This is a genomic window from Nitrosomonas sp. Is79A3, assembly GCF_000219585.1.
Classification (GTDB): domain Bacteria; phylum Pseudomonadota; class Gammaproteobacteria; order Burkholderiales; family Nitrosomonadaceae; genus Nitrosomonas.
In genome coordinates this window covers 1,552,802-1,668,144 of sequence record NC_015731.1, presented here as the reverse complement: position 1 = coordinate 1,668,144, position 115,343 = coordinate 1,552,802, and the positions used below count along the sequence as shown (strand labels likewise).

Genomic DNA, 115,343 nt, shown 5'->3' with positions numbered 1-115,343 from the left:
CCAAGTAAATAGGTTTCTTCTTTATCCTGAATGCAGGTGCGAGATTTCCAAAAAGCAGATTCTGCGATCACTCGTATCTCTGGGTATCTCGTATCTTTGCTGGGTGTTTTATTCCAAGTGATAGTATAGGGATGTAGATTCGTGTAATTATCGTGATAAAACCAGCACGCTTGTGATATATCTGGAAACGATTTTGAAACGACGGTACGCTCACCACTTACTTCAATAATGGTGTTATCCTTACTTTTTGATAAGGCGGCTCCCCCAAATTTGGGGACTTCAGCTCGAAATTGAATATTTGTGTCTTCGTCGATGGTAAAAAAAATAGTAATTACTGTTAGGAGAATAGCTGTAAACGCAAACAATCTGAAAAAACCGTAAGAAACAATAAACGTGATCGCTCTACTCCAACGGTTTTCCTTTTGATGTTCTTTTTCCATTTAACGATTATAATTCTTGATAAAGTTTTTGTGGGATGCGCAAAATACAAGGAATCACATCTTGACATCATTCATTCACAATCAGCACGTTAACCACGCACCACCCGATAATCCGCAACCAACCGACATTCTCCACTCGGCGCAACTTCCACCACATCGTTCGCCGCATTGGTGGTTTCCACGCACAGCAAACGCTTGTAATCGTCATTTTCCAAATCCGCCATATCTCTGGCAATTTTCTCCCAGGGGTTCCACACCACGGCAGTTTTGCTGCCTTGCGAAGTGATTTGAATGCGGCGGTTGAGGGCTGCGTCGTCGATGGTCAAGGTGTTGCCGACGTTCAAATAGATACGGTCGACTTCGGCGGCGATGGTGACGTCACCGGTTTGCTGTTTTTGCATGTTGCCGCCACCGGCTTTGTCGAGATAGTCGCAACCGGTCAATCCCAATACTTTTGCACGAGCAATGTCGCCGACTTTGAAGTAAGTATGAAACGCTTGCGTGATGGTGAATTTTTTCTTGCCGGTGTTGCGCGTGATCAATGACAGGCTCAAGGTGTCGCCGATTACGATTTCTTGCCGCAGGCTGAACGAATGCGGCCAGATGGCTTGCGTTTCCGGCGTATCATCCAGTCCAACGGTCACTTTGATATCCCCATGACTCAGTGCTTCGGTGGCTACCACATTCCACCCGCGGTTGCGCACAAAACCATGCCCCGGACGGCCTTTGCCTTCGGGATCGGCACCGAACCACGGCCAGCAGATTGGCGCGCCGCCTTTGATCGCTTTACCATCATGGTAATACGCTTTCTCGCTCAAAAACATCACATCTTCCGGCTCACCGGCGGGCTGATACGACAACACCTGACCGGCATGAATCGAGATCAGTGCTCTGGCTTTGGCGGTTTTCACCTGAATCATCGGCAGTCCGCCGTTGCCCGCGATAAATTCCACTTGGCCTGCGATGCCGAATTGCGTGTTGAGTTGTTCGATTGTCATGATTTTCCTTTGTTATTAATTGATTGAAATTAGTTTTGGGTCGGTATCACCCGGCTGGCGGCAAGTTTAGCACGGCTCCGGGCTTCGCCGGTATCGGCGCCATTTGCCAGTGCCACGCCCATGCGGCGGCGTTTGAACGATTCGGGTTTGCCGAACAAGCGCAGATCGCTTTGCGGCACGCTGAGCGCTTCGGTGATCCCGGAAAATGCGATGCCTTTGCCTTCGAGTTGTCCGTAAATCACCGCGCTGGCACCCGGCGCCAGCAATGACGTATCCACCGGTAACCCTAGAATCGCGCGCGCATGCAGATCGAACTCACTTTGCTTCTGGCTGCACATTGTCACCATGCCGGTATCATGCGGACGCGGGCTGACTTCGCTGAACCAGACTTGGTCGCCTTGGATAAACAATTCCACGCCGAATATGCCAAGACCGCCCAGATCACCGGTAATTTCCCGGGCGATTTCGCGCGCGCGTTGCAATGCCAGCGGTGACATCGCCTGGGGTTGCCAGCTTTCAACATAATCGCCATGCACCTGCACATGCCCGACCGGTTCGCAGAAATGCGTTTGAACGTCACCGTTGGCATCCAGCGCACGCACCGTCAATTGGGTTATTTCATAATCAAAATGAATCACGCCTTCGACAATCACCCGGCCTTGATTGACGCGGCTGCCGCTCGCGGCATAATTCCAGGCTGCTTCCACTTCCCCGTCATGATCGATGCGCGATTGCCCTTTTCCGGATGACGACATGACCGGTTTGACGATACAGGGATAGCCGATTTTGCCGTCAATCGCGGCGCGTAATTCATCCAGGCTGTTGGCAAAGGCGTACGGCGAGGTCGGCAAGCCAAGTGTTTCCGCCGCCAGGCAGCGAATGCCTTCGCGATTCATCGTTAATTTGGCGGCACGGGCTGTCGGAATCACGGTCGCAATACCGGCTTGCTCGATTTCAACCAGCATATCGGTCGCGATGGCTTCGATTTCCGGCACGATAATGTCGGGCCGTTCCTGTTCGATCAGCGCCCGCAACGCTTGTCCATCGGCCATATTGATCACATGCGCCCGGTGCGCTACCTGATGTCCCGGTGCGTCGGCGTAGCGATCCACCGCAATGGTTTCGACACCCAGACGTTGCAACGCAATAATGACTTCCTTGCCCAACTCGCCGCTGCCCAGCAGCATGACTTTGGTCGCTGACGGACTCAGCGGTGTACCGATAACCGATCGTTTATTCATGGTATGTTTTCCTCAGTTGCTGTTCTTTTTGTATTTTGTTGTTGTAATGCCCATTGCACATGCTCGCGCACTAACGCTGAAGCATCATCCAATCGGGCTTGTAATGCTTCAACGATTTCGTTCGCGTAAGGCGCGTTGCCCAAACCGACGGCGATATTGCGCAGCCATTGCGGATGACCGATGCGGCGAATCGGCGTGCCTGCCAGTTTCGTCTCAAATGTATCCTGATCCCAACCAAACAACTCTATCAGCGATACATCATCCATGCCATTGCGCACATGAAAATCGTTTTCGTTGGTGATTTGGGCGAATTTATTCCACGGGCATACCAACTGACAATCATCGCAACCATAAATGCGATTGCCAATCAGCGGACGTAACGCTTCAGGTATGCTGTCTTTTAATTCAATCGTCAGATAGGAAATGCATCGCCGCGCGTCGACCTGATAGGGCGCGACAATCGCTTGCGTGGGGCAAATATCGATACATTTGGAACAACTGCCGCAATAATTTCCAGTTTCATCGTCAATGGGCAGCGGCAAGTCCACATACATCTCCCCGAGGAAAAACATCGAGCCCGCTTGGCGCGACAGCAATAAAGTATGTTTGCCGCGCCAGCCCAGCCCGGATTTTTGCGCCCAGGCCACTTCCATCACCGGCGCGCTGTCGGAAAAAACCCGGTAGTTGAACATCCCCGCTTCAGCTGTCATTTTATCGGCCAGTTTTTGTAAACGTGCGCGTAAAACCTTATGGTAATCGCGCCCCAACGCGTAACGCGAAATAAATGCCTGCTCACCCGTATTAATCACATCCCAGCTATTTTTGGCAAAAGGCGGCGCATAATTCATGCATACGGAAATGATTCGCTGCGTTCCGGGCTCAAGTTCGGCAGGCCGGGTGCGTTTGGTACCATGTTTCCCCATATAATCCATGTCACCGTGATATCCTTGCTCCAACCAATTAAATAGGCCGGATTCCACGGCAGACATATCCGCATGGGCATCGGCAATACGAATGTCGTGAAACCCGAGTTCCTTGCCCCATACTTTAATGGCAGCCGCTAAGGCGGCATAATCCGGTAATTTATTTGTTGAGATATTCTCTTGCATAACGCGCATTCTAAAGATTCTGAGCCAACACAGAACTTGACATATTATCTTGCTGATGAAGCCGCAACATTAGATTTTGGTAAAAAAATGGCTACTTGCCTGCATTCCGGATTGATTATTTACCTGTTTGGCAATCTCGGAGCAGGCAAAACAACCTTGACGCGCGGTATTTTACACGGCCTCGGCTATCATCATGTAGTCAAAAGTCCTACATATAATTTAGTTGAAATCTATAAAATTTCTAAGTTATACTTGTATCACTTTGATTTTTATCGGTTCAACGATTACCTCGAATGGGAAGAAGCAGGCTTCCGCGAATATTTTAATTCAGACTCAATTTGTGTGGTGGAATGGCCTGAAAAAGCCGGTGATTTATTGCCAAAAGCTGATCTACAGCTCTTCTTCAGCATTCTTGAGACCGGCCGCAGTATCGAAATCCGGGCTGGCACAGAAACAGGAAAACAATGCTTGATACAGTGGAAAAATCAGAAAGAAGTGTGATCGCATATCTTAATGGCAATCAAAGTGCGCCCATAAGACATGCTTTCCTGCCATCTTTTATTCTGAGTTTCTTATTTTTCTTGCTATTTCTAAGTCAATCGGCTCTGGCTGCGGACACCACCGTTCAATCGGTGCGTGTTGGATTAACACCCGACTACACACGCATCACATTGGAATCCGATCAGCCGCTTGAGTATGAATTAAGTATGCTGGAGAATCCGTATCGCGTTGTTATCGATCTAAGTCATACGAAGCTTTCCCAAGCGCTTACTGCGTTACCTCAGAAAGTAGACGCTATTGACCCTTTTGTACAGAAAATTCGCGTAGGTCAATTTAAGCCCCATGTTATCCGGCTGGTATTCGATCTAAAATCAAATGTCGTACCACGCACATTTGTAATTGAACCCAAGGAAAATTTTGCGCATCGATTGATATTGGACATTTATCATCCGGATAAAGCTGGCAAGGCCGATTTGAACGCCCGTATCGATCCCTCTGCCATCGCCGATTTCGAAACCGACGTTCTGGATGAATTGGTTGCCACACTGGTACACGACGGCAATAAATTAAAAACAAATCAAACGCCACTTATTCGCCCGCACTCCCCCAAACCACAGCTTAATCAAACCAAGCAACCCGTTAGTTTACAGGCAGCGCAAGCCCGCAAACCCAGTAAGGCGCCACAAAAAATTTTGGTCCCGAGGATTATCATCGTAGCGATTGATCCTGGTCATGGCGGCAAAGATCCCGGCGCAGTGGGTTACCAAGGCACCCACGAGAAAGATATTACTTTGGCAATTGCCAGAAAGCTTAAAGAACGGATCGACAAAGAACCGAATATGCGCGCTGTTTTGACCCGTGACGGCGATTATTATATTTCACTCCCGCAACGGCGTATTAACGCCCGTCGCGTCAATGCAGATCTGTTTGTATCGATACATGCTGACGCCAATCCCAAATCACACGCGCACGGTTCCTCGGTATTCACCTTATCCGAACATGGCGCCACATCAACCACAGCCAGCTGGCTTGCCAACAAGGAAAACAGTGTCGATAGTGATTTGATGGGCGGGATAGACATCACATCAAAGTCAAAAGATATTAAAGAATTGCTGCTGGATCTGTCACTCAATGCAACCATCAATGACAGCGTCAAATTGGCCGAATATGTTCTAAAACAACTGGGTGGTATTAATCATTTACATAAAAGAAATGTTGAACAAGCCGGTTTTGCCGTACTCAAATCCCCTGATATCCCTTCCATTCTGGTTGAAACGGCTTTTCTCAGCAATCCCAAAGAAGAAGAGAAGTTGCGCAGTAAGAACTATCAAGACAAAATGGCCGATGCCATGTATTTAGGCATTAAGAAATACTTTGCAGACAATCCGGCATTAGCACGCGCCGCTGAAATGGCTCAAGTAAAATAAACACCTTTTCCCTTGAAGAGCATTATTCAGTTCAGTCTGTTTCACAATAACCATATACAATAGTTTTTTCTTGTCCCGGCAGATTCACGGCACACTTAATTAAGTTACCCAGGTCTTTGTATAGTTAAAATTTACCGCTATTGGTTATAAACATAGCCGGCTTTACTATGAATGAAACCAAGCCTAATTCGACACATACCAGCCATCCTCAGAAAATGATGAACCAGTGGTATCAACTTTGCACCAGAGAGGGTTATCCACATATCTGCCTGACCGGTGATTACACTTTAACCGCGCTGGAAAATATTTTGGAGCCGTTAGCTGGCGAACTTACCGAACAGGCTGAAAATAAGAGCCTTTATTGGGATTTAACGGGCATTCGACAAATGGATACCGCAGGCTCAGCCTTGTTATGGCGCGTCTGGAAAGCGCAACGGCCCGAACATTTACAATTGCGTCCTGAACATGAAAAGATGTTTAAACGGCTGGAAAGTCTTCCCAGTCTCCAACCGGAAGGTAAACCGAGAGACCTACTATGGCCCATAACCGCTTTGGGAATGTTAGCGCTACTTTTATGGCAACATACCTTGGGCCTTATTATGCTGATTGGTCAATTGCTGATTGATGTTTTTTACCTAATCCGGCATCCTATTTATATTCCATGGCGTGAAATCTCTGCGAACTTATATCGCACCGGCGCACAGGCTTTGGGTATTACAGCTTTGGTTGGATTTCTGATTGGCATCGTAATCAGCTATCTTTCTTCCAAACAATTACAGTTATTTGGCGCAGATATCTTCATTATCAATATATTGGGAATTAGCATTATTCGAGAATTGGGTCCAATGCTGGCAGCAATTTTGGTAGCCGGCCGTTCCGGTTCATCCATGACGGCGCAACTTGGTGTTATGCGCGTAACGCAGGAATTGGATGCTTTGACTGTTATGGGTATCTCGCATAGTCAGCGTCTGATATTACCCAAAGTGTTAGGACTTGGCATTGCAATGCCATTATTGGTCATGTGGACCAGTGCAATCGCCTTGCTGGGTGGCATGGTGGCGGCAGAATTACAGTTAGGCTTAAATTATCAATATTTTCTGACCGCATTACCGGATTCTGTCCCCATAGCCAATTTGTGGCTAGGACTTGGAAAAGGGGTTGTATGCGGCATGGTCATTGCGCTTATTGCGTGTCATTTTGGTCTAAGGATCAAACCCAACACGGAAAGCCTGGGTGAAGGCACTACTTCTTCTGTCGTGACAGCAATAACAGTGGTTATTATTATCGATGCGATTTTTGCCATTGTTTTTTCTGATGTGGGGCTTACCTAGAAGAATGACAAATCCGGAATGCATCATTGAAATTGAGGCGCTATCTACCCGCTTTGGTAATCTTGTTGTTCATCAAGATATCAATTTGTGCGTTTATCGTGGAGAAATACTGACACTGATCGGTGGCTCAGGTAGCGGAAAAACGACATTGCTGCGCCAAATGCTTGGCCTGGAACAACCATCCCAAGGCAGTGTTAAAATTTTTGGCAGCTCCCGGGGGGATCCCGGCTTTAATCTACAGAAAAAGAAAATACGAAGCCGCTCCGGTGTGCTTTTTCAGCAAGGTGCGTTATTTAGCGCATTATCTGTGTTTGATAATGTCGCTTTACCGTTACGTGAATTACACACGTTGAGTGAAGAAATGATTCGTGAATTGGTTATGATTAAATTGGATATGGTCGCCATCGAACCTGAACACGCGAACAAAATGCCCGCAGCCTTATCCGGTGGGATGATCAAGCGGATCGCTTTAGCGCGGGCTCTGGCATTGGATCCTGAATTATTATTTCTCGACGAGCCCACTGCCGGATTGGACCCGGAATTAAATGAAAGCTTTGTAGAACTGATTCTCGCATTGCGCAGTGAAATGGATCTAACAATTGTCATGGTGACACACGATCTTGATACACTGGTAGCATTATCCGATCGAATTGCAGTCTTAGCTGATCAACAAATCATTGTAACCGGCACCTTGGATGAAGTATGCGACTTTCAGCACCCATTTATTACCAGTTTCTTTAAAAGCATACGACATAAAAATGACCAAAAAAATAATCTGGAGCAAACATGGAAAACCGCGCCCATGCCCTCGTAGCGGGCATATTTGTTATTTTCCTGAGTATCACAGTGACGTTAGTCGCAGTGTGGTTCAGTGGTAACAATATCCAGCGCAATTCTTATCTCGTGGTAACCAAAGAATCTGTGAGCGGACTCAATCCGCAATCTGCAGTACACTATCGCGGCGTCAATATCGGCAAGGTTGAAAATATCGAATTTGATCCGGATAATCCGCAACAAATTCTGATTCAGATCTCAGTTGACGAAAACGTTAGGCTTCAAAATACTATTTATGCACAATTGGGCTATCAAGGCGTCACTGGATTGGCTTATATACAACTCAACGATGATGGGGTAGGAAATGAGCAATTACCAAGCGACGCACAAATTCCGATGCGCCGGTCATTACTCGATGAAGTGACCGGATCGGGTCAAGACTTGCTCACCAATGTCAATAAACTGGTATTAAAAATGCATCAATTGCTGGACGATCAGAATCAAACACATGTCTCGCAAATTCTGCAGAATATCGAAAAAGCCACCAGAAATTTTGATGGCATTGCCGGCCGTTTACAACCTGTATTAGAGTCTTTCACTGAACTCACTGCTGAATCCGCTACACTGGTTAAGCATTTGGATCAACTGTTAAGCGAGGTTAATGTTACTGTCGCAAAAATCAATCAGAAAGAAGGCATTTTTGACAGTTTGTCGCATAGCACACAGGAATTGGCAACTACGATTCCTGAGTTGCGTAAAGTGAGTAACAGCATTGCACGTAATTCAAATAATTTAGATAAAGTTTTGCATCAATTGGAAGAGAATCCACAAAGCTTATTATTCGGCCGCCCTCCATCATTAGCGGGACCTGGGGAAACAGGTTTTGTTCCTCCTTCAGGCAATATCCAATGACAAAAATAGCTCTTTTATTAATGCTTAGCGCTTGCCTGCTCTCGGGTTGTGTGGCATTCAATAAATCGCAATCTCCGATTTCTATTTACGATTTTGGCATGCAATATGCGCAGCCTGCCAAGCCTATGCCGCAGCAACCCATGCAGCATCGGAAAAGCTTGCTGATAGCCGATGCAACAGCACCTTCATGGCTGGATAACAATGCAATCCATTATCGGTTGTTGTATCACAATCCTACGCAATCTTATACTTATGCGAGCAGCCGCTGGATAGCAGCACCCGCTGCCTTGCTTACCCAGCAAATACGCAACCGCATCGTTGCAAGTACCAACGAGCAAGTCATTAAAGACAACAGTACTGCAAAAACTGACTATGCTTTACATATCGAATTGGAAGAATTTACCCAGCTATTTGAAACGACGGATGTTAGCCATATTGTTATTGGCTTGCGTGCTAGCTTGATTGAACGCAATACGCGCAAGCTATTGGCGCAGAAAGATCTCAGCATAACCGAAAAAACGCCCACTGCGGATGCAGCCGGCGCCGTATTTGCTTTAAGTTCGGCAAGTAATCGGTTAATTAATGAATTGGTGGATTGGCTGACCGCTGAATTGCCCCATGATTAGCCCTAACAGGCCGTTGAAAAACTATCTGCGTTGCCGCTACGGTGTTAAAAACAGACTCAAAATGCTCATTTATTATGCATAAACTGCGCTTTTTCGCCTGTTTTTGCCTTGCATCGGCTGCCTCAAAAACGTTTTTCAACGGCCTGCTAACACCCGCTGCCAAAATTAATCACGAGTTTGATTAATTTATTATTCTCTTATGTTAGTATCCCGTAAATTTATTGTTTCAGGGGTTTTCTCATGCGTTTATTGACTGTCATACTACTTTCAGCCTATCTACTCAGCGCTTGCGGTCTTAAAGGACCGCTTTATCTTCCCAAAACTGATGAAGCAAGTCGTGCGCCAGCTATTGAAACTGAGAAGAAATGAGCGGCTTTCCTGAATTTAGCTACCGCAACAACGAACTCTATGCGGAATCTGTGCCATTAAAGCAGATTGCTGATGAATTCGGCACGCCATGCTATGTCTACTCACGATCCGCCTTAACTCAAGCTTACCTGGAATTTGATTCTGCTTTTGCCAACCGGGATCATTTAATTTGTTATGCAGTAAAGGCCAATTCCAACATTGCTATACTCAATCTATTGGCACAGCTTGGCAGCGGCTTTGATATCGTATCAGGCGGGGAATTGCTTCGTGTCATTAAGGCAGGCGGGGATCCAAAGAAAATAGTTTTTTCCGGGGTTGGCAAAAATACTTATGAAATGCGCTTGGCACTGGATGCCGATATTCTATGTTTTAATGTGGAATCTGAAGCGGAGCTAATTACTTTAAATCAGACCGCAAAAGACATGGGCAAAATTGCACCGGTTAGCTTACGCGTAAACCCAAATGTTGATGCAAAAACCCATCCATACATTTCTACCGGCCTTAAAGAAAATAAATTTGGTATTCCGGCCAGTGAGGCTGAAAAAATTTATCGATCTGCTCACCAATACGCTCACATCCGTTTTACCGGATTAGATTGTCACATTGGTTCGCAACTGACAGAGCTTGAACCATTCATGCAAGCAAGTAACAAAATGCTTAATCTGCTCGATACCCTGCAATCTCAAGGTCTCGAAATTACGCACTTGGATTTAGGTGGTGGATTAGGCATTCGCTATACCAATGAAACACCACCGTCGATTAATGATTATGTTTCCGCACTGTGCGCCTGCACACAGCAAGTCAAACAACGCCTATTAATTGAACCAGGCCGCTCGCTCGTAGGTAACGCAGGCATCCTGTTGACTCGAATTGAATACCTGAAGCATACGCCCTCACGCAATTTCGCCATTGTCGATGCGGCAATGAATGATTTAATGCGTCCAGCACTTTATGATGCCTATCATGAGATTCTTCCAGTCATTAGAAACAAAGAAGAAATTAAAAATTACCAAATTGTTGGGCCTGTTTGTGAAACAGGTGATTTTCTGGGTCATGATCGCAAACTTGGGTTGATCAATGGAGATTTATTGGCAATCATGTCTGCCGGTGCCTATGGCATGAGCATGAGTTCAAATTACAATACCCGGCCACGCGCGACTGAAATTATGATTGATAAAAACACAACCCATATCATCCGGCAGCGCGAAACCATTGATCAATTAATCGCTACCGAACAAATCTTATCGTAATTTAATGACATAGAATTTGGTGATGCACTCAATTGTAGTAATATGCCTTATCATTTTATGACAAATCAGTAATGACAAGCCTTTCTTCCAGTTTCGATGATGAACAGTACCAAGACCATATTTTGCAAGGTGTATCCCGCACTTTTGCATTAACAATTCCACAGTTACCCGAATCTTTACGCCGTGTTATCGGCAATGCTTATCTTCTATGCCGTATCACCGATACGATTGAAGATGATAGCGCTTTAACCATGGAACAAACCAGGCAGTTATCGCACATGTTTTCCGAAGTGGTGTGTGGAAATACATCAGCCGAAGATTTTGCACAAAAGCTACATCCCCTGCTTTCCGGCCATACAATTCCCGCAGAACATGATTTGGTCAAAAATACACCCGCGGTCATTCGCATTACGCATAGCTTTAATCCTACGCAGCGCAATGCATTGGAGCGTTGCGTTCGAATCATGGCGCAGGGCATGTCCGACTATCAGGAAACAGAATCTCTGGAAGGACTTAAAGATCTGTCCGCAATGAATCAATATTGTTATTACGTTGCCGGGGTGGTCGGTGAAATGTTAACCGAGTTATTTTGCGATTATTCAGAGGAAATTAATAGTCACAAACCTACCCTGATGAAACTTTCCGTATCCTTCGGACAAGGATTGCAGATGACAAATATTCTCAAGGATATCTGGGATGACCGGAAACGCGGCGCTTGCTGGTTACCGCAAGATATTTTTCTTAAAAATGGGTTTAATCTCGCTGACTTGCAACCAGGTACATCCGATACAAAATTTCAAGCCGGATTAGCAGAGTTATTAGGGGTTGCCAAAGAGCATTTACAAAATGCGCTAATATATACAAGTTTGATCCCTCCCCAGGAAAAAGGAATTCGACGATTCTGTTTATGGGCAATCGGTATGGCAATCCTGACTTTAAATAAAATTAATCAGCACCGGGATTTTTCTGAAGGAACACAAGTTAAAATAAGCCGCCGCAGTGTTAAAGCTACCATCGCAACAACCAGTTTGTTTGCCAGTCAGGACTGGATATTAAAGTTACTGTTCAAGCTCACATCCAGCAAGCTTCCTGAAGTAGCTATACACAAAGATACTTATTTGAGAGACAAAACAAATAATTAATAGCCTTTTATCTCTACCAAGTTATTATAATATTAAGCCAATCTAACTTAAAAACAATATAAAAACACAAGGCATTATGAAATCATTGGTTACTGGTGCAACAGGATTTCTTGGCTCTGCTGTTATGCGATGCTTGCTAACAGCGAATCATCAAGTTCGTGTATTGGTTAGACCGGATAGTGATCGCAAAAACCTGGAAAACTTCCCTGTTGAAATTACTGAAGGTGATCTACGGGATCATCAATCGCTAAGTCGCGCAATTAAAGGCTGCGACAATCTATTTCATGTAGCGGCTGATTATCGTCTTTGGGTTCCAGATCCAGAAACCATGCACAAAATTAACGTTGATGGCACACGCGCACTGATCCTAGCAGCGACTGAAGAAGGCATAAAACGCATTGTATATACCAGCAGCGTAGCAACTCTAGGTTTAAAACAAGATGGAACGCCTGCTAATGAAGAAACGCCATCCAATTTCTCCGCCATCGCAGGGTATTACAAACGCTCAAAATATCTGGCTGAACAAATGGTGAAACAATTGACTGACGAGCACCAATTACCCTTGATAATCGTCAACCCGTCGACCCCCATTGGCCCCGGAGACATTCGCCCCACACCAACAGGCCGTATTGTCTTGGATACATTAATGGGCCGCATGCCTGCCTATGTCAATACCGGATTAAATATAGCGCATGTTGATGATATTGCCTATGGACATTTATTAGCTTATCAACATGGAAAACCGGGGGAACGTTATATATTGGGCGGTGATAATATGACCTTGCTGCAAATCCTTCAGACCATTGATGAAATCAATGGGACCCAAAAGAACCGAATCAATATACCGATCGGCTTAATGCTTCCAATGGCATGGCTAATGGAAAAAATCGCATCGTTCACACACACTGAACCACGGGCAACTCTGGACAGTATTCATATGGCAAAAAAACTAATGTTTTTTTCCAGTGATAAAGCGCACCGTGAATTAGGTTATCAATATCGGCCCTCAATTGAAGCACTTAAAGATGCTGTTAAATGGTTTAAGGAGAATGATTACTGCAACTGATGAACTGATGTCAGTATTGTCTATAGTGCATTAAGCTTCAACATCTTTAATCACCCCACCCCTCTCAGTCTTTTGCAACATAACGCCTTGCTGTTGACACAACATGATGTTGCATTAAGAAAGCCTGTCAAAAGAATTTTCTGGACTTTTGTCAATTATTGATCCGGCTAATATTCCGGTCGTCCGCCAAATCAGATCCAGTTCAGAATACCTCAATCTTCTCCGGTTTGAATTTAACCGGTGCCAGCATACCCTTACGTGCCCGATGTAACACAAACGGTTGCAGTTCTTCCCATTTTAATACCCTTTGCAATGATTTATTGCCTGCACCCGTTCCCTTAATTTGCAGCGACGAACCTTCCGGTAGCACCGTCGTGGCAATCAACGACTCACCGTCATTCAATCCGAGAATGATAACGCCCTTCCCGCTCGACAATTCCTTCATTTCGTTGATCGGGAATAACAACAGTTTGCCGTTGCTGCCCAGTGCCGCAATCAGATTGCCATTGGCAACATTCGCCGGTGGCAGCAATATATCCGTTTTGCTCAGCGTCATGAAAGCCTTACCAGCCTTCTGGCGGGATACCAAGTCTTTAAGTGTAGCAATAAAACCATACCCGCCGGACGAGCTAAACAGATATTGGGTATCCGGCGCAGCGGCGCACATCACTGCCGCTTTCACCTTGGGAGGCATATCCAACAAGGAAGCCAGCGGCACACCGTCGCTGCGGCCACCAGGAATGTCCGTCGAGGACAAACTGTAGGCACGCCCCCCGCTATCCAGCACCACAACCGGATAAGTTGTGCGTGTTTGCGCAATAGCCAGTAACTGATCACCATCCTTAAATGACAGTGTACCCATATCCACTTCATGACCCGTGCGTTGACGTATCCAGCCATTCTTAGACAGAATAACCGTACAGGGCTCATCCGGCACGGATGCCGTCTTTGCCACCACACGCTCCGCTGCTTCGATCAATGTGCGGCGGTCGTCGCCATATTTTTTTACATCCGCTTCAATCTCGCCGATGATCATGTCGCGCATCGCTGTTTCATTGTTCAAAACAAACTTCAACCCTTCTTCTTCAGTTTTCAGTTCGTTCATTTCTTTCTCGATACGGATGGCTTCGAGACGGGCCAACTGACGCAATCGAATTTCCAGAATATCGTCTGCCTGAATTTCAGTAATCCCAAATTGCGACATCAAATCCGCTTTGGGGTCATCCGCTTCACGAATGACTTTGATGACTTCATCAATATTCAGCAGTACCACCATGCGGCCTTCCAGGATGTGCAGGCGCTTTTGCACCTGATCCAGCCTGGTACGGCTGCGGCGAGTGACCGTGGTGGTACGGAATCGCGTCCACTCGGTCAGTAACTCCAGAATGTTCTTCTGGTTCGGTCTGCCATCCAAACCGATGGCGACCATATTGGCGGGTACCGTTGATTCCAGACTGGTATGCGCAAGCAACAGGGCGATGAATTGCTCTTGTGGCATGCGCGAGGAGCGCGGCTCCAGAACGATACGTACGGAAGCATCTTTGCCGGATTCGTCACGCACAGTTTCCAGCGCGTCGAGAAACAATTGCTTCATCTGCTTTTGCTCGATCGACAACTCTTTCTTGCCCGTTTTTATCTGCGGATCGGCGTATTCCCCAATTTCTTCCAGTACTTTTTTTATGGAAACACCTGGCGGCAATTCATGCACCACCATGCGCCACTGGCCGCGCGCTTGTTGCTCTAGGGTCCAGCGTGCGCGCACACGGAAAATGCCCCGGCCTGTGGCATAAGCTTCGCGTATATCCTTAGTGCTGGAAATCAATTGACCGCCGCCTGGAAAATCCGGCCCCTGGATGTGCTGCAATACGTCATCAACACTGATCGCCGGGTTATGCATCAGCGCCATCGCTGCATTGCCCACCTCACGCATGTTGTGCGGCAGGCATTCCGTCGCCATACCGACCGCAATGCCGGATGCGCCATTCAGCAACAGCAATGGGAGGCGTGCGGGCAAATCCACTGGCTCCTGTTCTGAGCCGTCATAATTCGGACGGAAATCCACGCTCCCCGCGTCCACTTCGGACAGCAGCAACTCAGCATATTTAGTCAGTCTGACTTCGGTATACCGCATGGCCGCAGGAGAATCGCCGTCACGCGAACCGAAGTTTCCCTGACCATCGACCAAGGGATAGCGCAACACAAAATCCTGCGCCATGCGCACCATCGCTTCATAAGAAGCCGAATCACCATGCGGGTGGTATTTACCAATCACATCGCCAACCACGCGTGCCGATTTGACCGGTTTTGATCCCTGAATCAGACCCAGGCGATGCATCGCATAGAGAATACGGCGCTGCACCGGCTTCTCGCCATCGGATACGGAGGGCAGCGCCCGCCCCTTGACCACGCTGATGGCATAGCGCAGATATACTTGGTGCGTGTATTCAGCCAGATCAATGCTGCCGTCGCCGCTATCACTTCCGCCCGGAGAAGACTCGGGCGGTACGGGCGGCAGCTTGGTTTCCTGCGGCGTCGCTTGCGCCGGTAAGGAGGAATCCAGCGCGTCAAATAGATCCAAATTTTTCATTTTTCGTTAAATATCCGCTTCCACTTCGTTGCCATGTATCGTAATCAATTCCTTGCGTTCGCTGGCATGCGACTTGCCCATCAGGGTATCAAAGGTTCCCACTGCATGTGCCACATCGCCAAGGCCTATCCGCACCAGCCGGCGCGTGTCCGGGCATAAGGTGGTTTCCCAAAGCTGGACCGCATCCATCTCCCCCAGCCCCTTGAAACGCGAAATGGTCCAGCTACCTTCCTTGATGCCTTCCTGGCGCAGGCGCGCTTCTAATATATCCAGTTCCACCTGATCCAGAGCGTATAGCTTGCGTGGCGGTTTGTTTTTTCCCTGTGCCGGTACATCCACGCGAAACAACGGTGGCTTGGCAATATACACGTGCCCGTGTTGAATAATCTTGGGAAAATGCCGGAAAAATAAAGTGAGCAACAGCGCCTGGATATGGCTGCCATCATCATCGGCATCGGACAGGATGATGATTTTTCCATAACGCAAGGCACTCATGTCCACATCGCTATCCAGTTTGTGCGGATCAATCGCCAGCGACACCGCAATATTGTGGATTTCCTGGTTAGCGAGAATCTGCGATTGATCAACTTCCCAACTGTTCATGCCTTTGCCACGTAACGGCAGCACTGCCTGAGTCTCTTTGTCACGACCCGCCTTGGCCGATCCTCCGGCGGAATCGCCTTCCACCAAAAACAGTTCGGCGTTGAGGCCTGTCAGTTCTGAATCGGTGAGCTTACCTGGCATCACCGCCACGCCGGAGCCTTTTCTGCGTTCCACTGTTTTAGCGGTTTTGCCGCGATCGATGGCGTTCTTGATAGCCTGCTCGGCAATCTTCGTCGCTTCCGCTACATGCTCGTTCAGCCATAAATCCAGCGTATCTTTCATGGCCGCTGCAACCAGCTTAATCGCCTCACGCGAAGACAATTTTTCCTTGGTCTGGCCAGAAAAGCTCGGATCCACCATTTTGAGCGCCAACACAAAGCGCAGCTTGGACCACACATCCTCGGCCGTCAGTTTTACGTTGCGCTGCATCAGTCCATGCTGTTCCGCGAAGGTACGCACACTGTTAAATACCACATCGCGTAAACCGGCTTCGTGCGTTCCGCCTCCCAATGTCGGAATCAGATTCACATAAGATTCGCCCCCGCCGGAACCGGCAACCCATGCCATTGCCCATTGCACTCCTTCGCCGTCCGAGAAAGATTCGTTAGCGGCCAAATACTTTTCACCACAGAATGCCGGCGCAATCGGCTCATCCTCAGCAATCATCTGATCCAGATACTGCGCGATCCCTCCCTCAAAATGCCATTCCTTGACATCAAAACCCGTGACTGTCTCGATATTGAGCAACACTTTAACGCCCGGCAGCAGCATCGCCTTGGCACGTAACAAGTGCTCCAGCTCTCCGCGATGCAGTAATGGGGAATCAAAATACTTCGCATTCGGCCAGATACGCAGTGCCGTACCGGTGTTGCGCACGCCGCAAGTACCAATCACCGTTAACGGCTCGATGACTTCGCCGCCGGCAAAAACGATACGGTGTTGCTTGCCTTCGCGCTTAACTTCCACTTCCAGGCGGGTGGAGAGCGCATTCGTCACTGAAACACCCACACCGTGCAGACCGCCGGTGAATTTGTAACTACTGTCCGCGTCGCCTTTGGCAAATTTACCACCGGAATGAATCACCTGGAACACAACCTGTATAGTTGGAATATTTTCTTCTGGATGTAAACCGACCGGAATGCCGCGCCCATCATCTGCTACGGCGACTGAACCGTCACGATAAAGTGTTACTTCGATGTTCTTAGCATGGCCTGCCATCGCCTCATCGACAGCATTATCGATGGCCTCCACCACCATGTGCGTCGGGTCCGTGGTACGTGTGTACATACCCGGCCGCAACTGGATAGGTTCCAGCTTGCGCAAGACCCGGATCGAAGATTCGTCGTAAGTTTGTTTTGTCATGATTGTTACGTTGATTTACGCGGATTCCATTTCGATACTTTCCTCTCTAATCCACAAACTAATTGCGCCAACAGAAGGGGTAAAACATATCATGTTTTAGCCAAGCTTCGTAGTTGAGCTGTATCGGATTGAATGGACGGATGGGCAAATCATCGGTTTATACAGTAAATTGACTTCGAATGTAAAACTAAGATGTACTCTGAACTGCTATACCGTAGATCTTGCAAAAATTGCATTGTCAGTATTCAAAACAGAGGAGACAGTTCTCTCTGTGAAAAGCACACGCCTTTTTAATGTGATATTTTATTTATCAACAACATAAAAAGATGGCATAATCTTATGCACAATAAAGAGAAAAAGCTATGCAAATTGTCGCATCATTCTTAGTTTAAATAGATGGCAAAATGATTAAATTAAGCACTCCTCGAAGAGTTACTGAGAAATAAAACATTACATTAAATTTATTTATAAGGAAGGATGTAAGTCAACTGATGGCCGTATTTTTTGGTAATCCGAAAAAAGTCCAGTACTTGATATGATATTCAAAAAGATAAAAATCAGATTTTGAGTGGTAAAGAGATTATTGTGATAACGATTCATGTATGTCTAAAGACAGTAATGCAATGAAAAAGAAACACAAATACAACCGCTGATCAGAATAGCGGTATGCTGATAGAGCTTACCGGCTTGATCATTGTTCGAAAAGTTTTGTTCTTTCATCCCAGTTTCACACAAAAACACTCTAATTAGCATCCAATCCGACAGATATCCGGTCTATCCGGTGCCCGTCACATCAAATCTGAACAAATGTATTTTTTAAAGCAGAATCCCCCCTTGCCGTAGTGGTGGGAGGCATCACCACTGGAAAAATTATTTTATGATTCATATAGCAAACAAGGATGAAATTCGATCCCATACTTCCCTGCGAGGCTGGGCTGCTTTGATGGTCGTTTTCGTCCACTTTCGATCCTTTTTTCATCCATCTATCGATCCGGATGAGATAACATTTTTTCTTTCCAAAGGCTATCTTTGGGTAGATTTTTTCTTTATCCTCAGCGGTTTCGTGATGTCATATGTCTACGACATCGAACATCCGCAGCGCCATAGCACTCGAGATACTTTTCATTATCTAATTGCACGCATCGCACGAATTTATCCATTGCATTTCATTACGCTGGTAGCAACACTGCTGTTCTTTATCACGGTTGCGCTAATAAACTGGGGCTTGGAAAAAGAATCCTGCTGCGTGTTCGATGGCTCCTTACGAAATGCCGAATCATTAGTTGCTAACCTATTCCTTATTCACGCATGGGGTATGTTTGATTGGGTAACATGGAATCTCCCATCATGGTCTCTCAGTGCAGAGTTTTTTTGTTATTTGATCTTTGCCGCGCTTCTTACCCTGGATGGTGAGAATCGGAAACTGGCTTTGATTGCGCTGGCATGCACTACATTGCTTTTCTATTGTTTATGCCTTGCTACCAGTAGCGACGTCGATGAGAATTTTCAACTATCCACCGTGCGTGCTGCGTCAGCTTTTACGATCGGTATTATGTTGTTCCTGGGGCGCGGCGTGATTTCTGCTATCTCGGAAAGACGCCTGACGTATATTCAGATCACTGCAAGTATTGCACTTTTGCTTGCGTTGCACTTTGGCCTAACAGATATTTTATCTATTGCTTTGATGGCCTTGATCGTTCTGCTTACTTGGGAAGATCGCGGCTATTTATGCAATTGTCTTACCACGCGCCATATGCACACGATTGGACTGCTATCGTTTTCTATTTATATGTGGCACTATCTCATCAAGTTTATTGCAAAGAACGACTGGGAGTCCTATACAGGGCTGCCATTGCAAAGTAGTACCGCTGGATCGATACTATTCGTTGCCTGTTTGATAGGTTTAGTCATTCCGATCTCAGTTTGGAGTTATCGATTCTTGGAAATGCCTGCTCGCAAATGGACTAACTTACGATTGAATAGTTTACTTGAAACCAAGTATCCGTCAGAGTGGCAGCCTGCATTGGCACCCAGTCAAAGAAAAAAGAAAACGTTTCTTTATTGGCCATTTATCAGATAGTTAATTTTTTTGAAAACTAAGCAGCTTCATCTTACTTAAGGCTCTGTAGCAATTAATTGTTGAATTGCTAGTCAAATATGCATCGGAATGTAAAAGAGGGGTTATGCATCATGAAAGCAGCTGAATTCAAAGATTGGATAAAATCGATTGAGAGGATGAGCCGCGGTCAGCGAGACAAGCTTCGAGAAAGATTAGAAAGAAAAGCCGGTGCTGATACGATCATAGAATTGATTGAGCAAGGGCAGAATGAAGAACGAATTTGTCCCTATTGTCAGGGAACAAAGCTGTATCGGTGGGGTAAAGCCAGTGAGTTACAACGCTACCGATGCCGCCACTGCAATCACACATTTAATGCCCTGACAGGCACGGCATTGGCCCGATTACGCCACAAAGACAAATGGTTTGATTATGAGCAAGCGATGGTTCAAGGGTAAGTGTACGTAAAGCAGCGGTCAGCTGCGGAGTAACCACGAACACGAGCTTTAAATGGCGTCACCGTTTTTTGCGAACGCCTGCACTCCATCAATCTCCCAAAATGAATGGCATTGTTGAAGCTGACGAAATGTATTTTCTGGAATCTTTTAAGGGACAACATCATTTACCGAGAGCCGCACGCAAACGAGGCGGCAAAGCTGCCAAGCGCGGCACATCAAAAGAACAGATACCTGTGCTAGTGGTGCGCGATCGTTATGGTGAAACTGATGACCGTATACTGCATGACACAAGCGCAGAGCAAATCGGAACAGTGCTTATCCCTTTGTTAAGCAAAGATGTCATTCTCTGCACAGATGGAATGCCCGCCTACAGACAGATCACCAGGAATGCAAGAATTGTTCATCGTCCAGTCAACATTGCTGCAGGTCAACGAGTTATCAACGATGTTTACCACATTCAGAATGTTAATGCTTATGGCAGCCGACTCAGACAATGGATGGCGAAGTTCCATGGTGTGGCAACACGCTATCTTGCAAGTTATCTGGGGTGGCATAGAATGATTGACCGTCTCGGTCAGAACGTTACACCAACCCTTTGTTTCCTAATGTCACTTGGGAAAACAAGACAATTTCAACAGTTAATTACTACATAGCCTTACTTAAGGAATTGTTGCGGCACGCGTAGTATCTAAGTCCGCATTGGTATTACGATATCGCGGAACTTCGGCGCAACTACGGCGAATGGATTACTACCTATACCGATCCTAAACCTAGTCGATATCACCGTGGCTTCAAAGCCTGACAGCTCTCCCAATCAGGTATCATTCTTTCTTTTATTAAGTTTAACAACCATTTCTTCTATGAGGAAAATGATGACTCTCAAACTCCATATCATTATTTGCAGTACGCGACCAGGCCGTGTCGGGCCACTTATAGCTCAATGGTTTCATGAAATCGCAGTACAGCATGGACAATTTGAAGCTCATCTGATTGACCTTGCTGAGTTTAATCTTCCTGTTTATGACGAACCCGAACATCCTATGCTTCAGCACTATCAGCATGAGCACACCAAAAATTGGGCTGCCAGCGTCAATGCGGCAGATGCTTACGTGTTCGTCACACCGGAATATAATTTCGGCCCGCCGCCTTCTCTTCTGAATGCACTTAACTATGTCTATAAGGAATGGAATTACAAACCTGCCGGGATGGTCAGTTATGGCGGCGTTTCAGGCGGACTCCGGTCTGCTCTGATCGAGAAACTGACCTTGACCACTCTAAAAATGATGCCAATGGTGGAAGCGGTGGCGGTGCAGCAAATTTCCACGTTAATCGATGGAAACAAACGGTTTACACCCAATGAACATCACGTAAATTCGGGAATATCGCTCCTCAATGAGCTCTACAAGTGGGCACAAGCTTTAAAAACGATGAGATTGTAATTTTTTCCAAAATCTCAGTCAGTTAATTGCCAAATAAAGCAGGTTAAATTTCCGAAAAGATGTAGTCCCAACTGATTTCTTGCGGTTAACTGAATGGAAACATATCTAACACGAATGACACGCAAGGATTGAAAGCTTATAGGGAATGGATAAAAGAAAAGCGCCAGTTTATATAGGATATAAATGAGCATCTTTAGCCTGTTTTTAACACCGCAGCAGCAATGCGGTTAGTTTCTCAACGGTTCGTTTAGTTTCAGATTAATCACTGCTGAGTTACGCTAGAAATTAGTATGATGCACTGACTTTTCTTGTTCTTTTTAAGCCGCTGAGTTATAACAATTCGTTCAGCACTCGAACAAATCAATTATTTATTAAATGAGGTAGTGTCATGAAAAAAATCGTTGCAACTGTTTGTTTTAGCTTAATACTGCCTTCCTGTACATGGGTTAAGGTTACTCCAAACGGAGAAGGCGTGCGTTTGGTACAATCAGCCCGAGCAGTCGAGTCATGCAAAAGAATAGGGAAAGTTAATACAAAAGTTGAAAGTAAAATAGTGTTTAATCGTGATCCGGAAAAAGTTGCAGGGGAACTTGCGGATCTTGCACGGAATGAGGCGGCTTTAATGCGCGGCGATACGATTGTTCCCGTTTCTGAGATTAATGACGGAAGACGCAGCTTCGATGTTTATCAATGTTTTCCAACAAAAATACAATAATTGGTATAGCCATATCGACATATCCTAATTTTCTGCAAATCCGGTCAATGCTCTTCAGCATTGACTACATCGATGACAATCCTTTTTCCATACAGGAATCCCATCAGTCCCAAAGTAAGAATGCTTACAATTTTTCGAATCTTCATTATGGCGCGCATCAAAGAAAGACACTTGATTCGATCGTATGGACTGTACAGCATGGAGATCACAAAAATTGGCGGAATAACGTAATTCATTTTGAGTCTGTTTTTAACACCGCAACGGCAACTCAGTTAGTTTTTCAACGGCCTGTTAAAGCAAAAGAGCTGATTTTCTATGCTAAAGCCAAGAATTATAGCGCTTTCAACACCCCGTTTGTGCGCTGCCGTACAGACCGCAGCAAGTTTTACCATTATATTATTTCAAAATCATGATGTGATACCAATCGCGTCTCGAAGTTTGGTCATTGGGTAAGATAACTTTTCCACCGTTGGCCGCCTTGATTCTTTACTTTGGAAAAATACCATGGACAACCAACAACGCAAAAGCAGCTCCTTGCTAACACACGCACTCGGAGTGATAATTGTCGCGACAATTTGCAATACAGCATCGGCTAATGATTCAACGGTGAAAGCCGATACCGCGACGCCGCCTGATATTATGTGTATGATGAATTGGGCACAAACATTCTACCCCAACCTGTTTTCACCGCCGGTATCAGGCGTGCAATTCTCTTCACCCTATACTTATCGCTATTACCCCGACACCAATGCCTATGTAGGCGTTTCCTCTGCAGATAACCATGTCTATTATCAAGGACCAAACGATGCCTCGCCGCAGGATATGGGTGATTTATCCGCTTTGCTGATAGAAGCGGGATGTGGAGACAAGCCGTATCCTGTCATCTTTATTCATGGTATCGCTTCTTCTGCAAACACATGGGTATCTTATAGAGATTATTTAATTAACAATGCTGGTTGGACATTCGGCGGGATTCCTGCTTTCAATCCGGACACAAAAACAGTTGCTATAAGCTGCCCATCGGATTCTACTAGCTGTACGGGGAGTACTGGTAATTTTTACACATTAAATTTCTCCGACAATCAGGAATTATTTCTTGATGTTCAGGGGGGAGAATTAGCAGTAATCATTCAAGCGGTTTTAGATGAAAATCCCGGGGCAACAAAAGTCCTTCTGATTGGCCATAGCACAGGCGGTCTTGCTGCTAGAGAGTATCTGCAAGGGTTAGCTCGAGTGTTCGATTCGACAACGACGATTCCGTATCGGGGGGATGTTGCTAAACTCATAACCATTGGAACCCCGCATCAAGGAAGCTTTTGGGCCGAGACATGTCACGTTAACTTCGATATTTTCGACATTTTCGATAAAGTCGGCATTTGCGATCTTCTACCTTATCATATTGACTCAAACAGTGTTTCAATCAAGGATTTACAACCCAACAGCGCAGCTTTGAATGTACTTAATGACTTGGCTACGCATCCCCTTCCATCCAATGTACGCTATGTTTCGATAATTGGAACGGGGCAATCAACTTTGTCCAGCTTGGTTGATTTCCAAACAGGAGATGGAATCGTAACCGACACTTCCCAGAACCTTATAGCGGTTACCGGAGATCTTCCTCTTCTACAGAAATCAACTACGATTGACATTCCTTTCCGAGATTGTGGTAATAAAATAAAAGTGCCGGTTATCGGAAGCGTAGGTCAAACCCATACCTGTGAGACAACGGATATTAGCGTAGGAGCAGAAATTTTGAGAAATTTACAATAGTTAGCAATGCGATAGGTTGTGAGTTTATGGAACATGTCGGCATTAGTCGTCGATAATCTACGCAATCCGTCGTAAATAGAGCAAAATAATGAGTAATAGTGCGTTTACAGTACGGCTACTTCGGCATTCTGATGCCATTTCAAGTAGCGGGCATATTTACAAAATTGATACTCCTCTATTTACAAAGACCGCATGAAAAATAGCCGATTACCCTTTAGGGTTGAATAGCTCGAGTAGTATAGAATTACTCTTTTTTCGATAAAGCTATCCTTATTGGGTTAGAACTTAAAAAATGCGCATTGCCATAATCGGTGCTGGTTGTTCGGGTCTCACTGCGATCAAGAATTTAGCGGAAGCAGGACTGGAAGAGATCGTTTGTTATGAAAAAAACGATCAAATCGGCGGTAATTGGGTTTATACAGCGGCATCAGGTGATAGCAGCGTCAGCGAAACGACCTATATGATTTCCAGCAAATGGATGTCGCAGTTCAGTGACTTTCCGATGCCTGATGACTATCCGGATTATCCGAGCCATCAACAAATACTCGCTTATTTCCAAGCTTATGCCCGGCATTTTCAGTTAGACAAATACATACGACTGAATATTGCCGTCCTGCATGCGGAAAAAATTGAAAAAGAGCGGTGGCGCTTAACTTTAAGTGATGGCACACAATCTGAATGTGATTACCTGCTCATTGCCAATGGGCATCATGCAGTTCCGCGTCATCCCGAATGGAAACGCAATTTTACCGGGAAATATTTGCATGCCCATGCGTTTAAAACCAATCAGGGATTAGAATACAAGCGGGTATTGGTGGTGGGCGTTGGAAACTCTGGTTGTGATTGTGCGGTGGAAGCAAGTCGCGCCGCCGCCCGTGTCGACATGAGTCTGCGCACACCGCAATATATTATTCCCAAGTTCGTTATGGGAAAACCAACCGATACCTTTGCTGCTTCTTTGCAATGGCTACCGCAGAAAATACAAGACTGGTTACAAAAAATCTCTCTGCGAATTCAGATTGGACGCTATCGTGACTACCAATTGCCCGAGCCTGATTTCTCACCCACGCAAGCGCACCCAACGATCAACTCGGAAATATTCGACAAGATACGGCATGGCAAGATACACCCGCGCCCAGGTATTCAAAGCATCTCGGATCAAACAGTCCATTTTACTGACGGCTCGTCATCACAATACGATGTTATTATCGCTGCGACTGGTTACAAGATCAGCTTTCCTTTTTTTGATCCGGATTTTATTAACTGGGAAGATGCTGAACAGGTTTCACTTTACTTGCGCATCTTTCATCCCGGTCACTCCAGTTTATTTTTCATCGGATTGCTCCAACCGCAGGGCTGCATTTGGACACTGGCCGAGGCACAGTCCAAATTGATCGGGCAATTGTTGACTCGTAAAATCCAATTACCCTCCAATTGGCGTGAACTAGCCATCGCTGAAGGAAAGCACTGGGCAAGTCAATTTATCGCCCGCCCCCGCCATTCCATTGAAGTGCATTACTATCCCTATCTAAAACAACTCCGCCGTATGATCGAAGGAAAAAAGACTCGATAAGCAGCACTACAACTATCTCAAAAGTAGCCAAGGTCTTGGAACATATCATTGCACGCAATGTCTTTTATAGTAATGGCATTTTAAAAACAGGACTTGCTGAATGACTACACGCTGGCCGGCAAAGCAAGTACGCCAATCCAACCCCCAAGAACATTAATGCAAACGAATAACCCTGTATAGGAGAAGAATAATGGCAATTACACTAAATCACACCATTGTGCCGAGTTTTGATAAAGTCGAATCGGCCAAATTTTATAGCCGTTTGTTTGGCTTTGATTATGTCGGCGTGTTTTCGCATTTCATCGTAGTACGTGTTAATGACACGCTGTGCCTGGATTTTGACAATAAGGAAAAATTTGAATCGCATCACTATGCATTCAAAGTTTCCGAACAGGAATTTGACGACATATTCGCGCGGCTAAAAGCTGAGAAAATCAAATACGGCAGCGGCCCCGGCCATGCCGACGATATGGCGATCAATCACAACTACGATGGTCGAGGGGTTTATTTCCGCGATCCGAACGGGCATTTACTGGAAATGCTGACAGTGGATTATGTCATCCCTACTCAATAACAAGAATCGAAAGACAGTAATCATGCAAACATACCATGTTCATATTTATTTCTCGGAAAACGAAATAGCGCTTGCTGCGGCAGTCCGGGAGAATCTTGTCAAAGCTTTGCCACAATTATCCTATGTCGGCAAGCTGATTCCAAAACCAATTGGCCCGCATACCAAGCCCATGTTTGAAATCCATATCCCGGCATCAGAGATCAATGAAATCACACGCACTATCGATGAAATGCGGCAAGGTCTTCCGGTGTTAATTCACCCAGTGCAGGAAAATGAATTGGAAGCACATACCGTTTGCGCAAAATGGCTCGGGCAAAAGCTTCCACTCGATATTAGCGAATTATAGATTAAGGAATTTCCGATCAAGTCTTGCGACAGATTCAGAATGGGCGGCGACATGTTGATACATTTGCGGTGAGTTTGCTGGATCGTCAATGAGTCCAATATATTCAGCACTTCCTTAACAGAACCATTCAATCATCCGTAGAAGATTCAGTCTTTTCTGTCTGCTTCTTCCATTTGTCGTAACACTCAAGACCGCAATAATACACGATGTAATCAGTCGCCTTAACACTCGTTGCTTCGGATAGCGGTATCTCTTTAAAACACACCTCACACGCCACTTTTTCCGGCTCAATTATTTTCTTTTGCTCAATCATTTCAAAATCTCCTGGAACTGCAGATCAGCTGTACATAATTTACTCGATCGTATCTCCTGATGAAAACACTACTCCTTTATCTAGGAGGCGGTGGTGGCGGATTACCCGGTGGTGGCGGAGGTGGTGTGAAATTTGCCGGTGGTGTAGAAATTTTTGGACCGGTACCGCTATTCACAGGTTGATCACTGGTAATTTTCCCTGAAACAGGAACACGATGACCTTTTGCATACATGCATTGAATATAGCTGATGTCGTATCGCTGCTGAGCAACATACCCTGAAGTCGCCGCAGTACCTGAACCCACAGCACTACCCGCCAAAAGACCCGTGCCCGCACCAATCGCAGCACCTTGTCCACCGGCTAAAGCTGCACCCGCAGCAGCGCCAAGCCCGGTTCCAATTGCCGCGCTTTCAACGCCACTGGTTTGAACTGATTGCTGCGGCGTTCGACCGCCAATTTGTTGAAATGCATATTCCCTGCATTCATAATCATCAGCACGAAATTGCTCAAAACTTTTGCCAGAACCCGGCAATGTCATAACGCTTGGGCCTGTCGGCAGGCTGACACAAGAAATCAGCATACCAGTCATCAGCAACATGAATAGTCTTCCCGGTATAAACATGCTTGACCTCATCGCGTTATTGTCCAGGCGGTTGTGGTGCTACCTGCAACCAGCCGCCTGGACAACTCTTGACATAGGGATAATAGCCATCCGGGTTTTGGCAATAGTACCAATAATTGGTTTGTGGTTGGGCCGGCTGAGCCTGTTGCTGCTGTATATAGACCGGCGGTGTGGTCGGCACGATCACCGTCGGGGGATAATAATAAGAAGGCGGATAATAAAAAGGATAACCAAAGCCATATCCGCCAAACCCATAGCCCCCATACCCGTATCCACTATAAAATCCTGGTCCGTAATAGCCCAAACCAATACTGAAGTGACTATGATGATGGCTATGCGCCCAAACAGAATTACTTGTCAGGATTACAAATAACGCTATTGCCAGATACATCAGTTTATTATTTCGCATAGAACCCCACTGGAAATTTGTAATGTAAGACTCGAGATTAGACTGATACATTACCTCAGAATTCCATTCACATACAGCACTGTCCCTACCACGCCTGCCAAGAATTGTTTACACGATATTATTCTTTGAATGGTGCTATTTCAGGCTCCACGCCTTCGATCTGGGGTATGGCTTTTTGCGGATGCCGTTTGATAATCTTTTTTAGTTTTTCATCCTTCCCGGCACCCTGGACGTTGCTCTGCTGCATTTCCGTATCTGATGGAAATTCCTGGGATGCAGATGTTTTATTCTCAAGTTCGGCTTCAGCCAAGAGCCAATCTTCAAGATCATGTCCATGGGTATAGCCACGCTTCGCGAAGTGGCGGTAGGCAGCCTCACGAATCATCGCTTCACGCTGTTCATGGCTGAAAGCACCTTGCCACATCATGCTAGAATCGCTTTGTTGGTTAACGGAAGTGCGTGTCAGTTTGGCCATAATAATGTTCTCCATCGTTGATGATAAGGGGCACGAAGCTGGTGGGCTAGCCCATATGCTGAGCATTTTTCGTGACTTTCAGGTTAATTTGTTTCCACTAATCAGTGATAACAAAGGTTCTTAATATCTATATTGAAGATCAGCTTTCACCTACATATCCATTTCATTTATTTTATTCAGCGCCACTGGTTTCTTTTCTGGCAAATTCGCAATCATGACATCGGCCGTAAGTATCAAACTGGCTATCGAAGCAGCATTCTGCAAGGCGGAACGCGTCACTTTAGTAGGATCAAGGATACCCATTTCTATCAGGTCTCCATATTCCTCTGTAGCCGCGTTGTAGCCAAAGTTACCTTTACTTTCAACAACCTTAGCAAGTACCACTGAAGGTTCTCCACCAGCATTAGCAACAATTTGCCGCAAAGGCTCTTCCAAAGCACGCAGCACAATCTGGATACCGGCATCCTGTTCAGTATTGTTGCCTTTCAAGGCGCCGATTGCAGCTCGGGCTCGCAGCAATGCCACACCGCCGCCGGGTGCAATACCTTCTTCCACGGCAGCACGAGTCGCATGCATAGCATCTTCAATACGGGTTTTTTTCTCTATCATCCCCGTTTCAGTAGCAGCCCCCACTCTGATTACTGCAACACCGCCCGAAAGTTTGGCCGCACGCTCCTGTAATTTCTCCTTGTCGTAATCACTGGTGGGTGCTTCAATCAGCTTATGAATTTGTTCGATACGATTCTGGATCTGCTGAGTATCCCCAGCACCGCTAATAATCGTCGTGTTTTCCTTATCCATTTCAACACGTTTCGCCTGACCCAGATATTCCAATGTGGTTTTCTCCAGAGAAAGACCGATTTCTTCGGTAATGACTTTACCGCCGGTAAGAATGGCAATATCTTCCAACATGGCCTTGCGCCGATCACCAAAACCAGGTGCCTTGACAGCAGCGGTTTTTAGTACGCCGCGAATGCTGTTGATCACCAAAGTCGCCAGCGCTTCACCCTCAACATCCTCGGCGACAATCAATAATGGGCGGCTAGTCTTGGCAATCTGTTCCAGCAATGGAAGCAAATCATTGACATTAGATATCTTTTTTTCATACAAAAGAATATAGGGATCATCCAGGGCGGCAGTTTGCTTGTCAGGATTATTGATAAAATAGGGAGACAGATAACCGCGGTCAAATTGCATTCCTTCCACTATCTCCAATTCATTTTGCAAGCTTTTACCGTCTTCAATCGTAATCACACCTTCTTTCCCAACTTTCTCCATCGCTTGAGCAATGATTTTGCCCACAGCAGTATCAGCATTGGCGGAAATAGCGCCAACCTGGGCAATCTCCTTGCTGGTAGTGCATGGTTTGGAAGCTTTCCTGAGCGCTTCTATGGTGGCAGCAACCGCCATGTCGATACCTCGCTTCAAGTCCATCGGATTCATGCCTGCTGCGACAAACTTCATGCCTTCTCGCACGATCGCCTGTGCCAATATCGTAGCGGTAGTGGTGCCATCCCCCGCCACATCGGATGTTTTGCTGGCAACTTCTCTTACCATCTGTGCACCCATGTTCTCAAACTTATCCTCAAGCTCGATTTCCTTCGCAACAACAACACCAGAATTAGCAACGAGAGGCGGACCATAGGTACGTTCAAGAATGACATTGCGTCCCCTCGGACCGAGGGTCACCTTGACTGCATTTGCCAGAATATTTACACCATCTACAATCTTGGTGCGGACTGCATCATGAAACAGGATTTGTTTTGCCGGCATGAGAATCTCTCGAATGATGTTTTACAACTCTGATCAGGCCTCTATTACAGCCAGAATATCTTTTTCCCGCATGACGAGCATTTCTTTATCATCAACTTTCACAATTTGACCCGCGTGTTTGCCAAATAGTACTTTGTCACCCGCTTTTATCTCTAACCGATGCCGATTGCCATCTTCCAGAATCTTTCCTTTACCTGTGGCGATTACTTCACCTTGATTGGGTTTTTCTGCTGCAGTATCTGGAATCAAGATACCTGTGAGGGTTTCATGCTCACTCTCTAATTGTTTTACCAGCACATAGTCATATAATGGACGTAAAGACATAGTGCATCTCCTGTTTCAACTTATTTCTTGTGGGTAGCGTAAATCTGAGTAATCTGTATATAAAATAAGTCTGTACTTTATGAGGCACAGACTTAAATAGGAACATTCTTCAGTCTAAAAAAGTACCATTCATTTCTGAATGGCAACTGATTTCTCTTGGCTACTTAATTTCAATCTGCCTGGAGGTTTTCCCATTCTTCTTCGGCAAGATCAATTCCAGCACCCCGTTTTCATATTTTGCTTCAGCTTTTGTTTCATCAACATCGCTATCCAACGTAAAACTCCGGTAGCTGGAACCTTGATAACATTCACGGCAAATAATTCTTTCACCCTCTTTTTCTTCTTTTTCTTTTTTTGTCTCGGCGCTGATGGAAACACGATTACCATCCACCTGCACTTTGATATCCTCTTTATTAACACCAGGCACTTCTGCGTGAATGGTATAAGTTTTATCGTTCTCGGTTAGATCGATTTTAATGAGCGGAGCGGTGTCCATTTCATTGAATAATGGACGCAGTCCAAATCCTTTAAACCAGTCTTCCATGCTAGTGAATGGGTCGAAACGGGCGATATCGCCAAGCCGCGGGGAACGTTTAACAATATTTACCATGGTATTTCTCCTTTAAATGTTTAAAAATTGCTTTCCATTAAGTATCGGTTTTCTTACTCACCTTTATGTGTGAGGAATTGAATATCTATTCCATTCACATCAAATTCTTCCAGTTCATTATTGATTTCTATTTCAGATTCGAGCCTATCTTTCGCAGCATCAGTCTCATCGCTTTTAAAAACTCGATTCTCGGCACAAGAGTCCGCAGCAGTAACGGCCATTTTTGGATGAACAATCTTTTTCTTTTGATTCATGGCCTTCTCCGAAAGTAAGTTTTTCGTTTTAGACAAGCAGTACTAAGAAATTCAGTTTTCACTCAGTCTGATCAATACAATAGAAACTTCTTGAATTTCTCTGATATTCTCCAAATATTGTGCGAAATCTTTGAAACTCTGCACGAATACCGGCAGGTGATAGTTTTAAGTAAGCAGCAAGAATTTTAGAGTCTGTTGTTTCCAGAAAAAGGCTCGCTTCTAATAACTGATGCAATGCAGGAGATATCACTTTTTTATCATCGATAGCATCAATCAAACGTGCTGCATGCATCTTTGCGCGTCTTACTTGACCCGTTTCAATAAACTTATGGTTAGCTTTCCACTTATTTACGTAATTCTTTGCCTTAAGATCATCTTGAATTTCAGATTGTTTCATTTGAATTAATCCTGAGTCATGAAGATAAGCTAGTATAGGAAGTCCACCCCCCCAAAAAAATAGGCAAAATGCTTATTTTTAATATCACAACACAAAATACTTGCTATATGTTTTAAGGAAGCTCTGAATAAGTGCCATTTCGAGCAAGAGCGAGAAATCTATCACATTGATTATTAAAGATTCCTAACTGAATTCGGAATGACAAATGCGAATTATTCAGAGTTTCCTAAGGAGACTTCTGAAATAAATTGGCTCTGCACTCTAATTTCAGATACGCGATCTATAGTTCTCCTCGTGGCAAGACCACAGGGAATTACAAGTTAAAACATGGGAGTTAGATTTCAATCGGCACACAAGTCAATTTAAATCCGCTGCAAAAAAAGAGTTCGATATACCAGTTTCTAGCTGTTCTTAGATCATTAGTATTCTTGTCTGATATTCACGGTTCGCAATTGCTCGTAGAGTTCGCGTTCTTCCTGGGAAAGATGCTGGGTACTCGTAAATTGATGCGTAAATAAAGGTCGCCATGCTGATTACTTCCAAATTCCGGCAAGCCTTTTCCCTTCAGGCGTAACACTGTATCGGGTTGCGTGCCAGGCGGGATTGTTACATCGACTAGTCCAGCTAGTAAAGTGGGTACTTTCAGAGTGGTTCCGAGAACAGCGTCAGGAAGCGCCAAGTCCTCGGTACGTAGTAGATCTGCGCCCTTCCCGCTCAAATCGCGGATCGGGGCTGGAATGCACCATTACAAGCAAATCGCCGCTCACACCGCCACTAGTTGAATTTGGCATTCCTTTTCCTGGAATACGCAGCGCCATACCTTCTTCAATACCCACAGGGATTTTTACCGTAAGCTCTTCAGTTTGCTTTACCGCACCACTGCCGTAGCATTCCGGGCAGGGATGTTCGTTGACACTGCCACGTCCGCCGCAGGTTGAGCAGGGAACAATGTGCTGAATCAGCACATGTTCTTCTTTCCGCTGGCTATGTGTAATACGCCCCGTGCCACCGCATGCATCACACTGACGTGGAGCAACGCCACCTTCTCCTCCCGTTCCATGGCAGGCATGACAAGTAACCGGCCGGTTAAAATGGACTATTTCCTCCCCGCCGTGGACAATCCGATCCAGCGTCACATAGAAATCTACTTCGATATTCGCGTCACGCGAAGGCCCTTTTCGATGATGTCGAAAAAGACCGCCAAATAAATTGTCAGATCCAAAATCAAAATTGAGTCCGCCAAAAATATCTTCAAAATTGATACTGTTAAGCAAATCCTCCTGACTGGTTCCCGCTACACCTGCGAATCCACGCGCATCATATTCAGCCCGTTTTTTAGGATTTGACAGGATTGCATAGGCTTCAACAATTCCTTTGAATCATTCTTCAGCGTCAGCCTCCTTATTGCGGTCTGGATGATATTTTAGGGCAAGGTTTCGAAAAGCATCTTTGATCTGCTTCTGATCGGCATTCTTGGCAACACCCAGCACTTCATAATAATCACGCTGATCGGATATGATTGCACCTTGATTCGGTTTTTGACTTTCAACAAATACTAAACACGGACTCTACTCTTCCTTGTCGTTTCTTTCCGGCTTCTGTGCATATGACTTACTGATATTGGCTAGCTCATTGAGTCGTTCTGCCACACTTTGATTGAGACTTCCTTCAGGATATTTGCCATTGACATCAGCTTCCCCGGCAGGCAAACCGGTCAGCAGACTGATCGCTTGATCAACATTTTCTACGGCATAAATTTGGAACTGTCCTGCGGCCGCAGCGTCAACCACATTTTGTCGTAGCATCAAGTGCTTGATATTCGCGGCAGGAATTATTACCCCCTGATCCCCTGTTAATCCTCGCGCTGCGCAGATATCAAAGAACCCCTCAATTTTTTCGTTCACTGCTCCGATTGCCTGCGCTTGACCGAGTTGATTGACTGATCCAGTCACTGCCAAGGATTGTTTGATAGGCTTATTCGCCAGATTGGAAAGTAGCGCGCACAGTTCTGCCAAGGAAGCGCTATCGCCATCGACAACGCCATACGATTGTTCAAACACTATGCTGGCGGAAAGCGCCAATGGCTGGTTTTTGGCATAACGCGCAGCAAGGAAAGCGGAAAGGATCAATATACCCTTAGAATGGATAGCGCCAGAGAGCTTTACTTCTCGCTCTATGTTAATCAACTCTCCTTTGCCCAACCGGCTGGTGGCAGTAATTCGAGTTGGTTGGGAAAAAACAAAATTCCCTAATTCGATGACAGCAAGACCATTGACCTGCCCGGCTACTTTACCCAGCGTATCGATCATTAAGGTATCACGCAAAATTGCTTCATATAGCCGATCCCTTACACGATCCTGCCGCCGTATCTGAGCATCAATCGCTTGTTGAATATCACTGGCGGATACTACAACATGGCCTGTCTCACGGGCACAGTAATCGGCCTCATGCAACAAGTCCACTACACTGCGCATGTGCATGGAAAGCCTTTCCCCATCACTAACTAGCCGTGCGCTGTATTCGATCACCTTTGCCACGGCATAGCGGTCATACGGCAATAATGTTTCTTTGCGTGCCAGTGTAGCGATCAAGCGAGCATAGAGTAAGTGTGTATCGGCATTACGTTCGATACGCTCCTCAAAATCAGCAGCCACCTTAAACAACTCACTGAATTCCGGATCGTATTCTTGCAGCAGGTAATAGAATATGCGATCCCCAAAAAGAACTATTTTGATATCTAGCGGTATCGGCTCCGGCTCAAGAGACACGGTACTGACAAGGCTATACATTTGCCCCAGTGATTCAATGCGAATCTCGCGCGATTGCAGCGCGCGCTTAAGACCTTCCCAAGCAAACGGTTGCATCAACACTTTGCGCACATCCAGTAGCAAGTAACCCCCATTTGCTCGGTGTAATGCACCTGGTTTGATCAACGTAAAATCCGTGACCAAAGCTCCAAACTGGGCTATATGCTCTACTCGCCCGACAAGGTTGCTATAAGTCGGGTTATCTTCGCTAATGATAGGCGCACCAGATTCTACCATGAGGCAGCTTGAGCACATAAGGCTTATGCGGCTGAGAGAAATTATTGATATAGCACCAGTCAGCAGGCTTATTTGCTTGGTTTGCTTTTTCTTCAAGAAGTTGCCGCACCAAACTATGTTTTCCCATACCCGATGGGCCAAGCACAAAAAGATTGTAGCCTTCATGACGAATGCCGGAGCCAAAGCGTACTGCATCCATGGCGCGCGCCTGCCCGATTATTTCTGTCAAGTCCTCAAGATCAGCCGTGGTCTGAAACCCAAATTGCTCAGGGTCGCAGAAATTACTTAACTGGGACGGGTCCAATGGAGTATGGTTTTTTTCTATTTTATTCTGATTAAAAATAATCCCACCTCGTTTTATTTATCATGAATACTGATGCCCTCGGCGCTGGGAATAATGACTGGACGGCCGCCACGCAAAACTGCAGCAGCTGAATTTGAAGTGCCTAGATCAATGCCAATGATAGCCATATACCCTCCTATAATTTTTCGAATCCTTAATTCTTATCAATATGCGATGCAAACACTATTTTCAATACTATTGGATGGCGCTACTTGCCGGAAAATCATGCAATACTGGCATTTCATATATTCAATATACAGCCATCATATTATATGAACATCTCTAATGCTCATGTAATATGATTATACGTGTGACACGTATTTATTCAGCTCGTGTTCTGGATTTGCAAGTAGCGGAGAAATGAACTCGCAGAGATTAAATACTCGAACGATACCGGGATTCCTTTTGCCACTCATAATTCACCAACTTGGCAATCACAAGAATTCTTCCGACAGCAATTCCAGCAGGTCGTCTAACAGGCCGTTGAAAAACGTTTTCGAGGTAGCCGATGCAAGGCAAAAACAGGCGAAAAAGCGCAATTTATGCTTAATAAATGAGCATTTTGAGTCTGTTTTTAACACCGCAGCGGCAACGCAGATAGTTTTGCAACGGCCTGTCAGAGTTTCAGGAATTACAGCGCATTGGAATTGTTATCAGAATTATGCAAAATCAATTGCAGGATTTGGACGATGCCCTACCTATCGAGAAATAGTCAATTCCATGTGCTGCGAGGATATTAGGATTATACAGATTCCTGCCATCAAAAATTACAGGGTATCTTAATGCAGCAGCAATCTTGCCGAAATCAGGGGCGCGGAACTCTTGCCATTCGGTAACAACTATTAATACGTCTGCACCTATCAGGGCGGCTTCTTTCGTTGTTGTTAACTTCAAATCTTTACGTTGTCCGTAGATAGATTGCGCTTTGTTCATTGCTTTCGGATCAAAAGCTTGCACCTTAGCGCCAGCCGTCCACAAAGCTTCCATCAGAACACGACTCGGAGCCTCGCGCATGTCATCCGTATTATGTTTAAATGCCAATCCCCATAAAGCAATAATCTTCCCTTCCAGATTTCCATCAAAGAATTGACTAACTTTATGATACAGTACATTTTTCTGTGCTACGTTACGTTCCTCCACTGCTTTTAGCACCTTAGGATCAAAACCGGTACTTTCGGCACTATGTATTAGTGCTTGTATATCCTTCGGGAAACAACTTCCACCGTAACCTGCACCTGGATAAATATAGTGGTGCCCGATGCGAGGGTCGCTACCGATCCCCTGGCGGACTTCTTCGATATCTGCTCCTAATCGCTCAGCCAGATCCGCCATTTCATTCATAAAACTGATCCTAGTTGCCAGCATGCAATTTGCGACATACTTAGTCAATTCCGCGCTGCGGGCATTCATAACGATAATCTTGTCGCGATTACGATTAAACGGTGCAAACACTTCCCTGAGCAACTGTATCGCCCTTGGCTGTTGAGTGCCAATAATAATCCGATCAGGCCGCTCGCAATCGCGGACAGCAGCGCCTTCCTTAAGAAACTCAGGATTAGACACCACATCAAACTCATACTGAATTTTTCGGCTTGCCAATACCTCACGGACAACTCCCGTCACTTTATCAGCCGTTCCAACCGGAACTGTGGATTTATCCACAATGCATCGATAACCTTCCATATAAGTTGCTATTGATTTGGCTGCATCCAATACGTATCTTACATCTGCATTGCCCGATGTATCCGGAGGTGTGCCCACAGCAATGAATTGAATTTGGCCATGCAATACACCTAACTTTGGGTCAGTTGTAAACTGCAAACGTTCCTGCGCATGATTGCTCCTGATTAAATCCTCCAAACCCGGCTCATATATTGGGACGATGCCTTGATTCAGTTTATTCACTTTGTCCGAATCAACGTCGACACACACAACATGATGTCCCGCATTTGCCAAAACTGCACTCTGAACCAAGCCAACGTATCCAGCGCCGAAAATTGTGATTCTCATAATTTATAATAAGATTTGTACCAATCAACAAAATGTGCCAAGCCAACTGGCAGCGGCGTATGCGGTTTAAAACCTATCCACTTGTCCAGATCATCATTATCTGCAAAAGTAGTTTGCACATCACCTAACTGCATGGGCAAAAAATTCTTCTTCGCAACGATGCCTAAAACATTTTCCAAAATAGAAATACACTCCAATATCCTAACCGGCTGGCTGTTACCCATGTTAAAAATGCGATATGGCGCATGGCTTGTGGCAGGATCTGGATGACTGGAATCAAAAGCGGTATCCGATTCGGCTGGTTTATCCAACACGCGAATCACGCCCTCCACAATGTCATCAATATAAGTAAAGTCACGTATTATCCGCCCATGATTGAACACATCAATTGCTCGTCCTTCCAGCATCGCTCGAGTAAATAGAAACAACGCCATATCTGGTCGTCCCCAGGGGCCATAAACGGTAAAAAAACGTAAGCCGGTTGTGGGCAAACGAAATAGGTGGCTGTAAGTATGCGCCATTAACTCATTGGCTTTTTTGGTTGCAGCATACAAGCTAATCGGATGATCAATATTTTGATGCTCGTTGAATGGTAATGAAGTATTACCGCCATAAACACTTGAGCTGCTGGCGTACACCAAGTGTTCAACTTGATGTTGACGGCAGCCCTCCAAAATATTAATAAATCCTTGTATATTAGAATCAATATAGATATATGGATTCGATAAAGAATATCTTACACCTGCTTGAGCCGCCAAATGGATTATTCGTTTAGATTTCTCACGCATGAAAATTTCGCTCATGCGGCTCCGATCCGATATATCTATTTGATAGAAGCTAAATTTTGAGTGTGTCGTTAAGCGTGAAAGACGGTCTTTCTTGAGATTAATATCGTAATAGTCATTTAGATTATCAATCCCAACTACATTATCTCCTCGCGCTAATAATTTCAGCGCAATATGCATACCGATGAATCCGGCTACTCCGGTAACAAGAATTTTCATAGTCTGTTGATACAGCTATCAAAGCTTGCAAATGGAAAAAAGATTCTGTGAATCATCAATCAGCAAAAATTAATCCAAAACGCACACAATAACATCAATTGGAACAAAATCTTGTGAAGAATATGATCAGGCGCCTTTCAGTAGCGCATACCTGATTCAGGTTACACCTCTGAACTGTAAAGCCCGAGCGTGGAATTTAGCCCGGACAGCCTGGTGAATCATTTGTTATCTGATGACGGATTCCGGCAAGTTCAATATTTCAGGTATCTTTTGTACTTGTAACGCGATTTAAAAGTCGTATGCACTATGATATTGATAGGACAAAAATAATTAATTATGCCAAAGGTACGATAGAGTAAACTTTCAATATTCTAAGAGGCTTTATGATTTGAGAATGAAGAATCTGCGCCTAATTATATGAAATTGTTATACATCTTTTCTCGTAGCGATCCGTGGCGTAGCGCGCTAGTGCTCGTATCACTGATTCTGGCCGCTGCAGCAGAGGGGTTCGGATTATCCACATTACTTCCGCTGCTGAGCTTAGCCAGCAACCAGTCAATCGGCGAGCATTCAGCACTCGGAAACATCATGGAGCCTTTGTTGCTGTACGCTGGATTTCATCCGTCCACGTCTGTCCTGTTATTAGTGATCTTCGCGGCGCTGATAATCAAATCAGCACTGTTGTTGCTAGCAAAACGCCAGGTCGGCTATACCGTCGCACAAGTTGCCACTGATCTACGCTTGCGCTTACTGCATTCTCTACTTTGCACTCGCTGGGCGTATTTTACGAACCAGCCCATTGGAGCACTCGCTAATGCATTCGCGGCGGAGGCTGCTCGCGCGTCGCAGGCATATTTGGCAGGTATCACAATGGTATCGCAGCTGATCATCGTGATTGCTTATGTGATTGTTGCCGGAATGACATCCTTGCATGTGACTATAGTGGCTATTTTGCTGGGCATCATTACCGTTTTGCTTCTCGGCCACCTTGTCCGTATGACACGAGCAGCAGGCGCACGGCAAACAACTTTGCTAAAGGAAGTCATTACTCGCCTCACCGATGTTTTTCATGGTGTCAAACTGGTCAAGGTTATGGGGCGCGAGCCGATCGTCGCGCCGATGCTTGTGAGCGAAACCGAACAGTTGAATGTTGCGCTCCGCCGTCAGGTAATCACCAAAGAAGTTGTTGCAGCACTCCAGGATCTGGCATTGATGATCTATGTTGTTGCCGGCGTATATTTGTGCATTGTAGAGCTTGGTCTCGATATTTCTCTGGTATTTATGTTGGCACTCGTTTTCATCCGCATACTGACAAGCCTCAATAAAGCGCAGCGACAATACCAAGAAATGGCCGAGAACGAGAGCGCATATTGGTCGCTGCTATCGACCATCAAGGCGGCCGAGGCAGAGCGCGAAACAATTACCGGCGACAAGAAGCCTTACCTTACGCGCGGCATAACGTTACGCAATGTGGTTTTTGCTCACGATACGCACAAGGTGCTCGACGCAATATCTATGGATATTCCAGCCGGCGAGCTGACCGTACTCACCGGGCCGTCCGGTTCCGGCAAGACAACCGTCATCGATCTGCTTGCACGTCTGATCAGCCCGCAATCTGGCAAGATTCATGTTGATGATATAGCACTTGGCGATTTAGATGCAGCCACATGGCGGCACATGATCGGTTATGTCCCGCAGGAGGCTGTATTGTTCAATGAAAGTATCGCGTTGAACGTATCGCTTGGTGACCCGGAGATCCAGCGCGCTGACATCGAAGATGCATTGCGGCGCTGCGATGCGTGGCGATTTATCGAGCACTTGCCGGAAGGCATCGAGAGCAGCGTCGGAGAACTCGGCGCCAAACTCTCTGGCGGCGAACGTCAGCGTATCGCAATCGCGCGCGCGCTTGTGCGTCATCCGCAACTGCTGATTCTGGACGAACCCACATCAATGTTGGATGCCGCCAGTGAGCAGGCAATGTGGCAAATGGTGGCAAAGCTGCGCGGGACGATGACTATTTTTGCTGTGTCACACCAGATCACGCCACTTGCAATGGCTGATCGCACGTATCGTCTCGAGCACGGTCATGCCACGGCGCTTTGCCCAGAAGAAGCCTTACGCGCCGCTACCTGAGCTGCTAGCACACGCAGGTAAGCATCAACGCCATCCTCAATGCGAAAGCACTGGGATCGATTCAAAAGCTTTGTACGGTCTGGCGAAACCGCAAGCACCCTAAGAATTGCTGAGGCCAGCGCGGAATCGTCGTGAACCGGTACCAATGGGCCGATTGCACCATCTTCAAGAATCTCACGCGGTCCGCTTGGACAGTCCGTCGACACTACCGGGCAACCGCACGCAATCGCTTCGATCAACACACCGGGCAACCCCTCCCATGCGGAAGACAAAACGAGTACTGCCGCCTTCGACATCCAAGCAAACGGATTATCAACATGCCCTGGGAGAGCAACATCGGCATCAAGGCCGAGTTTATGCACGAGTTTCTCTAACTTATCGCGTTGACGTCCTTCTCCCAGGATCACCAGATGCGCCGTTCGCTCTGCACGGATTTTCGCAAAGGCACGAATCAGCGTCGGGTAATCTTTCTGTATCGTCAAACGGCCTACAGCAAGGATGAGCGGCACGTTAACATCAGTTGCCCACGCGTGATCGACAGGCTCCGCGGCACGATGCGCGATATAAGGCCCGACCACAGGATTGTAAATTATCGTCACGCGTTCACTAGACAAACCGGTAAGGCGTTGAACATCGCACGCTACACCTCTGGACACTGCGATGATGTGATCCGCCCATGGATAAACGATGCCAAGCGTGTACCGGAGTATGCGGCGAATCAATTGTTTTAACGGGGGCCACCAGCGGATATTTCCAGACGGAAAATTACTCGCACGAAGAACGAGAGGCACATTTGTCTTGGAGAAACGGCGCGCAAATATGGCGACCAGATTGACATGACTAGCTCCGGAAAGCAGTACATCTGGCCGTTCTTCGCGGAGATAGCGCGCCAGCATCGGTATCGCACTGGCAGTGAACAATCCGCGTATGTTGATGCGATGATTGAGCTTTTCGAATGCGTGGTGCCAGTTTTGTTCGAGCGAAACCACCCGCACACCAGAATGCAGAGCAACGCCAGTACTTTCACTGGCGGAGACAACCACGAGATCGACCGCATGCCCTCTTTCTGCAAATCCGTTGGCGAGGGTAAGAACGCGATGCTGTGCACCGCCACCGCGAAGGCAATAGATGAATATGGCGATCCGCATCTCAGTCTCCTTGCCGGACTTCACAGACATGATGAAGAATTGTTAAGTAATGTTCCACCGAATCATCAAAACCGAATTCCGCCGCTCGCGCGACCGATCTCTCACGTTGCGGCGGCGCTGACAATGCAGTTTCTATCGCACTGGCCAAATTTTTATCGTCTCCGACCGGAACAAGATGCCCGAACTCTCCATCAGCAAGAATTTCTCGCGGACCGCTCGGGCAGTCCGTGCTTACGACCGTGCAACCGCAGGCAAGCCCTTCGAGTAATACGTTGCTGAAACCCTCCCAGGCCGACGAGAGCACGAAAACCGATGCACGGGACATCCACGCAAAAGGGTTTTCGACAAAACCAGGCATGTAGACATCGGCTTGAATACCGAGATCTCTGACAAGTTGTTCGATTTGATCGCGTTCCTCGCCTTCCCCTAAAATTACCAAGCGGGCCTTGTGATACGCACGCACACGAGCAAAAGCCCTAACAAGCGTAGGATAATCTTTCTGCCGTTTAAGCTTCCCGACCGCAAGCACAACCGGAGGTGCGCCAATACACAACCATGGATGATCGATGGTCTCTCGTGACTGGCGGGATACGAATTCGAAATCAAGCGGATTATAGATTTGAAATATTCGTTCTTTGGGAATTCCGGTTACAGTCACAAGATCTTCAGCCACTCCACGTGAAATTGCAATCACTGCTTGCGCGTTGCGATAGGTACGCGAAATTAGCCAGCGCAACAACTTCGCCACCAATGCCCCCCACTTCGCCGTCGATGCAGTGAGATTTAAATTAACGGTGATTACCACAGGTATGCGGGTGCGCGATAACATTCGGCCCCATAGTGCTGCTAGATTGGCAGGTGTCGACGTGGAAAGCAGAACGTCAGGATGTACCGTTACAAAATAGCGAGCCAAAGCAAACAGGCTACTCAACACCCAGAGTCCCTTGATGTTTCGGATTATCGGCAGATAAGCCATGCGAGGTTCGAGCGCGAATAACTTTGCACTGGGCGTAACTGCGGCGCGAAATGGACCTTCATCACGCACGACGACGACATCAACCGCGCAACTGTGCTCCACAAACCCGCGCACAAGCATTAGGCTACGCCGTTGAGCGCCGCCACCAGACAATCCGGAAAAAAATACCCCAACACGTAAAGGTTTTTCCATGCCCACTATCTCGCATCCTTTCTCGGGAAAAATAACCATTGCCTGTCCAGAAAATCTGATCGACTGCCCAACATAGTATGCGCTTATCGAAGCTATTCCATCTGAGTTAACACGAAAAATCAAAGAAATAAATGCAATCCGAATCTCAAGCTAAATTTTTAATCTCTCCCATTGGAAGTATAGAAAAATAGGCTCGTAAGATCGAAACGCAGAGGTTATGATGGCGAATACGAGTATGACACTGTAATTATTGTTGATATTGAAAGGATATTGCGTATGTTATCAACCGAGGTCACTATATTCATAAACTGCTATGGCATTGATGGAGAAACATTGTGAACGAAAAATCCGATCCCATAGTAAAGAAATTCGCCGCAGTGGTTCTCGCTGCTGACCGTACAAACAATGACCCTATCACTCGGCATACCGGTGCGGCCTGTAAAGCTTTTGCGCCCGTTGGGGAGGTTCCAATGATTATCCGTGTGCTGGATACCTTGGCGGCTTGCGATCTAATCGGCACAATCATCCTTTGTGGCCCTCCTGAGTCCCTTCACACGCATTGCCCGGAATTAAAACGGCGCATTGCTCTGAGGCAGGTAATCTGGTTGCCGAATCTAAATTCTCCCAGTCGTAGCGCTGAAAGCGGTCTCAACCACGTACCAAACGATACGCCAGTATTATTAACTACCGCTGATCATGCATTGCTCACCCCCGGTATCGTGCAAAACTTCTTGCAGCAATCTGTTACATCGCAAAGTGATGCCACTGTTGGCGCCGTCACAGAACAAGCGATTGCTGCCACTTTTCCCGGCTCCAAGCGAACCATCATTCGTTTGCGTGATGGCGGATTTCGAGGTTGTAATCTGTATGCTTTTTTTCCGCAAGGACGCGCATTGGTGAGATTCTGGCGGCAAGCTGAAGATTTACGTAAACAGCCGTGGCGATTAATCGCGCGAGTACTCGGATTCAAGGCAGTACTTTTTTATGTTTTCGGTTTCCTAACACTGCAGCAAGCTTTGAAAGCTGTGTCGGAAAAATCAGGAGTAAAAATACAGGTGATTATGCTTGATGATCCGCGAGCTGGCATAGATGTTGATAAAGTTGCAGACTTATTGCTTGCTGAATCCATACTCAACCCACAGTCAATCGCTGATGAACATGTTAATTCATCCTGAGTAATTTCTACCTGTTCTTGTCATTGATATTCACACTGTCATCAGTGAAATGCTGATCAAACAGATCTATGAAATTAATTGAACGGTATATTGCACGCGAGATATCGCTACCCTTCACGGTAGTTATCCTTATTTTGGTCGGTTTATTCGCCAGTTTTAGTAGCGCTCGGCTTTTGGCGGATGCCGTGACAGAGACACTAGGGGTCGCCGCTCTGCTCAAGCTGTTATTCTTAAAAACGCTGATTGCACTGGAAGTATTAGTCCCCATCGCACTTTATATTTCAGTCATCATGGGCCTCGACAGACTCAATAGAGACCGGGAATTGAATGTTATCCTTTTGATGGGTATCAGTGGGACACGCATTGTGCTTATCATACTGACTCTAGCGATACCGATTGGTATCCTCAGCGGTCTGTTGTCAGTCTATGTCCGTCCTTGGGCCTATGCAGAGAGTTATATTTTCAACGCGCAAGCAGAGGCGGATCTCAATACCAATCGGTTTCAGGCTGGTCGATTTTATGGCAGCGAGAAAACCGGCAGGATCGTTTATGTGGGCAGCAAAAATGACGCCGATAAGGAAATGCAAAGTATTTTTCACTATATAAAGAAGTCGGATAGTAGTGAAATTGTTATTGCCAAACATGCCCGTCAGATTCAACCAACAACTAATGAACAAAAACCGTATATCTTACTGACCGATGGTGTAGTTTATCAACTCAGCAATACAGCGAGCATCGATGATGTCATCCATTTCGAGAGCCTGATTTATTTTAATGTTAATGACTTTGTCCTGGATTATCGGCGTAAGGCAGCTGCCACCAGAACCCTGTGGGAATCTGATGAACCGCATGACATTGCCGAACTACAATGGCGCATGTCCCGTCCGCTTGCTACGATATTGATGGCTTTAATCGCTGTAACATTTATACGCATCTCACCGCACCAGGATAAGACGGATCTATCCTATATCCTCGCCGCTGTAGTTTTTGCCACCTATTATAATTTAAGCGGATTGGCTAAAACATTGGTTGAACAAGGCGTTGTCGGCAGCGTACCGGGGGTTTGGTGGTTGGACCTACTCATGTTAGTTTTCCTTGCCATCTATGCATTGTTATCAAAAAATCAACAATTCTTGCATCAGAAGTGACTATTTACCGCTATATCGCGGACCAGATAATGATTGGCTTTTTATTTACCCATGACAAATTTGTTCTCTCCCAACTCATAGCAAACTTTGGTCAACTGAGGCGCATTTGCCAGAACATGATCAAGACCTTTTCGTATATTGGAGATCATCGACTTGATATGATCTCCGGCTGCGTGAGTCAGAGTGAGCAGCATTCGGGATTGACCGGCGTACTGGGTCAGGCGTGGTATAGCCACCCCAGCCCCATTGGTTTTTCAGCTCATCGAAGCCATTCTCGCAGCCGGCCCGATCCCGGCATAACTGGCCAATGGCGTCGGGGGAGCAGTCTATATTGATCACCAAAATGGCGTATTCCCAGAGCTTAATCTTGCCTGGATGGTCAATGAAGTGTAGCGCCGGCTGCTTGCTCTCATTGCTCGTCTCGGCTTACCTCATGGGGCATCCCTGGGGGGATCGGCAGGCATTGAGCTCCAGACTGTCAATCCGCGGATCACTCTAGGCTGGGGGGTAATTCATAAATAATAAATTTGTATCAATGACTTGTATTTTGGTAACCATAATCGTGCCATTATCGCGGCTTTAGTGACAATTTCCTTCAGTTTTCCATATTATCTCTTAATTCAGCCAACCATCTATTCGAGTTGATTTGACGTCATACAGCTGGACCTCAATTTTCAAATTTCCTAGCCGTAAACATAAACTACCAAACGAAATACATGTGCCTCCTGTATCTGCCTTTTGAGCACCTTCATAACGAAAAGACTGTAAATCTATTTTTACAACTATCAGGCTGAGAACAAACAAAACCAAGAATTGTGGCAGCCGTTCAAAAACGTTGCCGATGGCGTTCAAACTTAGAGAAACAACAAAAAATGACTCCGATTGAGAAAAACCATGAACTGATAGTAGATGCCTCGACGGTATTCAACGATATTAAACAAACAAGCGATCAAGAATAGGCTGCCGCTTGACTATCTTTACACCACATTAGGCTATAGCTCGTATAATTTTATGTCTACCGAAGAAACACAGCAAACTACCCGCATCTTGTTGATCGATTCGCATCCCATCACGTTACTGGGATTGAGCACCTTGCTAGAAGCTAGCAACGACTTAGAGGTTGTCGGTAAATTGAGTTCAGCGAATGGCATTACGGAAATATTGAAACAGAAACGGCCCAATTTGGTGCTTATGGATCTTCATTTTCCGAAAACAAATGGGATAAATTTGATTCGTGAAATAAACGCCGCAACAGAGAACACCGCAAAAATTGTCATTCTGACTTCTGCGTTAAGCCAAGCAGAAACCTGCGACCTTATAAGAACCGGCGTAAAAGGTATTCTATTGAAAGAGATGGCTACATCGCTCATCATGCAATGTTTGCGGCGCGTACAGTCTGGTGGCGAATGGATAGAACGCAATTCCATGAAACATGCATTTGAACAGATGCTGCGTCGTGAATCCGAGCACCAGTCGATCGCGGATCAGCTATCACCTAGCGAAATGAATTTGGCTACTTTGATTGCATCAGGTCACAACAACAAATCGGCTGCACGCCAACTGCTAATTACCGAAGGCTCTGCGCGTGTTTACCTTAATCGCATCTATACCAAACTGCAAGTCCCCAATCGCCTGCAGCTGGCAATCCTTTTCAAAGAAAAAGGACTCGTCTAAAAATCATCCTTCACGAATTCCTGGCTATCTCGCATTTCAAGCAGTCTGCTTGACGCCTCGCGATCACTACTTCTGTAGTACTTCTGAAGAAAATCAAAATCCTAATAGAGCAATATGTCGTATAGCGTGGTGGCAGCTCTTACAGCACGAAAATTAACATTTGTTAACTCATGAGTTAACAAATGTTAACTGCGATAGTTATCATAGAGTAACTGTGCAGGCACTGCGATCTTGAATAATATGTGTATCAAGAACTTATTCTTATTGAACCGGAACCTCAATCGTGAAAGAGCAACGCACTAATGAACGATTTAATTTATGTTGTCTAGTAACTTTTAGAGAAGGACCAGGCTGGTCTAGAAACATCAGTACAACCGGAATTTATTTTTCGACAAAAAAGGTTCTCAAAGAAAGTGAAATGATTCAATTCACCATACACCTGAATCAGGAACCTAACGTCCAATGCGATGGAAAAGTGGTGAGAACAGAACAACGGACAGACGGCTATGGTGTAGCAATTCAATTCACTGAGCTGTTTATAATTGTATAACAAATTGTTTCTACATATTGAATTTTAGAAACCTAATTTCTGAGTTATTAGGTACAAGCAGTAGAAGAGCAGGTATTTTTATTTTTTATAGGGAAAGGGGATTAGAAATGAAAGCAATGAAGAAATTAGGCTACATGGTAGCACTGGCTGGTTTATTAGCAGTTGGCTCGGCGAATGCTACTCCGACTGTTAAGGCCAGTTGGGGTATCCACGACGACCCAGCTGAACACGCTAGTGTATCTTTTCTGCCAAGTGCTGGCTTGTTTGATCACGTGTTCACATTTAATTTGACTGGGTGGAATGATCTTGTGTCGATTGCGGTCACAAATGATTTTTTAAAATATAACATTAATAGCGCTTCCTTGCAGTTTTGGAAGGAAACCAGTATTGATGGTAATTATACCAATGACCTTTCTTTGGGTTCGTTTTCATTTGATTCCACAGCAGTTGGCGCAGACTTTGGCAACATTGGGCCAGGCAATTACTATTATGAAATCAAAGGTTCTGTCGTTGGTGTGAAAGGCGGCACCTACACAGTAGATTCCTATATTACTGCAGTCCCAGAACCAGAAACCTATGCAATGTTACTGGTTGGTTTAGGTCTAGTAGGCTTCACACTACACGGCAAAAGAAATCGGTAGTTTAAATTGGGTTTTGAATATTTAGAATTGATTTATGTCTCTACTTTAATAGGTGATTGTGATGAATAGATTTAGTAAATATGTGTTTGGTGCTTTGCTTGCAACTCCGATGTTAGCTTCTGCTGCGGTCGATCTTGTAACGAATGGCAGTTTCGAAGCTGATCCTCAATCGAGCGGAAGCTGGAACATATACAGCTCGCTTACCGGGTGGAATGGCAGCCCGAATATTGAGCTGCGTAATAACGTTGCAGGAACAGCCTATGATGGAAGCAATTTTGTGGAATTAGATACATACTCAAACAGTTCGATGTCGCAACTCTTAACAGGCGCTTCCGGTTTGTATGAACTTAGCTTCTGGTATTCAGCCCGTCCGGGCACAGGTACTACCAATGATTTGTCATTTTCATTCGATGGGATTGCTAGCGGAACCGTTCTGAACGGGATTGGTAATTCGGGATCTGATCACTCTTGGCAACATTTCTCACAAATAGTAAATTTCGATGGAAATGGTTTGCTAACCTTTAGCGCCGTGGGAATCAGCGATAGCTATGGGGGTTCACTCGACATGGTTTCATTCACCTCTGCCGTTCCCGAACCAGAAACCTATGCCATGCTTTTGGCTGGTCTAGGCTTACTAGGTTTCATGGCACGCAGCAGAAAAGAATCAGTAGCTTAGATTAGACCTAGATTAATCCAGAACGGGAGCTTCGGCTCCCTTTTTTTGATTCCAAGAATCCCGGGCTGTTAATCCGCAACTCACTCTAGCTTGGAAGTAATTCACATATTATTGTGTTATATCAATTGATTGACTTCCAGTGAGATGAATCGTGCCATTATTGCGGCTTTGGTGACAATTTTCTTCAGGATTGCACAGAATTTAAGCAATAATTTATGCATAGAGAGTACTTATTTTCAACAACACTTATCCAAGTCCTCCAGAAGCCTGCGATAGCCCGCGACGGCGGAGCCGACCGAAAACTCGGCAGCACGTGCTCGTAAGCGCACCACATCCGGCGGGGCCGCTAAGGTCGCAAGCATCGCATCTGCCATCGCTACGGGATTTCCGATGGGCACCAGCGAGCCGTAAGCACCATCCTGTAAGATCTCTCGCGGGCCATTCGGACAGTCGGTACTGATAACGGAACATCCGCTTGCCAACGCCTCGACCAGCACTAGCGCAAAGCCCTCCCACGCTGACGACAAGACAAATATAGAGGCGCGGCTCATCCAAGCGAAAGGATTGCCGACGAAGCCAGGCATGAGGACATCACCCCACACACCGAGGCGCTGACAGAGTGCCTCGAGCATCTTACGTTCGCTACCCTCGCCCAGAATTACCAGTCGCAGATCGCGTTCCTTCCGTGCGATGGCAAAGGCATGGATAAGAGTGGGAAAATCCTTCTGGCGGTGCAAGCGTCCCGCACCGAGAACAATAGGACACGAACGATCAGTGAGCCAGGGGTGTTCAACTAACATCTTGTCGGCATGGGCGATTGCTTCGACATCAACAGGGTTATAGATCAACGTGATTAATTCTGCTGGAAGACGCGCTGTCTGAGCTAAATCCTGCGCTACCCCGCGAGATACGGCGACAACAGCATCAGCTTCAGGATAGAAATGCTGAACGAGTCCAGGGTAAGACCGGCGAAACACGCCGTGGCCGTGGTGTGCCACGATTGACAGTGTATTGTGCTCACTGACCACCAACCGGGCAGGGATGTCGGCGGCGGTACGCGCGATAATTGCAGCGAGATTGGATTGCGTTCCTGCCGCAAGAATGGCATCGGGTTTCGCAATACGCAGATACTCTATAAGTGCAGGGAGATGCCAGAATATATCCGGCTTCAGAGGTGTCAAAAGGGGTAACAACCGGAAGACTTCATGAGGGCGCGCCCTGAGCAATGCAAGGGCACTGGAGAGTGCATTACTACGAGGCAGACACCGGATGCTAGCACCTAACTGGAGCTTGAAGGTTGCTCCAGTGTCATGGCCCGTCAGGACCTCCACTTGAATCCCGGTCTTCGCAAAAGCTTCGGCCAGAAGCAGAACGACGCGCTGCATTCCACCACCCTCGAGTGTACGCACAATCAATGCGAGAGAGCGAATTGGCGCGGTTGCCATGATTGTCAGCTTACCAGAACAACCGACGAAACCTTGGCATCAGCGCGTGATGCCATATGCCCGCCGAGACAACGGAGAACGCCAGTGTTCTGTAACCATTCTGATGGAATAGTTCGCGATATAATACAATCATCTAGAAGCCAAATTTTTTTATCAGTAAGAATTTGAATCTCATATTTAATTATTAATATTTCAGTCAATTTTAGCTCTAGCATTATTGATCCGGTCATTACCAGGACAAATCGCACTGCTTAATGGCCGAATATCCTAAATTTCTGACGCTCATGTGAATGATCAGGAACAGCATGGCGCGCAAGGTTTCTTAGCTGAGCATCAAACAATTGGTGGATTGCCTGAATAAGTTGTGGTGATTCGGTGGAATAATCAATTTGCGCACCGTCAGGAAGTTCTTTGGATTCAATACGAATCTAATCTGGTTTGGCCGCTTTTAATTCAGATAATCCGGGCATGTCAGCGCCGTATCTTCTTTCTAGATCTGAAAAATTTCCTTGTTGATAATCATTTACCATTCTAGACAAATAGATTCTTATCAAGCCTATTCGTTCTTTTTCTGATTTGTCTTTAACAATAATTTTCTGAATTCCTCCACTGTCCGTTTTAGAAAACACATGTGTCGTTTTCTTCAGATCAAGTGGTATAACATGTGCCTCGCGCTTGGCGATTTCATCGAGTTTTTGTTCATCTAATTTCTCAGCAGCATAAGCAGGTGCGGCTATAAAAAAAACGAGAAAGAAAAATTCAATAATCAGTCTCTTCATTCTAATTCTTCAATAAAGTTTCGCATCGCATTAACAATATCACAAAAAATCTGTAGCAATAAGGCGAAACCAGGATAAAGATATATAGTGTTAGAGTCCTGCCAGCATGTATCGCCTGGATTTATACCGTTTGCGCTGATCGGAGACAAAGCGTCCCTTGGGTTGACGAAATTAACAGGCAGTTGAAGAACGTTTTCGAGGCAGCCGATGCAAGGCAAAAACAAGCGAAAAAGCGCAGTTTATGCTTAATAAATGAACATTTTGAGTTTGTTTTTAACACTGTAGCGGCAACGCAGATAGTTTTCCAACGGGCCTGTTAAAGTTACTTGCAAAGCATAAAATCAGGTAATTCTAGATCCTTCTGTGGTTTTTATGTTCAATCTTTATGGGTTTAAAAATTTCTACAACAATTGATTAATGCAGATCAGCTGTTTCCTATTTTTATTCACATGGAACGGGGATCAATACTCGTCGCTTTATTTGATGAACAAAGACTACAGCTTCTCAAACATTACCGTAGCTATTTCATGTCTCCGCACAGTGATTTTTACCTCTCCGCTTCGCTCAATTTTAAGTGGATTGATTATTTGCTCAGCCAAATTCACTCGTTCAGCTTTATTGAATTTTTTCCATGGTTTGATGACAATTTCAATATCTTTGTCGCAAATGTTATATCCGCGCACGAGCCAGCCGTTGCCGTTATCTGTCTCTTTTACCGCACTGAGTAAAAAAGAGGGGTTGTCTATATCGACAAAGGATCCTGAAGAAGAAAACATTCCACTATGCACGTCTGTTGAAATAGCGCGTAATGGCGAATCAAAGCTCCATGCTTGCAGAAAATTTTTCTGACCCAAAATAATTGAATAATAAAAATCCCACTCACCAGGCATTTGCGCCTTTGGCGTTTCGAGATATGGACCCGCGTGTCCATTGCGTGTGGACAAATCATCACGTGAAAGCCAACCGACGCAACGCAGCAGAGTGATGGCAATTTCATGGCAAGATGTCACTTCCACTTCAGGCAAACCACGGTTGGCAGTGATCATATCAGCAACAGCTGTAAACACACGTTGGTGCGTTTCTGGACGGGGCTCTTCCACCCATGTTGAATCATGAAAAGGAACTCCAATTTTTCGTCTGACAATCTCAAAGTGACCATCATATTTGGCAAACTCAATATTTTCTGCAGCGAAAGGAAAATGAACCCGTAAGCGATGGTCCCGGGCATGATTCTCCACCCGCGTATGAATATCTATACGCGGGACTCCGTTGGTAAGCGTGATGGTGGTCGTAATAGGAAGTTCCACCATCTCATTTGACCGTGCTCTCCTATCCATGCTTAAACCTGAAGGAACATTCAACACAAGAGAGACAATCATAGCTTGCTGAACAGACCCGCGCACGATTCTCACATCGCGTAAAACGGATTGATTTTGTGTGCTGTCCACTGCCGGCGGGGAGAAATTGTATTCGTCGCCACAGTCCCCGCTATCAACAAAACGGTTCAAACCGTGATATATCCTTTCCGTTGTTTTGTCAGTAACAGTAAACGTTCGATCATTTGATTTTAGCTCAACGGCAAAGAGCATGTTTTCAATCACATACGGCGGGCGGAGTTTTGGGTTGGAATAGCATGCGATGAGTTTCCGCAAAATAGGTAAAGAAGCCAGCGGTGCAAGCAGATGCATAGCGGGTGAGATCTTGATAGCGGAAGGATCGTTTTTCTTTGCACGAATGTGGAAAGTCTTCCACCCCAAGGCTGGGACATCGCTCGCCACGAAGATGATATTAGCGGATTCAGGTGAACGGGCATGGATATGGAAAGTTTCTATGCTGAAATCATTGATATACTCCTGAAGCGCCTTCACACTTTCATTCCATACATCCACTTTTGGGAGGTCGTTCTCCGCAACAATAGCATCGACGAGTACGATCGAACCATCTCGCTCAAGACGAATGTCCTGCACGGCCAAGTTACCGACGCGTCCTTCATGCACCATTCCGAGCAAACTGCTCAGCTTCTCGCGCTGCACACAAACATTGGTCAAATCAGTTGTCTTTCCACTGGAAGATTGATGCTGCATGATATTCCCCGCTTCGTCAACGATTTCGAAGCTGGAAATGTTTGCTGGCAGGATAATGCTTGCACTGACTACGTCGGTACGGGGAAAAGAGAGCGGATTAAAAACTATGATAGATGATAGATTAGATCTATTGGGTAATGGCGCATGGTCAGTTTTTATTACTAACGCCAGCGCTTCAAGACTTTGTTGGGTAATCTCTTCTCCTATTTGCTCCACTTGATCGAAGCGCACTTTCATCTCTTCGTGAACCTGGTCAATGGAACAGCCACAGATCGAGTCGTGAGGATGACATTCCATCAGCAGCTGCCATGCTTGACGAACAATGAACGCTGGTTTGTTATCTGTCGAAACTAATGAAGCGAATAAACTAAACGGCTCTGCCCATTTCTCCAGTAAATTCTCACAGGCGTGATTGCGTTGTTTAATCCACATCCGCGTGGACAAAACACCTGGCAATAAATGGGAGCGTTTGGAGGAACGCAATTCACCGACAACTATAGAGATTTCTGATTCTCGCTCTGTGATTTCAGCCTGAACTGCTTGGAGATAGGCAGGTAATGTCGAATGAATGACGCAGTATTCATTGAGATTTTTATTCGCGGCTTGAATGGCTTTAGTTATTCCGTTCGGTGGCGCCATGTGATCCGTGCCGTACATAACCAGAAAATGCGATGAAATAGAATGGGGCACAAGTGAATCTGCGGCTTTTTTAATTTGTTCAGTGAACTGCGCGTGATTATCTGCGTTAAGACCTGCACCGTTGCTGTAAGAGTCGCGGAGGTACATCAGCAGCACACGCGAGCCGTCCGGGGACTGCCACCAAAACTCGGCAGGTTGATCATCCAACCCACGCCAGAGACAAGCGTTATCAATCCCAAACCCGCGCAAGATTTGTGGCATCTGTCCAATGTGGCCGAAAGAATCAGGCATGTAACCGATCATCATTTTCTGACCGAACTTACGCGCCTCGCGATCACCCGCCAGCAGATTACGAATATGCGCTTCGGGACTAACGAGAAACATATCGGGCAAAATGTGCCAGGGGCCGATCAATATGCGCCCATTGCGGACGTGATCCTTTATGGTATCTTCTGCTTCAGGCCGCATGATCAGGTAATCACCAAGCATTATCGTCTGCCCATCAAGCATGAAGTGTTTGTAATTGTGATCCTCGGCAAGAATGTCAAGGAGGCCATCCACAAGATGAACGAGTCTCAAGCGAAACTGCTGAAAAGTAAGATACCATTCGCGGTCCCAGTGGGTATGGCAGATGACATGAATCGTTTTCATTTAAACCCCTGCTGTATGCGGAAAGGGAATTTATGAATCACATAAATTGGCAAATCGGCAATAAAGCTTTTTTTGGAGCAGAGCCACTGATTATCTGGGATATTATAGCCAATTGGCTGCCTAGAATTTTGTTGAAGCCCAGTCTGCATTTTTGCGATGAACTTGTGCTCGGCAAACCATTCAAGGCGTAGCGAAATTAGGTCTGATGGGAGTTTATATCTGCTCACCTCACACGCATATTCCTGAACTGCCACGGATCATCCTTATCCAGCTCCTCACTGAAAAGCTGGCTTCTGCCGCGCAATGGAGTCCAGTCTCCATAGACCCCTACAACCTCACCCAGGTATGGTTTGGCAATCTCCAGTACGAGCGCATGATCGAAATCGTCTGGCTCCACCACGCCAGCCTCAGGATTGCGTAGCGCCCATACCATGCCAGCCAGCACCCCGGCGGCCACCTGCATGCTGGTGGCGTTGTTATAGGGCGCCAATCGTCGTGCCTGCTCAATGGAGAGGCGGGAGCCATACCAGTAAACACCCTTGGCACCTCCCATCAGTAACACTCCCAGCTCATCCATGCCCGCGATGATCTCATCGCGGATGATTCGCTTGTTGTGCTGCGGCTGCCAGTGCTTTCCTGCCATTTCGTGTATGGAGAGGACAGCATCATCGCAAGGGTGGTAAGCATAATTGACAGTTGGCCGGTAGACCACTACACCGTTTTCTTTGAGAGTAAGATGATCGGTGATGGAGATGGATTCGCCGTGTGTGATTAGGAAACCGTGGTATGGGCCTTCGAGAGGTGTCCAACTGCGTACGCGGGTAGATGCGCCGGGGCGGTTGAGGTAGATGGCGGCATCACAGCCGGATCCGTGGCGGGCGCCATCTTCTGGCCAATGCTGCTCATGAGTACCCCAGCCCATCTCCGAAGGCTGGAGCCCTTCGGAGATGAAAGCATCCACCGACCAGGTATTAACGAATTCGTCGCGCTGCTTGCGTCTAGCCGTAGCCTGAGTATCGCGTTCGGCGATATGGATCACCTTGATGCCGAGGTGGCATGCCAAACTGGCCCAATCCTCATGGCAAGCCGGTTTTTTTACTGCGATGCTACTATCCGCAGCGATATCAAGTAGTGCTTGCTTGACAAAGATCGAGGCAAGACCAGGATTGGCGCCTTGAGTCACGACCGCTGTTGGACCTAGCCCGTTGGCACGTCCATATGCCAAGATTTCTTCACGTAACGCGTAATTCGTGCGTTGCGACACTGGTTTCGAACTGTCGATGTAACCGCCGGGCCACGGTTCGATACAGGTGTCCAGGTAGAGCGCATTACGCTGACGGCACAACTCGATCAGCGCCAGACTGGAGATATCGACAGACAGATTGAGCAGGAAATCGCCCTTATTTAAAAAGGGCTCAAGCACCGAGATATAGTTTTGTCTGGTTAGCGTGTGCTGCAAGAATGTAACGCCAAATTCGCGTGCGATGGCCACACCACTCTGATCTGCGGCAATGATTTTGGCTTGTTGCGGAAGAATCTCAAGATGCCGAAACAGCAGCGGCAGGACGGCCTGGCCGATACCGCCAAAACCCACCATCACCAGGTTGCCAGGAAAATGTGCATGTTTGATTACTGATTTCATCTGTTGTCTCTCAAAATAGATCCCGCAACCGGTAATAGAGCATCCCCAGCATCAACGCCGGAGTACGTAGCAATCCCCCCCCGGGAAAGGAACGGTGCTTGATACGCGACAGCAGATCGAAGCGCTCCGCCTCTCCGGCAATGGTCTCAGCCACCAGTTTACCTGCCATGCCTGACAGCGCCAGGCCATGACCGGAAAACCCTTGCAGGTAATATATGTTATTGCCCAACCGCCCAAAATCTGGCGCCTGATTCATGGTGATATCGACAAAGCCGCCCCACGCATACGGCACCCGCAGATCTGCCACCTGCGGGAAAACTGCCAGCATGCGCTGCCGCATCCATCCCGCCAGATTGGTTGGCGTCACAGTGCTGTAGCTTTCACCGCCGCCAAACAGCAGCCGATTATCGGCCGTTACGCGGAAATAATCGAGCACCAGATTAGTGTCAAATGCTGCTGCCCGCAGACGGATCAGTGCATCTGCGCGTTCTTTGTCCATCGGCTCGGTGGTGATGATGTAGGTGCCGACCGGCATAATGCGCGATGCGAGTTCTGGCGCAATGCTTTTGCCATATTCTCCAAGATAGACATTGCCAGCCAGCACTACGAAGCGGCAGGTAACCTTGCCCTGCTCTGTCTTGACAAACGGCTTGTCACCACGTTGGATATGGATGGCTGCTGAATTTTCGAAAATCTGCACAGCGGCAGTGCGCGCCGCAGTTACTAGGCCAAGGCAATATTTCAAGGGATGGAGGTGGCCCGATTGGGGGTCAAAGGCGGCTGCATGGAAACGTTTACTGGCGATCCAATTACCTATCTCGGCAGCACCAATAGATTGCAGCGGATAGTCGTAAGCATGCGCCAGATGCTTGACCCACGCCTCCAGTGCCCGTGCTTTTTTTGGATTGACAGCCAGGGTTAGGTGGCCGGCTGTGTACTCGCACTCAATGGCATACTTGTCAATGCGCATGCGCAGCAACTGCAGGGCCTCAACCGATATATCCCAAGCGCGGCGCGCATTCTCAACGGACATTTGTGCCTCAATCGCTTCCTGGCCAGTGAAGCCAAAACCGGCCAGCGCCTGACCGCCATTTCTACCGGATGCCCCCCAACCCACACGTTGCGCCTCCAGCAATACGACCGAATAACCGCGTTCTGCCAGCTCCAGAGCGGCCGATAAGCCAGCATAACCGCCACCTACCACGCACACATCTGCCGTAATACTCCCCGCTAGCGGCAGAGCGGCAGGCAGCCTCATTACAGATGCTTCGTAGTAGGAATTACTAGTCAACTCATCTTCCAATTTTGATTTTCCCCAGCTCATGACAATCGAAAATTCCCAAACGATTTATCTTTTGCATGGTTATCCTGCGCATGCAGTAATTTGACAAGGGGCGGAACCAAATGCATGTTCGAAAATAACATTACAATCCTTCCGATCGAGTGCAATCATGGCCACATTTGCCAGAATATTCACACCCTCAACAGTCTGGTTACGAAAAGTATAATGGAACAAGATTTGTTTTGCCGATATCAAGAATCGCATGAAAGAATAATTTATGGCTTTACTATGTTTAAAGCCAACTTAGATAATGAATCATCCTCTTAAATAGAGATGGCCACTTAACTTTATTAGCAAATACTTAACATCAGTAGTGTTAGGAGATTTTACTGAATAGATTCAGCTGGTTATTAATATGCAACAGGGCTACTTGCGCCCGATATTTTTAATCAACTGATCGACAGGTGTTTTCTCGAAAAGAGTCAGGCTCAAAATCTGTAGAATTGTATAAAGCGAGTCTACGGTATTGAGCCTCTTTTTCAAGATGGCGGCCAAGACATAAACAGTGATGACAAGCCATATCTGTGTCTCGACTGCGTTCTCAGTGGTTCCGTAGAACTGCTTGATACGTAACTGGCTACGCACTGACGAAACGTGCGCAAAGGAAGGTGCTCCATTAATTGAGCAAACACCAATTTCCCTGCATGCATAGGCGATCTCTTGACAAAAGTCAGAAGTTTGGCGCAAGTTGAAATCAATTACAGAAAAATATGTCATTTAGTAATTATTGTTCAATGATTTATCATGCGACAATTCTCGAATTCCTGGACACTGCTGATCAAATATCATGAAAATCCATCAACTGACTGAAGACCAAGCTTATGCCAGTTTACGAAGTGGCGCCATTGGATTGTCTGAGAAGGAAGCACTGAGACGATTGCAGGAATACGGCCCGAACCGCGTGGAGGAAATTGGTAAGAAACGCTTTCTGCCAAGCTTTATTAAAGAGTTTACGCATTTCTTTGCATTAATTTTATGGCTGGCTGCGCTATTGGCTTTTATTGCAGACTGGCATAAACCTGGTGAAGGAATGGCCACACTGGGCTATGCTGTTGTTGGGGTAATTATAATCAATGGCATTTTTTCATTCTGGCAAGAATACCGGGCGCAAAAAGCCGTAGCTGCATTACGCAATCTGCTCCCTCGTCAAACCAAGGTCATGCGGGATGGAAACATTCGGCAAATTGCTGCCGATGAACTCGTGCCAGGAGATATTATCCTGTTGAGCGATGGCGACATCGTACCGGCGGATTGCCGCCTGTTGATTGCTTTTGGTGTTCGTGTCAATAACGCCACGATTACTGGAGAATCACTGTCTAAAGCACGCACGACAGAGCGTTCCATGGAACAAGACGTGCAAAACAGCGCAAATGTGTTGCTGGCTGGCACCTTTATGGTATCGGGCGAAGCCAGGGCATTGGTTTATGCAACCGGCATGCATAGCGAATTTGGCAAGATTGCCCATTTGACCCAGGTGACAGACGCTGCATTATCTCCACTGCAACTCGAAATCGTGCGATTGAGCCGATTTATTGCAATACTATCGGTATTCATTGGCGTGGTGTTTTTCCTGATTGGATTGTGGATAGGCTTGCCTTTCTGGACGAATTTTATTTTTGCAATTGGCATTATCGTTGCCAATGTGCCTGAAGGATTATTGCCGACCGTGACGCTGTCTTTGGCCATGGCTACTCAACGTATGGCTAAGAAAAACGCTTTGGTGCGCCATCTCTCTGCTGTGGAAACACTCGGCTCTACCACAGTCATTTGCACCGATAAGACAGGCACGCTGACTCAGAACAGAATGCAAGTAAAACAACTGTTTATGTCAGGGAAGTTTTGCTTGTCGTCCGATAAAGCGCAACTGCATCAGCATCCGTTATTGGATGTGGCAATGTATTGCCACACGCTAAAACGGACAAACAAAGAAGGTAAACAAATTCTGCTGGGCGATGCAATGGAAATTGCCTTAGTGGAATTAGCCCAGATGACTATCGCAGTCAATCCGGATTTCATACAGATTGCTGAGATCCCATTTGATACCGACCGCAAACGCCTATCGCTGTTATTTCAAACGCCTGATGGAAATAAACTGTATTGTAAAGGCGCATTGGAGACTGTTTTGCCGCTTTGTAATTCCATTTATCTGAATCGGCAAACGAACCCTCTGGATGAGAGACAGCGTCAGCTTTTGCTTGAAGCGCAAGAAACGATGGCGGAACAAGGATTGCGTGTGCTTGCATTAGCTTATCGGTGCTGCCCCTCAGGGATTGATACAGAACACCTGGAACAGGAATTGATTCTATGTGGATTAGCAGGCATCGAAGACCCGCCCAGGATTGAAGTTTCTGCCGCGATTGCAAGCTGCCGTTCAGCTGGTATTAAAATCATCATGGTTACCGGTAATCATTTCAGGGAATGATTTGCGGCGCATGTCAGCAATCCAGCTCCAATTAATGCTGGATGCCAAGGAAATTATTTTTGCCCGCGTCGGTGCTGATCAAAAAATGTTGATTGTGCAAGCACTGAAGAAAAAGGGCGAAGTGGTTGCTGTCACGGGTGATGGTGTTAATGATGCGCCGGCATTAAAAGCTGCAGATATCGGCATCAGTATGGGGATTTCCGGAACCGATGTAGCCAAGGAAGCAGCCGATATCATTCTACTGGATGATAACTTTGCCAATATTGTTGCAGCGATTGAGGAAGGACGGGCGGTTTTCGAAAATATCCGTAAGTTCATGACCTATATACTTAGTCGACCCTGAAAAAGTATCAAACGACAGTTGTTCTGGAAAAGCTGCCCGGGGAAACTCTTGCTTACTAAAATGCATGCCCTGGTAGTTTAAATTTCCATCAAGGAATCCGATAAATTTGCAGTTTCCGCCATGGGAAAAAGAGCCAAAAAATGGCCAGCAGCCATTGTTTCAGATTCCAGGCGGCAGCAGCCATCAGCAGGTTGATGCGATCGCCAATAGCGCCTTTCAGATAGTTCCTCGCCATTCGATAATCCGATTTCAGGTGGCCGATAATGGGTTCAATCGCGGCACGCCTCCTGCACTGTTTTCGCTTCTTGTCTTTCTGGTATCGGGTATCTTTCTTGAGTCCTTTTCCGGGCAAAATGATCTGGGTTCCATTGACTTCACGTTTGCCGCGGTAGCCGCGATCGCATACGGCTTGCTTGGCTGCTTTCCCGCGCGAAATCTCAACATGACGCAAGATCTCTGGTAACGTATTGCTGTCATGCAGATTCTGTTCGTGACTGATTACGCCGACGATCAGATTACCTTTTGCGGTACTGGCGATCGATGCTTGGCTAGCGTACTCATATTGTTTGTGGTCTTTCCCCTTGGCGACACAGTACACTTGCGGTTCGTGCAATGAGTAGATCTTGTTCTTATCGTTTTGCTGTTGCCGTAATACGCGCTCATACAATAGAAAGTCCCGTTGATAGCATTCAAACAGACAGTGCTGCGGTAATTCCCTCCTGAGTTCCCGTATCAATACACCTGCAATGGTTCTGAGCCGCTTTAATGCGCGTTTGGCCTTAGCTCTTTTCTTCACGTGCCGGTAGTACCGAATATCCAGGCGCAGTGACTTCACTTCTTTGACGAAAGTGCGCCGCTGTGAAATGCCGTGGGCGGGGCCAATCTTGTTGAGGCGATTGATAATCTTGATCGCTAGTTTGCTATCTGTCGGGTACGTGATGTTCTTCTCATGCACAGTCGTGTCAACATGAACCACATCTTCCAGCGCCGATTCCCCATGCAAACCAACGCTCATCTGGAAAATCCGCTCTACCCCTTGCGCACCTATGCGCTTGCGAAAATGTACTAGCTCCGTGCTATGGCAAGGCAGCTTCTGCTAGAATTCTTTCATGCCGCAAAAGGCCTGGTAATAAGGATTGCGCTTCCACTGCAATACTATCGATTCGTCACTCAGATTCTCTAACTGCTTCAGTATCAATAACCCAACCATCAGCCGGATCGGCTTACTCGGCGCACCTGCCGCCGTCGTGTAATGGATGGAAAATGATTCCTCAAATTCTTGCCAGGGTATCGCTGATGCAAGCTTCAGCAACAAATCATTGGGATCAAGTTGCATCAACAAATCTGTTCCAAACAAATTCGGTTGATGAATCGTACTGCTATGTCTTAGCATTTTTAATCACCATTTCGACCAGAAAACACTTGGATATTTTAACATTTCCGGTCGTTATGAGCATTAAGAATCAGATCATTCAAGCATAGTATCAAGTGCTTGTGGATATTTCAGGGCTGACTACTTACTTCAAATGTGCCTGAGCTGGTCCCATATCTTGCGTTTGTGCTATTCAAAATCCCGCTGCCGCTAACCATTATCCAAATTCTCGCGGTGGATCTGGGTACGGATATTCTACCCGCGCTCGCACTGGGTGCTGAAGCACCCCATAAAGATGTGATGAAAAAACCGCCACGGGCGCGTAGTGAGCGATTGCTCCATTGGCCATTATTGGGCCGCGCCTATTTGCTTTTAGGTGTGACAGAAGCGATAGCCGCGATGGCGGCATTTTTTTATGTCCTGCATGCGGGAGGCTGGTATTACGGACAAATGTTACCAGCCGATAATCCGCTGTATCTGCAAGCCACTACCGCATGCCTATCGGCGATTATTGTCATGCAAATCATGAATGTCTTCATCTGCCGTCATCCAAGCGAATCTGTTTTTCATTCTGGCTGGTTTGGTAATCGTTTGCTGCTGCTTGGCATCGCGGTGGAAATTATCTTAATTCTACTAATTGTCTATACGCCGCTAGGTAACAGCATGTTTGGCACCGCGCCCATCGAGATCGATGTTTGGCTGTATGCAATTCCATTTTGCCTGGCTATGCTGGTACTAGATGAACTGAGCAAAGCGCGGTTACGGTAATCTGGCAATAATGGAATAGATACCCGCTACCCTAAACGATGTCAAAGTGCCAAAGCTCCACTTAATCCGATAAGAGTATCTTCGAGACTTACAAAACATTATGCACCTTGAAAATCAGCATACCCTACCCATGTTATGGGCAGGAATAAGCTAATACAAAAACTTTTCAGAATTAATGTTAGTTTCTCCTATGAGCCTTTATCGACGATAATGGCTATCTGATTTTACTCACCAAACAAAGGCAATCTGCAAATGCAAAAAGAAACCCAAGAGAAACCCAAGCGCGCGGTCGTGGCGGCTGTCCAACTGCCAAGCGTAACCGACATGGAATTCGAAGCATCGCTGACCGAGTTACGCGAGCTGGCAAAAACACTGGGGTTCGAAGTTGTGCACACGTTCACGCAGAAGCGCTCCAGTTTTGATTTTACGGCCTACTTGGGCACCGGAAAGCGGGAGGAAATACGCCAGTTCGTGAGCAACGAATTTGGGTCTGCCGGATGGCAAGAAACCGGGCAGACTGCTCCACTGGACGCGGACGGTATCGACGTCATCCTGGTCGACCACGAGATTTCACCTTCACAGGCGCGCAATCTTGAAAAAGAGATTGCCTGCGCGGTGATGGACCGCACGATGGTCATCCTCGAAATTTTTCATCGCAACGCACGCTCTCCCGCTGCGCGCGCACAGGTGGAAATCGCGCGCCTCGGCTACATGGCGCCGCGTCTGCGCGAAATGGCAAGACTCGCGGGACCGCAAGGCCGGCAGCGTAGCGGTGTGGGTGGCCGGGGGGCCGGTGAATCGCACACAGAGCTGGACCGGCGTAAGATCCGTGACCGGATCGCTGAACTGCAACTGGAAATCGTCGCGATGGACGCCGAACGCCAGATACAGCGTGCACGACGGCTTGAGCGCCGGGGGATCGCTTGCGTTGCGCTCGTCGGTTACACAAACGCAGGCAAATCCACTTTGATGCGCGCACTCACCGGAAGCGAAGTGCTGGTTGCCAACAAACTTTTCGCTACGCTCGACACCACTGTGCGCACCCTCCACCCCGAGAGCGTACCACGCGTACTCGTTAGCGATACGGTCGGATTCATCAAGAATCTGCCGCACGGACTGGTTGCTTCGTTCAAATCGACGCTCGACGAGGCGCTTGATGCAGCGTTGCTACTGCACGTCATCGATGCGAGTGATCCCGGATTCGAACGCCAGCTTGAGGTCACCGACGAAGTGCTGAATGAAATCGGCGCGCAAGATATCCCGCGCATCCGTATCTTTAATAAGATCGATCATGTCGGAGATGCTGCGGCGCAAACAGAATGCGAAGTTGCGCTCAAGACAAAGTATCCAGCCTGCATGGTCATGAGCGCGCGCCGCCCTGACGAAGTCGCAAAACTACACCAGGCGATCGTTGCGTTCTTCCAGAAAGATCTCATCGAGGACGAACTTTTCCTTCCCTGGTCGGCACAGCAACTACGCGGTGAAATCTACACAAGCTGTAAAGTATTGGAAGAACGGGCTGATGGTGAAGGCGCTTTCTTCCGAGTCCGAGGCGAACCCAACGTGGTGAAAAGCCTGCGCGAACAGTTCGAACAAGTCCGGTGAGATAAGCGTAATCGGATGGGTAAATTGTAAAAATTAGGATTTAATCCTGACTTATTCAAAATTAGAACTAAATAAACCCTAACAGTTGGCACCGTTCAATTTCTCAAGCTGAGAAGCGCTGACAATCATCTTTCTTGCCATTCAACGACTTGTCCGGTGCAATGCCTTGTTATGTGTATTTAGTGCCAATCCTCTCAAAATACCCCCAAAGAATATCCATATTCTTTGGTCAGAATCAAACAAACGAGACCAGCATCTTTATACTCAAAAGCAATGAGATAACGGCGAATATCTTTTTCAAATAAGCTTCTGGCAAACCATGGGAGCAGCGAGCTCCATAGGAAGCCGAAATTGAGCTAGCAATCGATATTGCCAAGAATGCTGGCACATCAATGAATCCAAGAGTATAGGGGTTGCTCAATGTGATAGACCAGCCGCTCATCATGTAGCCGGCAGTACCCGTGATAGCAATCGGAAATCCAATTGCAGCTGAAGTACCAATCGCTCTTTTTATGTTCACATTCTTATAACCCAGGTAGGCAACGGTGAGAAAACCGCCTCCCACTGCAGCAAGTGCTGATACAGATCCGATCCCAATTCCGGCCACAATTAATCCACGAAAGCTTACCGGTTTTGAGCTAGGTTTCGGTTGCCAATTAAGAAACATTTGTCCCGCCACAACTGCCATGAACAACGCAAAAAATATAGCAATGCAGGCTGAGTTAACGCGGGCGGCAGCCTGGGTAGCCAGAAAGCCACCCAGAATAATTCCGGGCGCCATTCCGCCAACAACTTGCCACACGACGGCGCCTTGATAAGCATGTGCGCGAATGCTTGCTGTTGAAGAAATGATCATGCAAGCCAGCGACGTTCCTAATGCCAAGTGAACCGCGTTATCACCGCTTATACCTTGGTAAGTAAAAATGGATGTCAGCAGAGGAACCAGTATTCCACCGCCACCAAGTCCCAGTAAGCCCGCCATAAAACCAACTAAGGCACCCAATACAATGTACAACAGTATCCATTCGATATCCGGCATATAAATCTAACCTATTATTTTGTTTTTTTGGAGCAACCAAGCGGCCTCCGTTGACGCAACTTTCCCTTTCAATCCACCTGCGACATCCTTGCTTCCAACAGACTTCAATTGGTAGGAAGCGCCATAATGTCGCTTTACTTCGTCCTCGTTCACTGAAAACGGCGGGCCATCCATCAGTAATTGATCGTATTCATAAGTGATCAGCAACTGCGGCGCAGTATCGGTTATGTTCATCAGGTGTGACGTATAGTGTTCTCGTATGCAAGCAGGCAGAGCAACCAAAGCAGCGCGATCGTATATCGCGCTTATGGGCCCAAGATATCCAGCAGACACAGCAAAAATATCGCCCGCTAATATATCGATATCTTCAGCACGATAGCGAGCCAATTTCCCAACTTTGGAGATTTCCGGTTCTAAACCAAGTTCTTTAAACAGCTCGTTAATGGCGAGTTCGCTTAGCTCTGCTCCAACAACTCGATAACCGCAGGCAAGCAACCATGCCGCATCACGTGTTTTGCCACACAATGGCAGGAAAATTCGGTTGCCTCTTGTCAGATTTAGTTCTTCAAAATGTTCTATTAAAAACGGATTTACTTCGCTTTCATGAAAACCAATATCCCCTCGCTCCCATTTTTGATGCCAAAAACTTGCTTCCATAGTAGCCCCTTAAATTCTTAAAAGATTAATAACAAGCCATCAACCTTATGGCTCGAGTGTTGTGCTAAGTTGTGTACTGAGCTAGGATAAAAGCTCAAGTCGACTTGAAGTCAAGTATTAATTACAACAGGTGAAATTATGGATATAACTGAGGTCGCAAAGGCATCTGGATTACCAGCCTCAACGTTACGATTTTATGAAGAGAAAGGACTGATCCAGTCAAACGGTCGAAATGGTTTGCGCCGTTTATTCAGCGCCAATGTTATAGAGCGGCTGGCTTTAATATCTTTAGGGCGGAGCGCCGGTTTCTCGCTTGATGAAATTGGTGAAATGTTTACTCCTGAAGGGCCTGATATTAATAGAGCACTGCTTTTAACCAAGGCGGGTGAGTTAGACAGAACAATTGAAGAACTGATTTCTATGCGTGATGGGCTCCGTCACGCAGCGGTCTGCAAAGCACCAAACCATTTTGAATGTCCAAAATTTCTTCGTCTCCTACGCATTGCTGGTAAAAATCGATTTCGGCAACCCAACAAATTGAAAGAAAAAAAGCTTAAGCGCGAAGTGCAGAAAACGTAAGGCAGATGGCTTTAAATCTTGATAGAGACGTATAACGCTCACCATAACCGGCAGTAAAAAGTTGTGCGACAAAGAAATGTCATTATTTGGCGTTGTGATGGCCGATGGCCGACCAATTTATCGAGTCTTCCCTAAAATAGCACCAAACAACTGGTGTTCTGGAAAAGCCACTCGAGAAAATTGTTGCCTACCAGAATGCATACTCCGGTAGTTTAAATTTCTATCAAGGAATCCGGCAAATTTGCAGTTTTCGTCACGGGGAAAGAGCCAAAAAAATGGCCAGCAACCAATGTTTCAGATTCCAGGCGGCAGCGGCCACCAACAGGCTGATGCGATCACCGATGACGCCTTTCAGCAAGCTTCAGAAATGGGATCATTGGGATCAGGCTGGAGTAACAGATCTGTTCGTTGATGAATCGTACCGCTACGTCTTAGCATTTTTAATCACCATTTCGACCCGAAAACACATGAATGTTTTAACATTTCCGGTCGTTATGATCATTAAGAATCAATTCATTCCTAACTAATATCAAGTGCTTGTAGATATCTCAGGGCCGACCAATTATACGATCCCCCTGTTTATTAAATATTAAATATCATATATTACGTTATACGAAGAAAAACAGAGGTAATCAAATGTATAACCTAATAGATAGAATTTTTGCAAGTTTATTGTCTTTAAATGAGGAGGATGAAAGAAAATTTGCTGATAGGAGAAGGGACATTACTCATATAAGCCATATCCTTCACGATATGGTTATTATCGATACCAAAAGTTCTGCACTACTGACTCATGTTTCAGTAATGCTGGCTGTAGTTATTGGCATGTTGTTCACATTAATTGGACCCAATGAAAGCGGGAGTATGTTAGCGTATATGCTGAAAATCGAAATGGTAGCCTATGCGCTAGTAGCAATGGTTCTTCTCAGGTGCCTCGATATTATGGGACCGCCGTTCAGAAAACTCAAAAATGGAATGCAAGAAATAGACGCCCAATATCATCAAGAAATAGTGATCAGAAGGGCGATATATCAATTAATGTCTCGAGTGGTTTTTGTTCTAACTGTTGTGTTGATTTTGATTACATTCCTGAAGATTTTTGGCTTTCAATAAAACATTGCTCGCATAATCACGTAATGTACTCGGACCACAAAACGCGTCGTTCGTTTTAGCCCGTTACACTTTCTTTCCACCAACACGTTGTGACGTTAGACGATTCACACTACCCCGCAGAACCCGAGAAAACCGTTGAGGAACGTATTCAAGATAGCCTATACAAGGCAAAACAAGCGGTAAAGCGCAATTTATGTGTGTTAAATGAGCATTTCTGGCCTGTTTTGGCAACGCAAACAGTTTCCCAGCACCCTGCCAGGCCTTAGCTTCTTGACCCGCGCCGCGTGAGTGCACAATAATAATCACAAGATGCCACCATCGAAATTACTCTATTCCCACTCAATGGGAATTTACTTGCAACATTATGATATTATTATATTTTATTATTGTTTGTAACTAGTTTGTAACATTCATCCATAAGAAAAATTCTTCTAAAAATGAAATATTCAGTTATTGTAATAGTTTACGAAACTATTGACTGATTCCATTGATAACAAATAGTACTTACAACATCAATTCAATTAGTTATTACAAGCAACAAGAAATCTCGTAGAAGCATTGTAACGCTTACTTACATACTAACAAGTAGGTTAGATGTAAAAGCTAACCACAATCAACCCGTGAATATACTTTAATAGCAAAGCAATTACTTTAGAAATTTCATAAGTAACTTGTTATAAATTACTTAATCATTCACTAAGTGATATCTCGAGCCAGCATTATGATAGGTATGACTATCTGTCCAAGAAACTTGATGCCATGAAGAAATGGAACGATTATTTTGTTAAGATCATTAATAAGAACATTTCTGGTCAATGATTTCAATGCCCGACTGTCTTTACTTCTTTATCTTAAAAAAGCGTTCGCTGATCGTACTGATCTACTGTAAAAGTATCTACTCCTAACATTTTTAGATAATTTGCTGCCGATTCAAGCTTTGAAAAGGTACGAAGTCTATTACGTTTCGTATACAAAGTTCCCAGATCTCCACTTAGTTTTAGAGTGACTATCCATTCATTCAAAGAGTTTCGAGTAACAACCACGTCCGTAATCTTATAGTTCTCGATATAGGCGATTTCTAATTTCCTGTTACCGACAGCAATTTCACGTTTGTAAAACACGTTTATTATCTTGTTTTTATTCATATTTGTTAAAACTATCTCTCTGAGATCCCCAAAACGTGCATATTGGGAATATGAGTTTACATAAGTATATATAGGAGTTCAATGAACTCTTAATAAACTTAATAACATCTATAAGGAATCAAAATGAAGTTTGTAAAACTAGAGACCGTGAAATCAATGACTGGTCTATCGAGAAGCTCAATATACCAGCTCATCAATGAAGGAAGGTTTCCCAATCAGGTAAATTTAGGATCGAGATCCGTTGCCTGGGTTGCAAGTGAGATCGAAGATTGGATGAATAACTGCATAGCAAATAGAAGTATCTAAGCCATTAAAAAGAGAGCCAAAAGCTATTTATTTATATTATGAGTTTTGTGAGTGCTTAAGCATAAAAAAACCAGAGACAAGAAAGAACTCTGGCTTGCAAGATGAATATGAATTTTAACCAATTATATTTATATCGAACTGTAAGTCTAGACTCTAAGATCTCTAACTAAAAATATAATTAAAGAGAGCAATAAATGTTTAAAAACAAAGTCATAAAAATAAAAAACATTCAATTCACAGTGTTTGCTGATCTAAATAAAAAAACAGCTAAATCATACGATCTTTCAGAAGATGGGAAGCTCGTTAAAGGCCCCATGAGTAATTTTTGGGAGGGAGCATTTCAAACAGTCGAGTTGCCACCTTCGGATTTGTCAGACTTTATTATGGCACTGCAACCTGGGTATTTTTTAATTCAAGGAGTACATCAATCACTAACCGACGGTTGTTGTCCAGAAGATACTGCTCGATTAAAAGAAACCTTTCCATTTACCAATAATCCCGGATTAATTTGTATCGATACGGATTCGGCCCATAAATTCGGTATTAAATCTGTTGAAGAATTGAATGATGCACTGGAAAAGATCGAGCCGGGTTTAAAAAATATTCTTAAAATAATGTCGACTTCGGCAAGCAGTTACGTTTCTATCAATGGCAAAGAAGGAAATGGCTTACGGGGAATTCATACTTTTATACCCATTGATAGCACCCTCAACAATGAATCCATTTTAAAAACTTTGCATATAAGATCAATAATTGCTGGTTATGCTTATCCGAAGGTTACCAAAGCTGGGACAATTATGATTAATTCTCTAATCGATATAGCGCTTTGCACAAGCAACCAGCCTATATTTGAGGGCGGCGCTATATTAAAAAATGAATCAATAACACAGAAAAGGGTTATTGAATCCTTCGAAGGTGAAGTATTACAAGCGAATTCATTACCTCCATTAACAGAGCAAGAAATTGCTGTTTACGAAAGAATAGGTGAAGAGTTAAAAGCAAAAGTTAAAGTAGAGGCAGCAATAGCTCGTCAGAAATATACATCCGAAACTTCGATAAGAATAACAAGTAGAAACAATAAATTAACCGATGAGAAAGCTCTCGATATTGTGAATCAAGCTATTGATCATAATAGATTGCCAGCAGAATTTATTATACTTCTTGAATCAGGAGAAGAGGTTACTGTTCAGGAAATTCTTGATAATCCAAAGAAATATCATGAGGTTGCCTGTGCTCATCCTTTGGATCAGGAAATTCTAGGTAAATCAATAATCTACTCTAATCAAGAAAAACCACTCATCCATTCGTTCGCTCATGGTGGAGACGTCTTCTTTTTAGGGCCAGATTCAGAAGAAGCGGTTATGGATTGGAGCATAGCGCTTAAAGAATTTGTGCTCGATTTTAATGAAACACATGCACAAGTGATGATTGGGGGGAAACATAGAATAATGAGAACTGTAGCTGCAGAGATCCATCATGAATCAAGAACTTCCTATGAATTCATCAAGCAGGAAGAGCTACGTAAAGTTTATGCCAATGATCAAATCCAAGTTGGAGAAAAGATTATAGGAGAAATGGTAGTACCGATACTAAAGGACAAAATTTCAGCGTGGACAAATCATGAAAACTCAATAACTTACAAAGGAGGAGTTGTTTTTGCACCAGGTAAGCAATTACCGGATGATTATTATAATAGCTGGCAAGGATTTGCAATTGAGCCAATCTCTGGAGCCAATATTGATATCATAAAAAAACATATTGAATTAATAATATGTAAAGGTGATCGTCAATTAATTGAATATTTTTATAATTGGATAGCATACACATTTCAACATCCCGATAAACCAGCTGGATCAGCTTTAGTATTACGAGGTGAAAAGGGATGTGGAAAAGGATCTATTGGTCATTTCCTCAGAAAAATTTGGGGGCAACACGGAATTCACATTAGCAATCCCAAGCACTTGACTGGAAATTTTAATGCTCATTTAGCTGACACATGTTTCTTGTTTGCAGATGAAGCCTTCTATTCGGGTGATAAACAACATGAAGGCGTACTTAAAGCTTTAATAACCGAGCCCACCTTAATCATTGAAAGAAAAGGATTGGATGCCGAGAGTCTTCAAAATTTTTTGAAGATCTTTATGGTGACTAACAATGACTATGCAGTTCCAGCATCCAAAGATGAACGACGTTATTGTGTTTTTGATGTTGCAAGTAACCGGACAGGTGATAAAAAATATTTTGATGAACTGCATGCAGCGTGTGCTAATGAGGCAATTCAATCTGCATTTTTATTTGAAATGTTGAATCGTGATATTACAAATTTTCATACCGGCGCTATTCCTGAAACTCAGGGGTTGAAAGACCAGAGACTAGCTTCCCTAAGTTCAGTAGGAAAATGGTTCGTTGATTCGTTAACTCAGGGTTATTTTGACTTGAAAGAGGATAATAATACTTTGTGGCATAATGAGATGACTTCGGAAAACCTATATTCTAGTTATGTAACTTGGTGTGATTCACAAAGAATTACTTATAGAATGAGTCAGAATTCATTAGGCAGATATTTAACAAAAATTTTTGGCCAAAACAGAAAATTAAAAGGCGATAAACGAGGCTATTTTTTTGGATCGTTGCTGGAAGCGATTTCCAAATTAGAGAAGTATGAGAAAATCGATTTAGGTTTAATGGCTGATGATGACTCGCTGCATTTAGATACATTTGAAGCATCGAATGATGAGAGTATAAGCTCAGAGTTTAACTTTGGCATGATTGATGAGCGAGTTGCCCCATTAAGAGTAGTTCGGTAATTAATTGCTAGACACATTGGACACATCTTTTTATCAGCAAAGAATGTGTCATTTGTAACTTATTGATTTAAGATGTTTAATACGGATAGACACATTAGACACATTTTTTCGATGTTTTCTTTGTAGGGAGTTTTACAAGTACTCCTATCCTTTGTTTATGAGTATGTATTTTTTTCTTCCCCCCAATGAATAAAAATGTGTCTAATGTGTCTGATGTGGCGAAAGCCAATAGACATCAGACTTTCAAAGCAGACACATTATTGTATAAATGGGAGCAATGTGTCCTAAGTGTCTAGACGCTCGTCTGAGTTACACCATAGTTTCTTTTTTTATGGCAGGCCATGAAACCAACCAGACCTAATCCAAAAAGCAGCATGGCATAAGTTTGTGGTTCGGGAACGGCACTAACATTAACGTAATCGTAGCGAGTCGTTGATTCCCAGATTGCACCAAGCCCTATTCCGCCCGTGAGGATAGGGTTGTCATCATGAACATGTCCTATCGGTGTTCCATTGATTGTGAAATCGAAGTTGCCGCCCACTGCCTGAATATCTACTATGTTATCAGTACCATTGAGAATGCCTGGATCTAAATCAAAATGGGCAAGTTCTACACGTTCCCCATCCGAAGATTTTTGAAGAGATACGATGTTTGGGGGAAATCCGGGGTCTGCATTTGGCGTATATATATATATATTTGATAATACGTTCCTTCAGCCCATCCATGCATATCTTGCACCCGAAATGCAATTAAGGCATTGTACCAATCATCGCCACCTCCCAGTGGATTGAAACGGGTCGTAATATGATAATCCGACCAATTGGATCCTTCATGAGTCGTGATAAAACTATCCCTAGTACCAGGAGTAGACCCTTGCAATCTGACCCAGCCATTGTCCATCGTGGCAGAACCTCTTTCAACTTCCCATTCAGAACTCAGATTAGCGTCATTAAAATCATCGCTAAATAGAGTTGCTGCATGAACGGAATTTACTACTGCACAAGTTACCCCGATTAATAAAATTTTGAAAATTTTAACCTCGATATTCTTCATTTTTCATTTCCTTTTATATGCAAGAAAAAAAGATAAGGTAGAGAATTAGATTGTTATATTTAGTTAGCTGTTTTGCTAACTTATTCAATTGCACACATGAATACCCAAACTTTTTGCATTTTTAATTGGATAAATTTAACTTAAAGAATAAATACTTATCTTGATATTTCAAACCAACGTACATTTTTACGTAAGCTAGATTAATACAGTTTTTGTATAAATTACTTGATCTATATCAATAAAAGATGCAGGTAGCATGAATAGACCTTTAGTAATTGGATTAACACAAGATTGAATTATTGATCTTCTTTCAAAATCTTGAAACCATTCATAGAGCGTTCTTTCATAATCATGTGGTTTGCAATGCTATTAGACGAAAACTGGCCTGTCCGGTCAGATAACAATTAGCTTTACTGGGTGAGTGTTAGCTGTAATATACGAAGAAGTATTGAGGTCATTGGTACGTGCTTTTTTAGCGTACTCAATGATTTTAATGCTGGTAACAATAAATGCTGGAAATGTGAAGTTTCGGATGTTGATGAACAGAAATGGAGCGATTTCTGAAACAGAAAAAGAGGGTAATGGAGATAATAATTAGCTGGATTTATAGAATCGACTTTCAGTATGATTGATATTATCTTATTTAGTATGAAGAACTTTAATTATCCACATATTCTGTGGATAACTTTGTGGAAAAGACCGATATACATTCATTAACTTATGGAACGGCAAAGATATTTTTATGCCTGATTAATAATTTAACAGTTGAGTTATGATATATTTATCAGGCAGTTACTGGAATGTTCAATTTCTTTAAAAGGTTAACTAAAGAAATGCTTATATTTTGTTGAAGTTGTGGATTATTTATAAATGTCAAGTCAGATGATTGGTAAAACAGATAAATACGGTCATATCGTTATTATTCAAAAAGATATAAATAATAGGATCTCTGCTTATCTGATTTTAGTCATCGACCAGAATTAAAATAACTTTAGCTTTTTTTATAATTAAATTAATTCACTTCTTGGATTTCTTTTTAGATCACCACAATATCTACATTAGTTAAATTCAATCCAGATCCGATGGTTACTATTTGAAATGCAGCCACAGCTCCATTACCATCACTATCATAGAATAAAGTTCCGGCAGTTTTATTGTAGATAATGAAATCATTGGAATCCAATGCTTTTGTGCCGACCCTGAATTGACTGGCCAAAAGGGTGCCAGGTGTGCTTAATGCAGTAAAGACAGCGTTCTCAAGCTGGATGGAGTCATTAACTACGTTATAGTCAGTGATTATGTCAATGTGACCTTTTGTAGTAAATTTGAAGATATCGTTACCTGTTCCACCCGTTAAGATGTTAGTACCTGCACCTCCATCAATAACATCATTACCTGTATCGCCATTTAATTGATTGTTAGCTGAATTGCCAGTTATAACATTAGATAGCCCATTCCAGTGCCATTTATCATAGCTGTACCCGGTAATATCAGATTAGCGGGTAGTGTGTAAGTCAGCCTGCTACCTTGGATATAGATATCTCAATTTCGATGATTTCTTAGTCAGCGAAAATAATAGTTAATAAATTAATTATTATTTTTTCTTACGTGTTCGAGCATTTGCCTTATCCCCTTGGCCAGTTGAATATAAGCGTATGTGAGTGTCTAGTTGTTTGTCTAATGCTAGATCACCAGCATCAACTTTTGCTGGGCTTCGAAGTTTTGATAAAATACCAGTTAATATCTGTGCAGTAATTTTGATAATTACGTTGCCTTGGAGATAAAATTCTTTGAATGCCTCAAGTTCTCTATTCTTCATCAACCCAGGTTGCTTATCTCTACAAATAATGAATCCGAGCTTGCCATACTCTCTCGTCAAATAACCATTTACTTGTCGATATTCATCAATTCCAATTTCCTCAAAATTTTTAATCTCAAACACAACTTGCCGTGTTTCATAATCCTCCCGAATACGCTTCCAAAAGCCTCTTAATCCTTGATTAGTGGCAACAATGTCTCTTCTCTGGACGGCACATTTATTGGGATGTAATTGAATGTTTGTTAATTCTTTTGCAAAAGCAATATCAATTACTCTTTTACACCAATTTTCAAAATCTGAAGCATTTTCTGCTCCAGTAGGAATGGTTTGCAATTCAGAAATAATTTGACCAAGCTTAGTTGATCGTTCTTTAGTGCTCTGTGAATCTATGGTGATTTCGTATTCATCGTAAATCTCCTCTGCAACACTCTGATCGATTTCTTCTTTTAAATTGAGAGCACTCCAATAGCATGGATGAATCATTAAAATGTCATGTGTTGCAATATTTCTATCAGGCTGCTTTCCATCATGAGAAAAGATCCATGTGCTTCTTTGTAGATCAAATACCCCAAAAAAACCCACACCATATAGTGCTTTTGCAATATCTTCCTCGGATCCCAGTATTGCTGCATGTTGAAGTGTGTCAGCACTAATTGAAGGGTAATTTAGAACAGTTCTAATTGTTTCCACTGCATGTGAAACTTCAAATTTAGCAGGCCCATTTGAAAACGCTGCTGTAAGTTTGGCTATACCTGGAAAGACACTAGCATATTCTTTTCCAAGATCATCGAACCGGATAGTTGATATTTGTTTAGATGATGACTTGAAATCAATATCCAATAATTTGTCTCTTTGATGCTTTCTAGCCTGCTCAATTACAGAATTAAATAATGCAACAACATCTCGTGGTCTATAAAGGGTAAGTTGCAAGCATTTCTTAAAACCTTCTCGCCCATGTAATTCATTAGTAGTAATTGTGTTCCAAATTTTCACATCACTTTCTATCTTCAAATTATATGCCACACGAATACGCTTACATACCATATAGAACAACTCTTCTGAATCCCAATGAAGACGTAATATTTGACCTTCTAAGTTTCTTGAGAAGTCAGGATCTTCCTTCTGTACAGCTCTAAAGATGTTATCCCGAAGAAACACAAGTGCATGTAATTTTTCACCTAGCGATAATCTAACTTCGTCAGTTCCATAAATGATTCCATCGACAATTCCAATTCCTATTGTGTCAGGTTCATAGCCTTCATCTAATCTATCGATAAGCACAACAATCCCAAAGTTTAAAGATTGTATGAGTGACGTAACTTCTTCAGTTAGGATACGTATATCCAAAATACCTGGAAGGTCTGCAATTCTGTCGTTGGGATTATTAATACCATGTAAATTTTTTCTAAGAGTCACACGTAATCTATCAAAAGCGTGGTTGCCACAACTTTTCCACTTATCTAAATGAGTGTTAAGGGTCTGATAATTTCGAATTTTATCTGCTGTCTTGTAGCTCTTTTGACAGACAAGGGCTACCTCTAGCAGCATTGCATACTTCCATGCCAGTTTGATACCCGATCTTATCCTGCTTACTGAATCTCCAAATTGTTCGGCTATTGATCTAATTCCTATTACTTGCTCTTCAGCAGGAGCGATAATAATAGTTGAGTATTTACGAGCTTCCCAATCTTTGGATAAACGATAAGTCAATGCACTCTTGCCAGTACCTCTTCGACCAACAACTATAAAACGGTCTTTACTTTCATATAAAGTTCTGTAATTTTGAGATTCATAAAATGTTTTATCAAGCATTTCATGATCACGTTCTGCTCGAACATCACCGAATAAATTAACTGTCATGACTACCTTTCAAAAATATTTCAATTCCAAATTCTCGAAAACCCAATATGGAGTATGCATTTACCTTAGCCGTAGGATGAGACTATCAGATATTCCCAATGATGATAATTAATTTAGTTGGAAATACTAATCCTCACGGTTTAAAGTTGATCAATGTGAATCGATGCAAGTTTCTATATGTGATGCAACCTGATTAATACATATACATGGGAGTATGTGTATAAGTAATCTTTCTCGATAGATATATTTCATATCGTAATCGCTGGCAAATGATATGTCATAAAAATGACCCAATCTACTTTGTTCTATTTGCAATTTCGATACTTATATCGTATCAAAAAGTATAGTTTGTGATACATCATTGCACACATGTCTCAAATAATGTCTTATAATTATATTCTTCTAACATTATAGGAATTATAAGACATGGAATTAGTTGGATATGCTCGGGTAAGCAGCACAGGCCAATCTCTTGACGTGCAAGTAGATAAGCTTAACAAAAGTCAATGTGACAAGATCTATCAAGAAAAGAGATCAGGTGTAACTGCTAACAGGCCAGAGTTAAAAAACTGTCTGGATTACGTTCGAGAAGGCGATGTATTAATTATCACTAAGCTTGATAGGCTTGCTCGATCTACCGTTGATCTTCACAATATCCTGAAACAATTAAATCATAAGGGAGTGGGCTTCCGAGTTATTGATCAATCGATTGATACAACCAGTCCAACAGGAAAATTACTTTTTGGGATATTGGCCAGTATTGCTGAGTTTGAAACAGAACTTCGAAAAGAACGCCAAATGGAGGGTATAAAAAAGGCTAAAGAGAATGGAATTGCTTTTGGACGTAAATCCAAATTAAAAGATAAGCAAGTTGAGGAAATGCAACAGAAACGTTCTGAAGGGATTTTGATAAAAGATTTAATGGCAACGTATAAATTATCTAAAGCTTCGGTATATAGATTACTAACAACAGAGGCCCAAACTTAGTAAAGCATATTCTATTATCGACACTATTCCAACTCAGAAATCACTGATCTGTACTAGCCTGATGTTTTAGAAGTGGGGTAGATTACAATCAAACTAATCCCCACCCTATGATCCTTGTTTAACAGAGGGTCTATTCTCACCCAAGAAAAAAATATTAGTTAATGATTTTCCACAAAGAAATCCAAAATTTTGGTTAATGCTGGTATACGAAATTCGTCTTTTTCAATAAAAAGCTCATGGTAGGCACCTGGAATGATTTGCGGTTTATCACCAAAACATCGACGTTTATTGGGGTTGCTTTGGAGGTTATTACAAAACTCATTTTGGCCATCCGAATTTACTGCTTTATCATCACCAGCCTGTAAGACCAGTACAGGTATCTTAATTTTATTAGTTTCTTTCTTAGATCTTAATTCTACTGCAATTTCACAAGCTTCAGCAGCCCAATGTGTTGAAGGCCCCCCCAGTTTCACATCATGGAAGTTTTTATTTTCATAAAGATCGGCGACCTTTGTGCAACGTACAATGCTATGTGTTAAATCGTCTTCACTTCCAGTGCATGCTGGTCTACTGTAATCACCTTTCAGAGCCACATATCTAGGCTCACTAATCCCAAAAACATTTTCTCTCCACCAACGAGTCGCCCGAACTGCTCCACAACCTTCATTAATGAAAAGCAAACGATCTCCTGGTTCGTGCATTGGAGATGACAGCGCCGCTGCTTTAAAATCGTCAGGATATTTCTCAATATAAAGTGTTGCAATACCACCACCCATCGAGTGTCCAAGTAAAAATATATTTTTATGAGGAATCTGTTTTACAACATTGTCAACGAAATATTTCAGATCCTCTACATAATCGTCAAATTTTTTTACATGACCCATTTGCTTGTTCTGTGTCATCCTTCCCGAAAAACCCTGACCACGATGATCCATTATATATATAGAGTAACCCTGTTTGCCTAGGTCATATACTAATTCCTGGTATTTGATATACCCCTCCGTCCGACCGCTAGAAATGACAATGGCTCCTTTTTCATCATTTCTAATAAATGTCTTGTATTTTATTTCCACTCCATCTATCCCAGAAAAATTGCCGTTCTTACCATAACCATCCCAGTATTTCACTATTTCACTCTGATAAGCCTTATCAAATATATCTTCCGTGATTAGATTGTATTTGTTAGCGGGCAATGTCTTTGCTTCGATTGAATTGTTTAGACTTTGAACCGACTTTTCTCCTTTCGACTCCTGAGCGGTATCGGCTGTGGTACATCCCATAAGTAATGCAAAAACACCGAAACATAAAGCTATGGTTGTCTTCATAGTATTAACCCCTTTTATTGTGCAGTAATTATTCTACAACTAGAATCACTTAAAAATAAAGCATAACTAGATTAAATGTTAACCCATCATCAGCAAATGCTAAGGCATAATCCCCTAAGTAACTTTTTTACTAACACATATAATCAACTTTGGGCAATAATTTTCTACCCATGTTTTCATGAGCGGAAATCTATTTGTCCTAATCCATTCTAGGTAGTCTTGTTTATTATTCCTTGTATGACGACAATCAAGCCAAGAACAAAAATGAAATAATCTCTCAGTAAAGCTTTATACAATTTTGTAAAAGAATATTTTTGTCTTACAATATGATACTGATTTAATATCAATAAAAGTTTGCAAAAGAAACTTAAAATTCCAACTATCAATAATGAACGACAGAAATAAGGTTATGGAGTGGCAAGTTGAAAAATATTTATAATTTGTGAGGATGAACCATTGGATCTTGAAACTTCAAGGGTAATTGCAGTAACTATATACAAGATAACTAGCTTAGTAACCGGAGTTTTATTATGTTATATGGGATTCAAGTTATTTATGGCAGGAATATGGGGACATTCTGGGGAAGTAGAAGGATCATTCAGGGACAACAAAATAATAATTAAAAAAGCTGCACCTGGTACTTTTTTTGTATTAATGGGTGCTTTAGTATTAGGAATAACCATATCCAAAGGTATTGACTTTAAATCAACAGAAAAAATCGAAAGGGGTCACAATGACAACGAAAAGCCAAAGCTGGTTGATTAGTCTGATATTTTTATTTTCCACTGTTGTTGAATCATCAAATGGACTTACCCCTGAAGATCATTATAATCTTGCTAAAATGGCATATAGCAATAATCAATGTAAAGATGCAATAGCACATTTTGAGAAATATTTGGAAAGTTCAGAAATAAAAACAGATAAAAAAAACTCAGTCATTTCGGCGATTTCTTGGTGTAGAGAACGGCTCTTCGAAGAGGAAGTGGAAAAAGCAACCAGTGCTTCCGGAAGGTCCGTAAATCCAGATTAAGATGATCAACTTGTAATTATTATGCAAGATCAGCATATAAAAATACTTCAAGTAAAATATGCAATCTTACAATGTAATTCTTTTAAAAATTTAAATGCCATTAATGACGTCTTAACATCAACTCACCCGTTCTGGAATCTTAAACCCCAGATAAGTACCAGCACTAATCCCCATCAAAGCTAATAAAGTCGGGCTAAATTCGGGCATTCTCAATGTCTTAAATACCTCTACTACAAAAATAAAGCCAAGAACAAATGTCCAAACAAGCATCTGAAATCGATGAAAACTGATACCGTTGGCATCAGTCAATAAGTCTCTCATAAAACCTTCCGAAACTGGCTTGCTAAGAGCCGTTTTAACTTCAGCAATTTTGTCATTCGTTTCTCTAAGCTGAGCCTCCTTTTCAGCTAACTGAATGTTAGACTTGCTAAGTTCTTCCATATTTTCGGATGTGCCTGGAGGATTAGCATTAATTATTGATTGTAAATTAGATATTTTTGCTTTAAGTTCTAATACTTCAGCATTCAACTTACTTTCATCTGGATTTAATTTATCCAATTGAATATCTACATTTTCTCGTTTGCTACTATCAATCATAGCAGCTCCCAATGCTGTTCCAGTTCCAATTCCCATGAGAATTAGGGCTTGCTCAGTCATTGTATTGGCAAGATCTCCTGTCACTATCCAAATAAATAAGAAAGCTGCAAATATTAGGAAAAACCAAAATGAAGCTTGAAACTTCGCCAAACTGAAAGGCTTCTTACCGGGCTCCGGCATGGGGGGATTTGAATCTCGAATAATATTGGACTTAGTGGCAAGCTTATAAAATATAATAAGAGTTCCTAATAACAGTGCAACATAAAACATCAGCCATTCTTTCTTAATAACAATTAATTCAATATGTTGCTCGGAGGCAGAAGGTAATATTTGTTGATCGCCATAACCCAAATTTACTTTTACTGCCCGGATTAAAGGATAAGGACTACCGAGTAAGGATATCCATTTATCTTTATTTTTGTCATTACGCCCAAGTGTAATAGTTATAGTGTCATTTAAAGGATCAATAGATTCTGCATTCAGGCCATCTAAACGATAACCATCTATATACAAAATTAATTTACCTAGCTCAAACTTTTCCTTTCCTAATTTGATTGCATCAGCAAGTCCATCAACTTTAATTGTAATTTGCTGACCTAAATTTGCCTGAGTAGGATTAATCGATATAACTTTAAGAGAGGATGTAGGCGAGAATTCAGAAATTTTAGTATCAGCAAGTTTAGACTCAGTTGTTTTAGAATCTGATGCCTTGGATTCCGTGGCAACGGGGTCAGCTGCTAAAGTAGTAGAGACAACCAAATTTACAAATACTATTGTTAGTAGCTTAAAGACATGTCTTGTAATATCTGACATCCTAAATAATTGCATTTATGCTCACCTCGAATAGATAACAAAAAAACTGATTCATCAATAAACCTTTTTATTTATAGATATACTCTTAAGTAAGGGAAATTTCCATTCGAATTATCTAGGTAAAAGCTGTCCTCAATGAATAAAGTCCTGTTACAGTTCTAAGTAAATGACGTGGAGATTGTATGGAAAATTTAATCGCTGGATTTTCTTTTGACAATTTTAATTACACATCTCGACATTTCTATAATTTACTCTCAAATTTAAGCAATCATCTTTCCTGCTGAATTTCCTACCTTGAAGCACATAATAATTGGCTCTACTTTTTGTTAAGTAACTCCCAGTATTTTCATGTACTTCTGTTACTTTACAAAAAGTATCATAACAGGGCATTGACAAAGCATTCTTGATCTTATGATTTAGATTTGAATATTTTTTGGCCGTTAAAACCAAACTAACAAATAAACAATTAAGAAAATGAATCAAAAACGTTCGAATGGCGTTTTGATGATAGTTTAAGGCAATGTGTAAATTGTAGTAGTTCAAACAAATCAAATGCTTCAAAATATGCATCCATGCAATAATTCTCTAAGAATCTTCACTTTCGATTATCACATTACCATGACTATCAAAGCGAAGAGTATTCTTATTCATCTTACGACTGGTAACTAAACTTTGTGCAGCATCGTAATGATGTTGAATCTGCTGGAGTGAAGTGCCACTAATTTTAGCTATGTCATAAACATTAAGTCCAGCCAAAATCCTCATAGTTATCCAAAGATGTCTTAACGAATAAAGTGTCTTGGTATCATCAAAACCAGGAAATTTTGTCTTAACCTTAGAAACTAGCTTATTGAAGTAATTGTAAAGGTGCTTTTTATCAATAACTGTGTTTTTGATATAAGCTGAAAACACATGGTCTTCTCGTTCAGTATATTTTGAATACAATCGAATCCGTTCAAAGACATCACCTCGCCTCACTTCAATCGTCCGATTTTTATTCACTTTTGAATTTTCAGCTCGGATAATCAGCTCTGCAAAAGTTTCCTTTTCTGTTAAGGAAATGTTTTTTATATCTTTCCACTTGAGCAGTCTCAATTCTTGAGTTCTAAATCCGCCATTTGCCATCAGAATGATGAAATCATTTATCAAACGTCTGTAGTATTTTTCCTGGTCATTCTGTACATCTTTCGCTTTATACCAATTTTTAGAGTAGATAGTTAACTGTTTGTATTCTTCACTCGTATATGCTTCTCGAACTGATTCATCTTTAGGGACTTTAATAACGCCAAAATCCAGGATGTATGTTTGTTTTAAAAATCCCTCAGATTGACCGAATGCATACATCTGTTTAATTGTAATTGATTCATTACGAACAACGGTTGCTAAAATATCCGATTTTTTCATTCGACGAAAAGCCAAGTATTCTCTAAATTTTTTTGTATCAATATTTTGAATCTTGGTATTTTTGCCAACAAAATCAAGGTAATGTTTTGTATAGGTTTTTATGTTCATTAATCTACCTTTTGATAATTGCCGATTCTCAACCTGATTCTGAACATAAATTAAGAAATGATCTCTCAATTCTTGAGCTGTAATTGAGAATATTTTTTCGTTATTGTGGATCTTTGCTTTATAAAAGATGTATTTCTTCTTAGCATTATCAATAGCATCTTCTCTATTCTCAGTTTTAAGCGTTTCTCTAACATATTTTTGTTCTTCGCTGATCCACATTTGGAATTGCCAAATTTTTGAAGTTGTTCTATAGATCTTAACTTCACCATCATAGATATCAAACGCTTCTCTTTTGGAGCGATTTGGTTGTTTTTTAGGGACTAAGTTTGATGTCATTTCTGCACATTAATGAACAGAAATCATAAGCAGAGTTGATAGTTGCAATTACTCTGTAGAATGATTTCTAAATTGTGTAACTAAACTTTTATAAGTCGCTAATTTTACACAATTTAGAATAAGATTGTAAATGATATGTAACCATTTAATTACTATAAATCATCAAGTTATATATAAAACATCACTCCCACTCAATTGTAAACAACCTGAGATTAGTGATGATTTTTAAGAATATAAATTATCTTATGTTTGAAGATACCATTAAAAATACCATGATTACTTATCCTCGCGTAAGCAGAATCGAAAATTAAGAAAACAGCCGGGGTAACTATGCCTTAATTACCTAATGCGTAGCGGTCTTAATCTATTTAGTCCACCAAAAGGATCTGCCGTTTGAGCTGCCTCGTTGAGCAAGTTTTGAACATTAATGTAGTCTGCAAAAGCAGTGCCTGAATTGCCGGTAGCCGTACTCCGTGTCCAAATTATTATATGCGCGTTCCAGTTTGCAGGATCTTTATTAAAATCTAACAACTGTTGCACAGTAGGAGCGTAACCAGTGCCATTAAAGGCGGAATTAATATAATTTTTTCCCTGCACCTCCATAACTATTACATAATTATCTTTATTTGTTCGGAGTCGCGGATAAATTCCAGGATATCCTTGATTGCTCTCTAATCCCGGTTCGTTATCAAAAGAGTCAGGCCCGCCGACCGCCGTTATTCCAGATGCTGCTATATTTGTAAAAATGGTGTCAAGATAAGGCCCAGGATAATTAGTTATTTGGCGGACAAGCGTTTGTGGAAAAGCCTGCACTAAATGCGCTTGAGCTTGGCCCAGCCCAGCATAGTGCAAAGGATAATTAATAGCCGCGCTACCGGCAGCGGTTTCAGAAATTGCTAACATAGCTAACTGCGGATTGTCACGCAGCGCAAGACCGCCGCTGTTTAGAGACGCGGCCATCGCATTTACCATCAAACGGAATTTTTCTACAACATAAGGATTTTGCCACTTAATCATGTAACCGTTGCCAGCTCCAGAATGTATAAGGTCTCCACCTTCATAGATAGGATCGGTTAGCATGTAATCCGGGACGCAATGATTATTTGTAAAAGTTCTTTGCGCCAATAATATACATAGTTTTCTAACATCAGCGCCGCTTAACTGCAGCTGCGTTAGGCGGGTATGAATGAAACTAAAATCGTACACGCCTTCACTTGGTTCGAGATAACGCCAGTTCACACGTTCTTGCATGCCGCGATATGCCGAACAAGCTGGCAAATCGGTGCTAAGAATTGTCGATAACGAGTCAATTACATTCCCACCTTCTGGCTTGATAGAACCCATATAATGACCTGGGTAAAACCTGACCCTCTCACTCCTCCGAGCAGGATCAAAAGTCAAACAGCCGAATCCTGGGTTAACTATGGTCATAGGTAACTCCCGGTTTTCAGAACCACTTCAATACTTAATAGATCGACTGAATCCCCGGCTGATATAGTAGTCAGTGAATAATCTAAATACTGGTCTACGCCAAAATCGACGTTAGTAGACTTATCTGCAAAAAACCCAGCCGCGTGATTGGCGTTTAACGTTCCATTACTCTGAGTAAAAAAAGTATTAGCACCCGTCCTTAAAGCCTCGGATATCAGTGTCTGACCGCCAAGATTGGTCGCCGCTGGAGCGATCTGAAACACTAGCGAGTTGTTTGCAGATACAGCATTCTTACCCATGCGACATTGCACAGCCGCAGCGCCTATAGCTCCATGCTTTTGGGTACGTGTAATTGTGTACAGCGTGTCACCGTCACTATTGAGCAGCCCGCCTGGTATAACAATTCGAGTGGGCAAGGGGTAATCGCCCACTGCTGCTAAATTCATCGTAGGGGTTGTCTGTGTGCCGAATTGAATTTTAAACAGGGTGGCGTAATCTTCGAACGGTCTCCATAACCCTCCGGTGTAGATCATAGGCAACGGCCTGGTTCTTTTCCCCGTCCCAGTAAATGCTGCAGCACTAAGAAATGCCACTGTGTTTTCAGCGGAGGTTTCTGCGAACATCGCAGGGGCTGAAGCAAAAACATTGTTTGTTACGGGCACAGGGCTGCCATTCAAGTCTTTGAAGCCGATAATATTACCGCCGCCATCTCGCAGGTACGACGACACATCCTGATCCTCTAACGTCCCCAGCAGGTTAATTTGTCCCATTATGTGCCCACCTTATGAATCCTGATGTCACCTGATTTGCCGGGGTATCCGATAGCTCCCAGAAATCCGCCTTTCGGGATGTACCACTTCTCGCCGTTGCCGGAAAATAGATCGCAGCCGGTCGCACCGAGGACTGAGGCGGCATCAACACCAAGCGCATTCGCCTCCTTGCTTACAATCTTGACGAAGCAATTTGCGGTAGCCACAAGTTGATACCATCCTGAATCCAAAAAAGGACCAACCTTCGCTCCAATTGAATCGTTGAAACCCAATTTTGTAAGCTGTGCTTGATCAACAATATAATTACCTTCTGTTGCCATTTTATTTGCTCCTGCAAAGTGATTAATTGCATACAAATTTAATGGAGTTTTTTTGGATGAAACGGGGGTATTTCCGCTTTGACTTACAGGCAATAAAAAACCCGCCTGAGCGGGTTAGTTTTCTACTTGCAAGTATTCGTTTTAAGTCAACTGACCGGATAAAATGGCTGCTGTTCGTGCTTCAACATCAGTTACCACCCCGGCAGTATTTATTTTGTCCAGCGTGTACATGATTGCCTGCTGTATTGATGTCAGCGCCATATCAACGTTCTGCGTTCTTGGGTCATCAAGAATCGACCAGAAATCATCAATAACGGCATCGGTCGCACGCAATTCTTTGGCTTTGATGCGCTCAGGCGAGGTAAACAGAAGCTTAAAGCTAATAACATCAATCTTTTTAGGCGTTGCAACCACTTCTGCAGGTGTTGCAGGCTCAGGCGCTGACCATTCTTCAGTTTCAGTATTTAATAGCCAACCAGATTCAACTTCATTGGGTACCGAAACAAACTGAGAAGCGATGCTTGGGTGAAACAATTGAGACGGGTCTCCGTCAACAACATCGACCGCTGCATTGTTAATAATTCGAGCATTTTTCATTATTTTGACCCCGCTTTTAGTTTGAACTCCCCACACCAGCCATCATTCAGCATCATGGGGAAATGTGAATAGATGGCATCATCTTTGCCAGGAATTGGAGTAGGAGGAAATCTGCGACAAAAACCTTGCTCATCATCAATTCCCAAGAAAAACTTACACGATTTGCATTTCTTCATGCTTACCACTCCACAATAACCAGTCCATCACCACCATTACCACCAAATCCGCCTCCAGCCGTTATGCCACCCCCACCTCCACCAATGCCGCCGTTGCCACCAGCAGAACCACCAACATTGCTTCCGCCTCCGCCACCTCCACTCCCTCCATCTCCCCCGGCTGCAGTATTAGAGCCTGCCCCACCAGCACCGCTTCCGCCTTTGCCGCCCGGCACGGTTCCGCCGCCACCAACAAACCCGTCGAATCGGAATCGTATGGCCGCGTTAATTGGATTTCTGGCACCGCTCGCCCCGCTTGTGGCATCTATCACGCCAGCGTAATCAGGTGCCCCCGTTGATCCTTTAACCACATTACTAAAAGCACTTGCGCCCCCGGTTACTCCAGTAGTGTCGATGGTGCTTCCGTTTGATACTGCACCCCCGCCAGAACCGGCATAAGCTGCAGTATTACCGCCATCGCCCAATTGAGATCCGGCACCGCCGCCTCCACTACCCGCCGTATTACCAGATACTCCACCGGTAGCCTGGAAATCACCACCAGTTCCCGTGCCGCCAGCAGACGATGATCCACCGGTTGCTGATATCAACGCGCCAAATGAGGATGTCCCGCCCGCAGATGGCGATGCGCCGCCAGCACTTCCTGCGCCCACGGTTACGGTGTGACTCGCCCCTGGAGTAACAGCAAATTCACCGTGCGCATAACCACCGCCGCAACCACCCCGACCAGTATTTGTGCCGCCGCAACCAGCACCAAGCACCCTCACGCGGATTTTAGTAATTCCCGCTGGAACCACAAAAGTTCCGCTGACATTGAATACCTTCCACAATCTGTTGCCGTATTCGCCCGTATAACCGGCTGGGACTACTTTTGCTGTATTGGCAAAAGATACTGACGAAGATACAGCCGATGCAGTCTCTTTAACGCGCGCCATTATGCATTCTCCTCAAAACCAGAGATTCTTGCCGTTACATTGGATGATCCCGACACTCTCAGAACCACTCGCTCACCAGCGCCCATAGGCTCACCGGTTAATTTGAAAACCCCGCCATTTTTGGGCACTAAAACGTTTGATTCAACATAATCACCGGCAGCAGGCGTTGCTGAAGTACCTATGTAAACCTTAGCGGTCGCATCATTTGAGGCGCTTGCGTTAACCAGATTTATATTCACTGTCCGGCATTTACCGGTCGCAACCGCCCCAGTATCAACGTCAGTGTCTGCGGTTAGCACGCCAGAATAAAACTTTCCTGATGGCATTTAGAATAATCTCCTTAATATAGATTGCCGAAATAAAATCGTCGCGCCATGTTGTTTTGCAGGTAATCTATAACCTCTGCTTCAGTAGCCAAAGCATCCGGCAGTTGCGCCAATGGCACTTTGCCGCCCGAATCCAGTGTAGCTACGCCATTTGCTGCGGCTCTTTGGGTTAGTGGGATGTATGCCGAAACAGCATTCAATACATAGGCGTGCGTAGCCATTACGATGGATGGGTCAACCATCAAGGTGATTGTCGCTGCATTAGCGGTCTCTACAATCAGCCGGTAAATGCTATCCCTAGTCATGCCTGACGCTAGAATAGGTTTGAATTCCGGCGCTGTTACACCGATATAAATCGGGTTTCCATCAGCATCATCAATTCTGAATTCACGCACCCAGAAATCACCCACTTCCGGTGGCACAACCAATTCAACGATGTACCAAGCCGCATTATCAGGATCTTGAGTTATTGAATTTATGTTCGCCCGGTAGACCTCGTTAACCAACGTTGTCGATGAGGGTGTGTGCGTAGGCAAAGACCCGTTGCCATCGCCAAGCGCCACTTCCGCTAGATCGACCGCAGTCGCATGCGCAGCCGCGTAAGCCATGGCTGAAGCACCAGCATTGGTCAGTAATGTGTAATAAATGCTACTCATGACGTTTTAGGGTAAATAGTATTAGTTGATATTCCAATCATTGCAGCACCTATTCGCGTTATGTTTTCCCATTCGGTCGGCTGTGATGCAGCCGGGTAAACAACTGTTGTACTCCCGGATAACATCGTGGCTCCGATGTAATTGGTTTTGCGCCAAGTTGTCAGCATCGCAAAATAAAGAATTAAGCGTGCTGGTATTATAGAACTCAGTATGGGTGCCATTTTGTCGATGTTTTCCCATGTTGTTTTGGAAGAATCGATGGCGATACGGACGCGGCTTGTGGAGAATTTTGTTGAGTCGGCTCTTAATAATGGCGATAGCTGATTAGGGTATGTGCCCGCCTTGGTTTGAGCCATTTGCTCAATGGCGTAGCCGTTGGGAAATAGCAGCTGCAAATACGTGGCTAGAAAATGGAACCCACGCCCATTCTTATTGCGTGATTTCCATGCTTTGTACAGATAGCGGGTGGCAGTTTCTTCCCTTTCGCCATCGATTAATGCCAGCCCGTCAACGTTTACCAGCTTGCGAATCAAATCCATTGATCCCAGGTGCCCAACACCAATAACATTCAGGTCGAAGGCGCTTTGCGCCATTAAAGACTCGAACAGATCGATAAACAGATTGCGCAGATCGTTTTCAACATCATCAACGGCAAAGCTATTCTTGAGCGGTGTCAGTTCAGGTAATTGCGCATTCGGGAAATCCACTTACCCACCCCATGACGGAGGCAAGACATTTTCTGATGTGACGGTTACCGTTAAGCTATCCGCAGAAACATAACGCCACAATTCTGGCCGGTAATCACCAACAGGCGCAGCGATAGTCACTTTGATATCTGCATTTGCATCGGATAGTGCCGCTATTTTCTCTTTAAGTAACGCATAAACCCTTTTGTAGAGCGGTTTATTCGCACTTCGCTTTGAGCCGGGTTGATCTTCACCGTATTCCGACAAGATTGTTTCAATGATTTGCGATTGCACGTCACCGGCAACGTATGCCGTGGAAATGCTGGCCGTAATAGTCATGGCTATTTCTGAGCGCACCGGTGTCATGAATTTAACCCGATAGCTATTGTCAGCTTTCAATATGACGCTGCGGATACCTTTCTGGGTGGCGGTTAAGTCTATTTCTGCAATTAAATTAGGCGTGACCGGCGCTGCTGGATTTGGCTCTGTCAGGATATCTTCGGTGCCATCGGCTGATAGGCAAGCCACGAATAGCGTATTAATGTTGTCTACATTAGATCCGCGCGCCACCTCTTCGATGGCTTCATTCCAGATCGACAGAAATTTAGTGTTGCTGTATGCACGCCTTACAACGAAGTCGAATTCACCCAGAAACACAGCATTATGATTGTATACGGACGGGTATTTCACCAGGTCACGCAAGGTAGCCATGTCAGGCGGGTTTATGCCTTTTTCCAGCAGGGAATTGAGCGATAACTCAACATAGGATTCGGCTGGGGATTGCAGGTACTCAAAGGAAAATGGGGAACCGGCTGCAGCGGAAATTTCACCTGCGGAGCGCGAGATTGTGAGCGTTATAACCTGACCATCGACCGGCTGGACTCCCACAATATCATCCTGACCGAAGCGCACATAAATACGCTGCCTGTCATCAACTTCAACATGAAAAACACGCTCATCAGGCCATGTATTAACATATCTTTCGCGGTATTCATACTCGCCATCCGTGTCGCTTACTGAAATTCCGCTCAAGTAAGTCTCATCGGTTGGTGCCGGTATCTCGATAGGATAAAAAGGCGCGCTTCCAGATACTGTGTGATTGATCAATTCACGCTTCACTTGCACCGCATCGAATGTACCGGTTGAATTTGCATTAATTACAGCCGATGTTTCAATAATGTACGAGAGTCCTGCTGAATCAATGATTGTTCTGCCGGTATCGACCGTGAAAGCGGTGTTATTGCCATTCTTGACTGTTATTCTTACTCTTCCTGGGCTTGCTTTGCGGATAACGCCACGCATAGCAGCATCAGCAAGAACGGTGGCATCGCGCACTTTCTCGAATGGTTCAGCCATTGCCGTCTCAATTTGCGAAGAGAACATCGCCAGCATGGTAGCCATGGCATCCAGACTTTGCAGAATACGCGGGTCACCGGCTTGATATAACGGGGCAACGGCAGGATAGGCCGCGACAGAATCTACAATTGCTTGCTGAAAGTCTTTTTTAGTCAGCATTTCATCGCACCTCTGGAACCGTGATTGCTTGACCGGCCACTTCAATTACCAGGCCGAGTCTATCGGGCGGAGTCTGTACGCTGTAAAGATTTACCGCGCCACTTGGAAGCGCCTGAAGTACAGGAACGTCAGCTCGCAGCTTCTCTAGCAATGCTTCCGGCGCGCCATCGGCTTGCGGTCTATGTAACAATGAATTTATGTCTTGGCCGTACGAAGAACCCAGATAGCCGTTCACTGGCACTTGAAGCCAGTGGGATACCATTTCTTGAATGTCGTTGCCAGTAATTGGATTTGCCATGCGCTTATCGTAATGGCAAAAGCTACAGTGTTATGGTGGGTTTTTCCTGAAACTAGAAAGCGATCTATCAAGTAGTACTCAAACTGAATCAATCATTAAAACCTGAACTCATACAGATATTTTGTATTATGTAAAATAGAACATATTAATAATTATTACAGCAGAAAATTTCATAAGATCTTATACAGAAAAAATTCTCTTCAGCGTTCCTTTCAATCTATTCACATTCTTCCGAATATCCCTAATTCCGTGAAGTGATATAAACCTTTAAAATCAATATAAAAGATATCTTTGTTTAAATAATGAAGCATCAAATAATTTGTAATGATGTGGCTTTTGGGCAGAAAAAATGGAAGACTTAATAAATAGTATAGACTGCCAACAAATCGAAATAATTACTGGAGAAAATCAGAAAACAATTAAGCAATGGAAAAAAGGAACTAAGAAGATACCGGAATCAGCTATCAGGCTTTTGAAGTTCTTCTTTAATGGTGACGCTAGCGCTTTTCTTGGTAAAGATTGGGCTGGTCATTACTTTAGGAATAGCTTGTTATACATACCTGAATGGCGGCGCGGTCTAACTCCTGATGAGATTAGAGCGTTATTTTGGCGAGGCCAGCAAGTATCTAGCTTAGAAAATGAAATCGGGTTACTGAAACGGGAATTAGAAAGACGCAATAAAGAAGTAGATCTACTTGAAATAAAAGCTGATTTTTATAGGCGTCAGCTAGTTCTTGAAAGTCAATTTGGTTGGATTTTGCAGAAAAGTTTTTCTTAGATACAAATTATTTCTGAAAAAGAAAACATTCAACTGATTTGATTTTTAAAGTTTAAAACATCTATCGAATGACAATTTAACCCGCTTCGCCAGTGCTATATCGTACTTGATTCTAATTTATCAATGCCTTATATTAACATTATTTTACGATATGACTTTTTTTAACTACCGTTGGCAACATTAAAAAATGAACATGGCATACCAGGTCCAAGAAAAGTTAACGGATTTTTTGGTCCAAGTATATATTCTGGCCATTTTTCAGACAATCTCTGCACTGACTGATCATCACAATTAATAGAATGCTGAACCGACATCGAATTTTCAGCATATTTAATTAATTCGTCTATTATTTCACAAGCTCTTTTACTACCGATTACTACAGGAATGGTTACACGTATATTGCTAGAAAATGTGTCTAAACAGATGTGTAGTATTTCCCTTTTAAATTTACTAAAAAATTCTAAAAAATCACCATAGTCAAATTGTTGATTATTTCGCAAATAAATTTGAACATCATATATATAGCCAGGAGTCTTTTCTATAACTTCTAATTTATTAGCCCACCACCGCTTAATTAAATTGATCGACAATATGTATCTCAGCCCTTGAGGCGCTGAACCGATTTGTGCCCACTCATTGGGAGCGATTTCTTTAAATGAAAATGGATTAAGATCGACATATTTCATAGCAACAATATCTTTATCAGGCGGTAGTATTGGATGCAAGTCATTATAGTCGGTACAAAATTGCCAAAAACCTTTATCAATGTCTCTCATCAATTGTAACAATCGTTCAATATCATCCAAATGACCTTTTCTAAAATGAGCAGCTCTGTTTCTTATGTGTACAATCTCATCCATTTTCACTTCCCAATTATCTTGGGGTGGAAGATAGCCTAAAAATAGATCCCAATTATTTTTTATTAACTTCAATAAGTCAGAAAAATTAATATAACTTAGCGGATTTTCATCGGGCGTTGGTATGTGTTTAAATGCTTTATCTGCTTCATAAGTTTTTTTTGTGTCATCGAATTTAAACCAATTAATTCCTTTCTTAGTCTTTAATTCAACATATACCATTTCCCGCAGCCATTTTTCAAGCTGCCAAAGACGAGCGTATAAAATGATTGAACTTTCATTAATCTCTGATATTTTATCCAGTTCAGATAACATATAATTTTCAACTTCATATATGGTTTAGAGCAAATTAACGTTTCCCATAATCGGGGCGTTATCTCACATACTACAATTATAACTAAGTAACAATAATAAAAATATTAGTTAAATTCAAGCAAACTGATTTATCAGCGATGGCGTATTAAAAATATAAAAACTATCAAAAGGCGTTCAGCAATAATAGGAAGGCTGGATAAACTATTATACTACTAGGGTTCGGGCAGCATGCCCCCAGTCGGGGTCATGCCCTTCGCGCCGGACGACGGCGCGACCCCTCATTATCAGGAGTGGAAGCTATCAACCCAGAAATTCATGCTATAAAATAGATGTACTCACCCCAACTGACAAGCTGATGTTAGGAATGAAGAGAAAAAGCTATTTTGCTGCGGGATCTTCCATATCAGAATCAAACAACACCCAGAATTCACCTGTCGTGCCATCAAGCATGAATCGGTTTGTATACACAATAGTGGTTGCTAAGTATTCAGTTCTGAATTCATCGGCCATCACAAGCGTTTCTACATCTGAATCGCCGTGATATGTGGCTTTAACTATCGGATCTGATTGATCGCCAAAATTGTAGCCGTTCGCATTCAGGATGTCCTTTAATGCAGGCCAATAGGGTCCGTAGTCAATATACCTTCTACGGTCTTTAGCCAGGCGATCACTGACAACCTTGAGTCCGAATCCAAGTAAGTCTGAGAATCCCTTATTCTCGCGCAGGCTTTGCGTTCGGCTATTAACCTGTGCCTTGATCTTCTCAGGATCAAATAAATATTCTGTAAATGCCATAATTCAATTCCTTTTTATAGATAAGACAAGGTGCCGCTTACAAGCTCAACTTTATCCGCTGCGCCCGGATAGTTTGCAATAAGATGATCCCACGTTGGCTGTAAAACATTCCATACCTTAGTCTTGCCATCAAACTTGTATTTGCCATCACCCGCCGCCACCGCCGCAGATTTTATGTTCTCTTTCCAGACATTAATATCAGCCCATGAGGATGAGGATACTTTGATGCCCACAATGCTCGCGGGTGCCGCTGTATTATTGGTTGCAATCGCTACCGGTACCGGTGTCACCGTTTTGATAGCTTCCTTCAGCACTCTTTGCAGATCATACGGAAGCATCCGATTTTCAATCGGTGATATGCTTTCAAAATCGAACCACGTCAATGAATTTAACATAAAGTTTGTGGCCTGGTTGCGGATTTCCTCTTCAGTAGAGCCGGTAAGGGCAGACCTAAACATATCGACTGTGATAGTTTTCATTATCTGCAGACCTAGCCAGTATTCCGATTCACTAAAATCAGCAATTACCAACTTCAGATGATGAGCGATTGCGTATTCACGCAGTGCATCATAGTTATTTAATCCATCAGGCTTTTTTGTGACCGCAACGTTACTCGGCACAGTAAAGTAGCTGCCGCGAATGGATTTGATGATTCCTCTTTGCGAGGCCACAATATGCTTTTCAACTTCAGTATTTTCCTTCGTTATCACGAATGGAAAATAGGGCTGCGGAAGAACGTAGTTATAGTGACTGTATTCTGCCAATACATCAGTCTTGCGTCGCTGTGCGATTTCTGGAACGAGATTATTGAACGCATTTTGAATACTTCCATTGCTGTTTACCATGTCCTCAATTTTAGCCGCCTCATCCAAGCATGCATCGTAACCGGAAGATCCTGGGTAGATCACTTCATCAGCATCCTTGATATAGATATCCAATTTGTAGTTCAGGAAATCGCCGGATTTGGTGGCTGTCACAACTTTATTACCAGCGACATCCGCTATACCCAGCGCGCCATCCTTGAATCGAACAAACATGCCGGTAACAACAGGCTTGCCTTCATGCACATCTCCGCCACCTTCGGCCACAATCTTGGCAACTTCAGCCGGATAACTGCCATGCTCAGATGCCTGGCGGATAAAGTTGTTTTTGGATTCTTCAATCATTGATTTGGCCATATCCACTTCGGATTGCCAATCGTTTACTATTGGACCGCCTTCTATGGCAGAGACTTTAAATGAAGGCCACACTTTGCCGCGTAGCATCTCAATAACATCATCGTCTTTTTGTTTTCTGTTTCCTCTAATTACCTTAAACACGTCATCCAGGTTTACAGTCTCTGTTTCGTTCTGTTTTGTGGTGTAGTTATAACCGGTAGTTTTTGAAATGGTTGCGGATTTCTCAAGACTGTTACGCAGACTAGATATGCGGGAATTAACATCGGAAAGCAGACCTTTGTTTCGTGCCAACGCAGACTCTGTCGCCCTGGGGTTGTTTATTCTGTCGCTTAGCATAAACATCTGCTTCTCAAGATTCCACAAGCCAAGAATCTTGTCGATTATGAAATTAACTGGGCTTGGATTGGAGCGTAGGAAAGCATTTTGCTTGCGGATGGTGTCAATATTGATCATCTGCTTATCGCGGTTTGTCGCCGCCCTGGTTTCCGCTTCCTTGGCAGAGATTGTTTCCTGCATGCGCTTCATTGCATCGGCATCGCCCACAACTTCAATGAGCGCTTCCATTTGTTCTTTGGATAATCCTCCGCTAACCGCAACGTTGTCGCTACCGCCAACATCCATTACCTGGCCTATCCAATCAGCCTTTTTATTAACCATGGAGCGCTTGCTGGTGTCGAAAGTCCCATCTGCATCGTAATAATACGAGTTTACGCGCTCAGTTTTATTGCCTTGACGAACGCCACGGCCATTGCGTTGTTCCAAGCTATCGGGTGTCCATCCAATGGTTAAATGGTGTATTGCCTGGGTTCCCCTTTGCAGATTGATACCAACCTCCGCTTTTTCATTGGCGATCACAACGCGGTATTTATTATCTTCACCAAACGCATTAAAACCATCTTGAACGGCCAATATTTCATCTGGCTTATTGTTGATCTTGCCGGTTATTATCGCAATTGCACCCGATGGTATCCCGGCGCGTTTATTTAATAAGCGCTTGATCTTGTTATGCAGTGGCAGAATGTCACAGAAAATAATCTGCTTAACGACCGGCGACTTGCTGCCATCATCCATAATGCCGCGCGGCGTAGCTTGTTCATGCTGGAAGTTTTCAAGCATTGCGGCAAGTTTTGGCGGTACCGACACATCCAGATCCAAGCCAATTTTTTCCGCAATATCCTCAAATGCGCTTTGGGTTTCCGGGGTCATGGTGTCAATGGCGATCCGATTGCCGTCAATAATGCTGGCCACCACCTTAATTTTCATTATCGTGACTTCAGTACCTGACTCGTCTTTGGTTGTTTTGCGGCTAACAACAGAAGATTCCGATGACATTGGGGTGAATCTTGGCCGCTCTTCCGTGAAATTTTTGGCGTTGAACTGACTTACCGCATCCTGCGCTTTGTCTTTCTGCGCACCAATGAAGTTGTAGAATGTCGCTCTTTGATCAAGTTCTGGATCTGCGATCAGTAGCGTCATTTTATTGATCAGGTTAAAGGGATGGCCAATCAGATCCAATTCCTCACCGAAATGTGCGGATACCGCTTCAAATGCCTCTTTTCCGCCGCGATTTGGTTCTTTTCCCGCCAGAGTGTCGATTGCAAATCTGAATGCTCTTTTGTATACGCCCAGCCTATCAACAATATCTCTGGTCAATGTAACGGAGGATGCTTTCTCTTCGCGGTCCGGAACAATGATTTGCTCGCCGACATCTTCAGCCGATTTGATGGTGGCTACTTCACCAATGGATTTTCTGAGTATGCTTACGTTATTCAGTCCAACGAACACATCGGTTGTACGCGCAACACCATCAATCGTTACATCATCCTGATTCTCTTTCTGAACAAAAACTTCCATGAAGTTGTCAGCACCCTTGATGCCAAGGCACATATCATTCACACGCTCATGACCTACCGACAATGACAACATTGAGTAGATTTCCAATGGGCTATTGGTTATAGCGGTTGCCGTCAACAATAGAACGCCGTCACCAAGCTGTGATCTGCCGCGTATAAACCAAGCTTTTGCTTGCGCATCCAAGCCACGTTGTGAAGCGGGTGATAAAGACAGGAATTTCGCGCTTTTGAAATCTATTGTTTGCGCTGAATTCTTGAAAATGTGCGCTTCATCGATCACAATACTATCAACGCCCAAATCCTCAAGATACGGCGCGCTACCGGTTTTTTTAGACAAAATAGAAACCAACCCGGCTTGCTTACTCTTCGCCCGCTCATCTTCTTTTTTATCCTCGCTCTCAGCGAAACTGGCATCAACTCTACGCAAGAATTGTTCATACTGAGCAATGGTTTCATCGCGCAGGCGGATGCGCTCGAATGCTTCCATTGTCATAAAAATCTTACTGTGGCGATTCTCCATGACTGCGGTCAAATCAGCGTCAAAGTTGGTCGAATTAACCAATGCTTTACCGGCTTTGTTAACCCGCAGTCCAACAAACAGCAAATCATCTTGATTCGTGTATGCGCGCTCAGTCTCTTTGCGCCAATTCGATAGCACTGAATTGGGTACGACAAAGAATGTTTTCTTCTTAACACCGATGCTTTGAGCGTATTGGACGGCGGCCAAGGCGGTAAGCGTCTTGCCCAAGCCGACCCCAAACCCATTAATGCCGCCAAATTCCCGGCTTTGCCTGCGGATCTCAGCAAATTGGTACCCGTGCGGAGTTATCAAATCACTCATTCCCTGTATTTTCATGGGAGAGCTATCTTCAACTTGCCGGAAGCGCAATTTTGTTGGATCTGAGGATATTCCTTCAAGTCTCTTCATAATCACGCTATTGCCGCGCACCCAGCCGTTGAATTGCTCATTGGCAGTGTTGACCATTCTGCGCAGCTCTTGCAGGGCTTTAGCCTTTTCCATGTCGAGTTTTGCGCCACCAAGCGTAATAGTGCCGTTCTTCAGGTAATCGCCAATCCGGTTAATCAGTTTTTCACGGTCAGTTAATTTGCTTCCAGGGATATCAATATCGACACGCTTTTCACCGGTTTTTTCATCAAAGACAACCACCGCTGCAGGATGAACAAATCGCCGCAGGAATTCGGCCTTTTCTTCATTCGTCACATAAGGCGTGAATAGATTAAACGTGAGTTTTGATACATCAACCCGGTCCACCCGGCTATCAGCATCCAATTTTTGCCGCAGCAGCTTATCGCGTATTTTGTCATCGGTAGCTGCCGCAATCTCAGCATCAACACGTTTTAATAATTCAGCATAATTGCCCACATAGTAATCATCCGCGCGCGTGACTGATTTGCCATCAGGCGAAACGCACCAGGCTTGGTCTCCAATCGGGTCAAAGTCATCGCCATAAATGCCCTTGGCATCATCAAGCGTTACCCATGCCGATCTGGTTTTATAGCGTAACCCTTCAAAACTGGAATCAGCCGTAATTTCCATTGTGGCAACTTCTTGCTGTACGTCTCCACGCCATACCGCTGAGAATCCGGTTTTCTTCTGGTAATGATTGCCAATAGCGAGCAAGCCATCTTTGATTTTTCCGCCAATGGATGATGGGCGGCCTTTGGCTATCGTTGATGCGCGCTGCATTGCGTCCGACAACGCGGGATACTCGTCAACATACTTGACCCCCACCTCTTCACTAAGCCGCTCTTCCAATACTTGCGCAACCGACATGCCCACCACACCAGCATTCCAGTGTTTGCCACGCTCACCATCATCAGATAACCGCTTGATCTCATTAATTGCGCCGCGCGCCCAAGCAGGAATATCAAGCGCCTGAGAGGTCTCAGTCATGTAGTCAAAATACTTGATCGCATCAGCCCAGGTTACTTTGTTCTCGAAGGCGTTGTACGGCGTTGCCATATTCCCGGCCAGCTTTGCCATATCGACACTTTCTTCGCCTCGCGCCATGGCTACCCATCGGCCATCCTGCATTTGCAGGGTTTGCCCGGATTGGGTAATGGTGTCGTCGTCACGGTAGATAATTGGCGATGTTTCGACGGCTCCCAGCAGATCCCAGTTAATTCTTGAATCCGGGAATCGTTTAAGCATTCGGCCTATTTCCGCAACATTGGCCGGATTGATTACGCGGTCAACGTCCCGGAATTTATTGGGATCTTTGGGTACAAATTCACCCAGGATAAAGCGCTTCCCTTCCCTGTCGAAGTAATGGCCATCAATGAATTCCTGCCATTGAACATTGGCTTCAATCAGGCTTTGCGGTGACTGTTCGCGCAATTCCGCTATCTTATCCAGTGTTTCCCGGCTGTATTTGCGAAAGGCTATAACGTCCGTCATCGTGTCAGCACTTGCGGTACCGAATACCGAATTGGGCAGGCGATACGCGCCCAGGAACTCAGCCATAAAACTGGCTTTTACGCGCAAATCCTCCTCCTTGCCGCCTTTGCCTGATACGCAGCGCGGTGGAGTAATGAAAACAGCCAGACCGCCCGGCTTTAGCTTTTCCAGCGAACGCAGTATAAAATAATTCTGCAGCGGCTCTTTCTGGTACCGGTTATCTAATAACTGATTGCCGCCGCGATCAGCAACACCGCCAAAAGGCACATTAGTGACAATCGCATCGTATGATTCATCTGGGGTATTGGCCGCCACCTTCTCGAACGCTGAAACAGTGGTTGAATAGCCCGGACCATCATTTACCAATCCATTGATACGCCCGGAAGTCTCATTCAATTCGATAGCATCAACAGCCGCATTAATCGGCGCAACAGCACCAAAAACACCCACGCCAGCGGATGGGTCTAACACTTTACCGCCGCTAAAGCCTAATTCACTCATCAGATCCCACACCCCTTGAGCTATCGGTTTGGGTGTGTAATATTCATAGGCACTGCCCTTTTTGCCATCAGCTCCGATCAATGCGCCACCGGTACCGGAATATTTGGCTAAAGTGGCTTTTTGTTCATCAGTCAGGCTATTTGCATCAATTTCACCGGAATCAATGCGGTCAAGCAATGCCATCGCTGCGGTATTGTCTTTCTTGCGTTGTGCTGGCTTGCGGTTCGGGTCGAATTCGTACAGGTGCGCAGTGGATTTGCGCTCAACTGGTTTATCTTCGTCTGGTTGATCTGTTTCGACAATGGGTGCCTGCTGCCCGGCACCAACCAAGCCAAGTCTGATCATCGCCTCTGATTTGATCTTTTGCGCCTGCCGTTTATCGGCAAACGATGGATTGCTGGAAAGAATCTTGTTTTGTTCTAATATTGTGCTTTGTATTTTTCTTTTTTCTGCGAAAGAAATCATTGTTAACGTCCTGATGATGGCAATTTATGACCATCATCATAGAGACGCTACAGCCCTCAATTTGCTTGGTTTTCCGGTGGATAACTGAACACACTATTGATCTTTTTAAAATGGTGTGTACAATACACAACATGAACAGCAAAGAAATTATCAAACAACTTGAAAAGGATGGATGGTCACTACGGGGAACCAAGGGATCGCACCACGTTTATACTCATCCTGAGAAAAGCGGTCATATCAGCGTTCCGCATCCTAAAAAAGACCTTGGCATTGGTCTCTCAAACAAGTTGTTAAAACAAGCGGGGCTTAAATAAGAGGAATTACATGAGATATCCAATAGCAATTGAACCTGGTGATGACAAGCACGCTTTCGGCGTGGTCGTTCCTGATCTTCCAGGCTGTTTTTCTGCGGGCGATACGATTGATGAAGCAATCGATAAAGCAAAAGAAGCAATTGAATTGTGGTTAGAAACCGTAATTGATGATGGCGGCTCTGTGCCTCACCCTAAAAGCATCAGTGAGCATCAAGCCAATCCTGAATACAAAGGCTGGGTCTGGGCAGTCGTCACAATTGATCTGGCCGAATTATCGGATAAGGTTGAGCGCATAAATATCACGCTTCCATCGCGCGTACTTCGTCGTATCGATGCGGCGGCGAAAGAGGCTGGGGAATCTCGCTCAGGATTTATTGCTAAATTGGCGTTACATGGTTAGAAAATTGCAACATCAGCAATCTATTACATATCGCTAAGCATGCACCTTCGCTGAATATGGTAAGGATTACTTATTGGATCTCAGGATATAAATATGACAGAAGAAATTGAAGCTGTGAAAGAAACTGCTAAAGCAGTTCAAGAAGTAGCAAAAACAACCGGGCAAGCTATCGAAGCAAGTAAGGAAGTGGGTGGCTTCATTTCGCGTTTCATATCTGGTCCATTAGAACAAGCCATTGGAATATATGAGGACAAATTAAAATATATGCGTTTGGAAAGGCAGGTGAGTTTTATACAGAAAACAAGAACCCTTATGAATAGTATCGGCATTGATACTCCAATTAAACCAATACCTTTAAAACTTGCCATTCCTTTATTTGAGGCTGCTTCGCTTGAAGATGACGATTATTTGCAGGATTTATGGGCAAAATTGCTTGTTAATTCCACTATTGAGAACGGTCCTATTGATCTTAATCGCACACACATTGACATCTTGGAGAGGCTCTCCAATTTAGAAGCAAAGATATTATCGGTTATCTATGCACTACCAGAGGGCGACATTAGTAATAAGTTACTTATAACAACAAATTTACCATCTGAAATAGTAATCCATGATGAAGATAATAGAGCGCAACCTATACCACCAAATGCAGAAGTTATACTTGCCTTAGCAAACCTCGCACGCTTAGGTTGCATCTCACTACCAACCACATGGGGAGGAGGCCAATTATTTGGCCACATTTATCCAGCTGTCTTGGGGAGAAGCTTAGTAGAAGCATGTACGCTAAAGCCAAGCCCCGCTTAAGATTTTGTGTGATGTCTATGCCAGTCACAATTTAAACGCCTTTCTCAGCCTCGTATAGCAGGCGCGTTAGCACATCCGCCGCATCATTCAATTCTTTATCAAGCGATTCCATCAAACCGGCTTGCTCGATCCTCGCCGCAATTTCATCAAGTCGTTCGTTGAATCGGTTGATATCGGTTTCGGATTTTAGGGCTTCAAGTTCGGCCACGAATCCGGCTTTTATGGTATCAGCTGGCGTTATAGTCTGAGGCTCTTCGGTGGATTGCGGGATTTCTGTTGATTCACCACCGGTTTCATCACCACCAGTTTCAGTGCCCTGGTTTTCATCCTCACTACTTCCACCCTTAATCTCCCCAATAGTTTTGGGAGTCCAATACAAATCAAGCTCAACACCGGCATCAATCAATTCCTGAATGCTGATATAACCAAGTTCGCCGCCGTAACCAATATTTGCAAGCCCGAACGCCTGCAATTGCTCATCTTCCATATCCTTTTCGGTAATATGCCAGTCGCCTGCGCCTTTGAAATAGTGCAGATAGGCAATCGCCTTATCGCCCATACCATCCTGACCGTATGTTTTTGGCATGGTTTGGATTACGTTGGCAATCTCGATCAACTTATCCTTGAAAAATTGACCTTCCTCGCCACGAATACCCATTCCGATTGCAGATAACTGAGCCTTGCCGATGAACTGTTTTAACAGCGGCATGACTTTGTTAACATCTTCTATGGTGACTTGCGGCTTTACCTCTGGCTCTTGAGCTTTCGGCTGCTCATCAGTGATTCGCACGGGCACAATAGAAGTTCCGCCGTTAATCAGTTTGAGCGCTGTAGGCGTGCCATCCGGGAAGGCTCCCTTGTAGTCGCTGTGAATCTTGTCATACTCCGCTCTGGTCATTGGCCACATTCCATCAGCGTCAAGTCCGTCTTTGCCTAATCCATCACCAACACCCAAAGCATCACGAATTTCCTTGATACGTTTAACCATCTTATGCTTCTCGATTCCGGATTGAACGGTTTGCAGATTTGCGCGGATGCTTCCGGCCTCCTTAATCAGCTTTATTTTTTCAATACCGGATATGCCATCTAGTGTTGCATCACCAATAATTTTCACCACATCGTCAAGGATTGCAGAATCATTGGTAATGAGGGTATGCATAGTATTTTCTTCCTGTAGTTGTTCAAAGTTATCTTCAGCTTGGTTCGCGGCATCTTCCTGGATGTATGCCAGTAGATCCTCGAATGGCGGCATCACTTCAATTACGCCACCGCGTGGCTGGCAGAATCCGTATAGATCTCTGGGTGTAAGGTTTTCGCTATCCAGCAAGTGGCCGTGTTCGCCGCTTACCTGATTGATGAATAACCAGTCTTTAAAAAAACTAATAGCCGGTTCATCACCACTGTATTCGAGTGGAATATCCTCATCTTCAGCGAAGATCGCATCGAATTGACCGGCAGGCGTAAAAACTTTATAAACGCTATTCATCATGATTGTTCACCCGATAATTTATTTGCTTCCCGAATTATCCTGCCTTCATCACCATAGACATTCCAGCGAACGAAGCGAGGATCATCACCGAACATTTGTGCTAGCTTGATAAAAGCTCTCACTTCCCGCATATCACCATGCACAGAAAAAGCGGAAGGAATTTCTCTTGATGTACTGCCAGGAATTAGGAATGTGCCGGACTGTCTGGTATAAACAACCGCATATCCCTTACTAACCCGCTTTGTTTTGCCTCGAAACTTCCCGGCGAACACTCGATAATTTTCCCAAGATCCAATGAATTTTGCATTTGGGTCTCTCATCCCCCAGCTGCTAAGTAAATTTCCTTGGTCAACAGGATCTAGCGCATCAAACCAGCCGTCATCAACAATCTCAATACCTGCTGACAACTTATCCAATGCCTGCTCATATTCGCTTTTGAATTGATCACGTTTTTCTTGGGCTTTATCCTTAGCGCTATCCTGAATAGTTTGAAGCGCTTTCATGGCAGGGGTTAGATCGGCCTGAAGATATCCAGCCATCAATGCCGCCATTTCCGGATCTTTGGCAGCCATCATCGCGGCATCCTGTGGGGTTGCAAGATATTGGATTCCCATAGACCATACTTCAGTAGTTTTATCTGGATACACCTTGCCGATGTAATGATCGATAAAATTATCATCATATGCGCCCTCGTTGCTTTTATAGCCTGGGTTGCGAGTCAACGATTTAAGGGAATACACTTTCTCGCTCTTTCTTCTTTTCAGCAGATATCCATTGGATGCCGCTTTAGCCGCTGAATCAGCCTCAAGATGATGAGCCATTTCATGCCACAATATTTTTTTATTGAATTCGCTTCCTGGACGGATAACGCTATCCTCGAAATGACCTATGCCGCTCGCATTGGCGCGCTTGCTTCCATTGGTCTCTAATCTAACTTGCCTGAGTTTGCCCCCAGTGATGCGGTAGAATTCAGACATATCGCGGCGTATATCAGCTTCTGGATATCCCATTTTCTTTAGCCGGGTAATAGCCGATTTTTCGATTATTTGACTACTCGCCCATGAATCCGCCTGCTCCTGAGTCACTTTTGAGCTATTCAGCAGGGTATCTATGATCTTTTGACCGACAGGGGCAATACTGTCCTTTAATTCGGCAATGCGCTTTTTATGATCATCGTATTTCTTTTCACTTAAACCTCTAATCTGCCCCCACACTTCGTTTTTCTTTGCCCTGGTTGCTTCATACTCGTCAGCAGCCTTGTCTATCTCTTCCTTGCTGTATCCATTGGCTGCATTTATTCCTAGCAACTTTGCTAAAGCATCTTGCAGTCTGTCGTATTCCTCATCAGCCGCTTTTCTTTGCGCAGCAATTTCCGGCGTATCTTCTGGCGCGGTTTTGGTGAGCGCATCCACTGACTCTAAAACCGAAATAATCGCCTGAGAATCAACATCAAACACATTACCAGATGATTTGAAGTGATCGAATGATGCAAACGCCCATTTATCTTTATCGCTACCTACAACTTCTGTAACAGCCGCCAAAAGATCATTTCTGACATCTGCATGTTCGTCACTTCGATCTTTTGGCAGTAAGTTGTATATTTTTATCAAGGTATCGGCTTCAGCGCCACGCAATGCTTCATGAATCGCAGAAAGGCCATTACGCAGGTAATTGGTCAGCGAATCGATTGATTCAATAGGTTTAGATGGATCTATTAGCAGGCTAACAGCAGGCTCAATGTTTGATACTGACAGCAATTTCCGTATCTCGCGCACGCGCTTGACCAGAGTAAGTTTATTTACCCCGGCAACATCTGGCAGGTTTTTGCGGATAACCCCAAGCTCGCGTATCAGTTTGAGTTTTTCTGCACCGGCAATCATTCTGTGAACTCCGGTAAATCGACAGTTTGACCGGCCAACTCATGGGTTGAATCAGCCAGGAATTGAATCTGTCCGTGGGTAACGAATGAATGGCAGACTCTTGCTACCGACTCGAACGGTTGATCTCCCTTTGGGCAACCAGCTTCGCGCCAATCTTCAATATCACGATTACCCTTATCTGTAAGTGTTTTGCCCCGTACTAGAATTGACGGCGCGAATGTTGGCTTTTCAACATCACCGTTCCATGCCCATCTTGGACCGGAACCATCACCATGCTTAATGATATGAACTTGTTTGCACCCAGGGCACATAAAAGAAAGCTGGCTATTTTGATCATCAGCCCGCAGAATCTTGGATAAGGTACGCATGGCGGGCTACCCGTTCGCTTGCTTGTCAAGTTCCGCCCATTTTTCAGCGGCGGAACCTATAAGAGCATCAAATTCTTCACCCTTACCGGCTTCAATAATCGCATTGGCAGATGCTTCGATCTTATCCAACAAGGCTATTAGATCATCCGTGTCTTTGTCACCATCCACGACCGATTTAAGGAATTCTCTGGCCGCCTTCATATCTTCGGATTCGGCTTCTATTTCAGAAGCTGGTGGGACTTCGATTTCCGAAGCGACAGGGTTTAATTCTGTCGAATTCGACGTAGTTGGAACGTCCGTATCAGTCCCTGCATCAGGTTGTTCTGCGGTCTTTGTCAGATCATCTTCTTGGGGTGATGGGTTTTGCGATTCTTCAGCTACAGTTTGGTTATCTGTGCCACCCGTTGATTGATCCGCCGCAGCCTCACGCAACAATCCCTTACCATAAGCAGCTAGAATATCTGCATCAGTTACGCCAGATGCCTTGATGTCATGGCCGCTAACTGCATTTATTTCGCCATTTGTGCGAATAATCAGACTGGTTATGCCATAGCCATCAAGCCCCGGCAACGCTTCGATCAACGATGCTATGTCCACGTTGAAATCGGTTTCTGGAAGGATTGGCGGTTTTGTATCCTCTGGTTTTCGATCTTCAGCAGCAACCTTGGCAATTTCCAATTCATTCTGCGCGCTTTTCAATTCGCCCTCCAAAACTACAATTTCATCCTTCAACGATTGAATGTTCTGCATACGATCCACACGCTTTGCATTTGCACGAGCAAAAGCCGGGCTGTTCTTTTCAGCCAGTTTCAGGATGCGGCGCGCCACTTCACGGATATTCAGATCCTGGCCGCGCTCAGGTGCCACAACAATCGTGATATCTTTCTTGTTTAACAGCCATTTGTAAGAAATAACATCATCATTCGGTGACAGCTTTGCTGGTGTTGCATCAGGGTTGTGAAAATAGATCGATACGGTTTGCCCGTCTGATAGCTCATAAACCACAGCCACATTCGCCACGCCAAATTGCTTGAATGGCTCGGTTATTTGCATAGCTACAGGTTTAATTCCCGTGCCCATACGCTCCATAACGCCCTGCAATACTTCCATTTTGCGTTGCAGTTTGATGTAAGGCGTAACCAGCGCATCAAGCGCCAGAACACCGTCAGAATCAGCAATAATTTCAGCGATGCTAACAGCATCCAATAGCAGGTTTTCGCCCGAATCTGATTGCCGTATCTCATACAGAACCTGATCGATAGTGGCGTTATATGGCTGCGCGTTTTCATCCCAATGCACTTTTCTTGTCATGGCTTCTAATCCTTCCGGTGGTAAATTTTCTAATTTGATAGGCTGGCTCTTATTGCCGTGCTTGAGCCACCATTTGAGTTGATTAATCGATAGTGGAATTATGCTTTTAAGACCCTTCCAGCCGCGCTCATAGCTATGCAGATAAGCATTTCTCGCTGTTTCTTCATCCGGGAAAGCCAGCATGATTTTGTGTTCATCGAAGCGGCCATCGATATACTGATTGATAGCGTATGCAATCTCAGACTGCGGATACGGCCCCACAAAACAATCAATACCGTCACCATCTGCGCCCTTGGTGCCGCTGATATAGCCATAATGCGCTGCCATGCGAGAAGTCCAGCGCTTGCCGGTCTTTGAATCAATACCGTTTCGATAGGTGCCGCGCGGCTGCTCTATGGCTATCGAGAGACCCTGGAAAGAGACTCTTCCCATTTTGTAGTTACCGGCCTTGCACTGCGCTTCCGTGGGTTCGGGAATAGGATTCTTACCAAAAGCGCCACCATGGGCAGCGTTTTCGATGTTTAGAAATGTGGTATCAGTTGAGTGTGTCATAAGCAGCATGTTAAGCCGCTCACAGCACTGTATTTGGTGGGTTTTCCGTGAAGCGATGGTAAAAAAACAAAGCCCGGCATAACCGGGCTTGTCTATTTCTTTCTGGCTGTGTTAACCAGATATTCAGACTGAGTTTGTTTGTACTACGGTACTGCCACACCACCCGGCTCGCTTGCCCCCGCTGTACGTTCGCGCCAATCCTTGCTTGATCATTTCATCACCGACATTAACGCCATTCACCATAACATGAGCGCTTATCCGGAAATACTTATCTCTGGTTGGATCGTGTAACGCAACATCCTGGGCATTCATTACCTGGCCAGCAAGATAATTTTTAGCAGCAATCGCCCCGGCAATTTCTTGAGGGCATTTCCCCTTCATTTCCGGAGCATCGATTCCGCTTATTCGTACCGGCATGCTCTTGCACAAAACATCTGGGCAACCAGCAATATTGACGGTGAACGTATCACCATCGTGAACCTTAATCACCGAATCCGGCTTGATCACAGTATCGGCATATACCGAATCGCAAGCGGATAGTAATGTCATCATACAAAAAACCAATAAAAGAGACCCACTAAAAAAATTCTTCATGCTGTTAACGCTCCTGTGTATGTTGCTATTTCCGCTCTGACTTCGGCAATCGCCGCTTTCAAAGCATCCCTTTTCCCAATCAATACTTGCTCCATCTTGGGTGCCGCCGTGCGTATTCCTGCGGGTGGCCGAACCTTTGCTGCAGCAAGTAGTTTCTGGAACTTTGAACGCCCGGAGTCCATCGCCTTCACAATCTCAGCGATTGCGGCAACGTGATCATCCTGGTTTCTAATTGGTAGTAATTTGTTATTCAGTAGAACTTGGAAGATATCGCCGGTCTGTTTGATTCGCAGCACAACTTTCTGAGAGTCTGCAAAAGTCAGCAGCATTTCCCGGTAACTTACCCCGGAATTACGCTTAACTGCTGTCGATACGTCTTGCTGAACGACATTCGCACCAGCGCGAGAGAAGTATTTCATGGCTTCTTTTGCGGCCTTGTCCTTGACTGAAAGATCAGCGAAACTGAATAGTAAAGATTTCATGTTTGTTAACTCATATTTATGCAAGTAAGTGATATCCAGAATACACCAGCAAAAACACCCAAAATCGATGCTTTTACGATATCAACTTGGCACATCTGTACTGCTTGATCCCGGCGTAACGCCCCCATGCGTATGCGTATCACCGATATTTTTGCTGTTATGTTTCAGTGAACTGCCATTGATGGTTGTGTTGGTTCCATTAATAGTCACGGTGGCAGCGTTAATCTCAAGCGTGGCTGCATTAAGCTTCAATGTCCCATCGGCTGTCATTTCTATGTTTGCGTGGTGAAAGCGACGATAATCAACTGAGTTTCCAACCCGTGGATTTCGATAACTAATAATGATCGGGTACCGAGCATCAGCACCAATAAATTCAACCCAAACAGTATCACCAGGATTGATTTCTATTTCGGTAGAGTGCGCTCCTGATATTGATTTATCTCCTATCGGATAATCAATCTCAGCTTCTGGGAATACATCTCCACCATTAGTAAGAGCAGGTATCTCGACACGGCATGTTCGTTTATTCTTGTCATATGATTTAACAATCGCCGGGTAACGGCCAATCATTTGCCCGTAATCATTCATCCTGTCATCCCTCTAAAGAGCCAAGCCAAAGCCGCGTGTACTGGTTACTTCCGCTGCCATCGGTACCGCTCTGGAATACGTGTGCGGCGGTAATAACAACAAGCGGATCGCGCCCGGTAAAATTGATTAAATCACCGGCTGCTATGCCGGTTGATAAGTTGATGTTCGATATCTTGCGCTGCACCAGGCAGCGTGACATATTACGCAGGCGCTGCGCATTCATGAACGGCGCGTAACGCACGCTCCTTGGCTTTCTTTGATCGCCCAAGACAAAGCCACCGGCATCATCTAGCGAGTAAAACCAAGGAATTTCATGCCGCTCAAGGAATCCGCTGTTAATATAATCCGATGCGTTCTCAGGCAATTCCATGATCGGATCTTGCTTAAACAGATCGGGCAGGCGAAAGAATTTTAACCGGCCATCCTTCCACCGAACGATGCCGCCCTCTTCCTGTAATGCCCTGGCAATATGAAAGCTTGGGGTATCCCCTACCGGGCAATAGAAGCGCGGCACCGGAAAATCTGCATCAACTGCTTTGATAGTCGCGCCAGATGCGCGGTAGATTGCCGACAAAACAGCATTTTCTTTAATAATCGCCCGGCTGCGCACAAAAGCTATGCCATGGCAGGCATCAAGCATGGCCGTGATCTGAATCACATCCATTTCACGATTTCCCTGCACAAGTCGGTTCTCGATCAATGTGGATTTGATAATGCGCAGCGTATCGCCTGACGATACAGAACTACCGCCCGCCGTTATGACTTCCCCCTCACTCAATTTCTTGGCCATATCTTCGTCAGCGCGTATTTCTGCTTCGAGCGTGACTGGAATTGGGGACATATCTGAGCGGATTATGGCGGATTTTATTAAATCGCCACGTATCTGTTCGCCGCTATTGAGGTATAGAATCACAGGGCAGTTATCACACTGTTATGATTGTTTGCAGAAATGCCTTTTGAGGCAATTCCATTTGATATTGGTTAATTTCCTGCTGAACTTCACTGGATGAACGGCCAAAAACATCGACTCCCAGGGCGCGCGAAGCTTCAAGCTGCGTAGATGTTTCAAGCTCCGTCATAAGCATGAACAATGGCTTAATCAAAGCCCATTCTGAATAACTGATGACTGTATTTGCAGCAATCGCAGGCAATGGCGGATCAACACCGTCATTTGCCTCAAGATTCGCATATCCGGCATAGAATTCTGTTGCCGCAACCGCCTTGGCAAGCACGGTTGCGGGGTCTAGCACGATACTATCAGGACGCTCATTCATGAGAAAATTATCAACGAGCGCTTCTATAGTAGCCATTTGTCAGCCTTATGCGTCTGGTTCAACAATCATGTAGGCCACAACGCTGGTATCAGAACCGCTGCTTGACGTAATGGTGAAGCTGGTACCTGCGGTACGGGCAGAAACCCGCAGTGATCCAGGCGTGCCGCCGTCTGCTTGGGATGTCAAGAAAATCCGGCTATTTGCTGTTACACGAGTATTTGTAACAACTTTAGAGCCAGCAACAAGCGTTACAACTCCCATTGCCGCGTTAGAGCCTTCAACGACCTTTGGCGATGCTTTGCTCACGTAATACTTATCGACATCTTCAGCGCTGATTACCTCGCTGTTAGCAGATCCTTTTTTGGTTTGAAGCTTGCCGCCTAAAAATGATGGGCTTGGCATATCAATTTACTCCTGTCATAGTTAATGAAAAAAATTATGTGTAATCTCCTGAATTTCCAGGAATTACCTCTCCAAAGTAGTGGTAAAACATCGTTCCAGTGAATAGCAATATCTGTGACCTGTTTTCCCAATCTCTGTCCGGGTTATCAATCTGCATAAAACAATCGACAATGGGTTTTGCTCTCAAGAATCTCTGAGGCGTGCCTTCGTAAATCTTTGCGTTGAACAAGCCGCCTCTTGAAATGAGATTCACCAGCATGTTATCGATGGAACCGGCCACGGTTTCCTCTAAAGCAACCTGCCCTTGATGCGCAACCTTGGCTTGCTGTGGCTGCCACATGGTAGTTCCCAGAATCCCAGGGATTTCTATCTCGCCACCGACCGATACTTGAGGATGAGGGGCTTGTTTGATTAGCAAGTAATTTTGCTCAAAGCCTTCTATTTCCATAGTAAAGTCGCTATTAATAACCTTTGCACCAAGCGCTTTTGAAACGTTGTAGAAGCCGTGAAGATATGCGGTATTAGAAACTGTCATGATTGGCTGTCCTATAGTTCATAAGTGAATCTGATGAACAGAACTTTGCCTTACTGAATCGCCATGAACTGGCTGTTTTTCCGGTTTAATTCCCCCGGATTCGAGGGAATTGGATTTGTGAATTGATTGCAGGCGTTAAGGCGCTGCGTATTCTTTACGGCACACGATTGCTGAAGATACGCCGCCCAGTCTCAGACCATCATAGAAATACTGCGCCCTGAATACCAAAACTTTCCCCAGCAGCTTCTTGAAGCGTGGATATTTATTGAATTTCTCGCACACGATCTGGCCATCTAAAAGCATCAAATCAGCAAGCAATTTGTCAAATTCGTGTCTGATTTGCTCATGACTGGCGTTTTTGATCACCTTTTCTTCGTCCGGTGTGTTGTAAATCAGCCCCTCACCAGCCCGCTGCTCTGGCTGCACGATATCTACCGGCACGCCCATCATTTCGTTGCGCAGCAATTCATAACCAGGATCGTGCGCACCTGTTGCGCCCGGCATAATGTCATTGGTATCGATTGTGGGACCGCTCGGACCGTCAGACGAATACCCGGCTTCGATAAACAAAAGACCTTCTCTGGTAAGGTGTATCCGGTTTAACTGGATTGCCTTTCTTGGCCTGAAATTGGTCATTAACCAATATGGCTCGATGGTTCGGTATTTGAACCCGGTAATCCATCTTAAAGCGCTTGATCGCTGTATCATCGCATCCTCCTGTTTGTTTTTATTAGTGAAAAGCTATGGTTTCCGGTGATGGCATGATTCCCCACACCTTTCCATTAGCATCTGTAATTCGTATGGCTGCTATCGTGTATATGCCTGAATCTGCAATGTCATCTTTGGCAATGTGCATAACCAAATAACTACCACCAACTATCTCTATCTCATTGTCTGTCATCGCATAAGTGATAGAAAATGAGCCATTAGTCAAAGTCACCGCTATGTCGGCAATGTCAGCAATAACAAACCCGGAAGCCACAGCCATAATCACATCAACATCGGTTGCGGCGTATATTTTCTCTTTTATCATGCCGCTTTCAGCCTTATAGTTGGATTGCTCTTGGTCATCAGAATCGTTGGTTTATTTCTGGATAATTCAATCACCGGCGTGAAGCGATAGAGTGCAATAACGAAATACCCGGAAGGGATAGCTGGCAGACTAATATTGGACGATCCCGCAACGGCAGACCCATTCCCGGATAATGCGCCAGTGGAATTGTGTTGCCGATAACGAACGGACAATCCTGAAAGAGCTGAATTTTTACCGATCAACACTCCATTTGCAGCGTGCGCTCTATACTTAGCCGAATTACCAGAAAGTCTTGAACCTATACCCGCCAGCGCTACGCTGGCCGAATGCGTTCTGAAGCGCGTTGCAGAACCATTAACAGCAGATCCCTGTCCAGGTAATGCACCACTTGTATTGAATATATTGGAAAAGCTTGAGGTTGTTATTAACGCAGAAGAACTTACTCTAAACAGCATGTCCTGCAGATTTCCGCTGCCAGCAGAAGTAATTTCTAAACCTACGCTTACAAACAGATACTCATTATTAAGCGTTATTTCTGTGCCCGGAGTAAACGTAACCGGCAATGACAAAACCATTGACGTACTCAAATCCGCAGTTGTCGCAGCGGAAGTGATGCGCCCGGATGTAATCTCTACCGCGCCAGCGCCGGTTGGATCTGCTGACCGCCAGATTCTGACTCCAAGCTTGAATCGTCCTGTATATGCGGAGGCTGCTGACAAGATCCTGAATGTTAGAGTCCAATCGGCATTGGCAAATTTACCGTTAATCAGATTTTCTGATCGCCAGCAATCTCCAATTGCATCGGATGGCGCAGCAGATGGCTGTAACGCAGATCCCCATTGCCCACTGGTCCTTGCTACTTTAGACCCGCCATTCTGAACACATGACTGGCCAGCAGCATTAGTACCCGCAGTCCATCCGGTGCTAGTTGTGGCAGCAGTAGGCGCAGTTCCACCATCTTGTAGCGACCGATGAAGTGTCGCCCCGGATGGTACCGCATCCTTAAAATAGAATATTTTTGCTGTCACTTTACCGCTCTACTTATGAACGCAAAGCCGTGTATGTCAAAGAGCTGCAAGAAACAGTATCACCGGCAGCTATAGTGGTGCCATTCGAAATAGCAACGTCATAACTAAAGATTCCATTTCCTGAAACCGCGCCAGAATTCTCCACGGACAAATGTACCGTTGTGCCCTGGATATCAACGATATCCGCGCCAGCAGCAATTCCCGTACCAGATGCGTGCATGCCAATTACAAGGCCAGCAGCAGATCCAACCGTAACGGTATCTTCACCAGGGTTGCCAGTTACCGTTGTCGTAACTGATGCCCCGGCAGTCAAATGAATCACAATCGTGCCGTCAGATTTCTCTAACGTTGCGGCTGCCACCGGTGACGCATTACCTACTGCGTTAGTATCCGGCGTTATGGCATTGGCTGTTGCCGTTCCTCCTGATGACGCGCCAAATGCCGTAGCAGACAATGGCAATGTGGCAACCACGGCACCGGGAGATCCCAATGACCCGGATAATCTAAATTTTAAATTCCCCGATGCGCCAATTTGCCCCGTTACTGCATCCGTGGCAGCATTACGCGCTGCTATTGAGTGTGTTGTCGTCGGCATTATTTTTCTTCCTCATTTTGTTCAACTGTTTGCGGTACCAGCAAACCTATCCCGGCACCGGCAATAATGATTTGATTCATGGTTAATGTATCCAAATAGGACAAGCCCCCGGCACCGACGCACAGAGCGATGAATGTGGTGATTGCTCTCATCGTGGCGCGCTCATCACCAAACATATACATAAACAATCCCACGCCCATGTCTGCATGCGCCCACTTGCGGCAATAGGCAAAGAACATTCCGAACAGCCCCGATGCAACAAACAGAATGATCTTGACTGCCTCTGCCACGTCGATATAGTTTTCTATGAATGTCATAATGCCGCAGCCAATTTAATTGCGACCTTGCCAAAAGCCACGGCATCCATTACAGCTTCGCGCACACGATTCGCAGTAACTAGCTTGTTGACTGACGAATTGAGCTGCTTTGCCATGATCTGGTAATTTTTTAAAGCCTCCTGTTCCGCGCCCGAATAGCTGCCCCAGTGAATCGAAACAATCTTTTCAACCACCGCATATTGCGAGATCAGAACTGAGTAATCATTCATGAATTCCTGGAATGCCGTTGTTGTTGAGTCCAGATGAGCAATGGAATGCTTCCACTTCTCAACGAAGAATGCGTACTGATTCACGGCATGCGTTAACTGAGACTCTTCAACACCGCTCAACTCGATTGTTTTGACCGTTGCCAGCACTTTGCCGGTCATAATTGCATCGTTTACTGATGCAATATTTGCCAGATCATCGGATTTATTCAAAACAGTCTGGCACCCGCCAAGAAGAGCAAAAACCAATAAACACAACGCTAAAACTGATTTCTTTATAACCAAAATAAGATTTTTCATAATATCTCCAATAAATTAAGCGATTAATCCTTCTCGCCTATTGCTTCCATTGATAGTTAATAGCTGCATCCTGTTCTGGCCGCTAATAAGTGAGCAATGCACCCATCCTGAATTTGGCTTGCCGGATTCGTAGTTCTCAAGGATCAATTGATCGTAAGTAAGATTTGCTGATATCCACTTTGCCACCTCATAATTCGATACCCCAGGTATCTCGAAATCCACCGCCTGCCCGAACATGTGCTGTGATGTTTTGCTTCCACGCAACGCCTGATTAAGTTCAGAACACCGATACCCGCTATTGGGAGAAAATGGTTTTTGAAAGTGATTGCGCACTGGCTCTAAGATCCGGCAACACACAATGATTAACGGATTAATCACCTCTTCGGGCGGCGTATTGTCTATGCCAAGCTGCGCTGCTTTATCGGAACGTATTAATTCTTTTAGCGTGAAATGTGGCGATAATTTGGTATTCAGATCCATGTTTTATAACCCCTTGCCACTTAATAGCTTTAGGACAGACTCTATAGCGCCCGTGAACTTGCCAGCCAGAATCAGCGAGACAATGATTATTGAGTAGCCAATGAGCGTTGCTGTCATGTGCATGCCCTTGATAAACCCAGACTGATTTGCTTTATCTTCAATGAGCTTTAAAGCGTTGTTCTGCGCCAGCAGAGTCACTGAACTGATCTTGGCTTCAAGAGAGCTTTCAAGGTCTACCATTCCCTTCTCAAGAGCGACTATTCTTGCTTCGTGCGACCCCATTTGCATTGTGTGTGGGCAATGTTGATTTTCCATGTCTATCTTCTCCCTGCTGTTGTCTTGGCAAGGATGCCAATCGCTCGTATTACTGAATTCAAGCGACCGACAATTGCCGATTGTGTTTTGGCTTCCGCTTCACGCACTTTCTTCCAGTCTCCAAACGGCTTGCTTTCAAAGAAATCTTTCGCCACACTTGCAGGCAGATTCAATGCGTCAACCAAAGAGGTATGGGAATAAAGGCTGATATTAGATGCCAGGCTCATGAGCGACTCTGACCAGGTTAAGAGTGATGAGCGAGAGGCAGGTACTAACCGGAAATCGGGCGGGTGGCAAATCGCTTGCCGCCCCTCCTTTTGGTAATGAAACAATTCCGTTTTCGTCGAACTCTATTTGGAATAGATGATGTAGTTTTCTGCGACCGGCAAGATACAGATCAAGTAATGCTTCAAAATCGCTCTCTGGATAACCGGCTATGACTTTCATCCGGCTAACAAGGAACTGATCAAAATTGCCCTCACCATCTATAGGACTTGGGCTGTTATCGCCTTCAATTGTCATTTGAGCGGCCATTCCACCTAGTAACCAGTGTAATT

At 44.6% G+C, this 115,343-nt stretch carries 115 protein-coding genes and 3 pseudogenes (2 of these 118 running past the window's edge); 42 read left to right on the top strand and 76 right to left on the bottom strand.

The window, feature by feature from the left end:
- The 4 genes from NIT79A3_RS07730 to queG form a co-directional block, all read right to left on the bottom strand.
- On the bottom strand, nt 1-440 hold the 5' end (the start) of the coding sequence (locus NIT79A3_RS07730) for a hypothetical protein (RefSeq protein WP_013965658.1). 586 nt of this gene lie to the left of the window's left edge; only the first 440 of its 1,026 coding nucleotides appear in the window; the start codon lies at nt 438-440; the stop codon falls past the left edge of the window.
- Nucleotides 441-529: 89 nt separating this feature from the next.
- On the bottom strand, nt 530-1,438 hold the full coding sequence (locus NIT79A3_RS07725) for a D-hexose-6-phosphate mutarotase (RefSeq protein WP_013965657.1): 909 nt from the start codon (nt 1,436-1,438) through the stop codon (nt 530-532).
- 29 nt (nt 1,439-1,467) lie between these two features.
- Entirely contained in the window at nt 1,468-2,679 is a 1,212-nt protein-coding gene (purT, locus tag NIT79A3_RS07720; RefSeq protein WP_013965656.1) for a formate-dependent phosphoribosylglycinamide formyltransferase, read from the bottom strand.
- Nucleotides 2,676-3,788, bottom strand: coding sequence for a tRNA epoxyqueuosine(34) reductase QueG (queG, locus tag NIT79A3_RS07715; protein WP_013965655.1), 1,113 nt, complete (start codon nt 3,786-3,788; stop codon nt 2,676-2,678). The genes purT and queG overlap by 4 nt, the downstream gene beginning before the upstream one ends.
- A gap of 36 nt (nt 3,789-3,824) precedes the next feature.
- Here queG and tsaE point away from each other — a divergent pair, with 36 nt between their 5' ends.
- The 10 genes from tsaE to hpnA all read left to right on the top strand — a co-directional run bounded on the left by tsaE (nt 3,825) and on the right by hpnA (nt 13,186).
- Nucleotides 3,825-4,289 carry a tRNA (adenosine(37)-N6)-threonylcarbamoyltransferase complex ATPase subunit type 1 TsaE gene (gene tsaE, locus NIT79A3_RS07710; protein ID WP_013965654.1) on the top strand — a complete coding sequence of 155 codons (465 nt, stop codon included), beginning with the start codon at nt 3,825-3,827 and terminating at the stop codon, nt 4,287-4,289.
- On the top strand, nt 4,253-5,716 hold the full coding sequence (locus NIT79A3_RS07705; protein WP_013965653.1) for an N-acetylmuramoyl-L-alanine amidase: 1,464 nt from the start codon (nt 4,253-4,255) through the stop codon (nt 5,714-5,716). Before tsaE ends, NIT79A3_RS07705 begins: the two co-directional genes overlap by 37 nt.
- Nucleotides 5,717-5,934: 218 nt before the next feature.
- Nucleotides 5,935-7,047: an ABC transporter permease gene (locus NIT79A3_RS07700; RefSeq protein ID WP_041360754.1), complete on the top strand. Its 1,113-nt coding sequence runs from the start codon at nt 5,935-5,937 to the stop codon at nt 7,045-7,047.
- Between the two features lie 4 nt (nt 7,048-7,051).
- Nucleotides 7,052-7,861: an ATP-binding cassette domain-containing protein gene (locus NIT79A3_RS07695; protein WP_041360242.1), complete on the top strand. Its 810-nt coding sequence runs from the start codon at nt 7,052-7,054 to the stop codon at nt 7,859-7,861.
- A complete protein-coding gene (locus NIT79A3_RS07690; protein WP_013965650.1) occupies nt 7,834-8,733 on the top strand; it encodes an MlaD family protein in 900 nt (299 codons plus the stop codon). The genes NIT79A3_RS07695 and NIT79A3_RS07690 overlap by 28 nt, the downstream gene beginning before the upstream one ends.
- Nucleotides 8,730-9,359 (top strand): ABC-type transport auxiliary lipoprotein family protein, encoded by a 630-nt coding sequence (locus NIT79A3_RS07685; protein ID WP_013965649.1) that lies wholly within the window; start codon nt 8,730-8,732, stop codon nt 9,357-9,359. The genes NIT79A3_RS07690 and NIT79A3_RS07685 overlap by 4 nt, the downstream gene beginning before the upstream one ends.
- A 240-nt stretch (nt 9,360-9,599) precedes the next feature.
- Nucleotides 9,600-9,728, top strand: coding sequence for a lipoprotein (locus tag NIT79A3_RS18260; protein WP_013965648.1), 129 nt, complete (start codon nt 9,600-9,602; stop codon nt 9,726-9,728).
- Nucleotides 9,725-10,978, top strand: a complete 1,254-nt coding sequence (lysA, locus tag NIT79A3_RS07680) for a diaminopimelate decarboxylase (protein ID WP_013965647.1) — start codon at nt 9,725-9,727, stop codon at nt 10,976-10,978. The genes NIT79A3_RS18260 and lysA overlap by 4 nt, the downstream gene beginning before the upstream one ends.
- Before the next feature lie 71 nt (nt 10,979-11,049).
- The gene (locus NIT79A3_RS07675) at nt 11,050-12,120 is read left to right on the top strand and encodes a phytoene/squalene synthase family protein (protein WP_013965646.1); all 1,071 of its coding nucleotides are present in this window, start codon (nt 11,050-11,052) and stop codon (nt 12,118-12,120) included.
- Between the two features lie 76 nt (nt 12,121-12,196).
- Complete coding sequence (gene hpnA, locus NIT79A3_RS07670) at nt 12,197-13,186, top strand: hopanoid-associated sugar epimerase (RefSeq protein WP_013965645.1); 990 nt, start codon at nt 12,197-12,199, stop codon at nt 13,184-13,186.
- 202 nt (nt 13,187-13,388) lie between these two features.
- Here hpnA and parC read toward each other — a convergent pair whose 3' ends face one another.
- Nucleotides 13,389-15,773, bottom strand: coding sequence for a DNA topoisomerase IV subunit A (gene parC, locus NIT79A3_RS07665; protein WP_013965644.1), 2,385 nt, complete (start codon nt 15,771-15,773; stop codon nt 13,389-13,391).
- Between the two features lie 6 nt (nt 15,774-15,779).
- Nucleotides 15,780-17,738 (bottom strand): DNA topoisomerase IV subunit B, encoded by a 1,959-nt coding sequence (locus tag NIT79A3_RS07660; RefSeq protein WP_013965643.1) that lies wholly within the window; start codon nt 17,736-17,738, stop codon nt 15,780-15,782.
- Between the two features lie 877 nt (nt 17,739-18,615).
- Here NIT79A3_RS07660 and NIT79A3_RS07655 point away from each other — a divergent pair.
- From NIT79A3_RS07655 to NIT79A3_RS07640, 4 genes and pseudogenes are all read left to right on the top strand, one after another.
- The gene (locus NIT79A3_RS07655; protein WP_013965642.1) at nt 18,616-19,818 is read left to right on the top strand and encodes an acyltransferase; all 1,203 of its coding nucleotides are present in this window, start codon (nt 18,616-18,618) and stop codon (nt 19,816-19,818) included.
- Between the two features lie 110 nt (nt 19,819-19,928).
- Nucleotides 19,929-20,905 (top strand): annotated as a pseudogene (locus NIT79A3_RS07650) (IS1595-like element ISNtsp4 family transposase).
- A gap of 216 nt (nt 20,906-21,121) precedes the next feature.
- Nucleotides 21,122-21,691 carry an NAD(P)H-dependent oxidoreductase gene (locus tag NIT79A3_RS07645; protein WP_348225749.1) on the top strand — a complete coding sequence of 190 codons (570 nt, stop codon included), beginning with the start codon at nt 21,122-21,124 and terminating at the stop codon, nt 21,689-21,691.
- Nucleotides 21,692-22,079: 388 nt separating this feature from the next.
- Entirely contained in the window at nt 22,080-22,406 is a 327-nt protein-coding gene (locus NIT79A3_RS07640) for a DUF4156 domain-containing protein (protein WP_013965640.1), read from the top strand.
- A gap of 44 nt (nt 22,407-22,450) precedes the next feature.
- Here the strand turns inward: NIT79A3_RS07640 and NIT79A3_RS18705 are convergent, their stop codons facing one another.
- Entirely contained in the window at nt 22,451-22,642 is a 192-nt protein-coding gene (locus tag NIT79A3_RS18705) for a hypothetical protein (protein WP_156797043.1), read from the bottom strand.
- 268 nt (nt 22,643-22,910) lie between these two features.
- Between NIT79A3_RS18705 and NIT79A3_RS07630 the strand changes: the two genes are divergently transcribed.
- The 4 genes from NIT79A3_RS07630 (at nt 22,911) to NIT79A3_RS07615 (ending at nt 26,669) form a co-directional block, all read left to right on the top strand.
- The gene (locus NIT79A3_RS07630; protein WP_013965638.1) at nt 22,911-24,176 is read left to right on the top strand and encodes an alpha/beta fold hydrolase; all 1,266 of its coding nucleotides are present in this window, start codon (nt 22,911-22,913) and stop codon (nt 24,174-24,176) included.
- 292 nt (nt 24,177-24,468) lie between these two features.
- A complete protein-coding gene (locus NIT79A3_RS07625) occupies nt 24,469-25,749 on the top strand; it encodes an NAD(P)-binding domain-containing protein (RefSeq protein WP_013965637.1) in 1,281 nt (426 codons plus the stop codon).
- 190 nt (nt 25,750-25,939) lie between these two features.
- Entirely contained in the window at nt 25,940-26,323 is a 384-nt protein-coding gene (locus tag NIT79A3_RS07620; RefSeq protein WP_013965636.1) for a VOC family protein, read from the top strand.
- Nucleotides 26,324-26,345: 22 nt separating this feature from the next.
- The gene (locus NIT79A3_RS07615; RefSeq protein ID WP_013965635.1) at nt 26,346-26,669 is read left to right on the top strand and encodes a DOPA 4,5-dioxygenase family protein; all 324 of its coding nucleotides are present in this window, start codon (nt 26,346-26,348) and stop codon (nt 26,667-26,669) included.
- Nucleotides 26,670-26,796: 127 nt separating this feature from the next.
- On the opposite strand, the gene NIT79A3_RS07610 is transcribed toward NIT79A3_RS07615, so the two are convergent.
- From NIT79A3_RS07610 to NIT79A3_RS07550, 15 genes are all read right to left on the bottom strand, one after another.
- Nucleotides 26,797-26,982 (bottom strand): DUF3330 domain-containing protein, encoded by a 186-nt coding sequence (locus tag NIT79A3_RS07610; RefSeq protein ID WP_041360239.1) that lies wholly within the window; start codon nt 26,980-26,982, stop codon nt 26,797-26,799.
- A 76-nt stretch (nt 26,983-27,058) separates the two neighbouring features.
- Nucleotides 27,059-27,604 (bottom strand): glycine zipper family protein, encoded by a 546-nt coding sequence (locus NIT79A3_RS07605; RefSeq protein WP_013965634.1) that lies wholly within the window; start codon nt 27,602-27,604, stop codon nt 27,059-27,061.
- 16 nt (nt 27,605-27,620) lie between these two features.
- Entirely contained in the window at nt 27,621-28,013 is a 393-nt protein-coding gene (locus NIT79A3_RS07600; protein ID WP_041360752.1) for a hypothetical protein, read from the bottom strand.
- Between the two features lie 118 nt (nt 28,014-28,131).
- A complete protein-coding gene (locus NIT79A3_RS07595) occupies nt 28,132-28,488 on the bottom strand; it encodes a DUF2934 domain-containing protein (protein WP_013965632.1) in 357 nt (118 codons plus the stop codon).
- A 150-nt stretch (nt 28,489-28,638) separates the two neighbouring features.
- Nucleotides 28,639-30,261: a chaperonin GroEL gene (groL, locus tag NIT79A3_RS07590; RefSeq protein ID WP_013965631.1), complete on the bottom strand. Its 1,623-nt coding sequence runs from the start codon at nt 30,259-30,261 to the stop codon at nt 28,639-28,641.
- 33 nt (nt 30,262-30,294) lie between these two features.
- Nucleotides 30,295-30,585 (bottom strand): co-chaperone GroES, encoded by a 291-nt coding sequence (locus NIT79A3_RS07585; RefSeq protein WP_013965630.1) that lies wholly within the window; start codon nt 30,583-30,585, stop codon nt 30,295-30,297.
- A 160-nt stretch (nt 30,586-30,745) separates the two neighbouring features.
- The gene (locus NIT79A3_RS07580) at nt 30,746-31,195 is read right to left on the bottom strand and encodes an Hsp20/alpha crystallin family protein (protein WP_013965629.1); all 450 of its coding nucleotides are present in this window, start codon (nt 31,193-31,195) and stop codon (nt 30,746-30,748) included.
- Between the two features lie 53 nt (nt 31,196-31,248).
- On the bottom strand, nt 31,249-31,449 hold the full coding sequence (locus tag NIT79A3_RS07575) for a hypothetical protein (protein WP_013965628.1): 201 nt from the start codon (nt 31,447-31,449) through the stop codon (nt 31,249-31,251).
- Between the two features lie 58 nt (nt 31,450-31,507).
- Entirely contained in the window at nt 31,508-31,846 is a 339-nt protein-coding gene (locus tag NIT79A3_RS07570) for a hypothetical protein (protein WP_013965627.1), read from the bottom strand.
- Between the two features lie 665 nt (nt 31,847-32,511).
- Nucleotides 32,512-33,120 carry a DnaJ C-terminal domain-containing protein gene (locus tag NIT79A3_RS19100; RefSeq protein WP_198009401.1) on the bottom strand — a complete coding sequence of 203 codons (609 nt, stop codon included), beginning with the start codon at nt 33,118-33,120 and terminating at the stop codon, nt 32,512-32,514.
- Between the two features lie 294 nt (nt 33,121-33,414).
- A complete protein-coding gene (locus tag NIT79A3_RS07560) occupies nt 33,415-34,890 on the bottom strand; it encodes a Lon protease family protein (RefSeq protein ID WP_348225748.1) in 1,476 nt (491 codons plus the stop codon).
- A complete protein-coding gene (locus NIT79A3_RS19435; protein WP_348225747.1) occupies nt 34,862-35,194 on the bottom strand; it encodes a Lon-like protease helical domain-containing protein in 333 nt (110 codons plus the stop codon). Before NIT79A3_RS19435 ends, NIT79A3_RS07560 begins: the two co-directional genes overlap by 29 nt.
- A gap of 53 nt (nt 35,195-35,247) precedes the next feature.
- A complete protein-coding gene (locus NIT79A3_RS18255) occupies nt 35,248-35,361 on the bottom strand; it encodes an Hsp70 family protein (RefSeq protein ID WP_013965626.1) in 114 nt (37 codons plus the stop codon).
- A 541-nt stretch (nt 35,362-35,902) separates the two neighbouring features.
- The gene (locus NIT79A3_RS07555) at nt 35,903-37,243 is read right to left on the bottom strand and encodes a UDP-glucose/GDP-mannose dehydrogenase family protein (protein WP_013965624.1); all 1,341 of its coding nucleotides are present in this window, start codon (nt 37,241-37,243) and stop codon (nt 35,903-35,905) included.
- Nucleotides 37,240-38,247, bottom strand: a complete 1,008-nt coding sequence (locus tag NIT79A3_RS07550) for an NAD-dependent epimerase (protein ID WP_013965623.1) — start codon at nt 38,245-38,247, stop codon at nt 37,240-37,242. Before NIT79A3_RS07550 ends, NIT79A3_RS07555 begins: the two co-directional genes overlap by 4 nt.
- Nucleotides 38,248-38,664: 417 nt before the next feature.
- On the opposite strand from NIT79A3_RS07550, the gene NIT79A3_RS07545 reads away from it, so the two are divergent.
- Nucleotides 38,665-40,380: an ATP-binding cassette domain-containing protein gene (locus NIT79A3_RS07545; RefSeq protein WP_013965622.1), complete on the top strand. Its 1,716-nt coding sequence runs from the start codon at nt 38,665-38,667 to the stop codon at nt 40,378-40,380.
- Here the strand turns inward: NIT79A3_RS07545 and NIT79A3_RS07540 are convergent.
- Together NIT79A3_RS07540 and NIT79A3_RS07535 are read right to left on the bottom strand one after the other, a co-directional pair.
- The gene (locus NIT79A3_RS07540; protein WP_013965621.1) at nt 40,332-41,528 is read right to left on the bottom strand and encodes a glycosyltransferase; all 1,197 of its coding nucleotides are present in this window, start codon (nt 41,526-41,528) and stop codon (nt 40,332-40,334) included. The two genes, NIT79A3_RS07545 and NIT79A3_RS07540, sit on opposite strands and share 49 nt — an antisense overlap.
- Nucleotide 41,529: 1 nt before the next feature.
- Complete coding sequence (locus NIT79A3_RS07535; protein WP_041360749.1) at nt 41,530-42,696, bottom strand: glycosyltransferase; 1,167 nt, start codon at nt 42,694-42,696, stop codon at nt 41,530-41,532.
- Nucleotides 42,697-43,031: 335 nt separating this feature from the next.
- Between NIT79A3_RS07535 and NIT79A3_RS07530 the strand changes: the two genes are divergently transcribed.
- The gene (locus tag NIT79A3_RS07530) at nt 43,032-43,871 is read left to right on the top strand and encodes a nucleotidyltransferase family protein (protein ID WP_013965619.1); all 840 of its coding nucleotides are present in this window, start codon (nt 43,032-43,034) and stop codon (nt 43,869-43,871) included.
- Between the two features lie 68 nt (nt 43,872-43,939).
- Complete coding sequence (gene lptF, locus NIT79A3_RS07525) at nt 43,940-45,019, top strand: LPS export ABC transporter permease LptF (RefSeq protein ID WP_013965618.1); 1,080 nt, start codon at nt 43,940-43,942, stop codon at nt 45,017-45,019.
- A gap of 41 nt (nt 45,020-45,060) precedes the next feature.
- Here the strand turns inward: lptF and NIT79A3_RS19430 are convergent, their stop codons facing one another.
- Complete coding sequence (locus NIT79A3_RS19430) at nt 45,061-45,255, bottom strand: hypothetical protein (protein WP_348225746.1); 195 nt, start codon at nt 45,253-45,255, stop codon at nt 45,061-45,063.
- Between the two features lie 673 nt (nt 45,256-45,928).
- On the opposite strand from NIT79A3_RS19430, the gene NIT79A3_RS07520 reads away from it, so the two are divergent.
- From NIT79A3_RS07520 to NIT79A3_RS19425, 4 genes are all read left to right on the top strand, one after another.
- A complete protein-coding gene (locus tag NIT79A3_RS07520; RefSeq protein WP_013965617.1) occupies nt 45,929-46,693 on the top strand; it encodes a response regulator transcription factor in 765 nt (254 codons plus the stop codon).
- A 283-nt stretch (nt 46,694-46,976) separates the two neighbouring features.
- Nucleotides 46,977-47,243, top strand: coding sequence for a PilZ domain-containing protein (locus NIT79A3_RS07515; protein WP_013965616.1), 267 nt, complete (start codon nt 46,977-46,979; stop codon nt 47,241-47,243).
- Between the two features lie 107 nt (nt 47,244-47,350).
- Nucleotides 47,351-47,884 (top strand): FxDxF family PEP-CTERM protein, encoded by a 534-nt coding sequence (locus NIT79A3_RS07510; protein ID WP_013965615.1) that lies wholly within the window; start codon nt 47,351-47,353, stop codon nt 47,882-47,884.
- Nucleotides 47,885-47,945: 61 nt separating this feature from the next.
- Nucleotides 47,946-48,560 carry an FxDxF family PEP-CTERM protein gene (locus NIT79A3_RS19425; protein WP_013965614.1) on the top strand — a complete coding sequence of 205 codons (615 nt, stop codon included), beginning with the start codon at nt 47,946-47,948 and terminating at the stop codon, nt 48,558-48,560.
- A gap of 236 nt (nt 48,561-48,796) precedes the next feature.
- Here the strand turns inward: NIT79A3_RS19425 and NIT79A3_RS07500 are convergent, their stop codons facing one another.
- The 3 genes from NIT79A3_RS07500 to NIT79A3_RS17855 all read right to left on the bottom strand — a co-directional run bounded on the left by NIT79A3_RS07500 (nt 48,797) and on the right by NIT79A3_RS17855 (nt 54,158).
- A complete protein-coding gene (locus NIT79A3_RS07500; protein ID WP_013965613.1) occupies nt 48,797-50,005 on the bottom strand; it encodes a glycosyltransferase in 1,209 nt (402 codons plus the stop codon).
- Nucleotides 50,006-50,433: 428 nt separating this feature from the next.
- Nucleotides 50,434-50,784, bottom strand: a complete 351-nt coding sequence (locus tag NIT79A3_RS07490) for a hypothetical protein (protein ID WP_348225745.1) — start codon at nt 50,782-50,784, stop codon at nt 50,434-50,436.
- 494 nt (nt 50,785-51,278) lie between these two features.
- Nucleotides 51,279-54,158 carry a glycosyl hydrolase-related protein gene (locus NIT79A3_RS17855; RefSeq protein WP_013965611.1) on the bottom strand — a complete coding sequence of 960 codons (2,880 nt, stop codon included), beginning with the start codon at nt 54,156-54,158 and terminating at the stop codon, nt 51,279-51,281.
- A gap of 32 nt (nt 54,159-54,190) precedes the next feature.
- Between NIT79A3_RS17855 and NIT79A3_RS18700 the strand changes: the two genes are divergently transcribed.
- Entirely contained in the window at nt 54,191-54,349 is a 159-nt protein-coding gene (locus tag NIT79A3_RS18700; protein ID WP_013965610.1) for a hypothetical protein, read from the top strand.
- Nucleotides 54,350-54,381: 32 nt separating this feature from the next.
- Here NIT79A3_RS18700 and NIT79A3_RS07480 read toward each other — a convergent pair whose 3' ends face one another.
- The 3 genes and pseudogenes from NIT79A3_RS07480 to NIT79A3_RS18695 all read right to left on the bottom strand — a co-directional run.
- Nucleotides 54,382-55,800 carry a saccharopine dehydrogenase C-terminal domain-containing protein gene (locus tag NIT79A3_RS07480; RefSeq protein ID WP_013965609.1) on the bottom strand — a complete coding sequence of 473 codons (1,419 nt, stop codon included), beginning with the start codon at nt 55,798-55,800 and terminating at the stop codon, nt 54,382-54,384.
- 10 nt (nt 55,801-55,810) lie between these two features.
- A complete protein-coding gene (locus NIT79A3_RS07475) occupies nt 55,811-57,124 on the bottom strand; it encodes an FAD-binding oxidoreductase (RefSeq protein ID WP_013965608.1) in 1,314 nt (437 codons plus the stop codon).
- A 334-nt stretch (nt 57,125-57,458) separates the two neighbouring features.
- Nucleotides 57,459-57,727: pseudogene (locus NIT79A3_RS18695) on the bottom strand (IS4 family transposase); the annotation flags it as partial.
- Nucleotides 57,728-57,929: 202 nt separating this feature from the next.
- Between NIT79A3_RS18695 and NIT79A3_RS07465 the strand changes: the two are divergent.
- Both NIT79A3_RS07465 and NIT79A3_RS19420 read left to right on the top strand, forming a co-directional pair.
- A complete protein-coding gene (locus NIT79A3_RS07465; protein WP_049785353.1) occupies nt 57,930-59,564 on the top strand; it encodes a cation-transporting P-type ATPase in 1,635 nt (544 codons plus the stop codon).
- Nucleotides 59,482-59,907, top strand: coding sequence for an HAD-IC family P-type ATPase (locus NIT79A3_RS19420; RefSeq protein WP_348225744.1), 426 nt, complete (start codon nt 59,482-59,484; stop codon nt 59,905-59,907). Before NIT79A3_RS07465 ends, NIT79A3_RS19420 begins: the two co-directional genes overlap by 83 nt.
- An 88-nt stretch (nt 59,908-59,995) precedes the next feature.
- On the opposite strand, the gene NIT79A3_RS07460 is transcribed toward NIT79A3_RS19420, so the two are convergent.
- Both NIT79A3_RS07460 and NIT79A3_RS19415 read right to left on the bottom strand, forming a co-directional pair.
- A complete protein-coding gene (locus NIT79A3_RS07460; protein ID WP_348225763.1) occupies nt 59,996-60,955 on the bottom strand; it encodes a transposase in 960 nt (319 codons plus the stop codon).
- Nucleotides 60,956-61,003: 48 nt separating this feature from the next.
- Nucleotides 61,004-61,300 carry a transposase gene (locus NIT79A3_RS19415; RefSeq protein WP_348225608.1) on the bottom strand — a complete coding sequence of 99 codons (297 nt, stop codon included), beginning with the start codon at nt 61,298-61,300 and terminating at the stop codon, nt 61,004-61,006.
- Nucleotides 61,301-61,435: 135 nt separating this feature from the next.
- Between NIT79A3_RS19415 and NIT79A3_RS07455 the strand changes: the two genes are divergently transcribed.
- On the top strand, nt 61,436-62,047 hold the full coding sequence (locus NIT79A3_RS07455; RefSeq protein ID WP_041360235.1) for a cation-translocating P-type ATPase C-terminal domain-containing protein: 612 nt from the start codon (nt 61,436-61,438) through the stop codon (nt 62,045-62,047).
- 252 nt (nt 62,048-62,299) lie between these two features.
- A complete protein-coding gene (gene hflX, locus NIT79A3_RS07450; RefSeq protein WP_013965606.1) occupies nt 62,300-63,652 on the top strand; it encodes a GTPase HflX in 1,353 nt (450 codons plus the stop codon).
- A 235-nt stretch (nt 63,653-63,887) separates the two neighbouring features.
- Here hflX and NIT79A3_RS07445 read toward each other — a convergent pair whose 3' ends face one another.
- Both NIT79A3_RS07445 and tmpT read right to left on the bottom strand, forming a co-directional pair.
- Complete coding sequence (locus tag NIT79A3_RS07445) at nt 63,888-64,691, bottom strand: sulfite exporter TauE/SafE family protein (protein ID WP_013965605.1); 804 nt, start codon at nt 64,689-64,691, stop codon at nt 63,888-63,890.
- A gap of 6 nt (nt 64,692-64,697) precedes the next feature.
- Entirely contained in the window at nt 64,698-65,348 is a 651-nt protein-coding gene (gene tmpT / locus NIT79A3_RS07440; protein ID WP_013965604.1) for a thiopurine S-methyltransferase, read from the bottom strand.
- Between the two features lie 138 nt (nt 65,349-65,486).
- On the opposite strand from tmpT, the gene NIT79A3_RS07435 reads away from it, so the two are divergent.
- The 5 genes from NIT79A3_RS07435 to NIT79A3_RS07410 all read left to right on the top strand — a co-directional run bounded on the left by NIT79A3_RS07435 (nt 65,487) and on the right by NIT79A3_RS07410 (nt 71,298).
- Nucleotides 65,487-65,927, top strand: a complete 441-nt coding sequence (locus NIT79A3_RS07435) for a helix-turn-helix domain-containing protein (protein WP_013965603.1) — start codon at nt 65,487-65,489, stop codon at nt 65,925-65,927.
- Between the two features lie 289 nt (nt 65,928-66,216).
- The gene (locus tag NIT79A3_RS19410) at nt 66,217-66,339 is read left to right on the top strand and encodes a hypothetical protein (RefSeq protein WP_348225743.1); all 123 of its coding nucleotides are present in this window, start codon (nt 66,217-66,219) and stop codon (nt 66,337-66,339) included.
- A 224-nt stretch (nt 66,340-66,563) separates the two neighbouring features.
- Nucleotides 66,564-67,040 carry a hypothetical protein gene (locus NIT79A3_RS07425; protein WP_013965601.1) on the top strand — a complete coding sequence of 159 codons (477 nt, stop codon included), beginning with the start codon at nt 66,564-66,566 and terminating at the stop codon, nt 67,038-67,040.
- Nucleotides 67,041-68,308: 1,268 nt separating this feature from the next.
- Nucleotides 68,309-68,491, top strand: coding sequence for an AlpA family transcriptional regulator (locus tag NIT79A3_RS07415; protein WP_013965599.1), 183 nt, complete (start codon nt 68,309-68,311; stop codon nt 68,489-68,491).
- Between the two features lie 194 nt (nt 68,492-68,685).
- On the top strand, nt 68,686-71,298 hold the full coding sequence (locus NIT79A3_RS07410) for a primase-helicase family protein (RefSeq protein ID WP_013965598.1): 2,613 nt from the start codon (nt 68,686-68,688) through the stop codon (nt 71,296-71,298).
- Between the two features lie 292 nt (nt 71,299-71,590).
- Here the strand turns inward: NIT79A3_RS07410 and NIT79A3_RS19405 are convergent.
- From NIT79A3_RS19405 to NIT79A3_RS07390, 3 genes and pseudogenes are all read right to left on the bottom strand, one after another.
- Nucleotides 71,591-71,716, bottom strand: a pseudogene (locus NIT79A3_RS19405) (PEP-CTERM sorting domain-containing protein); the annotation flags it as partial.
- Between the two features lie 191 nt (nt 71,717-71,907).
- The gene (locus tag NIT79A3_RS07400) at nt 71,908-72,351 is read right to left on the bottom strand and encodes a hypothetical protein (RefSeq protein ID WP_013965596.1); all 444 of its coding nucleotides are present in this window, start codon (nt 72,349-72,351) and stop codon (nt 71,908-71,910) included.
- Nucleotides 72,352-73,945: 1,594 nt separating this feature from the next.
- Nucleotides 73,946-76,030: a hypothetical protein gene (locus NIT79A3_RS07390; RefSeq protein ID WP_013965594.1), complete on the bottom strand. Its 2,085-nt coding sequence runs from the start codon at nt 76,028-76,030 to the stop codon at nt 73,946-73,948.
- 426 nt (nt 76,031-76,456) lie between these two features.
- On the opposite strand from NIT79A3_RS07390, the gene NIT79A3_RS07385 reads away from it, so the two are divergent.
- Nucleotides 76,457-77,017, top strand: a complete 561-nt coding sequence (locus NIT79A3_RS07385; protein ID WP_013965593.1) for a recombinase family protein — start codon at nt 76,457-76,459, stop codon at nt 77,015-77,017.
- Between the two features lie 158 nt (nt 77,018-77,175).
- Here the strand turns inward: NIT79A3_RS07385 and NIT79A3_RS07380 are convergent, their stop codons facing one another.
- Nucleotides 77,176-78,342, bottom strand: coding sequence for an alpha/beta fold hydrolase (locus tag NIT79A3_RS07380; protein ID WP_013965592.1), 1,167 nt, complete (start codon nt 78,340-78,342; stop codon nt 77,176-77,178).
- Nucleotides 78,343-78,798: 456 nt separating this feature from the next.
- Here NIT79A3_RS07380 and NIT79A3_RS07375 point away from each other — a divergent pair, with 456 nt between their 5' ends.
- A complete protein-coding gene (locus NIT79A3_RS07375) occupies nt 78,799-79,107 on the top strand; it encodes a hypothetical protein (RefSeq protein WP_013965591.1) in 309 nt (102 codons plus the stop codon).
- Complete coding sequence (locus NIT79A3_RS07370; RefSeq protein ID WP_013965590.1) at nt 79,076-79,372, top strand: hypothetical protein; 297 nt, start codon at nt 79,076-79,078, stop codon at nt 79,370-79,372. Before NIT79A3_RS07375 ends, NIT79A3_RS07370 begins: the two co-directional genes overlap by 32 nt.
- A gap of 117 nt (nt 79,373-79,489) precedes the next feature.
- On the opposite strand, the gene NIT79A3_RS07365 is transcribed toward NIT79A3_RS07370, so the two are convergent.
- From NIT79A3_RS07365 to NIT79A3_RS07305, 13 genes are all read right to left on the bottom strand, one after another.
- Nucleotides 79,490-80,782 carry a hypothetical protein gene (locus NIT79A3_RS07365; RefSeq protein WP_041360232.1) on the bottom strand — a complete coding sequence of 431 codons (1,293 nt, stop codon included), beginning with the start codon at nt 80,780-80,782 and terminating at the stop codon, nt 79,490-79,492.
- 585 nt (nt 80,783-81,367) lie between these two features.
- Nucleotides 81,368-82,630: a tyrosine-type recombinase/integrase gene (locus NIT79A3_RS07360; protein WP_013965588.1), complete on the bottom strand. Its 1,263-nt coding sequence runs from the start codon at nt 82,628-82,630 to the stop codon at nt 81,368-81,370.
- A gap of 339 nt (nt 82,631-82,969) precedes the next feature.
- Entirely contained in the window at nt 82,970-84,061 is a 1,092-nt protein-coding gene (locus NIT79A3_RS07355; protein WP_013965587.1) for a hypothetical protein, read from the bottom strand.
- Nucleotides 84,058-84,789 carry a hypothetical protein gene (locus NIT79A3_RS07350; protein ID WP_156797040.1) on the bottom strand — a complete coding sequence of 244 codons (732 nt, stop codon included), beginning with the start codon at nt 84,787-84,789 and terminating at the stop codon, nt 84,058-84,060. Before NIT79A3_RS07350 ends, NIT79A3_RS07355 begins: the two co-directional genes overlap by 4 nt.
- 41 nt (nt 84,790-84,830) lie before the next feature.
- On the bottom strand, nt 84,831-85,151 hold the full coding sequence (locus tag NIT79A3_RS07345; RefSeq protein ID WP_013965585.1) for a hypothetical protein: 321 nt from the start codon (nt 85,149-85,151) through the stop codon (nt 84,831-84,833).
- 141 nt (nt 85,152-85,292) lie between these two features.
- Nucleotides 85,293-85,748, bottom strand: coding sequence for a hypothetical protein (locus NIT79A3_RS07340; protein WP_013965583.1), 456 nt, complete (start codon nt 85,746-85,748; stop codon nt 85,293-85,295).
- Nucleotides 85,748-85,924, bottom strand: coding sequence for a hypothetical protein (locus tag NIT79A3_RS18680; RefSeq protein WP_013965582.1), 177 nt, complete (start codon nt 85,922-85,924; stop codon nt 85,748-85,750). Before NIT79A3_RS18680 ends, NIT79A3_RS07340 begins: the two co-directional genes overlap by 1 nt.
- A gap of 2 nt (nt 85,925-85,926) precedes the next feature.
- Nucleotides 85,927-86,856: a hypothetical protein gene (locus NIT79A3_RS18675; protein ID WP_013965581.1), complete on the bottom strand. Its 930-nt coding sequence runs from the start codon at nt 86,854-86,856 to the stop codon at nt 85,927-85,929.
- Nucleotides 86,856-87,182 (bottom strand): hypothetical protein, encoded by a 327-nt coding sequence (locus NIT79A3_RS07325; RefSeq protein ID WP_013965580.1) that lies wholly within the window; start codon nt 87,180-87,182, stop codon nt 86,856-86,858. The genes NIT79A3_RS18675 and NIT79A3_RS07325 overlap by 1 nt, the downstream gene beginning before the upstream one ends.
- Before the next feature lie 14 nt (nt 87,183-87,196).
- Nucleotides 87,197-87,838, bottom strand: a complete 642-nt coding sequence (locus NIT79A3_RS07320; RefSeq protein WP_013965579.1) for a phage tail protein — start codon at nt 87,836-87,838, stop codon at nt 87,197-87,199.
- Nucleotides 87,835-88,545 carry a hypothetical protein gene (locus NIT79A3_RS07315; protein ID WP_013965578.1) on the bottom strand — a complete coding sequence of 237 codons (711 nt, stop codon included), beginning with the start codon at nt 88,543-88,545 and terminating at the stop codon, nt 87,835-87,837. The genes NIT79A3_RS07320 and NIT79A3_RS07315 overlap by 4 nt, the downstream gene beginning before the upstream one ends.
- Nucleotides 88,546-90,039: a hypothetical protein gene (locus NIT79A3_RS07310; RefSeq protein WP_013965577.1), complete on the bottom strand. Its 1,494-nt coding sequence runs from the start codon at nt 90,037-90,039 to the stop codon at nt 88,546-88,548.
- Nucleotide 90,040: 1 nt separating this feature from the next.
- The gene (locus NIT79A3_RS07305; protein ID WP_013965576.1) at nt 90,041-90,337 is read right to left on the bottom strand and encodes a hypothetical protein; all 297 of its coding nucleotides are present in this window, start codon (nt 90,335-90,337) and stop codon (nt 90,041-90,043) included.
- 349 nt (nt 90,338-90,686) lie between these two features.
- Between NIT79A3_RS07305 and NIT79A3_RS07300 the strand changes: the two genes are divergently transcribed.
- Nucleotides 90,687-91,115, top strand: a complete 429-nt coding sequence (locus tag NIT79A3_RS07300; protein ID WP_013965575.1) for a hypothetical protein — start codon at nt 90,687-90,689, stop codon at nt 91,113-91,115.
- 161 nt (nt 91,116-91,276) lie between these two features.
- On the opposite strand, the gene NIT79A3_RS07295 is transcribed toward NIT79A3_RS07300, so the two are convergent.
- The 3 genes from NIT79A3_RS07295 to NIT79A3_RS07285 all read right to left on the bottom strand — a co-directional run bounded on the left by NIT79A3_RS07295 (nt 91,277) and on the right by NIT79A3_RS07285 (nt 99,498).
- Nucleotides 91,277-92,287: a Swt1 family HEPN domain-containing protein gene (locus NIT79A3_RS07295; protein WP_013965574.1), complete on the bottom strand. Its 1,011-nt coding sequence runs from the start codon at nt 92,285-92,287 to the stop codon at nt 91,277-91,279.
- 378 nt (nt 92,288-92,665) lie between these two features.
- Nucleotides 92,666-93,082, bottom strand: coding sequence for a hypothetical protein (locus tag NIT79A3_RS07290; protein WP_013965573.1), 417 nt, complete (start codon nt 93,080-93,082; stop codon nt 92,666-92,668).
- A 14-nt stretch (nt 93,083-93,096) separates the two neighbouring features.
- A complete protein-coding gene (locus tag NIT79A3_RS07285) occupies nt 93,097-99,498 on the bottom strand; it encodes an SNF2-related protein (RefSeq protein ID WP_013965572.1) in 6,402 nt (2,133 codons plus the stop codon).
- A 131-nt stretch (nt 99,499-99,629) separates the two neighbouring features.
- On the opposite strand from NIT79A3_RS07285, the gene NIT79A3_RS07280 reads away from it, so the two are divergent.
- The 3 genes from NIT79A3_RS07280 (at nt 99,630) to NIT79A3_RS07270 (ending at nt 101,016) form a co-directional block, all read left to right on the top strand.
- Nucleotides 99,630-99,812, top strand: a complete 183-nt coding sequence (locus NIT79A3_RS07280) for a type II toxin-antitoxin system HicA family toxin (RefSeq protein WP_041360738.1) — start codon at nt 99,630-99,632, stop codon at nt 99,810-99,812.
- Between the two features lie 10 nt (nt 99,813-99,822).
- Nucleotides 99,823-100,212 (top strand): type II toxin-antitoxin system HicB family antitoxin, encoded by a 390-nt coding sequence (locus NIT79A3_RS07275; RefSeq protein ID WP_013965570.1) that lies wholly within the window; start codon nt 99,823-99,825, stop codon nt 100,210-100,212.
- A 93-nt stretch (nt 100,213-100,305) separates the two neighbouring features.
- A complete protein-coding gene (locus NIT79A3_RS07270; RefSeq protein ID WP_013965569.1) occupies nt 100,306-101,016 on the top strand; it encodes an Abi-alpha family protein in 711 nt (236 codons plus the stop codon).
- Nucleotides 101,017-101,047: 31 nt separating this feature from the next.
- On the opposite strand, the gene NIT79A3_RS17835 is transcribed toward NIT79A3_RS07270, so the two are convergent.
- The 21 genes from NIT79A3_RS17835 to NIT79A3_RS07160 form a co-directional block, all read right to left on the bottom strand.
- Nucleotides 101,048-102,505 carry a hypothetical protein gene (locus tag NIT79A3_RS17835; RefSeq protein ID WP_013965568.1) on the bottom strand — a complete coding sequence of 486 codons (1,458 nt, stop codon included), beginning with the start codon at nt 102,503-102,505 and terminating at the stop codon, nt 101,048-101,050.
- Complete coding sequence (locus NIT79A3_RS07260; RefSeq protein ID WP_013965567.1) at nt 102,502-104,385, bottom strand: hypothetical protein; 1,884 nt, start codon at nt 104,383-104,385, stop codon at nt 102,502-102,504. Before NIT79A3_RS07260 ends, NIT79A3_RS17835 begins: the two co-directional genes overlap by 4 nt.
- Nucleotides 104,382-104,753: a DUF6527 family protein gene (locus tag NIT79A3_RS07255; RefSeq protein WP_013965566.1), complete on the bottom strand. Its 372-nt coding sequence runs from the start codon at nt 104,751-104,753 to the stop codon at nt 104,382-104,384. Before NIT79A3_RS07255 ends, NIT79A3_RS07260 begins: the two co-directional genes overlap by 4 nt.
- A 6-nt stretch (nt 104,754-104,759) precedes the next feature.
- Nucleotides 104,760-106,616 carry a hypothetical protein gene (locus NIT79A3_RS07250; RefSeq protein ID WP_156797039.1) on the bottom strand — a complete coding sequence of 619 codons (1,857 nt, stop codon included), beginning with the start codon at nt 106,614-106,616 and terminating at the stop codon, nt 104,760-104,762.
- A 123-nt stretch (nt 106,617-106,739) separates the two neighbouring features.
- The gene (locus tag NIT79A3_RS07245) at nt 106,740-107,168 is read right to left on the bottom strand and encodes a thermonuclease family protein (RefSeq protein WP_198009399.1); all 429 of its coding nucleotides are present in this window, start codon (nt 107,166-107,168) and stop codon (nt 106,740-106,742) included.
- A gap of 38 nt (nt 107,169-107,206) precedes the next feature.
- A complete protein-coding gene (locus NIT79A3_RS07240) occupies nt 107,207-107,692 on the bottom strand; it encodes a hypothetical protein (protein WP_013965563.1) in 486 nt (161 codons plus the stop codon).
- An 81-nt stretch (nt 107,693-107,773) separates the two neighbouring features.
- Nucleotides 107,774-108,280, bottom strand: coding sequence for a hypothetical protein (locus NIT79A3_RS07230; protein WP_013965562.1), 507 nt, complete (start codon nt 108,278-108,280; stop codon nt 107,774-107,776).
- Between the two features lie 4 nt (nt 108,281-108,284).
- Nucleotides 108,285-109,121 (bottom strand): hypothetical protein, encoded by an 837-nt coding sequence (locus tag NIT79A3_RS07225; protein ID WP_156797038.1) that lies wholly within the window; start codon nt 109,119-109,121, stop codon nt 108,285-108,287.
- A gap of 82 nt (nt 109,122-109,203) precedes the next feature.
- Entirely contained in the window at nt 109,204-109,590 is a 387-nt protein-coding gene (locus NIT79A3_RS07220; RefSeq protein WP_013965560.1) for a hypothetical protein, read from the bottom strand.
- 9 nt (nt 109,591-109,599) lie between these two features.
- Nucleotides 109,600-109,956: a hypothetical protein gene (locus tag NIT79A3_RS07215; RefSeq protein WP_013965559.1), complete on the bottom strand. Its 357-nt coding sequence runs from the start codon at nt 109,954-109,956 to the stop codon at nt 109,600-109,602.
- 34 nt (nt 109,957-109,990) lie between these two features.
- Nucleotides 109,991-110,491: a hypothetical protein gene (locus NIT79A3_RS07210; protein ID WP_013965558.1), complete on the bottom strand. Its 501-nt coding sequence runs from the start codon at nt 110,489-110,491 to the stop codon at nt 109,991-109,993.
- A 135-nt stretch (nt 110,492-110,626) separates the two neighbouring features.
- Nucleotides 110,627-111,199 carry a hypothetical protein gene (locus tag NIT79A3_RS07205; RefSeq protein ID WP_013965557.1) on the bottom strand — a complete coding sequence of 191 codons (573 nt, stop codon included), beginning with the start codon at nt 111,197-111,199 and terminating at the stop codon, nt 110,627-110,629.
- Nucleotides 111,200-111,221: 22 nt separating this feature from the next.
- Nucleotides 111,222-111,524: a hypothetical protein gene (locus NIT79A3_RS07200; protein ID WP_013965556.1), complete on the bottom strand. Its 303-nt coding sequence runs from the start codon at nt 111,522-111,524 to the stop codon at nt 111,222-111,224.
- The gene (locus NIT79A3_RS07195) at nt 111,521-112,552 is read right to left on the bottom strand and encodes a hypothetical protein (protein WP_013965555.1); all 1,032 of its coding nucleotides are present in this window, start codon (nt 112,550-112,552) and stop codon (nt 111,521-111,523) included. Before NIT79A3_RS07195 ends, NIT79A3_RS07200 begins: the two co-directional genes overlap by 4 nt.
- 13 nt (nt 112,553-112,565) lie before the next feature.
- Nucleotides 112,566-113,147 (bottom strand): hypothetical protein, encoded by a 582-nt coding sequence (locus NIT79A3_RS07190; RefSeq protein WP_013965554.1) that lies wholly within the window; start codon nt 113,145-113,147, stop codon nt 112,566-112,568.
- Nucleotides 113,147-113,464 (bottom strand): hypothetical protein, encoded by a 318-nt coding sequence (locus NIT79A3_RS07185; RefSeq protein WP_013965553.1) that lies wholly within the window; start codon nt 113,462-113,464, stop codon nt 113,147-113,149. Before NIT79A3_RS07185 ends, NIT79A3_RS07190 begins: the two co-directional genes overlap by 1 nt.
- Nucleotides 113,461-113,991, bottom strand: a complete 531-nt coding sequence (locus NIT79A3_RS07180) for a hypothetical protein (protein WP_013965552.1) — start codon at nt 113,989-113,991, stop codon at nt 113,461-113,463. Before NIT79A3_RS07180 ends, NIT79A3_RS07185 begins: the two co-directional genes overlap by 4 nt.
- Before the next feature lie 15 nt (nt 113,992-114,006).
- Nucleotides 114,007-114,471 carry a D-Ala-D-Ala carboxypeptidase family metallohydrolase gene (locus tag NIT79A3_RS07175; protein WP_013965551.1) on the bottom strand — a complete coding sequence of 155 codons (465 nt, stop codon included), beginning with the start codon at nt 114,469-114,471 and terminating at the stop codon, nt 114,007-114,009.
- Nucleotides 114,472-114,474: 3 nt separating this feature from the next.
- The gene (locus NIT79A3_RS07170) at nt 114,475-114,786 is read right to left on the bottom strand and encodes a hypothetical protein (RefSeq protein ID WP_013965550.1); all 312 of its coding nucleotides are present in this window, start codon (nt 114,784-114,786) and stop codon (nt 114,475-114,477) included.
- Nucleotides 114,787-114,788: 2 nt separating this feature from the next.
- Nucleotides 114,789-115,013, bottom strand: a complete 225-nt coding sequence (locus NIT79A3_RS07165; RefSeq protein ID WP_013965549.1) for a hypothetical protein — start codon at nt 115,011-115,013, stop codon at nt 114,789-114,791.
- A protein-coding gene (locus NIT79A3_RS07160; RefSeq protein WP_013965548.1) for a hypothetical protein crosses the window boundary here: on the bottom strand, nt 114,997-115,343 show its 3' end. 433 nt of this gene lie beyond the right edge of the window; the window shows 347 of its 780 coding nt (coding positions 434-780); the start codon falls outside the window, past its right edge — the gene reads right to left on this strand; it ends in the stop codon at nt 114,997-114,999. Before NIT79A3_RS07160 ends, NIT79A3_RS07165 begins: the two co-directional genes overlap by 17 nt.

Coding starts and splice junctions, on each gene's coding strand:
- NIT79A3_RS07725 (WP_013965657.1), bottom strand. CDS start 1,438: ATGACAATCGAACAACTCAACACGCAATTCGGCATCGCAGGCCAAGTG.
- purT (WP_013965656.1), bottom strand. CDS start 2,679: ATGAATAAACGATCGGTTATCGGTACACCGCTGAGTCCGTCAGCGACC.
- queG (WP_013965655.1), bottom strand. CDS start 3,788: ATGCAAGAGAATATCTCAACAAATAAATTACCGGATTATGCCGCCTTA.
- NIT79A3_RS07705 (WP_013965653.1), top strand. CDS start 4,253: ATGCTTGATACAGTGGAAAAATCAGAAAGAAGTGTGATCGCATATCTT.
- NIT79A3_RS07700 (WP_041360754.1), top strand. CDS start 5,935: ATGAACCAGTGGTATCAACTTTGCACCAGAGAGGGTTATCCACATATC.
- NIT79A3_RS07695 (WP_041360242.1), top strand. CDS start 7,052: ATGACAAATCCGGAATGCATCATTGAAATTGAGGCGCTATCTACCCGC.
- NIT79A3_RS07690 (WP_013965650.1), top strand. CDS start 7,834: ATGGAAAACCGCGCCCATGCCCTCGTAGCGGGCATATTTGTTATTTTC.
- NIT79A3_RS07685 (WP_013965649.1), top strand. CDS start 8,730: ATGACAAAAATAGCTCTTTTATTAATGCTTAGCGCTTGCCTGCTCTCG.
- NIT79A3_RS18260 (WP_013965648.1), top strand. CDS start 9,600: ATGCGTTTATTGACTGTCATACTACTTTCAGCCTATCTACTCAGCGCT.
- lysA (WP_013965647.1), top strand. CDS start 9,725: ATGAGCGGCTTTCCTGAATTTAGCTACCGCAACAACGAACTCTATGCG.
- NIT79A3_RS07675 (WP_013965646.1), top strand. CDS start 11,050: ATGACAAGCCTTTCTTCCAGTTTCGATGATGAACAGTACCAAGACCAT.
- hpnA (WP_013965645.1), top strand. CDS start 12,197: ATGAAATCATTGGTTACTGGTGCAACAGGATTTCTTGGCTCTGCTGTT.
- parC (WP_013965644.1), bottom strand. CDS start 15,773: ATGAAAAATTTGGATCTATTTGACGCGCTGGATTCCTCCTTACCGGCG.
- NIT79A3_RS07660 (WP_013965643.1), bottom strand. CDS start 17,738: ATGACAAAACAAACTTACGACGAATCTTCGATCCGGGTCTTGCGCAAG.
- NIT79A3_RS07655 (WP_013965642.1), top strand. CDS start 18,616: ATGATTCATATAGCAAACAAGGATGAAATTCGATCCCATACTTCCCTG.
- NIT79A3_RS07645 (WP_348225749.1), top strand. CDS start 21,122: ATGATGACTCTCAAACTCCATATCATTATTTGCAGTACGCGACCAGGC.
- NIT79A3_RS07640 (WP_013965640.1), top strand. CDS start 22,080: ATGAAAAAAATCGTTGCAACTGTTTGTTTTAGCTTAATACTGCCTTCC.
- NIT79A3_RS18705 (WP_156797043.1), bottom strand. CDS start 22,642: ATGAATTACGTTATTCCGCCAATTTTTGTGATCTCCATGCTGTACAGT.
- NIT79A3_RS07630 (WP_013965638.1), top strand. CDS start 22,911: ATGGACAACCAACAACGCAAAAGCAGCTCCTTGCTAACACACGCACTC.
- NIT79A3_RS07625 (WP_013965637.1), top strand. CDS start 24,469: ATGCGCATTGCCATAATCGGTGCTGGTTGTTCGGGTCTCACTGCGATC.
- NIT79A3_RS07620 (WP_013965636.1), top strand. CDS start 25,940: ATGGCAATTACACTAAATCACACCATTGTGCCGAGTTTTGATAAAGTC.
- NIT79A3_RS07615 (WP_013965635.1), top strand. CDS start 26,346: ATGCAAACATACCATGTTCATATTTATTTCTCGGAAAACGAAATAGCG.
- NIT79A3_RS07610 (WP_041360239.1), bottom strand. CDS start 26,982: ATGATTGAGCAAAAGAAAATAATTGAGCCGGAAAAAGTGGCGTGTGAG.
- NIT79A3_RS07605 (WP_013965634.1), bottom strand. CDS start 27,604: ATGTTTATACCGGGAAGACTATTCATGTTGCTGATGACTGGTATGCTG.
- NIT79A3_RS07600 (WP_041360752.1), bottom strand. CDS start 28,013: ATGCGAAATAATAAACTGATGTATCTGGCAATAGCGTTATTTGTAATC.
- NIT79A3_RS07595 (WP_013965632.1), bottom strand. CDS start 28,488: ATGGCCAAACTGACACGCACTTCCGTTAACCAACAAAGCGATTCTAGC.
- groL (WP_013965631.1), bottom strand. CDS start 30,261: ATGCCGGCAAAACAAATCCTGTTTCATGATGCAGTCCGCACCAAGATT.
- NIT79A3_RS07585 (WP_013965630.1), bottom strand. CDS start 30,585: ATGTCTTTACGTCCATTATATGACTATGTGCTGGTAAAACAATTAGAG.
- NIT79A3_RS07580 (WP_013965629.1), bottom strand. CDS start 31,195: ATGGTAAATATTGTTAAACGTTCCCCGCGGCTTGGCGATATCGCCCGT.
- NIT79A3_RS07575 (WP_013965628.1), bottom strand. CDS start 31,449: ATGAATCAAAAGAAAAAGATTGTTCATCCAAAAATGGCCGTTACTGCT.
- NIT79A3_RS07570 (WP_013965627.1), bottom strand. CDS start 31,846: ATGAAACAATCTGAAATTCAAGATGATCTTAAGGCAAAGAATTACGTA.
- NIT79A3_RS07560 (WP_348225748.1), bottom strand. CDS start 34,890: ATGGTAGAATCTGGTGCGCCTATCATTAGCGAAGATAACCCGACTTAT.
- NIT79A3_RS18255 (WP_013965626.1), bottom strand. CDS start 35,361: ATGGCTATCATTGGCATTGATCTAGGCACTTCAAATTCAGCTGCTGCA.
- NIT79A3_RS07555 (WP_013965624.1), bottom strand. CDS start 37,243: ATGAGAATCACAATTTTCGGCGCTGGATACGTTGGCTTGGTTCAGAGT.
- NIT79A3_RS07550 (WP_013965623.1), bottom strand. CDS start 38,247: ATGAAAATTCTTGTTACCGGAGTAGCCGGATTCATCGGTATGCATATT.
- NIT79A3_RS07545 (WP_013965622.1), top strand. CDS start 38,665: ATGAAATTGTTATACATCTTTTCTCGTAGCGATCCGTGGCGTAGCGCG.
- NIT79A3_RS07540 (WP_013965621.1), bottom strand. CDS start 41,528: ATGCGGATCGCCATATTCATCTATTGCCTTCGCGGTGGCGGTGCACAG.
- NIT79A3_RS07535 (WP_041360749.1), bottom strand. CDS start 42,696: ATGGAAAAACCTTTACGTGTTGGGGTATTTTTTTCCGGATTGTCTGGT.
- lptF (WP_013965618.1), top strand. CDS start 43,940: ATGAAATTAATTGAACGGTATATTGCACGCGAGATATCGCTACCCTTC.
- NIT79A3_RS07520 (WP_013965617.1), top strand. CDS start 45,929: ATGCCTCGACGGTATTCAACGATATTAAACAAACAAGCGATCAAGAAT.
- NIT79A3_RS07510 (WP_013965615.1), top strand. CDS start 47,351: ATGAAAGCAATGAAGAAATTAGGCTACATGGTAGCACTGGCTGGTTTA.
- NIT79A3_RS19425 (WP_013965614.1), top strand. CDS start 47,946: ATGAATAGATTTAGTAAATATGTGTTTGGTGCTTTGCTTGCAACTCCG.
- NIT79A3_RS07500 (WP_013965613.1), bottom strand. CDS start 50,005: ATGGCAACCGCGCCAATTCGCTCTCTCGCATTGATTGTGCGTACACTC.
- NIT79A3_RS07490 (WP_348225745.1), bottom strand. CDS start 50,784: ATGAAGAGACTGATTATTGAATTTTTCTTTCTCGTTTTTTTTATAGCC.
- NIT79A3_RS17855 (WP_013965611.1), bottom strand. CDS start 54,158: ATGAAAACGATTCATGTCATCTGCCATACCCACTGGGACCGCGAATGG.
- NIT79A3_RS18700 (WP_013965610.1), top strand. CDS start 54,191: ATGAATCACATAAATTGGCAAATCGGCAATAAAGCTTTTTTTGGAGCA.
- NIT79A3_RS07480 (WP_013965609.1), bottom strand. CDS start 55,800: ATGAAATCAGTAATCAAACATGCACATTTTCCTGGCAACCTGGTGATG.
- NIT79A3_RS07475 (WP_013965608.1), bottom strand. CDS start 57,124: ATGAGCTGGGGAAAATCAAAATTGGAAGATGAGTTGACTAGTAATTCC.
- NIT79A3_RS07465 (WP_049785353.1), top strand. CDS start 57,930: ATGAAAATCCATCAACTGACTGAAGACCAAGCTTATGCCAGTTTACGA.
- NIT79A3_RS19415 (WP_348225608.1), bottom strand. CDS start 61,300: ATGCTAAGACATAGCAGTACGATTCATCAACCGAATTTGTTTGGAACA.
- hflX (WP_013965606.1), top strand. CDS start 62,300: ATGCAAAAAGAAACCCAAGAGAAACCCAAGCGCGCGGTCGTGGCGGCT.
- NIT79A3_RS07445 (WP_013965605.1), bottom strand. CDS start 64,691: ATGCCGGATATCGAATGGATACTGTTGTACATTGTATTGGGTGCCTTA.
- tmpT (WP_013965604.1), bottom strand. CDS start 65,348: ATGGAAGCAAGTTTTTGGCATCAAAAATGGGAGCGAGGGGATATTGGT.
- NIT79A3_RS07435 (WP_013965603.1), top strand. CDS start 65,487: ATGGATATAACTGAGGTCGCAAAGGCATCTGGATTACCAGCCTCAACG.
- NIT79A3_RS19410 (WP_348225743.1), top strand. CDS start 66,217: ATGTTTCAGATTCCAGGCGGCAGCGGCCACCAACAGGCTGATGCGATC.
- NIT79A3_RS07425 (WP_013965601.1), top strand. CDS start 66,564: ATGTATAACCTAATAGATAGAATTTTTGCAAGTTTATTGTCTTTAAAT.
- NIT79A3_RS07415 (WP_013965599.1), top strand. CDS start 68,309: ATGAAGTTTGTAAAACTAGAGACCGTGAAATCAATGACTGGTCTATCG.
- NIT79A3_RS07410 (WP_013965598.1), top strand. CDS start 68,686: ATGTTTAAAAACAAAGTCATAAAAATAAAAAACATTCAATTCACAGTG.
- NIT79A3_RS07400 (WP_013965596.1), bottom strand. CDS start 72,351: ATGAAGAATATCGAGGTTAAAATTTTCAAAATTTTATTAATCGGGGTA.
- NIT79A3_RS07390 (WP_013965594.1), bottom strand. CDS start 76,030: ATGACAGTTAATTTATTCGGTGATGTTCGAGCAGAACGTGATCATGAA.
- NIT79A3_RS07385 (WP_013965593.1), top strand. CDS start 76,457: ATGGAATTAGTTGGATATGCTCGGGTAAGCAGCACAGGCCAATCTCTT.
- NIT79A3_RS07380 (WP_013965592.1), bottom strand. CDS start 78,342: ATGAAGACAACCATAGCTTTATGTTTCGGTGTTTTTGCATTACTTATG.
- NIT79A3_RS07370 (WP_013965590.1), top strand. CDS start 79,076: ATGACAACGAAAAGCCAAAGCTGGTTGATTAGTCTGATATTTTTATTT.
- NIT79A3_RS07365 (WP_041360232.1), bottom strand. CDS start 80,782: ATGTCAGATATTACAAGACATGTCTTTAAGCTACTAACAATAGTATTT.
- NIT79A3_RS07360 (WP_013965588.1), bottom strand. CDS start 82,630: ATGACATCAAACTTAGTCCCTAAAAAACAACCAAATCGCTCCAAAAGA.
- NIT79A3_RS07355 (WP_013965587.1), bottom strand. CDS start 84,061: ATGACCATAGTTAACCCAGGATTCGGCTGTTTGACTTTTGATCCTGCT.
- NIT79A3_RS07345 (WP_013965585.1), bottom strand. CDS start 85,151: ATGGCAACAGAAGGTAATTATATTGTTGATCAAGCACAGCTTACAAAA.
- NIT79A3_RS07340 (WP_013965583.1), bottom strand. CDS start 85,748: ATGAAAAATGCTCGAATTATTAACAATGCAGCGGTCGATGTTGTTGAC.
- NIT79A3_RS18680 (WP_013965582.1), bottom strand. CDS start 85,924: ATGAAGAAATGCAAATCGTGTAAGTTTTTCTTGGGAATTGATGATGAG.
- NIT79A3_RS18675 (WP_013965581.1), bottom strand. CDS start 86,856: ATGGCGCGCGTTAAAGAGACTGCATCGGCTGTATCTTCGTCAGTATCT.
- NIT79A3_RS07325 (WP_013965580.1), bottom strand. CDS start 87,182: ATGCCATCAGGAAAGTTTTATTCTGGCGTGCTAACCGCAGACACTGAC.
- NIT79A3_RS07320 (WP_013965579.1), bottom strand. CDS start 87,838: ATGAGTAGCATTTATTACACATTACTGACCAATGCTGGTGCTTCAGCC.
- NIT79A3_RS07310 (WP_013965577.1), bottom strand. CDS start 90,039: ATGCTGACTAAAAAAGACTTTCAGCAAGCAATTGTAGATTCTGTCGCG.
- NIT79A3_RS07305 (WP_013965576.1), bottom strand. CDS start 90,337: ATGGCAAATCCAATTACTGGCAACGACATTCAAGAAATGGTATCCCAC.
- NIT79A3_RS07300 (WP_013965575.1), top strand. CDS start 90,687: ATGGAAGACTTAATAAATAGTATAGACTGCCAACAAATCGAAATAATT.
- NIT79A3_RS07295 (WP_013965574.1), bottom strand. CDS start 92,287: ATGTTATCTGAACTGGATAAAATATCAGAGATTAATGAAAGTTCAATC.
- NIT79A3_RS07290 (WP_013965573.1), bottom strand. CDS start 93,082: ATGGCATTTACAGAATATTTATTTGATCCTGAGAAGATCAAGGCACAG.
- NIT79A3_RS07285 (WP_013965572.1), bottom strand. CDS start 99,498: ATGATTTCTTTCGCAGAAAAAAGAAAAATACAAAGCACAATATTAGAA.
- NIT79A3_RS07280 (WP_041360738.1), top strand. CDS start 99,630: ATGAACAGCAAAGAAATTATCAAACAACTTGAAAAGGATGGATGGTCA.
- NIT79A3_RS07275 (WP_013965570.1), top strand. CDS start 99,823: ATGAGATATCCAATAGCAATTGAACCTGGTGATGACAAGCACGCTTTC.
- NIT79A3_RS07270 (WP_013965569.1), top strand. CDS start 100,306: ATGACAGAAGAAATTGAAGCTGTGAAAGAAACTGCTAAAGCAGTTCAA.
- NIT79A3_RS17835 (WP_013965568.1), bottom strand. CDS start 102,505: ATGATGAATAGCGTTTATAAAGTTTTTACGCCTGCCGGTCAATTCGAT.
- NIT79A3_RS07260 (WP_013965567.1), bottom strand. CDS start 104,385: ATGATTGCCGGTGCAGAAAAACTCAAACTGATACGCGAGCTTGGGGTT.
- NIT79A3_RS07255 (WP_013965566.1), bottom strand. CDS start 104,753: ATGCGTACCTTATCCAAGATTCTGCGGGCTGATGATCAAAATAGCCAG.
- NIT79A3_RS07250 (WP_156797039.1), bottom strand. CDS start 106,616: ATGACACACTCAACTGATACCACATTTCTAAACATCGAAAACGCTGCC.
- NIT79A3_RS07245 (WP_198009399.1), bottom strand. CDS start 107,168: ATGATGACATTACTATCCGCTTGCGATTCGGTATATGCCGATACTGTG.
- NIT79A3_RS07240 (WP_013965563.1), bottom strand. CDS start 107,692: ATGAAATCTTTACTATTCAGTTTCGCTGATCTTTCAGTCAAGGACAAG.
- NIT79A3_RS07230 (WP_013965562.1), bottom strand. CDS start 108,280: ATGAATGATTACGGGCAAATGATTGGCCGTTACCCGGCGATTGTTAAA.
- NIT79A3_RS07225 (WP_156797038.1), bottom strand. CDS start 109,121: ATGTCCCCAATTCCAGTCACGCTCGAAGCAGAAATACGCGCTGACGAA.
- NIT79A3_RS07220 (WP_013965560.1), bottom strand. CDS start 109,590: ATGGCTACTATAGAAGCGCTCGTTGATAATTTTCTCATGAATGAGCGT.
- NIT79A3_RS07215 (WP_013965559.1), bottom strand. CDS start 109,956: ATGCCAAGCCCATCATTTTTAGGCGGCAAGCTTCAAACCAAAAAAGGA.
- NIT79A3_RS07210 (WP_013965558.1), bottom strand. CDS start 110,491: ATGACAGTTTCTAATACCGCATATCTTCACGGCTTCTACAACGTTTCA.
- NIT79A3_RS07205 (WP_013965557.1), bottom strand. CDS start 111,199: ATGATACAGCGATCAAGCGCTTTAAGATGGATTACCGGGTTCAAATAC.
- NIT79A3_RS07200 (WP_013965556.1), bottom strand. CDS start 111,524: ATGATAAAAGAGAAAATATACGCCGCAACCGATGTTGATGTGATTATG.
- NIT79A3_RS07190 (WP_013965554.1), bottom strand. CDS start 113,147: ATGCCGACGACAACACACTCAATAGCAGCGCGTAATGCTGCCACGGAT.
- NIT79A3_RS07185 (WP_013965553.1), bottom strand. CDS start 113,464: ATGACATTCATAGAAAACTATATCGACGTGGCAGAGGCAGTCAAGATC.
- NIT79A3_RS07180 (WP_013965552.1), bottom strand. CDS start 113,991: ATGAAAAATCTTATTTTGGTTATAAAGAAATCAGTTTTAGCGTTGTGT.
- NIT79A3_RS07175 (WP_013965551.1), bottom strand. CDS start 114,471: ATGGATCTGAATACCAAATTATCGCCACATTTCACGCTAAAAGAATTA.
- NIT79A3_RS07170 (WP_013965550.1), bottom strand. CDS start 114,786: ATGGAAAATCAACATTGCCCACACACAATGCAAATGGGGTCGCACGAA.
- NIT79A3_RS07165 (WP_013965549.1), bottom strand. CDS start 115,013: ATGAGCCTGGCATCTAATATCAGCCTTTATTCCCATACCTCTTTGGTT.